Origin of the sequence: Luteimonas sp. MC1825, from assembly GCF_014764385.1 — a bacterium.
GTDB lineage: Bacteria > Pseudomonadota > Gammaproteobacteria > Xanthomonadales > Xanthomonadaceae > Luteimonas.
In genome coordinates this window covers 1410128-1524995 of the sequence record NZ_CP061714.1, presented here as the reverse complement: position 1 = coordinate 1524995, position 114868 = coordinate 1410128, and the positions used below count along the sequence as shown (strand labels likewise).

Annotated in this window: 105 protein-coding genes and 2 tRNA genes (2 of these 107 cut by a window edge); 44 read left to right on the top strand and 63 right to left on the bottom strand. The window is 69.1% G+C overall.

Features of this window, described 5'->3' with window-relative positions:
• A protein-coding gene (locus IDM46_RS07025; protein ID WP_185115301.1) for a CHASE domain-containing protein crosses the window boundary here: on the top strand, positions 1–1391 show its 3' portion. 790 nt of this gene lie to the left of the window's left edge; the window shows 1391 of its 2181 coding nt (coding positions 791–2181); its start codon lies off the left edge, out of view; its stop codon occupies positions 1389–1391.
• Between the two features lie 6 nt (positions 1392–1397).
• Here the strand turns inward: IDM46_RS07025 and smpB are convergent, their stop codons facing one another.
• On the bottom strand, positions 1398–1898 hold the full coding sequence (smpB, locus tag IDM46_RS07020; RefSeq protein ID WP_182821091.1) for an SsrA-binding protein SmpB: 501 nt from the start codon (positions 1896–1898) through the stop codon (positions 1398–1400).
• A 55-nt stretch (positions 1899–1953) separates the two neighbouring features.
• Between smpB and IDM46_RS07015 the strand changes: the two genes are divergently transcribed.
• Positions 1954–2385 (top strand): type II toxin-antitoxin system RatA family toxin, encoded by a 432-nt coding sequence (locus IDM46_RS07015; RefSeq protein ID WP_182821093.1) that lies wholly within the window; start codon positions 1954–1956, stop codon positions 2383–2385.
• Positions 2348–2641, top strand: coding sequence for an RnfH family protein (locus tag IDM46_RS07010; protein WP_185115300.1), 294 nt, complete (start codon positions 2348–2350; stop codon positions 2639–2641). Before IDM46_RS07015 ends, IDM46_RS07010 begins: the two co-directional genes overlap by 38 nt.
• A 4-nt stretch (positions 2642–2645) precedes the next feature.
• Here the strand turns inward: IDM46_RS07010 and bamE are convergent, their stop codons facing one another.
• Complete coding sequence (gene bamE / locus IDM46_RS07005) at positions 2646–3035, bottom strand: outer membrane protein assembly factor BamE (protein ID WP_185115299.1); 390 nt, start codon at positions 3033–3035, stop codon at positions 2646–2648.
• Between the two features lie 103 nt (positions 3036–3138).
• On the opposite strand from bamE, the gene fur reads away from it, so the two are divergent.
• Positions 3139–3543, top strand: a complete 405-nt coding sequence (fur, locus tag IDM46_RS07000; protein ID WP_182821099.1) for a ferric iron uptake transcriptional regulator — start codon at positions 3139–3141, stop codon at positions 3541–3543.
• Positions 3544–3552: 9 nt separating this feature from the next.
• Here fur and recN read toward each other — a convergent pair whose 3' ends face one another.
• Complete coding sequence (recN, locus tag IDM46_RS06995) at positions 3553–5241, bottom strand: DNA repair protein RecN (RefSeq protein WP_182821101.1); 1689 nt, start codon at positions 5239–5241, stop codon at positions 3553–3555.
• A gap of 89 nt (positions 5242–5330) precedes the next feature.
• On the opposite strand from recN, the gene hrcA reads away from it, so the two are divergent.
• The 15 genes from hrcA to IDM46_RS06920 all read left to right on the top strand — a co-directional run bounded on the left by hrcA (position 5331) and on the right by IDM46_RS06920 (position 26372).
• Complete coding sequence (gene hrcA, locus IDM46_RS06990) at positions 5331–6413, top strand: heat-inducible transcriptional repressor HrcA (RefSeq protein WP_182821104.1); 1083 nt, start codon at positions 5331–5333, stop codon at positions 6411–6413.
• A gap of 5 nt (positions 6414–6418) precedes the next feature.
• On the top strand, positions 6419–6922 hold the full coding sequence (gene grpE / locus IDM46_RS06985) for a nucleotide exchange factor GrpE (protein ID WP_182821106.1): 504 nt from the start codon (positions 6419–6421) through the stop codon (positions 6920–6922).
• A gap of 100 nt (positions 6923–7022) precedes the next feature.
• Positions 7023–8942, top strand: a complete 1920-nt coding sequence (gene dnaK, locus IDM46_RS06980; RefSeq protein ID WP_185115298.1) for a molecular chaperone DnaK — start codon at positions 7023–7025, stop codon at positions 8940–8942.
• 111 nt (positions 8943–9053) lie between these two features.
• Positions 9054–10184 (top strand): molecular chaperone DnaJ, encoded by a 1131-nt coding sequence (gene dnaJ, locus IDM46_RS06975; RefSeq protein WP_185115297.1) that lies wholly within the window; start codon positions 9054–9056, stop codon positions 10182–10184.
• A gap of 57 nt (positions 10185–10241) precedes the next feature.
• Positions 10242–10955: a 4-hydroxy-tetrahydrodipicolinate reductase gene (gene dapB / locus IDM46_RS06970; RefSeq protein WP_185115296.1), complete on the top strand. Its 714-nt coding sequence runs from the start codon at positions 10242–10244 to the stop codon at positions 10953–10955.
• A gap of 144 nt (positions 10956–11099) precedes the next feature.
• A complete protein-coding gene (carA, locus tag IDM46_RS06965) occupies positions 11100–12248 on the top strand; it encodes a glutamine-hydrolyzing carbamoyl-phosphate synthase small subunit (RefSeq protein WP_185115295.1) in 1149 nt (382 codons plus the stop codon).
• Between the two features lie 3 nt (positions 12249–12251).
• Positions 12252–15497 carry a carbamoyl-phosphate synthase large subunit gene (carB, locus tag IDM46_RS06960; protein ID WP_185115294.1) on the top strand — a complete coding sequence of 1082 codons (3246 nt, stop codon included), beginning with the start codon at positions 12252–12254 and terminating at the stop codon, positions 15495–15497.
• Positions 15498–15505: 8 nt separating this feature from the next.
• The gene (gene greA, locus IDM46_RS06955; protein WP_182823687.1) at positions 15506–15967 is read left to right on the top strand and encodes a transcription elongation factor GreA; all 462 of its coding nucleotides are present in this window, start codon (positions 15506–15508) and stop codon (positions 15965–15967) included.
• 22 nt (positions 15968–15989) lie between these two features.
• Positions 15990–16925 (top strand): phosphoglycerate mutase, encoded by a 936-nt coding sequence (locus IDM46_RS06950; protein ID WP_185115293.1) that lies wholly within the window; start codon positions 15990–15992, stop codon positions 16923–16925.
• 71 nt (positions 16926–16996) lie between these two features.
• Positions 16997–18667 (top strand): single-stranded-DNA-specific exonuclease RecJ, encoded by a 1671-nt coding sequence (gene recJ, locus IDM46_RS06945; protein WP_185115292.1) that lies wholly within the window; start codon positions 16997–16999, stop codon positions 18665–18667.
• A gap of 108 nt (positions 18668–18775) precedes the next feature.
• The gene (locus IDM46_RS06940) at positions 18776–20125 is read left to right on the top strand and encodes a hypothetical protein (protein WP_182821123.1); all 1350 of its coding nucleotides are present in this window, start codon (positions 18776–18778) and stop codon (positions 20123–20125) included.
• A gap of 167 nt (positions 20126–20292) precedes the next feature.
• Positions 20293–21421 (top strand): peptide chain release factor 2 gene (gene prfB, locus IDM46_RS06935; RefSeq protein WP_182821126.1). Its coding sequence is split into 2 segments (ribosomal slippage): positions 20293–20367 and positions 20369–21421, totalling 1128 coding nucleotides; the frame shifts between segments, so codons are not numbered across the junction.
• 49 nt (positions 21422–21470) lie between these two features.
• Positions 21471–22997, top strand: a complete 1527-nt coding sequence (gene lysS / locus IDM46_RS06930; protein ID WP_185115205.1) for a lysine--tRNA ligase — start codon at positions 21471–21473, stop codon at positions 22995–22997.
• A 160-nt stretch (positions 22998–23157) separates the two neighbouring features.
• Positions 23158–24219 carry a two-component system response regulator gene (locus tag IDM46_RS06925; RefSeq protein ID WP_223877924.1) on the top strand — a complete coding sequence of 354 codons (1062 nt, stop codon included), beginning with the start codon at positions 23158–23160 and terminating at the stop codon, positions 24217–24219.
• 5 nt (positions 24220–24224) lie between these two features.
• Positions 24225–26372 carry an ATP-binding protein gene (locus IDM46_RS06920; protein WP_182821133.1) on the top strand — a complete coding sequence of 716 codons (2148 nt, stop codon included), beginning with the start codon at positions 24225–24227 and terminating at the stop codon, positions 26370–26372.
• A gap of 15 nt (positions 26373–26387) precedes the next feature.
• On the opposite strand, the gene IDM46_RS06915 is transcribed toward IDM46_RS06920, so the two are convergent.
• Together IDM46_RS06915 and IDM46_RS06910 are read right to left on the bottom strand one after the other, a co-directional pair.
• Positions 26388–27305, bottom strand: a complete 918-nt coding sequence (locus IDM46_RS06915) for a crotonase/enoyl-CoA hydratase family protein (RefSeq protein WP_182821135.1) — start codon at positions 27303–27305, stop codon at positions 26388–26390.
• A 185-nt stretch (positions 27306–27490) separates the two neighbouring features.
• A complete protein-coding gene (locus tag IDM46_RS06910; protein ID WP_182821137.1) occupies positions 27491–29164 on the bottom strand; it encodes a long-chain fatty acid--CoA ligase in 1674 nt (557 codons plus the stop codon).
• Between the two features lie 192 nt (positions 29165–29356).
• Here IDM46_RS06910 and IDM46_RS06905 point away from each other — a divergent pair, with 192 nt between their 5' ends.
• Positions 29357–29773 (top strand): nuclear transport factor 2 family protein, encoded by a 417-nt coding sequence (locus IDM46_RS06905; protein WP_182821140.1) that lies wholly within the window; start codon positions 29357–29359, stop codon positions 29771–29773.
• Between the two features lie 40 nt (positions 29774–29813).
• Here the strand turns inward: IDM46_RS06905 and acnA are convergent, their stop codons facing one another.
• The gene (gene acnA / locus IDM46_RS06900) at positions 29814–32573 is read right to left on the bottom strand and encodes an aconitate hydratase AcnA (RefSeq protein ID WP_182821142.1); all 2760 of its coding nucleotides are present in this window, start codon (positions 32571–32573) and stop codon (positions 29814–29816) included.
• A 211-nt stretch (positions 32574–32784) separates the two neighbouring features.
• Here acnA and IDM46_RS06895 point away from each other — a divergent pair, with 211 nt between their 5' ends.
• The 4 genes from IDM46_RS06895 to IDM46_RS06880 all read left to right on the top strand — a co-directional run bounded on the left by IDM46_RS06895 (position 32785) and on the right by IDM46_RS06880 (position 37455).
• Positions 32785–33036 (top strand): AbrB/MazE/SpoVT family DNA-binding domain-containing protein, encoded by a 252-nt coding sequence (locus tag IDM46_RS06895; protein ID WP_182821144.1) that lies wholly within the window; start codon positions 32785–32787, stop codon positions 33034–33036.
• The gene (locus tag IDM46_RS06890) at positions 33033–33437 is read left to right on the top strand and encodes a type II toxin-antitoxin system VapC family toxin (RefSeq protein ID WP_182821146.1); all 405 of its coding nucleotides are present in this window, start codon (positions 33033–33035) and stop codon (positions 33435–33437) included. Before IDM46_RS06895 ends, IDM46_RS06890 begins: the two co-directional genes overlap by 4 nt.
• Before the next feature lie 51 nt (positions 33438–33488).
• Positions 33489–36092: a bifunctional aconitate hydratase 2/2-methylisocitrate dehydratase gene (gene acnB / locus IDM46_RS06885; RefSeq protein WP_182821148.1), complete on the top strand. Its 2604-nt coding sequence runs from the start codon at positions 33489–33491 to the stop codon at positions 36090–36092.
• Between the two features lie 151 nt (positions 36093–36243).
• Positions 36244–37455 (top strand): metallophosphoesterase, encoded by a 1212-nt coding sequence (locus tag IDM46_RS06880; RefSeq protein ID WP_182821151.1) that lies wholly within the window; start codon positions 36244–36246, stop codon positions 37453–37455.
• On the opposite strand, the gene IDM46_RS06875 is transcribed toward IDM46_RS06880, so the two are convergent.
• The 5 genes from IDM46_RS06875 to IDM46_RS06855 all read right to left on the bottom strand — a co-directional run bounded on the left by IDM46_RS06875 (position 37433) and on the right by IDM46_RS06855 (position 41612).
• Positions 37433–38374, bottom strand: coding sequence for a hypothetical protein (locus tag IDM46_RS06875; protein WP_182821153.1), 942 nt, complete (start codon positions 38372–38374; stop codon positions 37433–37435). The two genes, IDM46_RS06880 and IDM46_RS06875, sit on opposite strands and share 23 nt — an antisense overlap.
• A 119-nt stretch (positions 38375–38493) precedes the next feature.
• Complete coding sequence (locus tag IDM46_RS06870) at positions 38494–39273, bottom strand: hypothetical protein (protein ID WP_221441787.1); 780 nt, start codon at positions 39271–39273, stop codon at positions 38494–38496.
• Positions 39274–39415: 142 nt separating this feature from the next.
• Entirely contained in the window at positions 39416–40024 is a 609-nt protein-coding gene (gene hflD, locus IDM46_RS06865; protein WP_223877923.1) for a high frequency lysogenization protein HflD, read from the bottom strand.
• Complete coding sequence (mnmA, locus tag IDM46_RS06860) at positions 40021–41133, bottom strand: tRNA 2-thiouridine(34) synthase MnmA (RefSeq protein WP_185115203.1); 1113 nt, start codon at positions 41131–41133, stop codon at positions 40021–40023. The genes hflD and mnmA overlap by 4 nt, the downstream gene beginning before the upstream one ends.
• Positions 41130–41612 carry an NUDIX hydrolase gene (locus IDM46_RS06855; RefSeq protein ID WP_185115202.1) on the bottom strand — a complete coding sequence of 161 codons (483 nt, stop codon included), beginning with the start codon at positions 41610–41612 and terminating at the stop codon, positions 41130–41132. Before IDM46_RS06855 ends, mnmA begins: the two co-directional genes overlap by 4 nt.
• 166 nt (positions 41613–41778) lie before the next feature.
• On the opposite strand from IDM46_RS06855, the gene clpS reads away from it, so the two are divergent.
• Together clpS and clpA are read left to right on the top strand one after the other, a co-directional pair.
• Positions 41779–42099, top strand: a complete 321-nt coding sequence (gene clpS / locus IDM46_RS06850) for an ATP-dependent Clp protease adapter ClpS (protein ID WP_182821160.1) — start codon at positions 41779–41781, stop codon at positions 42097–42099.
• A 179-nt stretch (positions 42100–42278) separates the two neighbouring features.
• Complete coding sequence (gene clpA, locus IDM46_RS06845) at positions 42279–44573, top strand: ATP-dependent Clp protease ATP-binding subunit ClpA (RefSeq protein ID WP_182821162.1); 2295 nt, start codon at positions 42279–42281, stop codon at positions 44571–44573.
• Between the two features lie 86 nt (positions 44574–44659).
• Here clpA and infA read toward each other — a convergent pair whose 3' ends face one another.
• The 4 genes from infA to trxB form a co-directional block, all read right to left on the bottom strand.
• Positions 44660–44878, bottom strand: a complete 219-nt coding sequence (infA, locus tag IDM46_RS06840; protein ID WP_182821165.1) for a translation initiation factor IF-1 — start codon at positions 44876–44878, stop codon at positions 44660–44662.
• A gap of 88 nt (positions 44879–44966) precedes the next feature.
• Positions 44967–45758, bottom strand: a complete 792-nt coding sequence (gene aat / locus IDM46_RS06835) for a leucyl/phenylalanyl-tRNA--protein transferase (protein ID WP_185115201.1) — start codon at positions 45756–45758, stop codon at positions 44967–44969.
• Positions 45755–46897, bottom strand: coding sequence for a GNAT family N-acetyltransferase (locus IDM46_RS06830; protein WP_182821169.1), 1143 nt, complete (start codon positions 46895–46897; stop codon positions 45755–45757). Before IDM46_RS06830 ends, aat begins: the two co-directional genes overlap by 4 nt.
• Before the next feature lie 38 nt (positions 46898–46935).
• Positions 46936–47889: a thioredoxin-disulfide reductase gene (gene trxB, locus IDM46_RS06825; protein ID WP_182821171.1), complete on the bottom strand. Its 954-nt coding sequence runs from the start codon at positions 47887–47889 to the stop codon at positions 46936–46938.
• Positions 47890–48052: 163 nt separating this feature from the next.
• On the opposite strand from trxB, the gene ald reads away from it, so the two are divergent.
• From ald to IDM46_RS06800, 5 genes are all read left to right on the top strand, one after another.
• A complete protein-coding gene (gene ald, locus IDM46_RS06820) occupies positions 48053–49123 on the top strand; it encodes an alanine dehydrogenase (RefSeq protein WP_185115200.1) in 1071 nt (356 codons plus the stop codon).
• A 56-nt stretch (positions 49124–49179) separates the two neighbouring features.
• Positions 49180–51546, top strand: a complete 2367-nt coding sequence (locus IDM46_RS06815; protein WP_185115199.1) for a DNA translocase FtsK — start codon at positions 49180–49182, stop codon at positions 51544–51546.
• A gap of 94 nt (positions 51547–51640) precedes the next feature.
• Entirely contained in the window at positions 51641–52264 is a 624-nt protein-coding gene (gene lolA, locus IDM46_RS06810) for an outer membrane lipoprotein chaperone LolA (protein ID WP_182821178.1), read from the top strand.
• Positions 52265–52380: 116 nt separating this feature from the next.
• Positions 52381–53112, top strand: coding sequence for a hypothetical protein (locus tag IDM46_RS06805; protein WP_185115198.1), 732 nt, complete (start codon positions 52381–52383; stop codon positions 53110–53112).
• Positions 53113–53179: 67 nt separating this feature from the next.
• Complete coding sequence (locus tag IDM46_RS06800) at positions 53180–54523, top strand: replication-associated recombination protein A (RefSeq protein WP_185115197.1); 1344 nt, start codon at positions 53180–53182, stop codon at positions 54521–54523.
• Between the two features lie 35 nt (positions 54524–54558).
• Here the strand turns inward: IDM46_RS06800 and IDM46_RS06795 are convergent, their stop codons facing one another.
• The 18 genes from IDM46_RS06795 to hemN all read right to left on the bottom strand — a co-directional run bounded on the left by IDM46_RS06795 (position 54559) and on the right by hemN (position 73063).
• A complete protein-coding gene (locus IDM46_RS06795; RefSeq protein WP_182821184.1) occupies positions 54559–55287 on the bottom strand; it encodes a sulfite exporter TauE/SafE family protein in 729 nt (242 codons plus the stop codon).
• Positions 55277–55519 carry a cbb3-type cytochrome oxidase assembly protein CcoS gene (gene ccoS / locus IDM46_RS06790; RefSeq protein WP_182821186.1) on the bottom strand — a complete coding sequence of 81 codons (243 nt, stop codon included), beginning with the start codon at positions 55517–55519 and terminating at the stop codon, positions 55277–55279. Before ccoS ends, IDM46_RS06795 begins: the two co-directional genes overlap by 11 nt.
• The gene (locus IDM46_RS06785; protein ID WP_223877921.1) at positions 55516–57933 is read right to left on the bottom strand and encodes a heavy metal translocating P-type ATPase; all 2418 of its coding nucleotides are present in this window, start codon (positions 57931–57933) and stop codon (positions 55516–55518) included. The genes ccoS and IDM46_RS06785 overlap by 4 nt, the downstream gene beginning before the upstream one ends.
• Position 57934: 1 nt before the next feature.
• Positions 57935–58441: a FixH family protein gene (locus IDM46_RS06780; RefSeq protein WP_182821189.1), complete on the bottom strand. Its 507-nt coding sequence runs from the start codon at positions 58439–58441 to the stop codon at positions 57935–57937.
• Entirely contained in the window at positions 58441–59994 is a 1554-nt protein-coding gene (locus tag IDM46_RS06775) for a 4Fe-4S dicluster domain-containing protein (RefSeq protein ID WP_185115196.1), read from the bottom strand. Before IDM46_RS06775 ends, IDM46_RS06780 begins: the two co-directional genes overlap by 1 nt.
• Positions 59994–60245: a hypothetical protein gene (locus IDM46_RS06770; protein WP_182823695.1), complete on the bottom strand. Its 252-nt coding sequence runs from the start codon at positions 60243–60245 to the stop codon at positions 59994–59996. Before IDM46_RS06770 ends, IDM46_RS06775 begins: the two co-directional genes overlap by 1 nt.
• Positions 60246–60286: 41 nt before the next feature.
• A complete protein-coding gene (gene ccoP, locus IDM46_RS06765; protein WP_185115195.1) occupies positions 60287–61231 on the bottom strand; it encodes a cytochrome-c oxidase, cbb3-type subunit III in 945 nt (314 codons plus the stop codon).
• Positions 61228–61371 carry a cbb3-type cytochrome c oxidase subunit 3 gene (locus tag IDM46_RS06760; protein ID WP_182821196.1) on the bottom strand — a complete coding sequence of 48 codons (144 nt, stop codon included), beginning with the start codon at positions 61369–61371 and terminating at the stop codon, positions 61228–61230. Before IDM46_RS06760 ends, ccoP begins: the two co-directional genes overlap by 4 nt.
• Positions 61368–62039 (bottom strand): cytochrome-c oxidase, cbb3-type subunit II, encoded by a 672-nt coding sequence (ccoO, locus tag IDM46_RS06755; protein WP_182821198.1) that lies wholly within the window; start codon positions 62037–62039, stop codon positions 61368–61370. Before ccoO ends, IDM46_RS06760 begins: the two co-directional genes overlap by 4 nt.
• Before the next feature lies 1 nt (position 62040).
• Positions 62041–63543: a cytochrome-c oxidase, cbb3-type subunit I gene (gene ccoN, locus IDM46_RS06750; protein WP_182821200.1), complete on the bottom strand. Its 1503-nt coding sequence runs from the start codon at positions 63541–63543 to the stop codon at positions 62041–62043.
• Between the two features lie 271 nt (positions 63544–63814).
• A complete protein-coding gene (locus IDM46_RS06745; RefSeq protein ID WP_182821202.1) occupies positions 63815–64390 on the bottom strand; it encodes an SCO family protein in 576 nt (191 codons plus the stop codon).
• Positions 64387–65157, bottom strand: a complete 771-nt coding sequence (locus tag IDM46_RS06740) for a formylglycine-generating enzyme family protein (RefSeq protein ID WP_182821204.1) — start codon at positions 65155–65157, stop codon at positions 64387–64389. Before IDM46_RS06740 ends, IDM46_RS06745 begins: the two co-directional genes overlap by 4 nt.
• 3 nt (positions 65158–65160) lie before the next feature.
• A complete protein-coding gene (gene nirK / locus IDM46_RS06735) occupies positions 65161–66699 on the bottom strand; it encodes a copper-containing nitrite reductase (RefSeq protein WP_223877920.1) in 1539 nt (512 codons plus the stop codon).
• Between the two features lie 48 nt (positions 66700–66747).
• Complete coding sequence (locus IDM46_RS06730; RefSeq protein ID WP_182821206.1) at positions 66748–67155, bottom strand: SirB2 family protein; 408 nt, start codon at positions 67153–67155, stop codon at positions 66748–66750.
• A gap of 3 nt (positions 67156–67158) precedes the next feature.
• Positions 67159–68400: an NnrS family protein gene (locus IDM46_RS06725; protein ID WP_182821208.1), complete on the bottom strand. Its 1242-nt coding sequence runs from the start codon at positions 68398–68400 to the stop codon at positions 67159–67161.
• A gap of 3 nt (positions 68401–68403) precedes the next feature.
• The gene (locus tag IDM46_RS06720; protein WP_185115194.1) at positions 68404–70731 is read right to left on the bottom strand and encodes a nitric-oxide reductase large subunit; all 2328 of its coding nucleotides are present in this window, start codon (positions 70729–70731) and stop codon (positions 68404–68406) included.
• 144 nt (positions 70732–70875) lie between these two features.
• The gene (locus IDM46_RS06715) at positions 70876–71634 is read right to left on the bottom strand and encodes a helix-turn-helix domain-containing protein (protein ID WP_223878047.1); all 759 of its coding nucleotides are present in this window, start codon (positions 71632–71634) and stop codon (positions 70876–70878) included.
• 19 nt (positions 71635–71653) lie between these two features.
• A complete protein-coding gene (gene hemN / locus IDM46_RS06710; RefSeq protein ID WP_185115193.1) occupies positions 71654–73063 on the bottom strand; it encodes an oxygen-independent coproporphyrinogen III oxidase in 1410 nt (469 codons plus the stop codon).
• A 211-nt stretch (positions 73064–73274) separates the two neighbouring features.
• Between hemN and IDM46_RS06705 the strand changes: the two genes are divergently transcribed.
• Positions 73275–73739, top strand: a complete 465-nt coding sequence (locus IDM46_RS06705) for a hypothetical protein (RefSeq protein WP_182821214.1) — start codon at positions 73275–73277, stop codon at positions 73737–73739.
• A gap of 213 nt (positions 73740–73952) precedes the next feature.
• Positions 73953–74726, top strand: a complete 774-nt coding sequence (locus tag IDM46_RS06700) for a glucose 1-dehydrogenase (protein WP_185115191.1) — start codon at positions 73953–73955, stop codon at positions 74724–74726.
• Here the strand turns inward: IDM46_RS06700 and IDM46_RS06695 are convergent.
• Positions 74711–75355 carry an NAD-dependent dehydratase gene (locus IDM46_RS06695; protein ID WP_185115190.1) on the bottom strand — a complete coding sequence of 215 codons (645 nt, stop codon included), beginning with the start codon at positions 75353–75355 and terminating at the stop codon, positions 74711–74713. The genes IDM46_RS06700 and IDM46_RS06695 overlap by 16 nt on opposite strands.
• A gap of 334 nt (positions 75356–75689) precedes the next feature.
• Between IDM46_RS06695 and IDM46_RS06690 the strand changes: the two genes are divergently transcribed.
• From IDM46_RS06690 to IDM46_RS06660, 7 genes are all read left to right on the top strand, one after another.
• Positions 75690–76061 (top strand): DUF411 domain-containing protein, encoded by a 372-nt coding sequence (locus IDM46_RS06690; RefSeq protein WP_185115288.1) that lies wholly within the window; start codon positions 75690–75692, stop codon positions 76059–76061.
• 6 nt (positions 76062–76067) lie between these two features.
• Entirely contained in the window at positions 76068–76466 is a 399-nt protein-coding gene (locus IDM46_RS06685) for a heavy metal-responsive transcriptional regulator (RefSeq protein WP_185115189.1), read from the top strand.
• Positions 76463–78808, top strand: a complete 2346-nt coding sequence (locus IDM46_RS06680; RefSeq protein ID WP_185115188.1) for a heavy metal translocating P-type ATPase — start codon at positions 76463–76465, stop codon at positions 78806–78808. Before IDM46_RS06685 ends, IDM46_RS06680 begins: the two co-directional genes overlap by 4 nt.
• A 16-nt stretch (positions 78809–78824) precedes the next feature.
• Positions 78825–80588, top strand: coding sequence for a copper resistance system multicopper oxidase (locus IDM46_RS06675; protein ID WP_185115187.1), 1764 nt, complete (start codon positions 78825–78827; stop codon positions 80586–80588).
• Complete coding sequence (locus IDM46_RS06670) at positions 80585–81478, top strand: copper resistance protein B (protein ID WP_185115186.1); 894 nt, start codon at positions 80585–80587, stop codon at positions 81476–81478. The genes IDM46_RS06675 and IDM46_RS06670 overlap by 4 nt, the downstream gene beginning before the upstream one ends.
• A gap of 69 nt (positions 81479–81547) precedes the next feature.
• Positions 81548–81623: transfer RNA gene (locus IDM46_RS06665), tRNA-Ala, on the top strand.
• A 38-nt stretch (positions 81624–81661) separates the two neighbouring features.
• A tRNA-Glu gene (locus tag IDM46_RS06660) sits at positions 81662–81737 on the top strand.
• Positions 81738–81814: 77 nt separating this feature from the next.
• Here IDM46_RS06660 and IDM46_RS06655 read toward each other — a convergent pair.
• The 3 genes from IDM46_RS06655 to IDM46_RS06645 are packed head-to-tail and all read right to left on the bottom strand — an operon-like array spanning position 81815 to position 83387.
• Positions 81815–81988 carry a hypothetical protein gene (locus IDM46_RS06655; RefSeq protein ID WP_185115185.1) on the bottom strand — a complete coding sequence of 58 codons (174 nt, stop codon included), beginning with the start codon at positions 81986–81988 and terminating at the stop codon, positions 81815–81817.
• Positions 81989–81992: 4 nt separating this feature from the next.
• Positions 81993–82526 (bottom strand): DUF1249 domain-containing protein, encoded by a 534-nt coding sequence (locus IDM46_RS06650; RefSeq protein WP_185115184.1) that lies wholly within the window; start codon positions 82524–82526, stop codon positions 81993–81995.
• 39 nt (positions 82527–82565) lie between these two features.
• Positions 82566–83387, bottom strand: coding sequence for a pyruvate, water dikinase regulatory protein (locus IDM46_RS06645; protein WP_182821241.1), 822 nt, complete (start codon positions 83385–83387; stop codon positions 82566–82568).
• A gap of 134 nt (positions 83388–83521) precedes the next feature.
• Between IDM46_RS06645 and ppsA the strand changes: the two genes are divergently transcribed.
• A complete protein-coding gene (ppsA, locus tag IDM46_RS06640) occupies positions 83522–85897 on the top strand; it encodes a phosphoenolpyruvate synthase (RefSeq protein ID WP_182821244.1) in 2376 nt (791 codons plus the stop codon).
• A gap of 46 nt (positions 85898–85943) precedes the next feature.
• Here ppsA and IDM46_RS06635 read toward each other — a convergent pair whose 3' ends face one another.
• From IDM46_RS06635 to ndk, 18 genes are all read right to left on the bottom strand, one after another.
• Positions 85944–87212 carry a DUF2254 domain-containing protein gene (locus tag IDM46_RS06635; protein ID WP_185115183.1) on the bottom strand — a complete coding sequence of 423 codons (1269 nt, stop codon included), beginning with the start codon at positions 87210–87212 and terminating at the stop codon, positions 85944–85946.
• A gap of 108 nt (positions 87213–87320) precedes the next feature.
• Positions 87321–87875, bottom strand: a complete 555-nt coding sequence (gene orn, locus IDM46_RS06630) for an oligoribonuclease (protein ID WP_223878046.1) — start codon at positions 87873–87875, stop codon at positions 87321–87323.
• A gap of 53 nt (positions 87876–87928) precedes the next feature.
• The gene (gene tadA, locus IDM46_RS06625) at positions 87929–88438 is read right to left on the bottom strand and encodes a tRNA adenosine(34) deaminase TadA (protein WP_182821248.1); all 510 of its coding nucleotides are present in this window, start codon (positions 88436–88438) and stop codon (positions 87929–87931) included.
• Positions 88429–90012 carry a glutamine-hydrolyzing GMP synthase gene (guaA, locus tag IDM46_RS06620; RefSeq protein ID WP_182821250.1) on the bottom strand — a complete coding sequence of 528 codons (1584 nt, stop codon included), beginning with the start codon at positions 90010–90012 and terminating at the stop codon, positions 88429–88431. The genes tadA and guaA overlap by 10 nt, the downstream gene beginning before the upstream one ends.
• Entirely contained in the window at positions 90009–90230 is a 222-nt protein-coding gene (locus IDM46_RS06615; RefSeq protein WP_185115182.1) for a hypothetical protein, read from the bottom strand. The genes guaA and IDM46_RS06615 overlap by 4 nt, the downstream gene beginning before the upstream one ends.
• A gap of 1 nt (position 90231) precedes the next feature.
• Positions 90232–91689 (bottom strand): IMP dehydrogenase, encoded by a 1458-nt coding sequence (gene guaB / locus IDM46_RS06610; RefSeq protein ID WP_182821254.1) that lies wholly within the window; start codon positions 91687–91689, stop codon positions 90232–90234.
• Positions 91690–91766: 77 nt separating this feature from the next.
• On the bottom strand, positions 91767–92648 hold the full coding sequence (folD, locus tag IDM46_RS06605) for a bifunctional methylenetetrahydrofolate dehydrogenase/methenyltetrahydrofolate cyclohydrolase FolD (protein ID WP_185115181.1): 882 nt from the start codon (positions 92646–92648) through the stop codon (positions 91767–91769).
• Between the two features lie 24 nt (positions 92649–92672).
• On the bottom strand, positions 92673–93698 hold the full coding sequence (locus tag IDM46_RS06600) for a DUF2272 domain-containing protein (protein ID WP_182821259.1): 1026 nt from the start codon (positions 93696–93698) through the stop codon (positions 92673–92675).
• Between the two features lie 85 nt (positions 93699–93783).
• The gene (moeB, locus tag IDM46_RS06595) at positions 93784–94920 is read right to left on the bottom strand and encodes a molybdopterin-synthase adenylyltransferase MoeB (RefSeq protein ID WP_185115180.1); all 1137 of its coding nucleotides are present in this window, start codon (positions 94918–94920) and stop codon (positions 93784–93786) included.
• A 78-nt stretch (positions 94921–94998) separates the two neighbouring features.
• Entirely contained in the window at positions 94999–96234 is a 1236-nt protein-coding gene (gene glp / locus IDM46_RS06590) for a gephyrin-like molybdotransferase Glp (protein WP_185115179.1), read from the bottom strand.
• A complete protein-coding gene (locus tag IDM46_RS06585; protein WP_182821265.1) occupies positions 96231–96806 on the bottom strand; it encodes an NTP transferase domain-containing protein in 576 nt (191 codons plus the stop codon). The genes glp and IDM46_RS06585 overlap by 4 nt, the downstream gene beginning before the upstream one ends.
• Complete coding sequence (der, locus tag IDM46_RS06580) at positions 96803–98218, bottom strand: ribosome biogenesis GTPase Der (RefSeq protein ID WP_182821267.1); 1416 nt, start codon at positions 98216–98218, stop codon at positions 96803–96805. The genes IDM46_RS06585 and der overlap by 4 nt, the downstream gene beginning before the upstream one ends.
• A 3-nt stretch (positions 98219–98221) precedes the next feature.
• A complete protein-coding gene (gene bamB, locus IDM46_RS06575; protein ID WP_185115178.1) occupies positions 98222–99433 on the bottom strand; it encodes an outer membrane protein assembly factor BamB in 1212 nt (403 codons plus the stop codon).
• The gene (locus IDM46_RS06570) at positions 99430–100074 is read right to left on the bottom strand and encodes a tetratricopeptide repeat protein (RefSeq protein ID WP_185115177.1); all 645 of its coding nucleotides are present in this window, start codon (positions 100072–100074) and stop codon (positions 99430–99432) included. The genes bamB and IDM46_RS06570 overlap by 4 nt, the downstream gene beginning before the upstream one ends.
• Positions 100075–100206: 132 nt before the next feature.
• Positions 100207–101022, bottom strand: coding sequence for a RodZ domain-containing protein (locus IDM46_RS06565; protein ID WP_185115176.1), 816 nt, complete (start codon positions 101020–101022; stop codon positions 100207–100209).
• On the bottom strand, positions 101019–101834 hold the full coding sequence (locus tag IDM46_RS06560; protein WP_185115175.1) for a type IV pilus biogenesis/stability protein PilW: 816 nt from the start codon (positions 101832–101834) through the stop codon (positions 101019–101021). Before IDM46_RS06560 ends, IDM46_RS06565 begins: the two co-directional genes overlap by 4 nt.
• Entirely contained in the window at positions 101821–102981 is a 1161-nt protein-coding gene (rlmN, locus tag IDM46_RS06555) for a 23S rRNA (adenine(2503)-C(2))-methyltransferase RlmN (protein WP_343203853.1), read from the bottom strand. Before rlmN ends, IDM46_RS06560 begins: the two co-directional genes overlap by 14 nt.
• Before the next feature lie 81 nt (positions 102982–103062).
• Entirely contained in the window at positions 103063–103488 is a 426-nt protein-coding gene (gene ndk / locus IDM46_RS06550) for a nucleoside-diphosphate kinase (protein WP_185115173.1), read from the bottom strand.
• A 223-nt stretch (positions 103489–103711) separates the two neighbouring features.
• Here ndk and IDM46_RS06545 point away from each other — a divergent pair, with 223 nt between their 5' ends.
• The 3 genes from IDM46_RS06545 to IDM46_RS06535 all read left to right on the top strand — a co-directional run bounded on the left by IDM46_RS06545 (position 103712) and on the right by IDM46_RS06535 (position 108025).
• Positions 103712–104329, top strand: a complete 618-nt coding sequence (locus IDM46_RS06545; protein ID WP_185115172.1) for a TetR family transcriptional regulator — start codon at positions 103712–103714, stop codon at positions 104327–104329.
• A gap of 86 nt (positions 104330–104415) precedes the next feature.
• Positions 104416–106788, top strand: coding sequence for a 3-hydroxyacyl-CoA dehydrogenase/enoyl-CoA hydratase family protein (locus IDM46_RS06540; protein ID WP_185115171.1), 2373 nt, complete (start codon positions 104416–104418; stop codon positions 106786–106788).
• A 31-nt stretch (positions 106789–106819) separates the two neighbouring features.
• Positions 106820–108025 (top strand): acetyl-CoA C-acyltransferase, encoded by a 1206-nt coding sequence (locus IDM46_RS06535; protein ID WP_185115170.1) that lies wholly within the window; start codon positions 106820–106822, stop codon positions 108023–108025.
• A 52-nt stretch (positions 108026–108077) separates the two neighbouring features.
• Here IDM46_RS06535 and IDM46_RS06530 read toward each other — a convergent pair whose 3' ends face one another.
• The 8 genes from IDM46_RS06530 to IDM46_RS06495 form a co-directional block, all read right to left on the bottom strand.
• The gene (locus tag IDM46_RS06530; RefSeq protein ID WP_185115169.1) at positions 108078–108614 is read right to left on the bottom strand and encodes a hypothetical protein; all 537 of its coding nucleotides are present in this window, start codon (positions 108612–108614) and stop codon (positions 108078–108080) included.
• Positions 108615–108773: 159 nt separating this feature from the next.
• Positions 108774–109295, bottom strand: coding sequence for a hypothetical protein (locus IDM46_RS06525; RefSeq protein WP_185115168.1), 522 nt, complete (start codon positions 109293–109295; stop codon positions 108774–108776).
• 124 nt (positions 109296–109419) lie between these two features.
• Positions 109420–110319, bottom strand: coding sequence for a UTP--glucose-1-phosphate uridylyltransferase GalU (gene galU, locus IDM46_RS06520; protein ID WP_185115167.1), 900 nt, complete (start codon positions 110317–110319; stop codon positions 109420–109422).
• Positions 110316–112229: a nucleoside-diphosphate sugar epimerase/dehydratase gene (locus IDM46_RS06515; RefSeq protein ID WP_185115166.1), complete on the bottom strand. Its 1914-nt coding sequence runs from the start codon at positions 112227–112229 to the stop codon at positions 110316–110318. The genes galU and IDM46_RS06515 overlap by 4 nt, the downstream gene beginning before the upstream one ends.
• Positions 112230–113243, bottom strand: a complete 1014-nt coding sequence (locus IDM46_RS06510) for a hypothetical protein (RefSeq protein WP_223878045.1) — start codon at positions 113241–113243, stop codon at positions 112230–112232.
• A gap of 11 nt (positions 113244–113254) precedes the next feature.
• Positions 113255–114433 (bottom strand): lipopolysaccharide assembly protein LapB, encoded by a 1179-nt coding sequence (lapB, locus tag IDM46_RS06505; protein WP_185115165.1) that lies wholly within the window; start codon positions 114431–114433, stop codon positions 113255–113257.
• 1 nt (position 114434) lies between these two features.
• Positions 114435–114683, bottom strand: a complete 249-nt coding sequence (locus IDM46_RS06500) for a lipopolysaccharide assembly protein LapA domain-containing protein (RefSeq protein WP_185115164.1) — start codon at positions 114681–114683, stop codon at positions 114435–114437.
• A gap of 49 nt (positions 114684–114732) precedes the next feature.
• On the bottom strand, positions 114733–114868 hold the 3' portion of the coding sequence (locus IDM46_RS06495) for an integration host factor subunit beta (RefSeq protein WP_182821303.1). 167 nt of this gene lie beyond the right edge of the window; only the last 136 of its 303 coding nucleotides appear in the window; the start codon falls outside the window, past its right edge; its stop codon occupies positions 114733–114735.

Below are 114868 nucleotides of genomic sequence, written 5' to 3'. Positions count from 1 at the left end.
TCGAGACGCTGGTGTATGCGCACGATGCGGCGCTTGCGCCCGGAAAGCATGCCGCCGCTGTCACCCACAGCGTCGAAGAGCAGGTGTACGGCCGGCGTTGGCGGCTGGACTTCCACCAGGTGCGCGCCGGCAACGGCGGGTCGGCGCTGCTCGGCACCCAGGGCACGATCGTGCTGGGCATGCTGGCCTCATTCCTGATGTTCGCCGTGGCGCTGTCGCTGGCGCGGACCCAGTCGCGCGCGCAGCAGATCGCGGCGCGCATGAGCGAGTCGTACCGGCGCAGCGAACTGCGCTTCCGCAGTGCGATGCGCTTTTCGGCGATCGGCAAGGCGCTGCTCGACCGCGACGGGCGCGTGGTGGATGCCAACCTGGCCCTGGCCAACATCCTGCGCGCGTCGCCCGAGGAATTGATGGGTCGAGACTTCCAGGCGTTGTTCAGCGGCACCGGCGACGCCGCCGAAGAGCGCTCGCGCGCGGCGACCGGCAGCGTGTACCGCGTGACGCGCGAGCTCAGGCGCGACGACGGCGAGCTGCGCCATGTGCTGCTGACGTACGCGCAGGTGCCGGGCGACGTGGGCCAGGACGTGGCCAGCCTGGCGCAGGTGGAGGACATCACCGACCGCGTGCGCGCCGAGGCGCAGATCAACGCGCTCAACCGCACCCTCGAGGCGCGGGTCGCGCTGCGCACGCGCGAACTCACGCGGGCCAACGAGGCGCTGGAATCCTTCGCCTACACCATCTCGCATGACCTGCGTGCACCGCTGCGGGCGATCGACGGCTTCACGCGCGTGCTGGGCGAACGCCATGCCGATGCCTTCGACGATGCCGGGCGTGGCTATCTCGCGCGCGTGCGCGCCGCGACGGCGCGCATGGGCGAGCTGATCGATGCCTTGCTGAAGATGTCTCGGGTGTCCCGCGGCGAGCTGCGCCGCGAGCCCCTGGACCTGTCGGCGATGGCGGCGGACATCGTCGCCGACCTGCGCCACGGCGATCCGCAGCGGCAGGTGGACGCGCAGATCGAGCCCGGCCTGCAGGCATCAGGAGACAGCGCGCTGGTGAGGAACCTGCTCAACAACCTGCTCGGCAACGCCTGGAAGTTCACCCGCGGCCGGGAGCGCGGCCACATCGCCTTCCACCGGGTCGAACATGCCGGCGAGACCTGGTTCGAGGTGGCCGACAACGGCGTCGGCTTCGACGAGGCGTACGCCGGCAAGCTGTTCCGTCCGTTCCAGCGTCTGCACGCGCAGGACGAATTCGTCGGTGAGGGCATCGGCCTGGCCTCGGTGAAGCGCATCATCGAGCGCCACGGCGGCAGCATCACCGCGGAGGGCAGGGTGGGCGAGGGCGCGCGCTTCCGCTTCACGCTGCCCGACGATGCCGGCGTGGGATGAAGCCGCTCAGGCGTCGCGGTTGTGGCGCCGCATCACGCGCTGCTTGTCTCGCGCCCAGTCGCGGTCCCTGGCGGCGTCGCGCTTGTCGTGGGTCTGCTTGCCCTTGGCCAGCGAGATCTCGATCTTGACCTTGTTGCCCTTCCAGTACATCGCGCTGGGCACGATGGTGTAGCCGTCGCGTTCCACCTTGCCGACCAGCATGTCGATCTCGCGACGGTGCAGCAGCAGCTTGCGCGTGCGGCGGTCATCGGCGATGACGTGCGTGGACGCCTGCAGCAGCGGGGTGATCTGCGCGCCGAACAGGAAGATCTCGCCGCTGCGCACCACCGCGTAGCTCTCGGTGATGTTGGCGCGGCCTGCGCGGATCGCCTTGAGTTCCCAGCCCTGCAGCGCCATGCCGGCTTCGAAACGGTCCTCGAGGTGGTACTCGTGGCGCGCGCGCTTGTTGAGCGCGATCGTGCCCCCGGCGCCGCTCTTTCCCTTATCCTTGCCAGCAGTCTTGCCCATCGCGTCATTCTCACACGGCACGGGGCGGGAAAGGAACGCGAGACCGCCTGCCCACATGCCCATCATCAAGCGCTCAGCCCTGGTCGGACACGCCGCGTCGCGGATGTTCGCGCTGGTCAACGACATCGCGGCGTACCCGGCGCGGTTCGCGTGGTGCGATCGTGCCGAAGTGCTCGAGTCCGCACCGGGGCGCGTGCTCGGTCGACTCGAACTCGGCATCGCCGGCATGCGCACCTGGTTCACCACGGAGAACCTGCTCACGCCACCGCAGCGCATCGACATGCACCTGCGCGATGGCCCGTTCAAGCGCCTCGAAGGCCGCTGGGAGTTCCACGCGCTCGACGAGTCGGCGTGCAAGGTCACGCTCAGCCTGGATTTCGAGCCGCGCAGCCGCCTGCTGGCGCCGGCGATGAAGCTCGGCTTCCAGGGGCTGGTCGACCGCATGGTCGATGACTTCGTGCGCATCGCCGACGATCCGGACGCCTGAGGTGCGCGTCGAAGTGGTGCTCGCGTTTCCACGCACGCACCACAGTGTGCAAGTGGAACTGCGCGACGGCGCGCGCGTGGCCGACGCCATTGCCGCCTGCGGCCTGCCGCTGCAAGCAGTGGCTTGCTACGCGGTGTTCGGTGAGCGTGTCACCGCCACCACCGCGCTGCGCGATGGTGACCGGGTGGAGCTGTTGCGGCCGCTGCAGGTCGACCCCAAGGATGCCAGGCGGCTGCGCGCCGCGCGTCGCCGCTGAGCGGTCAGCGCGTCTTTTTCTTGTCGCGCGCGAGGTTGGGGCCGAACGAGCGCCGCACGTCCTTGATCAGTTCGTCGTCGCGATCGGGGAACTGGTCGCCTTCCCACTTGGCCAGCGTGTCGCCCTCGAACCACAGCGTGAGGTTGTGCACCTCGGTCTTGCCGATGCGGCCGGTGCGCTCGCTGGCGGTGTAGTCCCAGCGCTCCTGGTGGAACGGGTCCTGGACCGATGGCGTGCCGAGCAATGCCGACACCTGCTGGCGGTTCATGCCCGCCTGCAGCTGTGCGACGTCGCTGCTCTTCAGCAGGTTGCCCTGGTAGATCGGCTGTTTGTAGACGAGCCCGCAGCCAGTGGCGAGGCAGGCGACGATGACGGGGACGAGGAGCTTGCGCATTGGAACCCAGGACGGCGGAAATCCCCGCGATGATACACTCGCCGAGCCGCCGCGACCGGCTCCACGGCAGCTGGCACCCCAATCGCCAATGAACGGAACAGGCATGGAAACCCATGAGCTTCGCAAGGCCGGGTTGAAGGTCACGCATCCCCGGATGCGCATCCTGCAACTGCTCGAGCAGAAGACCGCGCACCACCACATGACCGCCGAGGACATCTATCGCCACCTGCTGGAAGGCGGCGATGAAATCGGCCTCGCCACCGTCTACCGGGTGCTGACCCAGTTCGAGGCGGCCGGGCTGGTGCTCAAGCACAATTTCGAGGGCGGCACGGCGGTCTACGAGATCGACCGCGGTGGCCACCACGACCACATGGTCGACGTCGACACCGGGCGCATCATCGAGTTCGAGAGCCCGGAGATCGAGGAGCTGCAGAGCAGGATCGCCGCGCAGCACGGCTACATCCTCGAAGAGCACTCGCTGGTGCTGTACGTGCGCAAGAAGCGCTGACCGCAGGCCTCAGCCGGCGACGTCCACGCCCCCTGTCGCCGCATCGCGCAACAGCCGCCTGGCGGCCGCACGCGCCTCGCGGCTGACCTCCACCCCGCCCAGCATGCGCGCCAGTTCTTCCTGGCGTTCGCCGTCGTCGAGCAGGCGCACCGCGCTCTGGGTGACGCCACCGCGTTCGGCCTTGCTGACGCTGTAGTGCGCGTGGCCCTGGGCCGCGACCTGCGGCAGGTGGGTCACGCACAGCACCTGGCGCCGGCTGCCGAGGTCGCGCAGCTTCTGGCCGACGATCTCCGCCACGCCGCCGCCGATCCCGGAATCGACTTCGTCGAAGACCATGGTCTGCACCGCGTCGAGGCCCAGCGCGGCGACTTCGATGGCCAGCGAAATGCGCGACAGTTCGCCGCCGGATGCGACCTTGCGCAGCGGTCGCGGCGGCTGCCCGGCGTTGGCCGACACCAGGAACTCGACGCGCTCGGCGCCCTGCGCATCCGGAGCGTCCCCGGCGGTGGGTTCCAGCGCGACTTCGAATCGCCCGCCGCCCATGCCCAGTTCGCCGACGAGCGCGGTGGTGGCGACAGCCAGTGCCTTGCCGGCGCGCGCGCGCGCCTTGCCCAGTGCCACGGCGGCCTTGCGCCAGGCCTCCGCGGCGGCATCGATCTCGGTGCCCAGGCTGCCGAGGCGCCGCGCCGAGGCGTGCAGTGCCTCGTGTTCGGCGGCCAGTGCGTCACGCTGCGCGGCGAGCCCTTCGGGTGCCACGCGGTGCTTTCGCGCCAGGTCGTGCAGGCGCGCGAGGCGGCGCTCGTGGTCCTCGAGCTGCGCGGGGTCGAGGTCCAGGTCGGCGCGGATGCGGTCGAGCAGGATCGCCGCCTCGTCCAGCTGGATCGCGGCACCCTCGAGCATGGATTGCACCTCGCCCAGGCGCGGCTCGTGGTCCTGCAGCCGCGCCAGCCCGCCGCGCAGCTGGTGCAGCTCGGCGGGCAGCGCGCCGTGGCCGTCACCGAGGCGGGCGAGGGCGACGTCGCAGGCGTCGACCAGGGTGGTGGCATGGGCCTGGCGGCGATGCGCGGCGGCGAGCGCGCTGATGGCGTCCGCATCCAGGTCCTCGCGCTCGAGTTCGCCCAGCTGGTGGCCGAGCCAGTCGATGCGGTCGGAGACATCCCCTGCGGCGGTCAGTTGCTCGCGTTCGCGCAGCAGCGCGGCCCAGCCGCGCGCTGCGGCGGCCACCGCGGCCAGCAGCGCCTCGTGGCGGCCGAAGGCGTCGAGCAGGGCGAGCTGGCTGGCGCGCGACAGCAGCGCCTGGTGCTCGTGCTGGCCATGGATCTCGACCAGGTGAGCCGCCAGCGCGGCCAGTTGCGAGAGCGTGGCCGGGCGTCCGTTGATCCACGCCCGCGAACCGCCATCGGCGCGCAAGGTGCGGCGCAGCTGGCAGGCCTCGCCGTCGTCGAACTCCTGTTCGCGCAGCCAGGCCTGCGCGGCCGGCGAGCCGGCGAGGTCGAAGTCGGCGTCGAGCTCGGCGCGCTGCGCGGCATGCCGGACCATGCCGCTGTCGGCGCGCTGGCCCGACAGGAAGCCGAGGGCATCGACGAGCAGCGACTTGCCGGCGCCGGTCTCGCCCGACACCACGGTCAGACCGGCCCCGAACTCGAGCTCGGTGGCGGCGACGACGGCGAAATCCTTGATGGAGAGGCGCTTGAGCATGGGACGCGATTGTGCCGCGAGGGACGGCAGGCTGCCATCGCCGCGTCGCAGCGCTTGCGACTCGGAGCCGGGCGACATATACCCCCGGGATGTCCCGACGCCGCGATGACCCCCTCGATGCCCGCGCACGCCAGCTGCTGCGCACCCTGATCGCGCGCCACATCCGCGATGGCGAGCCCGTGGGTTCGCAGACCCTGGCCCGCCACGCCGGCCTGGATGTCAGCCCGGCGACCATCCGCAACATCCTCGCCGACCTGGAGGAGGTCGGGCTGCTGGCGGCACCGCACGCGTCGGCCGGGCGCGTGCCCACGCCGCAGGGCTACCGCGTGTTCGTCGACTCGCTGCTGCAGCTGAGCCCGCTGCAGGAGCCGGAACTGGCACGCCTGCGCGGCGAGCTGGCGACCGGCGGCGGCACGCAGTCGCTGCTCGGCAGCGCGTCGGAGCTGGTCTCGGCGATGACCCGGTTCGTGGGCGTGGTCAGCGTGCCGGGACGCGGCCAGTTCGCGTTCCGGCAGATCGATTTCGTGCCATTGGACGGCCAGCGGGTGATGGCGATCGTGGTCTTTGCCGACCATGAGGTGCAGAACCGCATCGTGCTGACCCGGCGCCCCTACGGCCCGGCCGAACTCGAACAGGTGGCCAACTACCTCAACGCCAATTTCGCCGGCCGCCCGCTGCACGAGATCCGCGCCACCCTGGTCAGCGACCTGCGCGCCGCGCGCAGCGAAATGGAGGGCCTGCTGCGGGCGACCACCGAAATCGCCGAGCAGGTGCTGGTGCCCGGCGACGAGGACGTGGTGGTCTCCGGCCAGGCGCGCCTGCTCGGGGTGCAGGACCTGGCCGACGTCGAGCGCCTGCGCGAGCTGTTCGACGCCTTCGCGCAGAAACGCGAAATACTGCAGCTGCTGGAGCGCACGGTGAAGGCACCGGGCGTGCGCGTGTTCATCGGTGAGGAGACCGGGCTGGCGCCGCTGGCCGGCATGTCGCTGGTGACCGCTCCGTACGGGGCAGGGGGGCGCGTACTGGGGGTGCTCGGGGTCATCGGCCCCACGCGAATGGCCTACGACCGGGTGATTCCGGTGGTGCAGGCCACCGCCGACATGCTGGGCAATGCCTTGAATCCGGAGCCGCCATCCCCACAAAGTGCGGACCGCGACACTCCCGGACCCTGACAGCGATGACCAACGAACAGACGCCCGACGATACCCTCGAGGCCGCCGACACCATTCCGCACGACGAACTCGAGGCCCTCCGCGGCGAGCTCGAGCAGCTGCGCGCGCAGTCCCTGGTGGAGCGTGCCGACCTTGACAACCAGCGCAAGCGCCTGCAGCGCGATGTGCAGAATGCCTGCCGGTTCGCCAACAAGCAGTTGCTCGGCGACCTGCTGCCGGTGTTCGACAGCCTCGACGCGGCGCTGCTCGCGGGCGCAGCCGACGATCCGATGCGCACGGGCATGGAGCTGACGCTGCGCGAACTGCTGCGCGTCACGGCCAGCCAGGGGCTGGTGCAGCTCGCGCCGGCTCCTGGTGATGCGTTCAACCCCGACCAGCACCAGGCGATGAGCGTGGTGGACGCCGCAGGCGTTCCCGCCGGCGCGGTCGCGCAGCTGTTCCAGAAGGGCTACCAGCTCAACGAACAGCTGCTGCGCCCGGCGCTCGTCGCCGTGGCCCGCGACGACTGAATCCGCGCCCCCGGCGCTTGAAGGCGCCCGCCGCGTCCCCAGATAGCAGTCATCGGCGGCTTGCCGCCCCCCAGACAAACCTCAAAGAGGCATACATCCCATGGCAAAGATCATTGGCATCGACCTGGGCACGACCAACTCGTGCGTGGCGATCATGGACGGCGGCAAGGCCCGCGTCATCGAGAACAGCGAGGGCGACCGCACCACGCCCTCCGTCGTCGCCTACACCAAGGACGGCGAGGTGCTGGTGGGTGCGTCGGCCAAGCGCCAGGCGGTCACCAACCCGCAGAACACCTTCTACGCGGTGAAGCGCCTGATCGGCCGCAAGTTCACCGACGCCGAGGTGCAGAAGGACATCGGCCTGGTGCCGTACGCCATCGCCCAGCACGACAACGGCGACGCCTGGGTCGCGACCAGCGACGGCCGGAAGCTGTCGGCGCAGGAAGTGTCCGCGCGTATCCTGGAAAAGATGAAGAAGACCGCCGAGGACTACCTGGGCGAGAAGGTCACCGAAGCCGTCATCACCGTGCCTGCGTACTTCAACGACTCGCAGCGCCAGGCGACCAAGGACGCCGGCCGCATCGCCGGGCTCGACGTCAAGCGCATCATCAACGAGCCGACCGCGGCCGCGCTGGCCTATGGCCTGGACAAGGACGGCGGCGACCGCAAGATCGCCGTGTACGACCTCGGCGGCGGCACCTTCGACATGTCGATCATCGAGATCGCGGAAGTCGACGGCGAGAAGCAGTTCGAGGTGCTCGCCACCAGCGGCGACACCTTCCTCGGTGGCGAGGACTTCGACAAGCGCGTCATCGACTACCTGGTCGACGAGTTCAACAAGGACCAGGGCATGGACCTGCGCAAGGATCCGCTGGCCCTGCAGCGCCTGCGCGATGCCGCAGAGCGCGCAAAGATCGAGCTGTCCACCGCGCAGCACACCGAGGTCAACCTGCCGTACGTGACCGCCGACGCCTCGGGCCCGAAGCACCTCAACATCAAGCTGACGCGCGCCAAGCTGGAGGCGCTGGTCGAGGACCTGATCAAAAAGACCATCGAGCCGTGCCGCACCGCGCTCAACGACGCCGGCCTGCGTGCCAGCGACGTCAACGAGGTGATCCTGGTCGGCGGCCAGACGCGCATGCCGAAGGTGCAGGCGGCGGTCGCCGAGTTCTTCGGCAAGGAGCCGCGCAAGGACGTCAACCCCGACGAGGCGGTCGCCATCGGCGCCGCGGTGCAGGGCGGCGTGCTGGCGGGCGACGTCAAGGACGTGCTGCTGCTCGACGTGACCCCGCTGAGCCTCGGCATCGAGACCCTGGGTGGCGTGTTCACCAAGATCATCGAGAAGAACACCACGGTGCCCACCAAGGCCTCGCAGACCTTCTCCACCGCCGAGGACAACCAGTCCGCGGTCACCGTGCACGTGCTGCAGGGCGAGCGCGAGCAGGCCCGCTACAACAAGTCGCTGGCCAAGTTCGACCTCACCGGCATCGACGCCGCGCCGCGCGGCATGCCGCAGGTCGAGGTGTCGTTCGACATCGACGCCAACGGCATCGTGCACGTCACCGCCAAGGACAAGAAGACCAACAAGGAGCAGAAGGTCGAGATCAAGGCCGGCTCGGGTCTTTCGGACGAGGAAATCCAGCGGATGGTGGCCGATGCCGAAGCGCACCGCGAGGACGACAGGAAGTTCCACGAACTGGTCGGCGCCCGCAACCAGGCCGACGCCCTGGTGCACGGCACGCGCACGGCGATCAAGGACAACGGCGACAAGGTGCCGGGCGACGTGATCGGCCGGGTCGAGGCTGCGATCGCCGACGTCGAGACCGCCATGAAGGGCGACGACAAGGTGCAGATCGAGGCCAGGACCAAGGTGCTCGAGGAGGCCGCGCAGGCGCTCTTCGCCGCCGCGGCCCAGCAGGGTGGTGGCGATGCGGGTGGCGATGCCGGTGCGCCGGCGGCCGGCGACGACGTCGTCGATGCCGAGTTCACCGAGGTCAAGGACGACGACTCCAAGGCCTGACCGCCATCGGTATGTGACGTCGGGAACCGTGGCTGCGTATGCGCGGTTCCCGATGTCGTTTCCGCGCCCGGTTGCACGGGTGCGTCGCCCGACACAGATGACCACTGATCCATGAGCAAGCGCGACTACTACGAAGTCCTCGGCGTTGCCCGCAACGCCGGCGACGATGAACTGAAGAAGGCCTATCGCCGCAGCGCGATGAAGCACCACCCTGACCGCAATCCGGGCAACCACGAGGCCGAGGCCGCGTTCAAGGAGTGCAAGGAGGCCTATGAAGTGCTGTCCGACGGCGGCAAGCGCCGCATGTACGACCAGCATGGCCACGCCGCGTTCGAGCACGGCATGGGCGGCGGCAATGCCGGTCCCGGCCAGCCGGACATGGGCGACATTTTCGGGGACATCTTCGGCAACATCTTCGGCGGTGCTGGCGGCGGCACGCGCGGCCCGCGACGCGGCGCCGACGTCGGCTACGTGATGGAACTCGACCTCGAAGAGGCGGTGGCGGGCGTCGAGCGCCGCATCGAACTGCCCACGCTGGCCGCCTGCGATCCCTGCAACGGCACCGGCTCCGAGGACGGCAAGCTCGAGACCTGCGACACCTGCCAGGGGCGTGGCCAGGTGCGGTTCCAGCGCGGCATCTTCTCGATGCAGCAGCCGTGCCCGCATTGCCACGGCCGCGGCCAGACCTTCAAGTCGCCGTGCCCGTCCTGCCGCGGCAACGGCCGAGTCGAGGAAGAGAAGGTGCTGTCGGTCAAGATCCCGGCCGGCGTGGACAACGGCGACCGCATCCGCCTCTCGGGCGAGGGCGAGGCGGGGCCTCCCGGCACGCAGCCCGGCGACCTGTACGTCGAGGTGCGCGTGCGCCCGCACCCGATCTTCGAGCGCGACGGCGACGACCTGCACTGCGAAGTGCCGATCCGCATCGGCCAGGCCGCGCTCGGTGACACCACGCGCGTGCCGACGCTTGGCGGCGAAGCGGAGATCCGCATTCCCGCAGAAACCCAGACCGGCAAGGTCTTCCGCCTGCGCGACAAGGGCGTGAAGTCGGTGCGCAGCCGCGCGCCGGGCGACCTCTACTGCAAGGTGGTGATCGAGACCCCGGTCAACCTGACCAACCAGCAGCGCGAGCTGCTGGAGCAGCTGGAAGCGACGTTCGTCGGCGATGGCGCGCGCCGCCACTCGCCCAAGGCCAGCACCTTCGTGGATGGCGTCAAGGGCTTCTGGGAACGCATGACGTCCTGAGCACCACGCGCTGGCCCTGACCTTGCCGGCGGCGTGCACCGCCGCTAGCCTTGCGTGATGCCGTCCCCCATCCGATTGATGCTCCATGGCGCCAGCGGGCGCATGGGCCACGCGCTCATGCGCCTGTGTGCCGACGGTGCGGTTCCGGGCTGCGTGGTGGTGGCCGCGGTGTCGCGCCGGCCGGCCCAGCGCGTGGTGGATGGCGTGCCGCATTTCGCCGCCGCGGAACTGCGCGGTGTCCCCGCGTTCGACGTCGCGGTCGACTTCAGCCTGGCCGAAGCCTTCGACCAGGTGCTCGCGCTTTGCGTGGAGCGGGGCGCCGGGCTGGTGTCCGGCACCACCGGCCTGTCCGCGGCGCAGTGCGACGCGCTCCAGGCGGCCGCGGCGCGCATCCCGCTGGTCTGGGCGGCCAACTTCAGCCTCGGCGTGGCGCTGCTGGAGGAACTGGTGGAGCGCGCGGCGGCCACGCTGCCCGGGTGGGACTGCGACATCGTCGAGGCGCACCACGTCCACAAGAAGGATGCGCCTTCGGGCACGGCGCTGGCGCTCGGTGCCGCGGCCGGGCGCGGGGGCCTGGATCCGCGCTACGCCAGCCTGCGCGCCGGCGACATCGTCGGCGAGCACACCGTGCAGTTCACCGGGATCGGCGAGCGGATCGAACTGGTGCACCGCGCGACCAGCCGCGACGTGTTCGCCCGTGGCGCGCTGCACGCGGCATCGCGCCTGCACGGCCGCGCGCCCGGCAGTTGGCGGCTGCGCGACCTGCTGTAGCGGGGCGCGCGTTCAGTTCCGGCACCCTGCCGCTGGCGCCTGGGGTCGCGGTTCCGTATCATTCCCGCTCGCCTGATTCACATGTCCCGGCGCCGGATTCCACCGGCTCCGGCGGCTTCCTGCAACCCCACGTAGGCGACCTTCGTGACCCCACCTGCAATCCTCGCGCTTGAAGACGGCACCGTCTTCGAAGGCGTCTCCATCGGCGCGCCCGGCCTTTGCGTCGGCGAAGTGGTGTTCAACACCGCGATGACCGGCTACCAGGAGGTCGTCACCGACCCCTCGTACGCGCGCCAGATCGTCACCCTGACGTATCCGCACATCGGCAACACCGGCTGTACCGCCGAGGACGACGAGGGCGCGCGCGTCTGGTCGGCCGGCCTGGTGGTGCGCGACGTGCCGCGCCGGCCCAGCAGCTGGCGCAGCCAGGTCGCGCTGCCCGAGTGGCTCGCCGATCGTGGCGTGGTGGCGATCGCCGGCATCGACACCCGTCGCCTGACGCGCCTGCTGCGCGAGCGCGGCGCCCAGAACGGCGCGGTGATGGCCGGCGACATCGACGCCGCCCGCGCCATCGAGGCGGCGCGCAAGTTCCCCGGCCTGAAGGGCATGGATCTCGCCGAGGTGGTCAGCACCCCCGGCCGCTACCAGTGGCGCGAAGGCCAGCTCGACCTCGACAGCGGCGCGTGGACCCAGGTGGAACCGCGCTTCAAGGTGGTGGCCTGGGATTACGGCGTGAAGCGCAACATCCTGCGCATGCTGGCCGAGCGCGGCTGCGACGTGACCGTGGTGCCGGCGCGCACGACGGCGGAAGAGGCGCTCGCGCTGCGCCCCGATGGCGTGTTCCTGTCCAACGGTCCTGGTGACCCGGCGCCCTGCGATTACGCGATCGAGGCGATCCGCGGCTGCCTGGCCGCGAAGGTGCCGACATTCGGCATCTGCCTGGGCCACCAGCTGCTCGCGCTGGCGGTCGGCGGGCGTACGCTGAAGATGGCCAACGGCCACCATGGCGCCAACCATCCCGTGCAGGACCTCGATACCGGGCGGGTGATGATCACCTCGCAGAACCACGGCTTCGCGGTCGACGAGGCATCGCTGCCCGCGAACGTGCGCGTGACGCATCGTTCGCTGTTCGACGGCACCAACCAGGGCATCGAGCTTCTCGACGCGCCTGCCTTCAGCTTCCAGGGACATCCGGAGGCCGCTCCGGGCCCGCACGATGTCGCGCCGCTGTTCGACCGCTTCGTGGCGGCGATGGCCGCGCGCGGCCAGACAACCTCAGTCATTCCGGGATAAGCAATGCCAAGGCGCAGCGACCTCAAGACCATCCTCATCATCGGCGCGGGCCCGATCGTCATCGGCCAGGCGTGCGAGTTCGACTACTCCGGCGCGCAGGCCTGCAAGGCGCTGCGCGAGGAGGGCTACAGGGTGGTCCTGGTCAACTCCAATCCGGCGACGATCATGACCGACCCGGATACCGCCGACGCGGTGTACATCGAGCCGATCACCTGGCAGATGGTCGAGAAGATCATCGAGAAGGAGCGCCCGGACGCGCTGCTGCCCACCATGGGCGGGCAGACCGCGCTGAACTGCGCGCTGGACCTCGCCGACCACGGCGTGCTGGAGAAGTACGGCGTCGAGCTGATCGGCGCCAGGCGCGAGGCCATCATGATGGCCGAGGACCGCGAGCTGTTCCGCGTCGCGATGGCCGAAATCGGCCTGGAATGCCCCAAGGCCGAAGTGGCGCGCACGTTCGAGCAGGCCGTGGCCACCCAGGCCAAGGTCGGCTACCCGACGATCATTCGCCCGAGCTTCACCCTCGGCGGCAGCGGCGGCGGCATCGCCTACAACAAGGAAGAGTTCGAGGAGATCGCCAAGCGCGGCCTCGAGCTGTCGCCGGTGGGCGAGATCCTGGTCGAGGAATCGGTGCTGGGCTGGAAGGAGTTCGAGATGGAGGTGGTCCGCGACACCGCGGACAACTGCATCATCGTCTGCTCGATCGAGAACCTCGACCCGATGGGCGTGCACACCGGCGACTCGATCACCGTCGCGCCCGCGCAGACGCTCACCGACAAGGAATACCAGCGCCTGCGCCAGGCCTCGATCGCGGTGCTGCGCAAGATCGGCGTCGACACCGGCGGCTCCAACGTGCAGTTCGGCATCAACACCGAGACCGGCCGCGTGGTGGTGATCGAGATGAACCCGCGCGTGTCGCGATCGTCCGCGCTGGCCTCCAAGGCCACCGGCTTCCCGATCGCCAAGATCGCGGCCAAGCTGGCGGTCGGCTACACGCTCGACGAGTTGAAGAACGACATCACCGGTGGCCGCACGCCGGCGTCGTTCGAGCCGAGCATCGACTACGTGGTGACCAAGATCCCGCGCTTCGCGTTCGAGAAGTTCCCGCAGGCCGACTCGCGGTTGACCACGCAGATGAAGTCGGTGGGCGAGGTGATGGCGATCGGCCGTACCTTCCAGGAATCGCTGCAGAAGGCGCTGCGCAGCCTGGAGACCGGCAAGGTCGGGCTCGACCCCACCGGCCTCGACCTCACCAGCGAGGACGACCTGGTGGTGCTGAAGCGCGAGCTGCGCGAGCCGGGCCCCGAGCGCCTGTTCCACATCGCCGATGCGTTCCGCGCCGGCATGTCGGTCGAGGACGTGCACGCGCTGTCGTGGGTCGATCCCTGGTTCCTGGACCAGATGGAAGACATCGTGGCCGCGGAGCGCGAGGTAGCCGCGCGCGGCGTCGATGCGCTCGATGGCGCACGCCTGCGCGCGCTCAAGCGCATGGGCTTCGCCGACGCGCGCCTGGCGCAGCTGGTGCAGGTGGAGGAGAAGGCGATCCGCGCGTTGCGCCGCGCCTTCGGCATCCGTCCGGTGTACAAGCGCGTGGACTCCTGCGCCGCCGAGTTCGCCACCACCACGGCCTACATGTATTCGACCTACGAGGACGAGTGCGAAGCCGCGCCTTCCACGCGCGACAAGATCATCGTGCTCGGTGGCGGGCCGAACCGCATCGGCCAGGGCATCGAGTTCGACTACTGCTGCGTGCACGCCGCGATGGCGCTGCGCGAGGATGGTTACGAGACCATCATGATCAACTGCAACCCGGAGACGGTCTCGACCGACTACGACACCTCCGACCGCCTGTACTTCGAGCCGGTGACGCTGGAAGACGTGCTGGAGATCGTGGAACTCGAGAAGCCGAAGGGCGTGATCGTGCACTACGGCGGACAGACGCCGCTGAAGCTCGCGCGCGCGCTGGAAGCCAACGGCGTGCCGATCATCGGCACCTCCCCGGATTCGATCGACCTGGCCGAGGACCGCGAGCGCTTCCAGAAGCTGGTCGACACGCTCGGCCTGAAGCAGCCGCCCAACCGCACCGCGCGCAGCGCCGAGCAGGCGCTGCTGCTGGCGCGCGAGATCGGCTACCCGCTGGTCGTGCGCCCGAGCTACGTGCTCGGCGGCCGCGCCATGGAAGTCGTGCATGCCGATGCCGATCTAGCGCGCTACATGCGCGACGCGGTCAAGGTGTCCAACGATTCGCCGGTACTGCTCGACCGCTTCCTCGACAACGCCGTGGAAGTCGACATCGACGTGATCGCCGACAAGGACGGTGCGGTGCTGATCGGCGGCGTGATGGAGCACATCGAAGAGGCGGGCGTGCACTCCGGTGACTCGTCGTGCTCGCTGCCGCCGTACTCGCTGTCCGCGGACACCCAGGCGCGGCTGCGCGAGCAGGTCGCGCAGCTGGCGCGCGCGCTTGGCGTGGTCGGCCTGATGAACACCCAGTTCGCGGTGCAGGCGGGCGATGACGGCGAGGACGTGATCTTCCTGCTGGAAGTGAACCCACGTGCCTCGCGCACGGTGCCGTTCGTGTCCAAGGCCACCGGCATCCCGCTGGCCAAGATCGCGGCGCGCTGCATGGCCGGCAAGACGCTGGCCGAGCTCGGCGCGACCGCCGAGGTGATCCCGCACTACTACTCGGTGAAGGAGGCGATCTTCCCGTTCGCCAAGTTCCAGGGCGTGGACCCGATCCTCGGCCCGGAAATGCGTTCGACTGGCGAAGTGATGGGCGTGGGCCGCAGCTTCGGCGCCGCATTCGCGCGTGCGCAGGAAGCGGCCAGCATCCGCGCGCCCGAGCCGGGCAAGGCGTTCATCTCGGTGCGCGACCCCGACAAGCAACGCGTGCTGCCGGTCGCGCAGGCGCTGCTCGAGCGCGGCTTCAGCCTGGTCGCCACGCGCGGCACGGCGCAGTGGCTGCAGCAGAACGGGCTGGCCTGCGATGTCGTCAACAAGGTCATCGAAGGCCGCCCGCACGTGGTGGACCTGATCAAGAACGGCGAGATCGCCTACATCGTCAATACCACCGAAGGACGGCAGGCGATCTCCGATTCGTTCTCCATCCGGCGCGAGGCGCTGCAGCAGCGCGTGACGTACTCGACCACCATTGCCGGTGCGCGGGCGTTGCTGCACTCTCTGGAATATCGCGGCACGGGTCCGGTGTGGGCCCTGCACGAACTGCATGAGGAACTGAAACAGGCATGAGACCCCCCATTACCGCGCAGGGCGCGCAGCGGCTTCGCGCCGAGCTCGAGGAACTCAAGTCGGTGCAGCGGCCCGCGGTGATCAATGCGATCTCCGAGGCGCGCGCGCATGGCGATCTCAAGGAGAACGCCGAGTACCACGCCGCACGCGAGCAGCAGGGCTTCATCGAGGGTCGCATCAAGCAGCTCGAGGGCGAGCTGTCGCACGCCCAGGTGATCGACATCGCCACGCTCGACGTGGGCAGCAAGGTCGTGTTCGGCGCCACCGTGGTGCTGGCGGATGTCGAGACCGACCAGGAAAAGCGCTACCAGATCGTTGGCGACCTGGAGGCCGACATCAAGCTCGGGCTGATCGCGATCTCCTCGCCGGTGGCGCGGGCGCTGATCGGCAAGCACGAGGGCGACGAAGTCAGCATCGACGCGCCCGGCGGCACCGTCGAGTACGAGATCGTTTCCGTCAGCTACGGCTGATCCGGCGATGGCGCCGGCTTCCGTGACACTGCTGCTCCCGGCCGCCGCGCGGCTGGGGCGGCAGCGCCTGTCCACGGGCGCTGCGGCGATGCTGGCCCGCGGGGACCGCCTCGCCGCCGGCGAGCCCGGGCGCCGTGCGCAGCTGCTACGGCATTTCCCGCTGGTCGGGCAGGGCTGGCCAATCGCGGCGCTGTCGCGAAACGCGGACGTCGGCGATGCCGTAAGCGCGGCCTGGCTGCGTGCGGATCCGGCCTGGTTGCGCCCCGACATCAACGGCGTGCGGCTGATGGCCCACGGGGAGGCGCTGGCGCTCACCGCCGCCGACTGCGAAGCGCTGCTGCCCGCGCTGCGCCCGCTGTTCGGCGATGCCGGCTTCACGCTCGACGCGCCGCACCCGTCGCGCTGGTACCTGCGCCTGCCGCGCGAGGCGAAGATCCCGGCGTTCTCCGATCCCGGTGACGCGCTTGGCGAAGACATCTTCGAGCACCTCGACACCAGCCCCGAAGGGCGGCGCTGGCGCACGCTGGCCAACGAGGTGCAGGTGACCCTGCACAACCATCCCTGGAATGCGGCGCGCGTGGCGCGCGGGCAGTCGCCGGTGAACGCGCTCTGGTTCTGGGGCGGCGGCACGTTGCCGCCGGTGGCCCTCGGCGGCGGCGCGCAGGCCGGTAAGCACGGCTTCAGCGATGACGACACCGCGCGCGCACTGGCGACCGCCGGCGGACGCGGCACGGCGCTGCCGCCGCGGTTCGCCGCGGAGGCCGGCGTGTATGACATCGAAGGCACGCGCGACCTGCAGTGGATCGAACGCGACTGGCTGCAGCCCGCGCTCGAAGCGCTGCGTGCCGGCGCGATCAACGTCGTGGAACTCGACGACGGCGACGGTTGGCGCCTGCGCCTGCGACGCTGGCATGCGCTGCGAGTGTGGCGTCGCGGCGCCGCCTGGCCCGCCGCTTGAGCGCGGTCCGCAGCATCCGACGGCGACCCGCTGCCGCCGCGCCGGCCGCGACGACCACATGGCCGGCGGACATGCCGCCCCTGCTGCAGCGGATCTACGCTGCGCGCGGCGCGCACGACGTCGACAGCGCGCGGCCACGCCTGGCCGGCCTGCTGCCGCCCGAGGGCATGCTCGATCTTGATGCCGCTACCGCGCTGCTGGCCGACGCCATCGCTGCCGGGAACCGCATCCTGGTGGTCGGCGATTTCGACTGCGACGGCGCCACGGCGTGTGCGGTCGCGGTGCGCGGGCTGCGCATGCTCGGCGCGCGCGAGGTGCTGCACGCGGTGCCCAATCGGGTGGCGCACGGCTACGGCCTGTCGACCTCGCTGGTGGCCGAGCTTGCACCGTTGCAGCCCGACCTGCTGGTCACCGTCGATCACGGCATTGCCTGCCACGCCGGTATCGATGCCGCGCGCGCCCTGGGCTGGCAGGTGCTGGTCACCGACCACCACCTGCCGGGCGAACGCCTGCCCGCCGCGCACGCCATCGTCAATCCGAACCGCGCCGGGGACGGCTTTGCCAGCAAATCGCTGGCCGGCGTTGGGGTGATGTTCTACGTGCTGCTGGCGCTGCGCGCGCGCCTGCGCGCGGAAGGCCGACTGGATGGAAACGGCCCCGACCTGTCCACGCTGCTCGACCTGGTGGCGGTGGGCACCGTGGCCGACCTGGTGCCGCTCGACGCCAACAACCGCGCCCTCGTGTCGGCGGGGCTGCGCCGGCTGCGTGCCGGCCGCGGCTGCGCGGGACTCAATGCACTGATCGAGGTCGCCGGGCGCCAGGCCGCCACGCTGGGAGCGGGCGATATCGGCTATGCCGTTGCGCCCCGCCTGAACGCCGCCGGGCGCCTGGAAGACATGGCGCTCGGCATCGAATGCCTGCTGTGCGACGAGCCCGAGCGCGCACGCGAACTCGCGCAGCGCCTGGACGCGATCAACCGCGAACGCAGGGTGGTGCAGCAGACCATGCTGGACGAAGCCGAGCTGGCCCTGTCGACCGATGCGCTCGACGCGTACGGCCATGACGGCGGCGGCCGCGCGGCGGTGTGCGCGTTCGACGCCGGCTGGCATCCCGGCGTCGTCGGCCTGGTGGCGTCGAAGCTCAAGGAGCGCCTGCACCGGCCAGTGGTCGCCTTCGCGCCGGCGGAGGCGGGCAGCACCAGCCTGCGCGGATCGGCGCGCTCGATTCCAGGGTTCCATGTGCGCGATGCGCTGGCGGCGGTCGACGCCCGCCATCCCGGCCTGATCGCGAAGTTCGGCGGGCATGCCATGGCGGCGGGGCTGAGCCTGGACCTGGCCGACCTGCCTGCCTTCGAAGCGGCGTTCCACGCCCACGCCGAAGCCATGCTCGACGCCAGCGCGCTTCTCGCCGTCATAGACAGCGATGGCGCCCTCGCATCCGGCGAGTTCGACCGCGCCCACGCCGAAGCCCTGCGCGACGGCGGGCCATGGGGGCAGGGATTCCCCGAGCCGCTGTTCGATGGCGAGTTCGACGTGCGCGACTGGCGCGTGGTCGGCGAGCGCCACCTCAAGCTGACGCTGGGCGTGGCGGGCCTGCGCACGGCGCTTCCCGCCATCCACTTCGGTGCCTGGCGCGGCGAAGCGCCGCCGGCGCGCGCGCGCCTGGCCTACCGCCTGGCGCCCGACGACTACCGCGGCGGCGATGCCATCCAGCTGGTGGTCGAGCACTTCGAAGCCTGCTGATCCGGCAGCAGGTCGCGGGCTATCGCTGAATACGCGGCACTCGCATAATCCGCTGGCGCGACCGGGCCAGACGCGGCGTCTGCCACGGAACTTCCAAGGATTCCCTGCATGCGAAACGAGACAAAGACGCTGGCGCTGGCCGTCGCAATGGGCCTGTCTCTGGCGGGCACCACGGCCACGGCGGCCGGCCCCGCCACCACGCCGATCACACCCGGGCAGCAACTGCGTGGCGAGATCACCAGCGCCGACCTCCTGAACTGGCGCGACGGCACGCGCAGCGAACTGTTCGGCGTAGCGCTGAAGGCCGACCAGGGCGTGCGCTTCGTGGTCGAAGGCCCGCTGCGGGCGCAGCTGTCGCTGTACCTCGACGGACAGCTGCTGCGCACCTCCTCCGCCGAGTCCGAGACGGCCACGCTCGCCGTGCGCGCATCGCGCGCCGGCCGCTACGTGCTCGCGGTGAGCGGCAGCGACGCTTCGGCGTACGGCCCGTTCACGCTGGCGTCGTCGGAGCTGCAGGTCTACGGCGGTGGCGAACTGGCGAGCGGCGCATCCATCACCGACTGGCTGGACGGCAGCAAGCGCATTCCCCTGCGCATCGATCGAGAAGGCATGTACTCGGTGCGCATGGCATCCGACGAGTTCGACACCGTGCTGGGCCTGGAGGGCAATGGGCTGTCGCTCGGCAGCGACGATGCCGACGGCAGCAACTCGCAGCTCACCGCGCGTCTCGTTCCTGGCACCTACACCCTGGTGGCCTCCGGCTACGAGGGGCAGGCGGGTGGGCAGTACGAGCTCTCGGTCGCCGAGCGCGAGCTTCCGGCTGGCGTGACCGTGGCCAGCGACGGCGATCTGGTCGCCGGCAACGATGTGACCGCGCTGTACCAGGGGCAGCCGGTGACCTACCGCCTGCGCCTGGCGGAGCGGCAGCTGGTCGCGATCGACATGCGCAGTCCCGAGCTGGATTCACGCCTGCAGCTGACCGGCGAAGGGGTGCTGATCGACGACGACGATGGTGGCGAGCGTCTCGACGCGCGCATCGCGACGGTGCTGGGCGCCGGCGACTACGCGGTGCGCGCATCCGCGTTCAACGTGCAGGGCGGGGCAGGGCTGTTCACGCTGGCGGCGCGCCTGTCGCCGGTGCCTGCCGATGCGGGCGGCGGCCGCCTTGAGGTGGGCCAGGCCCGCGAGGCCACCCTGCTGCCGGGCATGACCGACCGCTACAGCTTCAACGTCGCGCGCGCCGGCACCTACCTCATCGAGATGGCCTCGAATGACGGCGTCGATGCGCACCTCAGGCTCCTGCGGGCTGGCGAGCCGCTGGCGGAAGACGACGATGGTGGCGGCGGGTTCGATTCGCGCATCGCGCACACGCTGGAGGCGGGCGACTACGTGCTCGAGGCGTCGTCGGCAACCGGTGGCGAGGGTGGTCGCTACCGGGTGCAGGTCCAGCGTCGCTGAGGGCGCAGCCGGGACTCCGTGCAACGGGGGGGCTGCACGGAAGGGCGTTCGTGCGCCGCGCTCGCGTGCAGCCGCCACTCCGTGAAATGCGGCGCGCGGCCGGTTTCAGCCGGCCGCGCCGCTGGAATTGCTAGAATCCGCCTCTTTCCACGCGGATCGACCAGCACATGATCGAGCTCAATCCCGTCCGCCAGCGCATCGCCGACCTCAAGGGCCGGCTGGATTCGCTCAGGGGGTTTCTTTGACTACGATGCCAAGCGCGAACGCCTTGAAGAGGTAGAGCGCGAGCTCGAGAATCCCGATGTCTGGAACGACCCCGCCCGCGCGCAGGCGCTTGGCCGCGAGCGCTCGCTGCTGGACAAGACGGTCAACGGCATCCGAGACATGACCGACGGGCTGGTCGGCGCCGCGGAACTCCTTGACCTGGCCGAGGACGAGAACGACGACGACACCGCGGACGCGGTGGTGAGCGACGTCGAACGGCTGGCCGGACAGGTCGAGAAGCTCGAGTTCCAGCGCATGTTCTCCGGGCAGATGGACTCGGCCAACGCCTTCGTCGACATCCAGGCCGGTGCCGGTGGTACCGAGGCCCAGGACTGGGCCGAGATCCTGCTGCGCATGTACCTGCGCTGGTGCGAGCAGCGCGGCTGGAAGACCGAGCTCATGGAAGTCAGCGGCGGCGATGTCGCCGGCGTGAAGTCGGCCACGTTCCGCGTAGAAGGCGAATACGCCTACGGGTGGCTGAAGACCGAGATCGGCGTGCATCGCCTGGTGCGCAAGTCGCCGTTCGACTCCGACAACCGCCGCCACACCAGCTTCACCTCGGTGTTCGTGTCGCCGGAAGTCGATGACGACATCGATATCCAGATCAACCCGGCCGACCTGCGCACCGACGTGTACCGTTCTTCCGGCGCCGGCGGCCAGCACGTCAACAAGACCGAATCGGCGGTGCGCATCACCCACATCCCGACCAACACCGTGGTCGCCTGCCAGACCGGGCGCAGCCAGCACCAGAACCGCGACACCGCGATGAAGATGCTTGCCGCCAAGCTCTACGAGCTCGAAGTGCAGAAGCGCAACGTCGAGAAGGACGCGCTCGAAGCCACCAAGTCCGACATCGGCTGGGGCAGCCAGATCCGCAACTACGTGCTCGACCAGAGCCGCATCAAGGACCTGCGCACCGGCATCGAACGCTCCGACACCCAGAACGTGCTTGATGGCGACCTCGATGAATTCATCGAGGCCAGCCTGAAGACCGGCCTCGAAGCCGGCTCCAAGCGCACCGACGCGGCCTGACCGCGCCATCCATCCGGGGCGCACGCCGCTCCCTCCAGCAAAGAACGCCATGACCCACGCCGCCAAGCCCGCCCCCGTCGACGAGAACGCACTGATCGCGGAGCGTCGCGGCAAACTCGCCGCCCTGCGCGGCCAGGGCGTGGCGTTTCCCAACGACTTCCGGCGCACCGACCATGCCGGTGACCTGCAGGCCGAGTACGCCGACAGCGACGCCTGGGATGCCGCCGCTCTGGAAGCCACTGGCCGGCGCGTCGCGATGGCCGGGCGCATGGTCGCCAAGCGGGTGATGGGCAAGGCGGCGTTCGCCGAGGTGCAGGACGTCAGCGGGCGCATCCAGCTGTTCCTGCAGGCCTCCACGCTGGGCGAGCGCTACGACGCGTTCAAGGGCTGGGACGTGGGCGACATCGTCGCCGTCGAAGGCGGGCTGACGCGCACCCGCACCGGCGAACTGTCGGTGCGCGCCGACACGCTGCGGCTGCTGACCAAGTCGCTGCGCCCGCTGCCCGACAAGTGGCACGGGCTGGCCGACGTCGAGCAGCGCTATCGCCAGCGTTACGTCGACCTGATCGTGTCGCCCGACGCGCGCGAGGTGTTCGTCATGCGCTCGCGCATCGTGTCCTCGCTGCGGCGCTGGCTGGATGCGCGCCGCTTCCTCGAGGTCGAGACGCCGATGATGCATTACATCGCCGGCGGCGCCACCGCGCGCCCGTTCGCCACCCACCACAACGCGCTCGGCCTGGACCTCTATCTGCGCGTGGCGCCCGAGCTGTACCTCAAGCGTCTGGTGGTCGGCGGCTTCGAACGCGTCTACGAGATCAACCGCAACTTCCGCAACGAAGGCGTCAGCACGCGCCACAATCCCGAATTCACCATGCTCGAACTGTACGAGGCCTACGCCACGTACATCGAGGTGATGGACCTGACCGAGGCGATGATCCGCGACGTGGCGGGCGACGCCACCGGCGGCACGCGGTTCGCGTGGGACGGCCACGACATCGACCTCGCGCCGGCGTTCCGCCGCTGGAAGCTCGAGGACGCCGTGCGCGAACTCAACCCGGAGATCAGCGCCGCCGACTGCCGCGACCGCGACGCGCTGGCGCGGCACTGCGAGCGGCTGCGGGTCGCGGTGAAGCCGGGCTACGGCTGGGGCAAGCTGTTGCTCGAGATCTTCGAGAAGACCGTCGAAGGCGGACTGGTGCAGCCGACCTTCATCACCCACTACCCCGTGGAAGTGTCGCCACTGGCGCGCGAATCCGACAGCGAGCCCGGAATCACCGACCGCTTCGAGCTGTTCATCGGCGGCAAGGAAATCGCCAACGGCTTCTCCGAGCTCAATGACCCCGAAGACCAGATGGCGCGCTTCCAGGCGCAGGTCGAAGCCAAGGCCGGCGGTGACGACGAGGCGATGCATTACGACGCCGACTACATCCGCGCGCTCGAGGTCGGCCTGCCGCCCACCGGTGGCCTGGGCATCGGCATCGACCGTCTCGTGATGCTGATCACAGGTTCGTCCTCGATCCGCGACGTACTGTTGTTCCCGTACATGCGGCCAGAAGCGCACCCCAGCCACGAGTGACGTCCAGCGTCACCGTTTGACCGTTGCCAGCGTCAAGTGACGTATGCTCCGGTGGGCGATCGCCGCTGCAGGGGTGCAGTGCAAGGCACAGGAATTGCTTGTTTCCGGGAGACCGCGAGCAAGTTGGGGATCACCGGGGAGCGTCAGGGAGCCAGCGCATTTGAATATCGTCATCGTCGACGACCAGACATCCGCACGCACCATGCTGCGACACATCCTCGAGGACATCAGCCCTGAACTCGAGGTGCTGGACTTCGGCGACCCGCAGGTGGCACTGCGCTGGTGCGAGGACAACCGTCCCGACCTGCTGCTGCTCGACTACCGCATGCCGGTCATGGATGGCCTGGAGTTCGCGCGCCGCTTCCGCCGCCCGCTGCTGCACCGCGACGTGCCGATCGTGCTGGTCACCGTGGTCGGCGATGAACCCATCCGCCAGGCGGCGCTCGACTCGGGCGTGATCGACTTCCTGGTCAAGCCGGTGCGCCCGCGCGAGTTGCGCGCGCGCTGCCGCAACCTGTTGCAGCTTCGCCAGCAGTCCGAATCGGTCAAGCAGCGCGCGCTCTCACTCGAGCAGCGGCTGCTGTCGAGCATGCACGAGGTCGAGGAGCGCGAGCGCGAGACGCTGACCCGGCTGGCCCGCGCCATCGCCTACCGCGACGCCGGCACCAGCGCCAACCTCGAGCGCCTCGCCGCCGTGGCCGCGATCGTCGCGGATGGCATGGGCATGATGGAGGATGAGGTGCGGGTGATCGAACTCGCCGCGCCGCTCCACGACATCGGCAAGATCGCCATTCCCGACGCGATCCTGATGAAGCCGGGCCCGCTGACCGCGGAAGAGACCTTGCTGATGCGCAAGCATCCGGAAATCGGCCACGAGCTGCTCAAGGACAGCCAGAACCGCTTCATCCAGGCCGGCGCGACCATCGCGTTGCGGCACCAGGAGCGCTATGACGGCAGCGGCTATCCGGACGGCCTGGTCGGCGAGCAGATCCCGGTCGAGGCGCGCGTGGTGGCAGTGGCGGACGTGTTCGACGCGCTGGTGTCCAAGCGCCCCTACAAGCGTGCCTGGACGATCGACGAGACCTTCGGGTTCATCAGCGGCCACAGCGGCACGCTGTTCGATCCGCGCTGCGTGGACGCGCTGGTGCGCAACCGGGTGCGCGTCGAGGAGGCATGCGCCCGCTATGCGCCACCCCTGCCAGCAGTGGTCGCCGCGGACTGACCCGCGTGAGGCGCGCCCTGCAATGGGCCAGGCTTCGCCTGGCCAACCGCCCCGACAGCGAGCACGCGCAGGCGATCGTGCGCCTGTTGATGCTGGTGGTGGTGGAGGCGTACCTGCAACTGGTGGTCAGCGGGCGGCCTGACGTCGCGCAGGCGCTGCGGCTCTCGCAACAGTTGCTGGCCGTGGAATTCGTGGTCGCGCTCGCCGTGGTTGGCTGGCTGCTGGCCCGGCCCGGCGTGTCCGCGCCACGCCGCGTGCTCGGCATGGTCGCCGACTACAGCCTGATGGGCATCGGCATGTACCTGCTGGGCGACCTGCTTGCCTGGCTGTACGTGGTCATCATGTGGGTCACCGTGGGCAACGGCCTGCGCTATGGCTCACGCTGGCTGCATGCGGCGATCGGCTTCGCGGTGGTGTCGTTTGGCGCGGCGCTGCTGGCAACCCCTTACTGGCAGGAGAATGCCCGGCTGGGCTGGGGCCTCCTCGCCGGCCTGGTCGCGGTGCCGCTGTACCTGAGCTCGCTGCTCAATGCCCTGGTGAAGGCCACCGAAGCCGCCAAGGCGGCCAACGAAGCCAAGAGCCGCTTCCTCGCCAACATGAGCCACGAGTTCCGCACGCCGCTCAACGGCATCGTCGGCATGTCGGAGTTGCTGTCGGCGACGCCACTCACCGCCGAGCAGCGCGACACGGCCGAAGTGATCCGGACGTCGGCGCGCGCGCTGCAGGCGCTGGTGGACGAGGTGCTCGACATCTCGCGCATCGAGGCCGGCAAGTTCGACCATACCGACGCCGATTTCGCGGTCCGCGAACTGGTGAAGGGCGTGCAGGTCATGCTCGAGCCGGGCGCGCACGCCAAGGGCCTGGCGCTGGGCATGGACATCGCCAGCGACATCCCCAAGATCCTGCACGGCGATGCCAACCACCTGCGACAGATCCTGGTGAACCTGCTGTCGAATGCCATCAAGTTCACCGATTGCGGGCGTGTGGCACTGCAGGTGGCAATGGCGTCCAGCGGCGCCGACAAGGTCTGGCTGCGGTTTTCCGTACGCGACACCGGGATCGGCATTCCCGCGGGCTCGCTGGACAGGATCTTCGACGCATTCGAGCAGGTGGATACCGGCTTGGCGCGGCGCCATGGCGGCACCGGCCTCGGCACCACCATCGCCAAGGCGCTGACCGAGCAGATGGGCGGCACCATCGGCGTCGAAAGCGAAGCAGGCGTCGGATCGCACTTCTGGGCGGATCTGCCGTTCGCGACGGTGGTCCACGACGACTCGGCGGCCAACCTCGACAACGTCATCGCCTTCGACGATCCGTTCGTGCGCCACCGTGCGCGTGTGCGGCCGATGCGGATCCTGGTGGCCGACGACCAGGGGGCGAACCTCATGGTCATGCGCCGGCTGCTGGAAAAGGCCGGCCATCGGCCGCAGATGGTCGATGACGGTGACGACGTGCTGGTGGCACTGGAATCGCAGGCATTCGACGCGGTGATCATCGACCTGCACATGCCCGGCGCGAGCGGCCTGGAGATCCTCAAGCAGGCCCGCTTCATGGAGGCGGGGCGCAAGCGCACGCCATTCATCGTGCTGACCGCGGACGCCACCGCCGAAGCCCGCGACGCCTGCGAACGCGCCGGCGCCTACGCATTCATGACCAAGCCGGTGATGGTGGAGCGCCTGCTGGAGCGCCTGGCGGCGATCGCCGACGGCGTGGCCCCGGGCCAGCCGGCAGTCGAAATGCCGCAAGCCACCGCCGGCCGCGCCGCGATGGACAAGAGCGTGATCTCGCAGCACATCCTCGACGAACTGCGCGAGATGGGGTTGGGCGAGGTGTTCGTGCAGCGTTTCCTGGTCGAGTGCGCGCGTGACGCGCGCAAGTGCGTCGCCGACCTCGACGTGGCGGGTGCCGCCGGCAACTGGGAGGAATTCCGTGACGCCTGCCATGCGCTCAAGGGCGCGGCGGGCAACATGGGCGCGGTGCGCCTGGCCGACACCGCGTCGGAGGGCATGCGCATGTCCGCCGACCGCCTGTTGCGCGAATGGGCGGGCATCGTGCGGATGGTGCGGCAGCAGCTCGAGCAGGCGCTGACGGCGCTGCGCGAGCGCGGGGACCTCTCGCGGGCCGACGCAGGCGTCGGCCCCGAGAGTGCGTGAGCACGGACTACTGACTCAGCGGGCGGCGGCTTCCACGCCCACCTGCGGTTCGGGGCGACGCAGCTGCGCACGCACCAGCCGCTCCATGATGCGCAACTGCTTGTCGCCGAGCTGCAGCGCGGTGTCCACCCAGATGCGGGTGATGTCCATCAGTTCCTGGTGGCTGACCGGGTTGACCACTTCGCGCACGCGATGCAGTGCCAGGCGCGCGGCGGCGATGCGGCGGTTCTGGCGGATGACCTCGTGCACCGCGCGCACGCCTTCGCCCTTGGGGACCAGCACGTCCACGACGCCCATGCGGTGCAGCTCGTCGCTGGAGTACATGACGCCGTTGAGCATCATCTCCTCGGCAAGCTTCGGCGACACGCGGCGCGAGAGCAGTGAGTAGGCGCCCATGCCCGGGAACAGGCCGAACAGCACCTCCGGGAAGCCCATCTGCACGCCGCTCTCGGCCACGATGGTCTGGCAGGCCAGTGCGAGCTCGAAGCCGCCGCCCAGGGCGTCACCCTCGACCAGGGCGATGGTGTGCGCATTCGGATGCAGCCGCGAATGCAGCAGGTGGATGTTGTCCACGCATTCGCTGGCATAGCGCATCAACCCGTCGCGGTCGCGGGCGCGGATCAGCTGCGCGAACAGGGCCAGGTCGCCACCCAAGTTGAAGACGTGCGTGTCGGAGCCAAGCACGATGTGCGACAGGGCCACGCCGGTGCCGGCGGCTTCGGCGGTGGCCGAGATCCCCTCGATGGCCTGGCGGGCAAACAGGCGCAGCTCGCGCAGCAGGCGCGGCGAGAAGCAGGCACGGTAGGTCGGATCCGAGAACGCCTGCTGGGCGTGCATGAAGCACCAGTGCGAGTCGTTCGAGTGGTCGTGCTGGATGCGAAGGGTGGTGAGGTCGGTGGCAGCGTTGCCGTGCAACAGTTCTACGTTGGTCATGTGGAGGTCCCCCTGTACGCCAGGGCGCCCCCGGCCGGGCCTACCGGCGGAGCCCTGGGATGTTTTTCAATTGCCCGCTGGCACTCTATGCGCCGTTTGAGGCCCGCCGGCAAGCGACGGGAATGACAGGCAGGGGCAGGGGACGCCCCGGGGCGTCACTGTGTGACGCCCGTCACGGTTTCGGGTCAGGCCTCGTCGCGCAGCTCGCGCCGCAGGATCTTGCCGACATTGGTCTTGGGCAGTTCGTCACGGAATTCCACGTAACGCGGTTGCTTGTAGCCCGTGAGCTCGGCGCGGGCGTGGGCCTTCACCTGTTCCACCGTGAGCGAGGGGTCCTTCTTGACGATGACGACCTTGACCGCCTCGCCCGACTTCTCGTCCGCCACGCCCACCGCCGCCACCTCGAGCACCCCCGGCATCATCGCGATGACATCCTCGATCTCGTTGGGGTACACGTTGAAGCCGGAGACCAGGATCATGTCCTTCTTGCGGTCGACGATGTAGAAGAACCCGGACGGCTCCATCCGTGCCATGTCGCCGGTGTGCAGCCAGCCGTCCGCATCGATCGCTTCGGCGGTGTCCTCGGGGCGGTGCCAGTAACCCAGCATCACCTGCGGCCCCTTGATGCACAGCTCGCCAACCTCGCCCGCGGGCAGCATGCGGCCTTCCTCGTCCTTGATGCAGGCATCGGTGGACGGCACCGGCAGGCCGATCGAGCCGTTGTACTCGGCGATGTCCATCGGATTGATGCAGGCCGCCGGCGAGGTTTCCGTGAGGCCGTAGGCCTCCACCAGGGTCACCCCGGTGACCTTCTTCCAGCGTTCGGCCACCGAGCGCTGCACCGCCATGCCACCGCCGAGCGTCAGGCGCAGCTGCGAGAAGTCGACGTCCTCGAAGCCGGGCGTGTTGAGCAGGCCGTTGAACAGCGTGTTGACGCCGGTGATCGCGGTGAACGGCTCGCGCTTGAGCTCCTTGACGAAGCCCGGCATGTCGCGCGGGTTGGTGATCAGGATGTTCTTGGCGCCGAACTTCATGAAGACCAGGCCGTTGGCCGTCAGCGCGAAGATATGGTACAGCGGCAGCGCGGTGATCATCACCTCCTTGCCCGGCTGTGCCTGCTGGCCCACCCAGGCCGAGGCCTGCTGCATGTTGGCGACGAGGTTGCGATGGGTGAGCATCGCGCCCTTGGCGACGCCCGTGGTGCCGCCGGTGTACTGCAGGAACGCGATGTCCGCCGGGGCGATGTCCACCGTCGGCATGGCGTGCCGCGCGCCTGCCTTGAGCACGTCGCGGAAGCGCATGGCACCGGCGATGTTGTAGTCCGGCACCATCTTTTTCACGTACTTGACGACGAAGTTGACGATCGCGCCCTTGGGGAAGCCCAGCATGTCGCCGAGCCCGGTGGTGATCACATGCTGCACGGCAGTGTCCGGAAGGACCTTCTCGACCACCTGGCCGAAGTTGTCCAGCACCAGGATGGCCTTCGCGCCGGAGTCGACCAGTTGGTGGCGCAGTTCGCGCGGGGTGTACAGCGGATTGGTGTTCACCACGGTCAGCCCGGCGCGCAGCGCGCCGAACGTGGCGATGGGGTACTGCAGGCAGTTGGGCATCATGATCGCGATGCGGTCGCCCTTCTTGAGCTTCAGCTCGCAGAGCAGGTACGCCGCGAACCGCGTGCTGAGCTCATCGAGCTCGCCGTAGGTGATCGATACGCCCATGCAGGAGAACGCCGCCTGGTCGCGGTACTTCGCGATGGCACCTTCGAGTACCGCGTGGATGGACGAAAACTCCTCCGGATCGATCTCGGCGGGGATGCCCGCGGGGTAGTTCGCCAGCCACGGACGCTCGGTGCTACTCATGCATTCCCCTCCTGATTGCAGTGTCGATGCGCGTGGTGCCGCAGCGTGCCTGTTCCGATTGGATCATAGCGTTCGCGTGCCGGGCAAGGCGCAGTGCAGCTATGATGCGCGCGATCGCGGCGACGCGCCGGAGAGGGGCTTGCGATGCACGTTGGACCACGCCGGCGCCCACGCGCGCCGTGGCTTGCAGCCGTGCTGCTGGTCCTGGCCGCGGTGATTTCCGCATGCGCGCGCACGCCACCCGAACAGGCGCTGCGCGAGGCGCTGGCCGGCCTGTTCCTCGCGGTCGAGGCGCGTGACGCTGGCGTGCTGCGCGGCTTCCTCGCCGAGGATTTCATCGGGCCCGACGGACTTGACCGCGACGGTGCGCGGCGCATGGCGGCGGTGCACCTCATGCGCCACGACGGCGTGGGCGTGACCGCCGGACCACTGGACGTGGCGCTGCAGGGCGACCACGCGCGGGTCCGCTTCAGCGTGGTGCTGACCGGACGCGCGGGCGTGAACCTGCTGCCCGACAACGCGCGTGCCTGGCAGGTCGATACCGGCTGGCGGCTGGTCGACGGCGAATGGCGGATGACCAGCGCCGCCTGGGCGCCGGTGGCTGGATAGGACACGCCGGCGCCGGGCACGCATGCCCGGCGCCGCGCGCTCAGTTGGCGCCCTGTGCGGCCAGTTGGCGCAGCACGTAATGGAGCAGGCCGCCGTGGCGGAAGTATTCGACTTCCTTGGGCGTCAGCAACAGCACATGTGCCTGGAACGCCTTGGCGGTGCCATCCGCCCGGCGCGCCGTGACCGTGGCGTAGCGCGAGTGGCCGTCCTCGAGTCCGGCGATGTCGAACACCTCGGTACCGTCAAGCCCGAGCGCGTCCGCGTTCTCGCCATCACGGAACTGCAGCGGCAGGACGCCCATGCCCACGAGATTGGAGCGGTGGATGCGCTCGAAGCTCTGCGCGATCACCGCCTTGACGCCGAGCAGGTTGGTGCCCTTGGCGGCCCAGTCGCGCGACGAGCCGGTGCCGTACTCCGCGCCGGCCAGCACCACCAGCGGCGTGCCGTCGGACTTGTATTTCATCGCCGCGTCGTAGATCGACATCTTCGCCGGCGGCGTGCTGCCGAAGTACAGGGTGTTGCCGCCTTCCTCGCCGTCGAAGAAGCGGTTCTTGATGCGGATGTTGGCGAAGGTGCCGCGCACCATGACGTCGTCGTTGCCGCGCCGCGAGCCGTAGCTGTTGAAGTCCGCCGGCTGCACGCCGCGCGACTGCAGGAACGCGCCCGCCGGCGAGTCCTTCTTGATGCTGCCGGCCGGCGAGATATGGTCGGTGGTGATGGAATCGCCGAACAGGCCGAGCACGCGCGCGCCCTGGATGTCGTCGATGTTGCCGACGTCCATGGTCATGCCGTCGAAGTAGGGCGGGTTCTTGATGTAGGTCGAGGCTTCGTCCCACACATAGAGTTCGCTGTCGGGCGATTCCATCGCGTTCCAGCGGGCGTCGCCCTTGAACACGTCGGCGTAGTTCTGCGCGAACAGCTCCGGGCCCACCGTCGCGGCGATGGTGTCCCCGATCTCCTTGTTGCTCGGCCAGATGTCGCGCAGGTAGACATCGTTGCCGTCGCCGTCCTGGCCCAGCGGCTCGCGGGTCATGTCGATGTCCACCGTGCCGGCGATCGCGTAAGCCACCACCAGCGGCGGCGACGCCAGGTAGTTCATCTTCACTTCGGCGTGGATGCGGCCTTCGAAGTTGCGGTTGCCCGAAAGCACGGCCGCCACTGCCAGGTCGTTCTCGGCGATGCCCTTCGACACCGCGTCCGGCAGCGGCCCGGAGTTGCCGATGCAGGTGGTGCAGCCGTAGCCGACCACGAAGAAGCCGAGCTTCTCCAGGTCGGTCATGACGCCGGCTTTCTTCAGGTAGTCGGTGACCACCAGCGAGCCCGGTCCAAGCGAGGTCTTGACCCACGGTGCCGCCTTGAGACCCTTGGCCACCGCATTGCGGGCCAGCAGGCCTGCGCCGAGCATGACCGCCGGGTTCGAGGTGTTGGTGCAGGAGGTGATCGCGGCGATCACCACGGAACCGTCGGTGAGATGGTGTTCGCCGTCGTCGAGCCTGATCTTCGACACCGGCTTCGCAGCCAGGCGTTCCGCCTGTGGCTGGTCTCCGCCTTCCTTGTCGAAACGGTTGACCTGGTGGTCGGTGGAGGCGCTGCGGTGCGCGACGAGTGGGCCGACGTTGTCGTTGAAGTTGGACTTGACGTCTTCCAGCAGCACGCGGTCCTGCGGGCGCTTGGGGCCGGCCAGCGATGGCTTGACCGTGCCCATGTCGAGTTCGACCACGGCGGAGTACAGCGCTTGCGGCTGGCCCGGTGCGTGCCACAGCCCCTGCGCCTTCGCATACGCCTCGACGAGCGCGATCTGCTCCTCGCTGCGGCCAGACAGGCGCAGGTAGCGCACGGCTTCGGAATCGACCGGGAAGATGCCGCAGGTGGCGCCGTACTCGGGCGCCATGTTGCCGATCGTCGCGCGGTCGGCCAGCGGCAGGTGCTGCAGGCCTTCGCCGAAGAACTCGACGAACTTGCCCACCACGCCGTGCTTGCGCAGCATCTGCGTGACGGTGAGCACGAGGTCGGTGGCGGTGGCGCCCTCGGGCATCCTGCCGGTCAGCTTGAAGCCGACGACCTGCGGGATGAGCATCGACGACGGCTGGCCGAGCATCGCGGCCTCGGCCTCGATGCCGCCCACGCCCCAGCCCAGCACGCCGATGCCGTTGATCATGGTGGTGTGGCTGTCGGTGCCGAACACGGTGTCGGGAAACGCCCAGAGGGTGCCGTCGACGTCGCGTTCCATCACCACCCGTGCCAGGTGCTCCAGGTTCACCTGGTGGACGATGCCGGTGTTGGGCGGCACCACCTTGAAGTCCTTGAACGCGTTCTGGCCCCAGCGCAGGAAGCCGTAGCGTTCCTTGTTGCGCTCGAATTCGATCTTGCCATTGAGATCCAGCGCGTCCGCGCGGCCGAACACGTCGACCTGCACCGAATGGTCGATCACAAGCTCCGACGGGATCAGCGGATTGATCTGCGACGGATTGCCGCCCAGGCGTGTCACCGCGTCGCGCATCGCCGCCAGGTCCACCACGCAGGGCACGCCCGTGAAGTCCTGCAGCACCACGCGTGCCGGCATGAACGCGATCTCGGTGTCCGGCTCGGCCTTGGGATCCCACGTCGCCACCGCTTCGATGTGGTGGGTGCCGACAGTGACGCCACCATCCTCGTGCCGCAGCAGGTTCTCCAGCAGGATCTTCATGGAGTAGGGCAGGCGCGTGAGGTCGAAGCGCTCACCCAGCCTGGCGAGGCTTGCGAAGGTGTAGGACCGGCCGTTGACGGCGAGGACGTCGCGGGTTGCGAATGAATCGGCCATGGCGGGGCTCCTTGTGGGGATGGCGGGCGTTGGTCTGCGGGCCAGTCTACGGCGACCTGTGTAACGGCCGGGTGGCACTGTCGGCGCGCGCAGCGCCGGAACCGCAGGCGGACAGTATGGCGCGTTGAGTATGCAAGCATGAGTATGTATGATGTGCGCATACCGTTCCAGCCCACCTGTGCCTGCATTCCGCCAGGCAGGAGTCGCCGCCATGGAAGCCACCGTTGCCGAACGCGGGCAGATCACCCTGCCGAAGGCCGTGCGCGATGCCCTCGGCCTGACCAAGGGCACCATCCTCAAGGTCGAGCTGGATGGCGGGCGCATCATCCTGCGCAAGAGCGTGGACGATGCGATCTCGCGCGCCCGAGGCCGCTTCCGGCTCGACGGTTTCGCATCCACCGAAGAGGCCATGCGTGCCCTGCGTGGCCGCGCCCCGGGTGATGCCCGCGACCCCGACGCATGATCGCGATCGATTCCTCCGTGCTTGTCGACCTGCTGGCCGACGGGCCCATGGCGGATGCCACCGAGGCCTGCCTGCGCCAGTGCCTGGGCATCGGCACGGTAGTGGTCTGCGATGTGGCGCTGGCCGAGGTCTGCAGTGCGCTCAAGGACGGCTCCGAGGCGGTGGCCGTGCTGGAGGAGGTGGGCATCCGCTTCAGCGCGCTGGAGGCCAAGTCCGCGCTTCGCGCAGGGGAGATGCAGCGGCGTCACCGCCAGCGTGGCGGCGCCCCCACGCGCGCGGTTCCCGAGTTCCTGATCGGTGCGCACGCGCTGCTGCAGTGTGACGGACTGATCACCCGCGACGACCGTTTCTACCGCGACTACTTCAAGGGCCTGAAGCTGATCGTGCCCACGCCCGAATAGCGCCTCGCCCCGATCAACGCACACCCGAACATCCACGGAGACCACTGCACCATGTTGGAAGCCTATCGCCACCATGTGGCCGAGCGCGCAGCGCTTGGCATCCCGCCGCTGCCGCTGACCGCGCAGCAGACGGCCGATGTGATCGAACTGCTGAAGGCCCCGCCGCCCGGCGAGGAGGCGTTCCTGCTCGATCTCATCACCCATCGCGTGCCCGCCGGCGTCGACGACGCGGCCAAGGTCAAGGCGTCGTATCTCGCGGCGGTTGCATTGGGCAGCGAGCCCAGCGCGCTGATTTCGCGCGAGCGTGCCACCGCACTGCTGGGCACGATGCTCGGCGGCTACAACGTCGCGCCCCTGGTCGACCTGCTGGATGACGCGGTGGTCGGCACCATCGCCGCCGATGCGCTCAAGCACACGCTGCTGGTCTTCGACGCCTTCCACGATGTGGAACAAAAGTCCAAGGCCGGCAACGCCAGTGCCCGCGCGGTCATGCAGAGTTGGGCTGATGCCGAGTGGTTCACAAGCAAGCCGGAGGTCCCGCAGAGCCTGACCATCACCGTCTTCAAGGTGCCCGGCGAAACCAATACCGACGACCTGTCGCCGGCCCCGGATGCGACCACGCGCCCGGACATCCCGATGCACGCGCTGGCGATGCTGAAGAACCGCCGCCCCGACGCACCGTTCGTGCCCGAGGAAGACGGCAAGCGTGGACCGATCCAGGCCATCGCCGACCTCAAGGCGAAAGGCCACCTGGTCGCCTATGTCGGTGACGTGGTCGGCACCGGCTCCAGCCGCAAGTCGGCCACCAACTCGGTGCTGTGGTGGACTGGCGACGACATCCCGTTCATTCCCAACAAGCGCTTCGGCGGCGTGTGCCTGGGTGCGAAGATCGCGCCGATCTTCTACAACACCATGGAAGACGCGGGTGCGCTGCCGATCGAGCTCGATGTGTCGAACATGGCGCATGGCGACGTGATCGAGCTGCGTCCCTACGACGGCCAGGCGCTGAAGGACGGCGTGTTGATCGCCGAATTCCAGGTCAAGTCAGAGGTGCTGTTCGACGAGGTGCGCGCCGGTGGCCGCATTCCGCTGATCATCGGCCGTGGCCTGACGGCGCGCGCGCGCGAAGCGCTCGGCCTGCCGGCCGCGCACCTGTTCCGCCTGCCGGCCACGCCCGCCGACACCGGTCGCGGCTACACGCTCGCGCAGAAGATGGTCGGCCGCGCCTGCGGCCTGCCCATCGTGAACGGCGTGCAGCAAGGCATGCGCCCGGGCACCTACTGCGAACCCAGGATGACCACCGTGGGCTCGCAGGACACCACCGGCCCGATGACCCGCGACGAACTGAAGGACCTGGCGTGCCTGGGGTTCTCGTCGGACCTGGTGATGCAGTCTTTCTGCCACACCGCGGCGTACCCCAAGCCGGTGGACGTGAAGACGCACCACACGCTGCCCGAGTTCATCTCGACCCGCGGCGGCGTGTCGTTGCGCCCGGGCGACGGCATCATCCACAGCTGGCTCAACCGCATGCTGCTGCCCGATACCGTGGGCACCGGCGGCGATTCGCATACCCGCTTCCCGATCGGCATCTCGTTCCCGGCCGGCTCGGGCCTGGTGGCGTTTGCCGCCGCAACCGGTGTCATGCCGCTGGACATGCCGGAATCGGTGCTGGTGCGCTTCAAGGGCAGCATGCAGCCGGGCGTGACGCTGCGCGACCTGGTGCATGCCATCCCGCTCTACGCCATCAGGGCCGGGCTGCTGACGGTCGCCAAGCAGGGCAAGAAAAACATCTTCTCGGGCCGCATCCTCGAGATCGAGGGCCTGCCGCAACTCAAGATCGAGCAGGCCTTCGAGCTGGCCGACGCGTCCGCCGAGCGCTCCGCCGCCGGCTGCACCGTGCGCCTGGACCGTGCGCCGATCGTCGAGTACCTCACCAGCAACATCACCCTGCTGAAGTGGATGATCACCGAGGGCTACGCCGACGCGCGCACCCTGCAGCGCCGCATCGACAAGATGCAGCAGTGGCTGGCCGACCCGCAGCTGCTCGAGCCGGACGCCGACGCCGAGTACGCCGCGGTGATCGAGATCGACCTGGGCGAGATCGTCGAGCCGATCGTGTGCTGCCCGAACGATCCTGACGACGCCAGGACCCTGTCCGACGTCGCCGGCGCGAAGATCGACGAGGTCTTCATCGGTTCCTGCATGACCAACATCGGCCACTTCCGCGCCGCGGCCAAACTGCTGGAAGGCAAGCGCGACATTCCCACGCGCCTGTGGGTCGCACCGCCGACGCGCATGGATGCCGCCGAGCTGACCAAGGAAGGCCATTACGGCACGTTCGGCGCCGCCGGCGCGCGCATGGAGATGCCGGGCTGCTCGCTGTGCATGGGCAACCAGGCGCAGATCCGCGAGGGCGCCACCGCGATGTCGACCTCGACCCGCAACTTCCCGAACCGCCTGGGCCGCAACACCGATGTCTACCTGGGCTCGGCGGAGCTGGCGGCGATCTGTTCGCGCCTGGGCCGCATCCCGACCCGCGAGGAATACCTGGCGGACATCGGCGTCGTGAACACCAGCGGCGAGACGATCTACCGCTACATGAACTTCGACCAGATCGAGGAATACCGCGAGGTGGCGGACGCCGCGACGGCTTGATCCCGGCCACTGCGGGACGCACGGAAACGCCCGGCACCGCCGGGCGTTTTCCTGTTGTGGAGATGGGGCACGGAACCGGGTGCGGATGTATCCTCCCGCCATGGGCGCCCGGCAACCGTCCCCCCGACTCCCGGTGACCTGAGGCGACCCGGTGGCACGTTCGCGCTATCTGCTGTTCGGCATGCTGCTCTTCGCCCAGGCACTGTGGGCGGCGCCGCGGCAGCTCGACGCATATCGCTGGGACAACGTCGCCCGTATCGTCGCGATCGGGGACCTGCACGGCGACTACGACAGCTACCTGACGGTGCTCCAGTCCGCAGGCGTGGTCGACCGGCGCGGCCGCTGGATCGCCGGCGACACCCATCTGGTCCAGACCGGTGACATCCCGGATCGCGGGCCCGACACGCGCCGCATCATCGCCCACATGGCGCGCCTGGGCGGGCAGGCCGAAAAGCGCGGTGGCCAGGTGCACAACCTGCTCGGCAACCATGAGGCGATGAACGTCTACGGCGACCTGCGTTACGTCAGCGCAGGCGAATACAGTGCGTTCGCGGGCAAGCGTGCCCCGGTGCTCAGGGACCGCTATTACAAGGCCACGCTGGAGGCGCTCGCGGCCAGCGACCCGGAGCAGGCCGCCGCACTGCCGGCCGATCATCGCGCGCAGTGGGATCTCTCGCATCCGCTCGGCTGGGTGGAGCATCGCTTCGCCTGGGATCCACGCTGGGACCCGAAAGGCGAGCTGTTCCTGTGGACGATGAAGACCAAGGTCGCCATCCAGCTCAACGACCTGGTCTTCGTGCACGGCGGCATCGGCAGCACCTACTGCGGCAACAGCCTCGAGTCGATGACCACGATGGCGCGCGCCGCCCTGGGAGGCGGCGACCCGGACGCCCCCGGGATCCTGCGCGACGAGGCCGGCCCGCTGTGGTACCGCGGCCTGGCCGGCGTTGATCCCGCAGCGTCCACGGAGACGGTCGACGCCATCCTCGGGCGCCACGGCGCAGCCCATGTGGTCATTGGCCATACCCCCACCGACGGCGTGATCTGGCCGCGCCTGGCGGGGCGCGTCATCATGATCGACACCGGAATCAGCGCCGCATACGGCGGCCATGTCGGCTGGCTCGAGGTGACGCGCGAGGGACTGTTCGCCGGCTATCGGGGAGGGCGGCTGCGCCTGCCGATGGATGACGGGCAGCGCCTGGAATACCTGGACGCGGTGATCGCGCTGCAGCCCGCCAACCCGGCATTGCCGAAGCGGCGCGAGGCGCTGCGCGCCGGGACGCTCGATGCGCCCCCGGCCAATGTCGCACCAACCCCTGCGCAGCCCCTCGAGGCCGCCGCTATCTGCGGCACCGCCCGCTGATCTCGCGCGCGAACCGCGCATCGCTGTCGAGCGTGGCGAAGAATGCCTCGAAGTAGTCGATGGTGGCCTGCTTCCGGTCGCCGCTCAGCCGATCTTCGCTGCGCACGAGCGCGAAGATCGCGTCGCGCTTGGCGAGGAATTCGCGGCGCACCGGCCCAAGTGCGTCGTTGTGGAGGCAGAACCCGCGATACAGGCGCTGGGTGACGGACCGGATCGGCAGCCGCTCGTTCGGCACGGCGTAGCTGGCATCCACCAGCCCCGAGGCGTCGAAGTCGTAGGGGACCGCCACCATCGGCCCCGGTGCATCCGCCGGCACCAGGATCCGGACGTTGTGGCAGCACGCGTCCTTCTCCGGTCCGCTCAGGACCTCCCAGTCGGTGTTGCCGATCAGGTACTGGAACAGCATGAAGCGGGTCAGCGCCAGGGGATCGAAATCGCCCTGCGCGAACTGCGCCCGCGGCGAACGCCTGTAGCCATTGCGTTTGGCCACGGCATCCAGATCCTCGATCAGGAAGGCGAAGCGCGTCCCGTGCGATTCGCCGCCACTTGCATCCTCATAGGTGATCCGGAGTGGACGGACCCTGAAGCTGTGCTCGGTGACGTGGTTGAAGATCCGGTAGGCCAGCAATTCCTGGACGTAGTACTGCTCCGCGACGGCCCCCGGCCGGCAGTGGGTGACCAGCTTCAGCGTGCGCTGCCCCGCGAAGTCGGTGCCCAGTGCGGCGTGGCGGGCAAAGCGGATCATGAGCGGCGGGAACCTGCAGATGCGCAAGCGGGTGAGCCCGCGGGTTTCGACGGTCGCCTCGATCCGGTGCTCGCTGCCCGCGCCGTCGACGTAGCCCAGCACAGCGGGATAGCGGCGCTTTTCGTTCTTCGTGCGCAGCAATTCGGACCAGGGCACCTGCAGGGTCAGGGTCACCGTCAGCCCGTCCGCCGACTCGAACAACGGCCGGGCGGGGGCCGCGGCGCACGCGCAAGCGGCGGCGAACCATCCCGCGATGCACAGGAGCAGCTGCAGCCATCCCGCAGGCCGCGTAGTCACGACGGATCCTTGCGTGATCCTCCTCCCTGGTCCTCATGCTCCGCCTTGAGCTGGCGCTTCTTTTCCTTGCGCTCGGCCACGTAGTCGGATTCGAAGCCGTCCCCGAACCGGCAGACGTACAGGGTCGCGTAGCAGAAGAACACCGTCATCACCGCGGCCACCTCCAGCGCGCCGACCCCGGCGGCGATGCCGCAGCCGATCGCCACCAGGATGAACAGTGCGTCGAAGGTGTCCTGGAGTGCCCGTCGGAACTGCACGCCGGCGACGATGCCGGCCAGCGCGAACGCCAGCGCCAGGCTGTACTGGACGACCAGCACGATCGCCGCGACCACGCCGGGCAGGATCAGGGTGGTTTCGTCGAGGGAATGATCGTAGTCGCTGCCGCGGTGGACGCCCTTTTGCACCCACGACACCGGCAGCATCAGCAGCCAGGTCCCGACCAGTGCAACGGCGAGTCGCCGCGCATAGCCGAGGCGGTCGAGGTCGGGGGGCGGTGGCGGCGCGTGCCCGCTGAAGGCGGTTCCGGTGGTCGGCGCCGGATGGTCCACCCGGCCGACCGCCAGGTCGACACCGCTGGCCAGTTCCCTGACGCCCCCGATCGGAAGGTGCTCCGGCGTGGTCGGGAACAGCGCGAGCAGGATCGCCAGCGTCGCCGCCATGGCGGCGTGGTAGAGGAACAGCCGGCGCAGCAGCCTGAAGATCGCCTGCCGTGGCGGCGTGGCATCCGGAGGCGGCGTGGACTCGCCGGGTCCGTCGGTGTTCGATCTGTCGGCCACGAGCGATCTCCCGGTGTGCGGGAATGCAGGCCGGCAGCCCATGCCCCCCCGTGCGGGCGTCGCCTGTGCCTAGCTGGATACGCGGCCGGCCCGCGGCAACGGCCACCACATGGGGTGGCCGCGGCGTGCGCCGGTGCGCTCGTCAGCCCAGCAGGTCCTCGACCGCCCGGCCCATCGCACTGCGCTGGAACAGGAGGTCCCAGGGGCTCCCGCCGGCCTGCCGCCACAGCACCGCCGAACGCAGCGCCGACAGCAGCACCGCGCGGATTTCCGCCACCACGGCGGCCTGCCCCAGGTAGTGGGGGTTGCCCTGCACCAGCACGCGCGGGCGCAGGTGGCTGACGGTGTCGGCGTACAGCGTGCCCAGGCTGCCCAGCACCTCGGGGTGTGTGCTGCTGCCCAGCCGCTCGGCGTCGGCGCGCGCGGCGAGGATGCCGGCATGCACGCGCTCACCCATCTGGTCGTCCTGCACGAAACGGCGCTCCAGCTGGGTGACCGCCAACGCCAGCTTGGGCAGCAGCGGATCCTGGCCGCGGTTGGTGAGGTAGTCGCGCAGCAGTGCAAGGCCGGGACGTACCGCGGCCACGCCGCCGTAGACATCGGCGGTGGATTCGGCGTCGATGCGGAACACGCTGTCGAGCGCGGTCTGCAGCACCGCGCCTTCGGCCTGGCCGGTATCGGCGATGCGGCGCACCTGGCGCAGCGCCTGTGCCAGGCCGGCGAGTGCCAGCACGCGGTCGTGCATGCTCATGCCGGCACCGCGGAGCGCGCGAGCGGAGCGTCGGTGGTCGCGATCACCGCGCCCCCCAGGCAGGCGTCGCCGCTGTAGAGCACCAGGGACTGGCCCGGCGTGACCGCGCGCTGAGCGCGATCGAAGGCAACCCGCAGGCTCCCGGTATCGTCAACAAACACTTCGCATGGCTCCTCGTTCTGGCGGTAGCGCGTCTGCGCCGTGCAGGCGAACCGTGTCGCCGGCGGTGCGCCGGCGATCCAGTGTGCGTGTTCGGTCCACAGCGTGCCGGACATCAGGTGCGGGCTGTCGTGCCCCTGGTCGACCGTGAGCACGTTGCTGGCGACATCCTTGCCGACCACGTACCACGGGCTGTCGGCGAATCCGCGCTGGCCGCCGATGTTCAGGCCTTCGCGCTGGCCGATGGTGAAGTAGAACACGCCGGCATGCGTGCCGACGCGGCGGCCATCCGGCGTACGGATTTCGCCGGGTTGGGCGGGCAGGTAGCGCGCGAGGAAGGTGCGGAAATCGCGCTCGCCGACGAAGCAGATCCCGGTCGAGTCCTTCTTTTCCGCCGTCGGCAGCCCGGCCGAGCGGGCGAGGGCACGCACCGCGTCCTTGTGCAGGTCGCCGAGCGGGAACAGCGTGGCCGCGAGCTGCGCCTGGCCGAGCTGGTGCAGGAAGTAGCTCTGGTCCTTGCCGCGATCGGCGGCGCGCAGCAGGCGCCACTGGCCGCCGGCGCGGTCGATGCGCGCGTAGTGGCCGGTGGCGATGCGCCCGGCACCGAGCGCGACGGCGGCATCCAGGAAATGGCGGAACTTGATCTCGCGGTTGCAGAGGATGTCCGGGTTGGGCGTGCGCCCGCGCGCGTACTCGGCCAGGAAATGCTCGAACACGCCCGTCCAGTACTCGCCGGAGAAATCGCGGAAATGGATGCGGATGCCGAGCCGGCCACACACCGCGACGGCGTCGCGGCGGTCGTCCTCGGCGCGGCAGTCGCCGCTGCCGTCGTCGGCCCAGTTATCCATGAACAGGCCATCGACGGCTGCGCCGGCGTCACGAAAAAGCAGCGCCGCGACCGAAGAATCCACCCCGCCGGACATGCCGACGATGACCTCCGGCGGCCTCATCCCTGCAGCGCGCGCAGCAGCGAGAGCGGATGGCGCTGGCCACCCAGGAAGTCCTCGACCACCTGCCACACGAGCGGGCTGCGGTGCCGCGGCGACGCGGCCTGGAGTTCGGATGGTGCCAGCCACACCGCCCGTTCGATCCCGTCGTCCAGCCGCCGTGCGGGGTCGTGCGTGACCGGCCGCGCGGCGAACGCGAAGCGCAGGTAGTGGCGGCCACCGCTGCCGTCCGCCAGCACCGGTGACGTCCACTGGTAGGCGCCGATGAAGGCGTCCAACTCGACCGTCCAGCCGGTTTCCTCGAGGGTCTCGCGCACCGCGGCGTCGAGCAGGCTCTCATCGGGTTCCAGGTGGCCCGCCGGCTGGTTGAGCACCAGCGCGCCGCCGGCATGTTCCTCGACGCAGAGCAGGCGCCCACGGTCGAGCACCACCGTCGCCACAGTGACATCCGGTTGCCAGAACCGCCCCTGGCGATAGGTCATGCCGCGTGCGCCACGGCACGCCCGTGGACGGGCATGCTGCTCGTGCCGGCGCCTGCGTGCTGCCTGGCGGTGGTGTTGCGCATCGGGCGCTCGCGGTGCGGAGGTTGTGGCATTTTCGTCCCAGTTGCGCATGGGCGTCCACCGCCGGCTCCGTATAATGGCCGCCATGAGCCGCAAGACAGAACACGAACGCGACCACGGCGTCGTCGTCGAACCCGCCCGCCCCGAACTGGCGCGACCGCCGCTGTACTCCGTGCTGTTGCTGAACGATGACTACACGCCGATGGACTTCGTGGTCGAGGTGCTCGTGCGTTTCTTCAGCCTGGACATCGAGCGCGCCACCCAGGTGATGCTCCACGTGCATACCCGTGGCCGCGGCGTGTGCGGTGTGTTCATCCGCGACGTGGCGGAATCCAAGGTCGCCCAGGTCAACGACTATGCGCGCCTGAACCAGCATCCCCTGCTGGCGACGATGGAGCCGGCCTGAGTGGCCCGGCGGGTGTGCTCCTGCACCCTGTCGTGACATCCGCTGGCGGGATACTGGGGCCCACCGCCGGCCCTTGCGCTCGACGCTGGCAAAGGCCTACAAGAGGGTCATCTCCGGATGGAAAAGCCGCATCGGCACCCCCATCTGGATGGTTAGTGATTCCAGGAGGCGCACGCCCCATGTTCAGCAAGGACCTCGAATACAGCATCGGCCAATGCTACAAGCGCGCCCGCGAGGCGCGCGACGAGTACATGACGGTCGAACACCTGCTGCTTGCGCTGCTCGACAACCCGTCCGCCGAGATGGTGCTGAAGGCCTGCAGCGCCGATTTCCATCGCCTGCGCGCCGACCTCGAGCAGGCGATCGACAGCTCGGTGTCACGCCTGGCCGATGATGACGGCCGCGACACCCAGCCCACGCTCGGCTTCCAGCGCGTGCTGCAGCGCGCCGTCTACCACGTGCAGTCCTCGGGCAAGAAGGAGGTCTCCGGCGCCAACGTGCTGGTGGCGATCTTCGGCGAGAAGGACTCGCACGCCGTCTATTTCCTGAACCAGCAGGACGTGACCCGGCTGGATGTCGTCAATTACCTGTCCCACGGCATCGCGCGCACCGGCGACGAGCCGCCGCACGACGCCGAGGATGCATCCGCCCGCCCACGTGGCGAGGGCGGCGAGAGCGGTGAGGGCGACGGCAAGGGCGATGCGCTGGCCGAGTTCGCCACCGACCTCAACGCGATGGCGCGCGCAGGGCGCATCGATCCGCTCGTCGGCCGTGCGGAGGAAGTCGAGCGCACCATCCAGGTGCTCTGCCGCCGCCGCAAGAACAACCCGCTGTACGTCGGCGAGGCGGGCGTGGGCAAGACCGCGATCGCCGAGGGCCTGGCGCGACGCATCGTCGAGGGCGAGGTGCCCGAGGTGCTTGCGCACGCCACCATCTACTCGCTCGACCTGGGTGCGCTGGTGGCCGGCACCAAGTACCGCGGCGACTTCGAGAAGCGGCTGAAGGCGGTGCTGGCCGCGATCGGCAAGCACGAGGGCGCGATCCTCTTCATCGACGAGATCCACACCATCATCGGCGCGGGTTCCGCGTCCGGCGGCACCATGGATGCGTCCAACCTGATCAAGCCGGCGTTGGCATCCGGGGACCTGCGCTGCATCGGTTCCACCACGTTCCAGGAATACCGCGGCATCTTCGAGAAGGACCGCGCGCTGGCGCGCCGCTTCCAGAAGATCGACATCGTCGAGCCGACGGTGGGCGAGACCTACCAGATCCTGCAGGGCCTGAAGCCGCGCTACGAGGCCCACCACCAGGTCACCTACGCCGACGAGGCGCTGCAGGCCGCGGTGGACCTTTCGGTGAAGCACATCGGCGACCGGTTGCTGCCGGACAAGGCGATCGACGTGATCGACGAAGCCGGCGCGCGCCAGCGGCTGTTGCCGGAAGGCGTGCGCAAGCAGCTGATCGATGTGGAGGAAGTCGAGACCATCGTCGCCAAGATGGCGCGCATCCCGGCCAAGCAGGTCAGCGCCTCGGACAAGGACGTGCTCCAGCACCTGGAGCGCAACCTGAAGATGGTGATCTTCGGCCAGGATCCGGCGATCGGCACGCTGGCCTCGGCGATCAAGCTCGCGCGCTCGGGCCTTGCCAATCCGGACAAGCCGATCGGCAACTTCCTGTTCGCCGGACCCACCGGCGTGGGCAAGACCGAAGTCACCCGCCAGCTCGCGCTGCAGCTGGGCATCGAGCTGGTGCGCTTCGACATGTCCGAGTACATGGAGCCGCATTCGGTCAGCCGCCTGATCGGCGCGCCGCCGGGCTATGTCGGCTTCGACCAGGGTGGCCTGCTGACCGAGAAGATCGTCAAGACGCCGCACTGCGTGCTGCTGCTGGACGAGGTCGAGAAGGCGCATCCGGACATCTTCAACATCCTGCTGCAGGTCATGGACCGCGGCATCCTCACCGACACCAACGGGCGCGAGGCCAACTTCCGCAACGTGGTGCTGGTGATGACCACCAATGCCGGCGCGGCACAGGCCGCGCGGCGCACGATCGGATTCATGCAGCAGGACCACAGCACGGATGCGATGGAAGCGATCCGCAAGGGCTTCACCCCGGAGTTCCGCAACCGGCTCGATGCGGTGGTGCAGTTCCAGCCACTGGCCTTCGAACACATCCTGCGCGTAGTCGACAAGTTCCTGATCGAGCTCGAGGAGCAGCTGCACGAGAAGGGCGTCAGCCTGGCGGCGACACCCGCGGCGCGCGAATGGCTGGCCCAGCACGGGTTTGACCCGCTCATGGGCGCGCGTCCCATGGCGCGCGTGATCCAGGACAAGGTCAAGCGTCCGCTGGCCGACGAGCTGCTGTTCGGGAAGCTGGTGTCGGGTGGGCGCGTCTCGCTGGATGTCCTGGACGGCGAGATCGTGCTCGACGTGCAGCCCGAGGCGGAGAAGCTGCTGCCGGTGACGGTGGGCTGAGCGTCGGCTGCCTGCGGCGCGTTGGAATGAATAAAGGCGGCCAATGGCCGCCTTTATTCGTCTCGCGCCGGCAGGGGCGCGGCGGCTTACTTCATGCGATAGGTGATGCGACCCTTGGTGAGGTCGTACGGGGTCATCTCGATCTTGACTCGATCGCCGGTGAGGATGCGGATGTAGTTCTTGCGCATGCGCCCGGAAATGTGTGCGATGACCTCGTGGCCGTTCTCAAGCCGCACCCGGAACATGGTGTTCGGGAGGGTCTCGGAGACCGAACCTTCGAATTCTATGACGTCGTCTTTTGCCATGCGTCCTGTTTGACCATGCAAGGAGCTCGGGCTGGACGCCCGAAAGAGGGGATTCTGCCACGAATGGCGTCCAAGCGCAAAATTTCCGTTAACCGGAACCCACCGGCAGGGCGTCGCGGGTGGTCGATCGCGCCGTGTCCGGGGGTGCCGCCAGCGCCGTTGCCGGCAGCTCGCCGAACGCATCGGTCCACGCCCCGTCCCGACCCGGATATGCCACCAGGCGCCGCACCTCGCCAAGGAACCGCACCCGTGGCCACGTCTCCGCGCCCATGCGCCGCAGGTGCGCGTTGTCGACCTGCGCGTCGATCAGCGGCCAGCCCCATTCGCGCAAGCGCAGGGCGAGCGCCGCGAGCGCCAGCTTGGACCCGCCACTGGCCGCACTGAACATGCTCTCGCCGAAGAACATCGCGCCGATGGCGACGCCGTACATGCCGCCGACCAGGCGGTCGTCCGCGTCGACGACCTCGATGCTGTGCGCCAGGCCCGCACGGTGGAGCTGGCCGTAGGCGGCGCGCATGTCGGCGTCGATCCAGGTGCCGCGCTGGCCGTGCCGTGGCACGTCGGCGCAGGCCGCCACCACGGCGTCGAACGCGGTATCCGCGCGAACGTGCCAGGGCGAATGCCTGAGGCTGCGGCGGAAGCGCGATGCCAGGTGCACGCCATCGGTACGGAACACCATGCGCGGATCCGGCGACCACCAGAGGATCGGCTGCCCTTCCGAGTACCAGGGGAAGATGCCGCGGCGATAGGCATTGGCCAAGCGCGTCGTCGAGAGGTCGCCGCCGAAGGCGAGCAGGCCATCCGGCTCGCGCAGCGCGCTGCCCGGTTCCGGGAATGGCGCATCGGCGCGTGCGCCAAGCCGCGGCAGCGACAGGCTCACGACGCACCGCCCGGCGGATCGCTCCGGAACGGCGAGCGTTGCAGCAGCGCGTGGGCCTGGGCATGCACGACATCGCGCTCCTCCGCGCACCAGGGCGCCAGCGCCTCGCGGAACACCGGCTCGGCGATCCAGTGGTGGCTGCGCACCAGGGTTGGCAGGAAGCCGCGCGCGATCTTGTGCACGCCCTGCGCGCCGGGCTCGAAGCGGGCCAGGCCCTCGCGCAGGCAATAGGCGATGCCCTGGTAGTAGCAGGCCTCGAAATGCAGCCCCGGCAACTCGCGCGTGGCACCCCAGTAGCGACCGTACAGCGTGTCGCGGCCGCGCAGGCACAGCGCGCCCGCGACGGGCGCACCGTCGAGATCGGCCAGCACCAGCACCAGCGCGCGCGGCATGCGCCTGGCCAGGTGGCGCAGGAAGGCAGGGGTCAGCGCGGGGGCGTTGCCGTAGTCGGCGAACGTCTGCAGGTAGAAGCCGTGCATGGCGTCGAGGTCGGCATCGCTCGCCTCATCGCCGTGCAGTACGCGGAAGCGCACGCCGGCGCGCTCCACGCGCGCGCGCTCCTGGCGGATGTTCTTGCGATGCTTGTGGTCCATCGCCGCAAGGAAGTCGTTGAAATCACGCCAGCCCGCGTCGTTGCGCCAGTGGTACTGCACGTCGAGGCGCTGCAGCCAGGTGGAATCGAATGCCGCGTCTTCCGCCGCCTCGTGGAAATTCACGTGCGCCGAAGAACGTCCGCCTGCGCGCGCGTCGGCCGTGATCGCGGCGACCAGCGCGGCGCGCGCGGCGTCGCTGCGCGCGAGCAGGCGCGGCCCGGTCACGGGCGAGTAGGGCACGGCGCCCAGCCACTTCGGGTAATAGTCGAGGCCGTGGCGCGCGTACGCATTCGCCCAGGCGTGGTCGAACACGAACTCGCCGTGCGAGTTGTCCTTCAGGTAGCCGGGCGCGGCCGCCACCAGCACATCGCCGTCCCACAGGGCGATGTGCCGCGGTGTCCAACCCCAGCCTTCGCGCAGGCAGCCGCTGGATTCCAAACCGGCGAGGAACGCATGCGCGACAAACGGGTTGCCGCCATCGTGCAGCGCATCCCAGGCCGCGGCCGGGACCTCGAAGAGCGACGCATGGGTGCGGGCGACCGCCATGCGCGGCTCAGCCGGCCCCCACCGTCGCGCGCCGCGGCTCAGGCATCCTTGTCGAGGAAGCGTTCCGCATCCAGCGCGGCCATGCAGCCGAAGCCCGCCGAGGTGATCGCCTGGCGGTAGACCTGGTCGGCCACGTCACCTGCGGCGAACACGCCCTTGACCGACGTTTCGGTGGCGCCACCGGCGAGTCCCGATCGGATCTCCAGGTAACCGTTGTTCATCGCCAGCTGGCCTTCGAACAGCGAGGTGTTGGGTGTGTGGCCGATGGCCACGAAGAAGCCGTGCACCACGATCTCGCGGGTGCTGTCGTCCTGCACCGACTTCAGGCGCAGGCCGGTCACGCCGGCCTCGTTGCCGAGCACTTCGTCGACCACGTGGTGCCAGACCGGCACGATCTTGCCGGCGTTGATCTTCGCCTGCAGCTTGTCCTGCATGATCTTCTCGGCGCGCAGGCTGTCGCGGCGGTGCACCAGGTACACGGTGCGCGCGATGTTGGACAGGTACAGCGCTTCCTCCACGGCGGTGTTGCCGCCGCCGACCACGGCCACGTCCTGGTCCTTGTAGAAAAATCCGTCGCAGGTCGCGCAGGCGGACACGCCGCGGCCCTTGAAGGCCTCTTCAGACGGCAGCCCCAGGTACTTGGCGGTGGCGCCGGTGGCGATGATCAGCGCGTCGGCGGTGTAGGCGCCGCTGTCACCGATGAGCCGGAACGGACGCTGCGACAGGTCGACGCTGTGCACCTGGTCGAACACGACCTCGGTATCGAAGCGCTCGGCATGCGCCTGCATCCGGTTCATCAGGTCCGGCCCCATCAGGCCATGCGCGTCACCGGGCCAGTTGTCGACCTCGGTGGTGGTCATCAGCTGCCCGCCCATCTGCAGGCCGGTGACCAGCACCGGCTTGAGGTTGGCGCGCGCGGCGTAGACGGCGGCGGTCCAGCCGGCGGGGCCGGAACCGAGGATCAGCAGGCGGCAGTGCTTGGAAGTGCTCATGTATACTCGCGAGCCATGGAAACATGGCGTTGGGAAGCGCATAGCTTGGCGGCGCCACGGCAGCATGACAAGGCGCGCGGGTTGCGGTTCACCGCAACGCTGGGTTCCTTGCCGCAAACGACGACTCGCCGCTGACGCGGCGTTTTTTGTGCAGGAGCGACCCATGCGAATCGGTGTCCCGAAAGAAACCAAGACGCTCGAAGGTCGCGTCGCGCTGGTCCCCGAGGCGGCCGGCGACCTGGTCAAGCGCGGTCACGAGGTCTGGCTCGAGTCGGGTGCCGGCATGAAGTCCGGATTCGCCGATGCCGCCTACGCCGGGCTCGGCGTCAACATCGCCGCAGATGCCGCCGAGCTGTACGCCAGGGGCGAGATGATCGTGAAGGTGAAGGAGCCGATCGCCGGCGACCTCGAACACCTGCGCAGTGACCACCTCCTGTTCTGCTACCTGCACCTTGCCGCCGAGCCCGCGCTGACGCGCCAGCTGCTCGACATCGGCCTCACCGCGATCGCCTTCGAGACCGTCGAGCTGCCCAACGGCGAGTTGCCGCTGCTGGCGCCGATGTCGGTCATCGCCGGTCGCATCGCGACCCAGGTCGGCACCACGCTGCTGCACCAGCCGCAGGGCGGCAAGGGCGTGCTGCTCGGCGGGCTGCCGTCGACGTCGCGCGGCAAGGTGGTGGTGTTCGGTGCCGGCAAGGCCGGCGGTGGCGCCGCGGCGCTCGCGGCCGCGGCTGGCGCCAGCGTCACCGTGTTTGAGATGCGCCAGGACCGCATGGACGAGATGATGCGCCTGGGCAACAACGTCACCGCGCTGTACCCCTACCAGGACGTCATCGCGCGCGAAGTCGCGTCGGCGGACCTGGTGGTGGGCGCAGTGCTGGTCGCCGGCGCGCGCGCGCCGCATGTGATGACCCGCGACATGCTCAGGGCCATGGAGCCGGGCAGCGTGCTGGTGGACATCGCCATCGACCAGGGCGGCTGCTTCGAGACCTCGCGTCCGACCACCTGGAAGGATCCGACCTACGTGGAGGAGGGCGTCACGCACTTCTGCGTCACCAACATGCCGGGCGCGGTGCCGCGGACCTCGTCGCAGGCGATCTGCGCGGCAATCCTGCCGTGGGTGGCGAAGCTGGCGGCGGGTCCGGCGTGGCGCGGCAACGATGCGCTGGCACGTGGCGTGAACGTCGACGCAGGCAAGCTGGTGCACCCGGCACTGCTCGCCCTGCCCATTTAGGGCAAATGGTGAGTAGAATCATCCCATTGCGGGATAATCTTAAGGTCTGATCACACGTGGCAGCACGCCCGGTAGCGGAACGCGGCAACAGGCGGCAGCGCAAGGCTGCCGCCGACAAGGCCGCGCCCGCGGCGCCCAACCCACGCCGGCAGAAGCTGCTGCGCGACATCGCGCTGATCGCGATCGCGCCGCTGCTGGTCTACCTGCTGGTGTGCATGGTGACGTTCTCGCCGACCGATCCGGGCTGGTCGCATTCCGGCAGCCTGACCGCACCGCTCAACAATGCCGGCGGCCGCGTCGGCGCCTGGGTGGCCGACGTGCTGCTGGGCCTGTTCGGCCATGTCGCCTTCGTGCTGCCGCTGATCCTCGGCGCGGTGGCGTGGATCGCGCTGTTCGGCATGGACACCGATGGCGATGGCCAGGCGGATCTCGGCCCGGCCCTGCGGCTGGTCGGCATCGTCGGCTTCATCGTGTCCTCCACGGGGCTTCTGTTCCTGCGCATCGGCGCGGTGGAAGGCTATTCGGCCGGCAGCGGCGGCATCCTCGGCCGCCTGGTCGGCAATTCGCTGTACTCGGCATTCGGACCGGTCGGCGGCAACCTGTTCCTGCTGGCCCTGTTGCTGGTGTCGGTGACCCTGGCGACGGGGCTGTCGTGGTTCAGGGTGATGGATGCCATCGGCCAATGGGTGCTGCGCCTGCCCGAACTGTTCCGCCGCGGCAGCAAGCAGGCGGTCGACTGGCAGGAAGCCCGCGCCAAGCGCGAGGAGCGCACCGAGGTGCGCAAGATCGACAGCGAACTGCGCAAGACGCGCGCGCCGGTGCGGATCGAGCCGCCGCCGGCGCCGGTGGTGGAGAAGAGCGAGCGCGCCAAGCGCGAACAGCAGATCCCGCTGTTCCATGTCGCCGACGGCAGCGGCATCCCGCCGCTGGCGCTGCTCGACGACCCGAAGCCGCAGGCCAAGGGCTATGACGAGGACACGCTGGAAACGCTGTCGCGGCAGATCGAGTTCAAGCTCAAGGACTTCCGTATCGACGCGCAAGTGGTCGGCGCCTATCCGGGGCCGGTGATCACCCGCTTCGAGATCGAACCCGCGCCCGGCGTGAAGGTCAGCCAGGTCAGTTCGCTGGACAAGGACATCGCGCGCGGGCTCAGCGTGAAGTCGGTGCGCGTGGTCGACGTGATCCCGGGCAAGTCGGTGATCGGCCTGGAAACGCCCAACACGCACCGCGAGATGATCTACCTCTCCGAGCTGCTGCGCTCCAAGGAATATGACAAGTCCGGCAGCCCGCTCACCCTGGCGCTGGGCAAGGACATCGCCGGGCGGCCGACGGTCGCCGACCTCGCACGCATGCCGCACCTGCTGGTCGCCGGCACCACCGGCTCCGGCAAGTCGGTCGCGGTCAACGCCATGGTGCTGAGCCTGCTGTACAAGGCGTCCGCCAAGGACGTGCGCATGCTGATGATCGACCCGAAGATGCTGGAGCTGAGCGTCTACCAGGGCATCCCGCATCTCCTTGCGCCGGTGGTCACCGACATGAAGGAGGCCGCCAATGGCCTGCGCTGGTGCGTGGCGGAGATGGAGCGCCGCTACAAGCTGATGAGCGCGGTCGGCGTGCGCAACCTCGCGGGCTTCAACAAGAAGGTGAAGGACGCGCAGGACAGCGGCCAGCCGCTGCTCGATCCGCTGTTCAAGCCCAACCCGGAGTTGAACGAAGCGCCGCAGCCGCTCGAGCCGCTGCCGTTCATCGTCATCTTCATCGACGAATTCGCCGACATGATGATGATCGTCGGCAAGAAGGTGGAAGAGTTGATCGCACGCCTGGCGCAGAAGTCGCGCGCCGCCGGCATCCACCTGATCCTCGCCACGCAGCGCCCCTCGGTGGACGTGATCACCGGCCTGATCAAGGCCAACATCCCCACGCGCATCGCCTTCCAGGTGTCGAGCAAGATCGACTCGCGCACCATCCTCGACCAGTCAGGCGCCGAGACGCTGCTTGGCCATGGCGACATGCTGTACCTGCCGCCCGGAACCGCCATGCCGGAGCGCGTGCACGGCGCGTTCGTGTCCGACGAGGAAGTGCATCGCGTGGTCGAGCACCTCAGGCAGGCCGGCGGCGGCCCGGATTACGTCGAAGGCGTGCTGGAGGAAATCCAGTCGATGGGCGACGGCGTCGTGGTCGGTGCCAGCGGCCTGCCGGAGAGCAGCGGCAGTGCCGGCGACGAGAGCGATCCACTGTATGACGAAGCCGTGCGCGTGGTCACCGAGACACGCCGTGCGTCGATTTCCGGCGTGCAACGGCGGCTGAAGATCGGCTACAACCGCGCCGCGCGCCTGGTGGAAGCGATGGAAGCCGCGGGCGTGGTCACCCCGCCCGAGCACAACGGCGACCGCTCGGTGCTCGCGCCCCCGCCGCCGAAGTAGCGGCGGCTGCAGCCATGCCGGTGCGCCCGCGTGAGCCCGCATTCAGCGATGCCGCCGCACACTCGCAGCGCATCTTTCCCATGGAGCCCGCCACATGATCCGTTCCCGTTTCTGGCTGGTCGCGCTGGCCGCGCTGCTTGCCACCGGCACCGCGTTCGCCGGTGCGCGCGACAACCTCGATGGCTTCACCCGCGGACTCAAGGGCCTCGACGGCCAGTTCGTGCAGAAGGCATTCGATGCCGATGGCCGCATCAAGGAGACATCCAGCGGCCGCGTCGCGATGTCCGCGCCGCGCCTGTTCCGCTGGGAATACGTCAAGCCGTACGCGCAGCTGATCGTCGCCGACGGCAGCAAGGTCTGGATCCATGACCCCGACCTGGAGCAGGTGACGGTGCGTGACCAGGGTGCGGGCGAGCAGGACAGCCCGCTGGCGGCGCTGATCGATCCGTCGCGCCTCGATCGCGACTACAACGTCCGCGAGGCCGGCGAGGCCGACGGCCTGTCGTGGCTGCTGCTGACGCCCAAAAAGGACGAAGCGGGCTTTGCCAGCGCACGGCTTGGCTTCTCGGCTGCGGGCCTGGTGCGCATGGAGGTGGTCGACTCGCTTGGCCAGCGCACCGAGATCGCATTCAGCGGCTGGAAGCGCAATCCCCGCTTCGGCGCGGGCACGTTCAAGTACACCCCGGGCCCGGGCGTTGACGTGATCGGCGAGGGCTGAAGCCCGCGACATGGCTCCGCCGGCGGCGGAACGACCAGGACGGCGTCACGGGTGGCCCCCGTGGCGCCGTTCCTGCGTTGAGGACAGTGTCGCCGTCGAGTTCCCGCACGTATCGCATGCCGCTGTCGCGCCCCACGCCTTTCCGTTCCTTCCTGTTGGTGCTGAGCCTGGGCCTGCCCGGTGCGGGTGTGTCCGCGCAGCCCGGCGATCCACCCCAGGCCGCGGTAGGGGAGGCTGTCGGCATGGCGCCGCAGCCGGCTGGGGATGACGTCCGCAACGCGGTGGCCGCCGTGCTGGTCGGCGCACTCGGTGCGGAATTCGGGGACGCCATGGTCGACGTGCGCCTAGACAGCGCGCAGGTCGCCGTCGAGAGTGCCCGCGACCATGTGGTCAGCGGCAGTGGCCGGGTGCGCATCGGCGCGGGCGCCGCGGGCGACGGCATGGCCACCGACGGCGACTGGCTCGCATTCCAGTACCGCACCCGTTACGACACCATGTTCGCCAGCGCCGGCTGGCCCGACGTGCAACTGGGTGGCGACGGCGAGCGCGAGGTCCCCAACGACGCGCTGCTGATATCGGAGCTCGAAGACCGTCTCGCCACCGAGCTCGAGCAGCTGCCGGGCGCGGGTCGCGTCTACCTGCAGTTCGACGCGATCAACAGCGTGGAAACCGGCGCGCGGTTCGTGCGCATCGATGCCACCGGTGTTGCCGATTTCGGCACCGGTGGCAACACCAGCGCGCACGTCGAGGCCGTCTACGACCGCCGCGATGCGACCTGGCTGCGCGTGCGGCAGGAGCTGGGCGCCAACATCAGCGTCGACCCGACGGCACCCGTCGCGAGCTACTGAGGCCGCCCCGGTACGCGTTCACGGCGCACCACTTGCTATCTTGTCGTCCGGTCCACACCCGGATGCGATGTTGCCCCGCAAGCCAGCCCCGGACGCCGACATGCCCGGCCTCCTGCCCGAAGACGAGAATGCGCTTGCCATGCGCCCGCTGGCCGAGCGCATGCGCCCGCGCACGCCCGACGAGATGGTCGGTCAGCGCCGCCTGCTGGCGGAAGGCTCGGCACTGCGCCGCGCGATCGAGGCCGGCAACGTGCACTCGATGGTGCTGTGGGGCCCACCCGGCTGTGGCAAGACCACCCTCGCGCTGCTGCTCGCCGACTACGCCGATGCCGAGTTCAAGGCGATTTCCGCGGTGCTCTCGGGCCTGCCGGAGGTGCGCAAGGTGCTGGCCGAGGCCGAGCAGCGCTTCGCCGGCGGGCGGCGCACGGTGCTGTTCGTCGATGAGGTGCACCGCTTCAACAAGGTGCAGCAGGATGCGTTCCTGCCGTACATCGAACGCGGCACGATCGTGTTCGTCGGCGCGACCACCGAGAACCCCTCGTTCGAACTCAACTCCGCGCTGCTCTCGCGTTGCCGCGTGCACGTGCTCGAGGCGGTGTCGGCGGACGACATCGTGCTCGCCCTGCGCCGCGCACTCGAAGACCTACGGCGCGGACTGGGTGGACGCGGCATCGCCATCGGCGACGGGCAGCTGGCGATGATCGCTTCGGCGGCGGACGGCGACGTGCGCCGCGCGCTCACCCTGCTGGAAATCGCCGCCGAGCTGGCGGGTGAGGGCGGCACCATCAACGACGCCACCCTGGCGCAGGTATTGGCCGACCGCAGCCGCCGCTTCGACAAGGGCGGCGAACAGTTCTACGACCAGATCTCCGCGCTGCACAAGTCGGTGCGCAGCTCCAACCCGGACGCCGCGCTGTACTGGCTGGCGCGCATGCTCGATGGCGGCGCGGATCCCGGTTATCTCGCGCGCCGCCTCACGCGGATGGCGGTGGAGGACATCGGCCTGGCCGATCCACGCGCGCTGACGATGGCGCTGGAAGCCTGGGATGCACATGACCGCCTCGGCAGCCCCGAGGGCGACCTGGCGCTGGCGCAGGTGGCGATCTACCTGGCGAGCACCGCCAAGTCCAACGCCGCCTATGTCGCTTTCGGCGAAGCGCGCGGCGACGTGGTGGCGCACGGCACCGCGGACGTGCCGATGCACCTGCGCAACGCACCGACCAGGCTCATGAAGCAGCTCGGCTACGGCAAGGGCTACCAGTACGACCACACCCTGGAAGGCGGGATCGCCCCGGACCAGACCGGATTTCCCGATGCGATGGGCGAGCGCGTGTACTACCGCCCGGTCGAGCGCGGCCTGGAGATCAAGCTGCGCGAGAAGCTGGCACGGATCAGAGCGCGGCGCACGTAGCCGGCGGCGCGTCAGCGCGTCAGCGCGTCAGCGCGTCAGCGCGTCGGCGGCGGCAGGCAGCCGAGCGCCGCCAGCGGTCCCGCCAGTGCGGGAATGTGCATCAGCCACGGTGCGGCAATGGTGAGCACGCCTGCGGCGAGCACCACCAGGCCGAGACCCATCCGCCAACGCCCGCGCTGCAGGTATTGGCCGATGCGCGCGCCCGACCAGGTCAGCGACACCATCAGTGGCAGGGTGCCCAAGCCGAATGCCGCCATGGTCAGCGCGCCGTTGCGGGCGTCGGCCTGCAACCAGGCCGCGGCGAGCATGGTGGTACTGAGGCCACACGGCATCCACCCCCAGAGCACGCCGAGCGCGAGGCGCTTGGCCACGGTGTCGGCCGGGAGCAGCGGCGCCTGCAGCCTGCGCAGCCGCTGCCAAAGCGCCGAGCCTGGCCGTCCGAGGAAACCCAGGCGACCCTTGCGGTCGAGCAGCCGCAGTGCGACCACCACCAGCACCACGCCTACCAGCATGCGTGCGCCGAATGCGATCCAGGGACTGCGCGCGACCGCCAGGATGCCGCCACCCAGCGCGCCGGCGATCGCGCCCGCCGCAACGTAGCCGCCAACGCGGCCGAGGTTGGGCTGCAGCGCCGGCCACCAGCCGTTGCGGCCACCCATCGCGGAGAACCCGGTGGCGATGCCGCCACACATGGCCGCGCAGTGCACGCCGCCCATCAGGCCGGCGAGCAGCGCCGCACCGATCGCCAGCCAGTCAGTCGGCACGGGGCCCGCCTTCGCGCAGGCCGCGGCGGCCGCCCGCTTCGCCGTCCCCGGCGGGCGCGTCATTCGGCGGGAGGGCGTCCGGCGCCTGGTCCGTGCTGTCGTCGCGCAGGATGTCGATCGCAGCCGCATCGAGGTTTTCAAACTGTCCCTTGCCCACCGCCCAGCGGAATGCCCAGACGGCCACGAGCAGCAGCACCAGGCTCACCGGGATGAGGAACAGCAGCACGTTCATGGCGCGCTGGTCCGCGCCAGGCGCAGCGCATTGAGGGTGACGATGAGCGATGACACCGCCATGCCCAGCGCCGCCACCCACGGCGTGACCAGGCCGGCCGCGGCCAGCGGGATGGCCACCACGTTGTAGCCCAGCGCCCAGGCCAGGTTCTGGCGCACGATGGCGCGCGTGCGGCGCGCCAGGGCGATCGCGGCGGGAATGCGCAGCAGCGAGGGAGCGGTCAGCACCAGGCCGGCAGCACGGTGGGCGAGGGCGGCGCCGCTGCCGATCGCGATCGAGACGTCGGCCCCGGCCAGCACGGGGGCGTCATTGAGCCCATCGCCGACCATCGCCACCACCTTGCCGCTTGCCTGCAGCGCGCGCACGCCGGCGAGCTTGTCCTCGGGCGACTGGCGTGACGCCGCATGGTCGATGCCGAGCATGTCGGCGAATGCGTTCACCGTGGTCGCCGCATCGCCGCTGGACAGGTGGACATCGACGCCGAGCTCGCGCAGCGCCGTGACCGCCCGGGCGGCGTCATCACGCGGTGGCTCTTCCAGGGTGAACCTGGCCACTGCCTGCTGGCCGTCGCCGAGCCACAGGGCGCCGTCGTCGGCGCGGCCCGCGGCGAAGTCGGCGCGGCCCATGCGCCAGGCGCGGCCTTCGACCGTTCCGGCGATGCCCAGCCCCGCATGTTCTTCCACCGCCGCCACGGCCAGGCCGGCGTCGCGTCCCTCGAAGGCGCGGGCAATCGGGTGCAGGCTGTCGCGCTCCAGCGCCGTGGCAATCCCGAGCGCGTCCTCGACGTCGAGATCGCCGAAGGCTTCCACGCGCCCGAGCGTCGGCCGGCCGCTGCCCAAGGTTCCGGTCTTGTCGAACACGATGTCGGTGGCCGCGGCCAGCGAGCCCAGCGCCTCGCCATCGGTCGACAGCACGCCGAGCTTCGCCAGCGCGCCGTGGGCGACGGCGAGCGCGGTCGGCACCGCCAGCGAGAGTGCACATGGGCAGCTGATCACCAGCAGGGCGATGGTGACCTCGAGCGCACGCGACGGGTCGTATATCCGCCACCCGATGTACACCAGCACCGCCGCCACCAGGATGCCGGCCACGAAACGGCTGGAGAACGCGTCGGCCAGCTGCGCCGCGCGCGGGCGATGCGACTGCGCGCGTTCCACGAGCCACTCCAGCTCCGACAGCCGGGTCGCCGCGCCCACGTGCTCGACGCGGATGCGCGCCGGGGCCTCGCGGCAGACGGTACCGGCGTATATCGTGTCGCCCGGTGCGTGCAGGACCGGATGGACCTCGCCGGTGAGCAGGGCCTCCTCGAACCGCGCGGCGGCGTCGATCAGGGTGCCGTCCGCCGGCACCGTGTCGCCCGCCGCGATGCACGCGATATCACCGGGCCGCAGCGCGGCCGTCGGCACGACCTCGCGGCTGCCGTCGGCAAGTTCGCGCGTCGCCAGCTCCGGCCGCGCCCGCGCCAGCGTGTCCACCTGGGCCACGGCGATGCGTCGCGCGCGCTGCTCGAGCATGCGCGCGCCGAGCAGCAGGAACACGAACATCACCGCAGCGTCGTACCAGACATGCGTTCCGCCGCGGATGGTCTCGAACACGCTGGCGAAGTAGGCAAGCAGCGTGGAGCTGGCGATCAGCGTGTCCATGCCCAGGTGGCGGTTGCGCAGCTCCCGCAGCATGCCGGCGATGAACGGCCAGCCGCACCAGAACACCACCGGCGTCGACACCAGCAGGGTGATCCAGCGGAAGAAATCGCGCGTGGCCAGCGGCATCTGCTGGTAAATGTCGAGGTACAGCGCCTCGGCGAACATCATCGCCTGCATCGACGCCAGGCCAGCGATGCCCATGCGCAGCAGGTCGCGGTTGCGTGCGGCGCGGCGCTCGCGTTCGCGGGCGATGCCCGAGGCGAGGTAGGGCACGTAACCCAGCCCGGCCAGGCGGCGCAGCGGACCCGAGAGCGCGGTGCGCGCCGGGTCCCAGGCGATGCGGATGCGCCCGGTCACCGCGTTGGCCACGACCTCGATCACGCCCGGCTCGCGCGCGACCGCGCGGTCGACCAGCCAGGCACAGGCCGCGCAACGCATGCCGTCGGTCAGTACCGTGATTTCACGGCCGCCGTCGACCCCGCGCACGTGCCCGGCCTGGACGTCGTCGCGGTCGAAGGCGGCGAGCTGCGCGTCCAGGTCGAGCGCGGCACGTCCGCCCGGCTCGGTGCGCAGGCGGTAGTAGTCGACCAGGTTGGCATCGCGGATCCACTGCGCCGCGGCGGCGCAGCCATCACAGCAGAAGCGGCGGTACGCGCCATCGATGCGGGCGCTGGCCGGATCCGCGGGCAGGGCCTCGCTGCAGTGGAAGCAGCCGTCCGCCACGCCCTGCGCGTCGCGCACGGCGGCGGCCGTGGCGACCGCGCCCGCGTTCACCTCACTCCTGCTCGCCGGAGAAGGCCGGCTTCACGTGGGCCGCGCGCTGTCCTTTCGGCAGGCGTCCCTGCAGGCGCCAGGCCATGCCTTCGGGCATGAGCTCGAGCTTCCAGTCGTGGTCGAGGCCGATCCCGGCCTCGGCACGCCAGCCGTACTCGCCGGGCGCGGCGCGCAGTTCGACGTCGGACGCCGCCAGGGAGGGGTGGCGCAGCACGATGCGCAGGGGCTGCCCGCGGTCGAACTGGCCGGTCACCGGCAGCACTTCCACATAGCCTTCGTCGACGCGGATGATGGCGCTCAGGCCGAGGTCGCGGGCGCGGGCGTCGGGGCTCAGGTCGGAGACCTGGATCTGCGCGGTGCGCTGGACCACGTCGCCCACCGCATCGCTTGAGTCGCGGGTCGCCAGGCCCACGAGGATCACGCCGGCGACAACCGACGCCAGCGGCAGGCCGATCACCAGCCACATCATCGGTTCGCGCCAGAAGGGGCGTTTGCGGTCGTCTGTCATCACATGGGTCCGAAGAAGCTGCTGTCGACCGTTTCGCTGGCTTCGCCGTCGATGGTCTCGACGCGGAAACTCAGCGCGTGGCGGCCCTTGAGGGAGTCGGGAGCGGCGATGACCACCGGGACGCTGATCACCTGCTGGGCATCGGCGCGCACCGCGTCCAGGCCGCGGCCGCGCAGCTCGATGCCCGGCGCGCCGCCTTCGACGACGATGCGGTAGGCGCGGGCATCGTCGCTCTTGTTGACGATCTTGAGTGTGTAGTCGTTCTCGACCTGGCCGTCGCCGACCACGCGGTAGAGCGCATTGCGGTCGCGCAGCACCTCGACGATCAGCGGGCTGCGCATGCCCACGCCAACCACCCAGGCGACGGTGAGCGCCAGCAGCAGGATGCCGTAGACGAACACGCGGGGCCGCAGCACGCGGGTGGGCTTGTTGTCGATCGCATTCTGGGTGCTGTAGCGGATCAGGCCGCGCTCGAAGCCCATCTTGTCCATGACGTCGTCGCAGGCGTCGATGCAGGCGCCACAGGCGATGCACTCGTATTGCAGCCCGTTGCGGATGTCGATGCCGGTCGGGCAGACCTGCACGCAGAGGGTGCAGTCGATGCAGTCACCGAGTTCGGCGGTGTCGAACTTCGGCAGGGGCTCCGCTACCTCGCCCATGCCGCCAAGCGAGATGGTGCCGGCGGCCTGCACGCGGTTGTCGGCCGCGGTCGGGTGCAGCGCGGCGCGGAACACGTAGTCGTAGGCGGTGATCTGGTCCAGCAGGCCGCGGGCGCGCTGCAGCACGCTGCCCAGGCCACGCTTGCGCGGCCCGCGCGGCTCGCCGCGCATCGGGTCGTAGGCGATGATCAGCGTGTTGCGGTCGAACATGGCGCTCTGGAAGCGCGCGTACGGGCACATGTACTTGCACACCTGCTCGCGCAGGAAACCGGCGTTGCCCCAGGTGGCTAGCGCGTAGAACAGCACCCAGAACGTCTCCCAGCCACCCCAGGCGAGGGTGGGCAGGCGCGCGGCCAGGTCGGTGATCGGGGTGAAGAAGCCGACGAAGGTGAAGCCGGTCCACAACGCGAACACCAGCCACAGCGCGTGCTTGGCACCCTTGCGCAGGAACTTCTCGCGCGTCCATGGGCCGGCGTCGAGGCGCATGCGCTTGTTGCGCTCGCCCTCGGTCCAGCGCTCCATCCACAGGAACACTTCGGTCCACACCGTCTGCGGGCAGGCGTAGCCGCAGAACAGGCGCCCGGCCAGCGCGGTGAAGAAGAACAGCGCCAGCGCGGCGATGATCAGCAGCAGCGCCAGGAACAGGAAGTCCTGCGGCCAGAACGTCAGGCTGAAGACGTGGAACTTGCGCGCCGGCAGGTCGAACAGCACCGCCTGGCGGCCGTCCCAGCGCAGCCACGGGAACACGTAGAACATGCCGAGCAGCCAGAACACGGCGGCCACGCGCAGGGTGTTGAGGCGTCCGGAGACTTCGCGCGGGTAGACCTTGCGCTCGCTGACATACATCGAGCCGCCATCGTCGCCGGCAAGCTCCAGGGGGATACGACGGTTCATCAGTCTGGGGGGAGCGCCTTGTTGAACCGGCTGGCCGGGCGAAGCAGGAACCACGTGAACAGGCTGGACGCCGCAGTGGCGACCCAGAACATGAAGAACGCGATCGAGTAGCCCAGGCTGCGGCTGATCTCGACATCGGGGAAGGTGATGTCACGCAGCATCAGCGGGTCGACGAAGGCGGAGAACACCATCGTCGCCACGCCCGCGGCGAAGAAGCTCGGCCACAGGATCGCGCCGACCCGCTGCGCCATGGGGCGCGGCGGATGGTCGAACCCGGGGCCGGGGAGGTTGCTCACTGCGCGCCCAGCGGCTGGCCCTGGGTCGGCTCGGGACCGGTGGGGTTGGACAGCGACCACACATAGGAGGCCACCAGCCGCGAGCGGGTCTCGCCAAGCAGCTCGCGATGCGCCGGCATGACGCCGTGGCGCCCCTTGTTGATGGTTTCCATGATCGATTGCACCGAGTTGCCGTACATGGCGTAGGCGTCGGTCAGGTCGGGCGCGCCCAGGTCTTGGTTGCCCTTGCCGTCGATGCCGTGGCAGGCCACGCAGACGCCTTCGTACAGGCCCTTGCCCTGGGCGGCGAAGAAGTCGTTCGCCGGGACCTCACCCGCCAGCGCGCGCACGTAGGTGGCCACCGAAAGCACGGCGTTGTCGCCGCCCATGCCGGTGAGCACCGTGCCCCATTCCGGCATCACGCCCTGGCGACCGTCGAGGATGCTCTCGAGCACGCGTGCCTCCGAGGCGCCCCAGTGCCAGATATCGTCGGTCAGGTTGGGGTAGCCCACCGCGCCCTGCGCCGAGGAGCCATGGCAGGTGGCGCAGGTGTTGGCGAAGATCGCGCGCCCCAGCTGCACCGCGCGCGGATCGCCAGCGAGCTCGGAGATGGCGCGACCGTCATAGGGCCTGAAGGTCTCGGCGAGGACCGCGTCCTGCCTGGACTTGTCGGCGTCATGCTCGGCGGACGAGGTCCAGTTGCCAAACCCCTTGAAGTTGCCAAAGCCCGGATACCAGAGCAGGTAGCCGACGGCGAACACCATGGTCAGGTAGAAGCCGATGATCCACCAGCGCGGCAGCGGCTTGTTGTACTCGGTGATGTCCTCGTCCCAGACGTGGCTGGTGTCCTCCGGCTTGGGATCACCCGGGCGGCGGCGGCTGGTCCAGGCCAGCAGGGCCCAGAGGCCGGCGATGTTGAGCACGACCAGCGCGATGACGTAGATGCTCCAACCGGTGGTCATTGAGCGGGCTCCTGGGAATCGTCTTCAAGGGGCCGCTGCGCGGCTGCATCGAACTGGGCCTTGAGCGAAGGTCGCCAGATCCAGATCCAGCCGCCCACGAACAGCAGCAGGAGGGCGAGCGTGACAAATCCGCCGATCATGGCGCGGCCTCCGCCTTCGCGGCGGACACGGCGGCCGCGGTCGGGGCATGGCGCCCGAGGCCCTGCAGGTAGGCCACCATGGCATCGAGCTCGGTCTTGCCGGCCACCGCCTCGGCCACGCCGGCAATGTCCTCGTCGCTATACGGGTCGCCGAGGCGCTGCAGGTTGCGCATGTTGCGCGCGATCGTCGCGGCGTTCACCTGTGCATTGGCCAACCAGGGGAAGGACGGCATGTTGGACTCGGGCACCACCGCGCGCGGATCAACCAGGTGCACGCGATGCCAGTCGTCCGAATAACGGCCACCGACGCGCGCCAGGTCCGGACCGGTGCGCTTGGAACCCCACTGGTGCGGACGGTCATACACCGACTCGCCGGCCAGCGAGTAGTGGCCGTAACGCTCGGATTCGAAGCGCAGGGTGCGCACCATCTGCGAGTGGCAGTTGTAGCAGCCCTCGCGGACGTAGATGTCGCGCCCGGCGAGCTCCAGGGCGGGGTAGGGTTCCACGCCCGGCAGCGGCTCGATGGTCTCGGCCTGGTACATCAGCGGCACGATCTCGGCAAGTCCACCGAAGGACACGGCCACGGCGATCAGGCCGATCAGCAGGCCGACGTTCTTCTCGACCTTTTCGTGGGCATTGGGCGGCGGGGGAATCTTGTTTTCGCTCATGTCAGGCAGCCTGGGTCGAAGCGCGGGCGCTGGAAGGATCGGGCGCGAGCACCGGCTGCGGCGCCGGGGCCTTGGCCATCTGGAACGTCCTCCAGGTGTTGAGGGCCATCAGGAACATGCCGGTCAGCACCAGCAGGCCGCCGCCGAAGCGCACGAGGTAGTAGGGGTAGGTGGCATTGAGGGACTCGACGAAGCTGTAGGTCAGCGTGCCGTCGGCGTTGGTCGCGCGCCACATCAGGCCCTGCATCACGCCGGCGATCCACATCGATGCGATGTAGAACACCACGCCGATGGTGTGCAGCCAGAAGTGCGTGTCGATCCACTTGACCGAGTACATCTCCTTCAGGCCGAGGATGCGCGGCATCAGCGAATAGATGGAGCCGATGGTGATCATGGCCACCCAGCCCAGCGCGCCGGCGTGCACGTGGCCGACGGTCCAGTCGGTGTAGTGCGACAGCGAGTTCACCGTCTTGATCGACATCATCGGCCCCTCGAAGGTGGCGATCATGTAGAACGACAGCGCGACGATCAGGAACTTCAGGATCGGATCGGTGCGGAGTTTGTACCAGACGCCGGAGAGCGTCATGATTCCGTTGATCGCGCCGCCCCAGCTGGGCGCCAGCAGGATCAGCGAGAACACCATGCCCACCGACTGCACCCAGTCGGGCAGGGCGGTGTACTGCAGGTGGTGCGGACCGGCCCACATGTAGACCGCGATCAGCGCCCAGAAGTGCACGATCGACAGGCGGTAGGAGTAGACCGGGCGCCCGGCCTGCTTGGGCACGAAGTAATACATCATGCCCAGGAACGCCGTGGTCAGCAGGAAGCCGACGGCGTTGTGGCCGTACCACCACTGCACCATCGCATCGACCGCGCCGCTGTATACCGGGTAGGACTTGCCGAGGCCCGACGGGATGGCGATGTTGTTGACGATGTGCAGGATGGCGACGGTGACGATGTACGCGCCGAAGAACCAGTTGGCGACGTAGATGTGCGACACGCGGCGCTTGGCGATGGTGCCGAAGAACAGCACCGCGTAGGCGACCCAGACCACGGTCAGCAGCAGGTCGATGGGCCATTCCAGTTCGGCGTATTCCTTGCCCTGGGTCAGGCCCATGGGCAGGGTGATCACCGCCAGCACCAGCACCAGCTGCCAGCCCCAGAACACGAACGATGCCAGCTTGTCGGAGATCAGCCGGACATGGCAGGTGCGCTGCACGACGTAGAGGCTGGTCGCGAACAGCGCGCAGACGCCGAAGGCGAAGATCACGCCGTTGGTGTGCAGCGGGCGCAGGCGGCCGTAACTCAGCCACGGGATGCCTTCGCCGAGGGTCGGCCAGTACAGCTGCGCGGCGATGAAGACGCCCACGGCCATGCCGACGATGCCCCAGAAGACAGTGGCGACGGTGAACTGGCGCACGACCTTGTCGTTGTAATAGCCGGACCTGGCGGCATCCGGGCCGAATGCGGCCGTGGCCGGAGCTGTGGCGGGGGTCGAGGACATGTGCGGTGACCTTGGTTGCTGTTGTTTATTTTCCGCTACGGGGGCGGGCCCGGCATTGATCGTGATCAAAGCGCTGCCGGCTTGTTCGCGGCGGAGGATTGGCGCATGGGCCGGCAGACACAAGGGCGACGCATGCAGCACCGCGCATTATAGGCGTCCGCCACGGGGAAGGGCACGTCCCGGCCGGGCGGAAACGGCAACGATCCGTCCCACGGCCCCGCGCCGCTGCGGACTCCGGGCCGCGGGCCATGGGGGCCGCGGCCGGCGTGGGTCAATCCGTCGCCAGTGCGCGTTTGACCGCGGCGAGGAACTCGGGGTCCGGCCGGCTCCCCATGCGCTCGGTGCGGGCGATGATCCGGCCCTCCGCATCGAGCAGCACCAGCGCACTGGTGTGGTTGAACTCGCCGTCTTCCAGCAGCCGGTAGCGGATGCCAAGCAGCCCGGCGATGCTGCGTACGTCCTGTGGCCGCGGCCGGGCCAAGGTCCAGCGCGTGGCGTCCAGCTTGCGCTGGGTGGCCACTTTCGCGAGGGCGGCGGGCGTGTCGCGCGCAGGATCCATGCTGATCAGCAGCAGGCCGAGGCGGGCGCGTTCGCTTGCAGACAGTTGCCGCTCGATGGCCTTGCCACTGTCGACGATCAGCGGGCAGATGTACTGGCACGAGGTATAGAACATCGACACCAGCTGGGCCTTTCCGCGCCGCTCGCGCCAGTCGAACGCGCGTCCGTCCTGGTCCACCAGCGGCAGCGGCAGCGCGTACACGGAGTCCTTCGGTAGCTGCGCCGCGGACGCGGGCGTGCAGGCCAGCGCCAGGAGCAGTCCCAGGAGGGTCGCCAGCAACTTGCTCATGGCAGGTCCTTCACGCAACGGAAGCCCATGTTGGCGGTGGTGTCGCGTGCACCGAGCGAGGACAGCATGGCCACCCGCATCAGCACCGCATAGTTGTCGCGGTCGTCCATCGACAGTGCACCGGCCCCGCAGAAGCGCGCGTTGTCGGCGTCGCCCTGGTTGCGGTTGTCCTCGGCGATCATCAGCGCCGACGCGTCTTCGGTCCATTCCCAGACCAGGCCGTGCAGGTCCTGCACGCCATAGGCATTCGGCGCCTGCAATCCGACCCGCTGCAATGCGGCGTTGGACGGGCGCGAGTACCAGGACAGGATGCGCTCGCGCCAGCGCGGATCGCGCCGGGCGTCACGGCGGGTCTCGTCGGCGGCCGCCGCGTACTCCCATTCGTCCCAGGTCGGCAGCCGCGCGCCTTCGGCCTCGCAGTAGGCCTGCGCGGCGAACCAGCTGACCTGCACCACGGGCTGTTCCGGTCGCACGGCATCGCCGAGCGTGGTCGCACCCGCCCAGTGCGACAGGTAGCGCGGTTCGGCCATCACCGAGGCGACGCGGTCACGCCGCCATTGCGGATGCTTGCGGACGAACGCGAGGAACCGCGCGTTGCTGACCGGGGTGCGCATCATCTCGAAGGGCGCGATGCGCGTGGGTCCGGTCCGGTCTTCGTACTTCAGTGCGGTGCGGAACGCCCCGCCGGGCAGCTTCACGTACTCCCCGACGCCGGCGGCGAGGCCGGCGAGCGGGAGCAGGAGCAGCAGCGCGGCGAGGCGGCGCATGGCTCAGTGGCCGGCGGAGGCGTTGGCGGGCTTGGCCTTGCGGATGGTCGCGGCTTCGGCCTTGGTGACCTTGCCACCGGGGTTGCCCCAGGTGTTGAGCACGTAGGTGGAGATGTTGGCGACTTCGTCGTCGGTCAGCTGCGCCATCGGCGGCATGATCGAGTTGTAGTCGGTGCCGTTGACCGTCACCTTGCCCTCCAGCCCGTGCAGGATCACGCGCGGCACCGACGTCGGGTCGGCGGCGATGTAGTCCGACTTGGCCAGTGGGGGGAACACGCCCGCCATGCCTTCGCCGTTGGGCATGTGGCAGGTCGAGCAGGTGCCGGCGAACAGCGCCTTGCCGGCCGCGATCTGCTCCTCGACCGTGAGATCTCCGGTCTTCTGCGCGGCCGCGGCCGTGGCCACGGCGGCCAGGTTGCCCTGGGCGCGATCGCCGATGTACATCTCGTCGACCTCGAGGCCGGAGTAGATCTCCTTGTTCTCGGGTCCGTCGGCCTTGAGGATGCCAAGCGCGCCCTTGTTGAAAGCGCGGAACAGGCTGTGGTCGACCAGCACGTAGCTGCCCGGGACTTCCATGTGGAATTCCATCATCGCCGCGCCACCCGCCGGGATCAGCGTGGTCTGCACGTTTTCCTGGAAGTGCGTGCCGCCCTCGTACCAGACCTTGTCGAAGATCTCGCCGATCACGTGGAAGCTTGAGATCAGGTTGGGGCCTCCGTTGCCGACGTACAGGCGCACGGTCTCCCCGACCTTGGTCATCAGCGCGTTGTCGCCGGCGATCGAACCTTCCGACCCGTTGAAGAGCACGTAGGTCGGGTTCTCGTCGATGGCCCGCTCCATGTCGAACGGCTGCAGGCCTTTCTCGCGGTACTTGCCGGTCGTGTAGAAGTCGCCCTGCATCACGTAGTACTCGCGGTCGACCTTCGACAGACCCTCCGGCGGCTCGACCAGGATCAGTCCGTACATGCCGTTGGCCACGTGCATGCCCACCGGCGCGGTGGCGCAATGGTAGACGTAGAGGCCGGCGTTGAGCGCCTTGAACGTGAACTGGGTGCGGTGGCCGGGAGCCGTGAAGCTCGAAGCCGCGCCGCCGCCCGGCCCGGTCACGCCGTGCAGGTCGATGTTGTGGGGCATCTTGCTGTCGGGCATGTTGCGCAGGTGGAATTCGACCGTATCGCCCTGTCGCACGCGGATGAAGCTGCCGGGCACGGTGCCGCCAAAGGTCCAGAAGGTGTAGTCGACGCCTTCCGAGATCGGCATCACCTTTTCGATGACGTCCAGCTCGACGATGACCTTGGCCGGATGGTTGCGGCCGGTGGCCGGGGGCACGAGCGGCGGAGACGTCAGGACGGCCTTGATCGGCTCGCCCTGCGGCGGACCGAAGTCGCCCTTGCGCGAGCCGCCGGTATCGCCTTTGCCCGGGGCCGCGGCCTGTCCGGACTTGGCCGCGGCCGGGGTGCGGTCGCCACCGTCGCAGCCGATCATTGAGAACACGGCCAGGGCCGCAACGAGGATCGAGATCTTGCGCACTGCACCCTGCATGGGTAGCCCCTTTGTGGTGGTCGACTCGCCTCCTGGCGCCGCCGCCGGTCAACCTGCGAACAACAGCCAGAAGAAGCCCGCCGGGTGGTGGGCTCGTGCGATGGTATAGATGAATCCGAACAAAGCGAACCCCGCCACGTAGCAGGCGAGGCGTACGCGCGCAGACCGCCCACGGCGCAGCGCATGGGCGCCAAGCACGATGTAGGCGACCAGCAGCACGATCTTGGCCACCAGCCAGCCGTTGGCGAACATGGCGCCCGGCAGGATGGTCAGCAACATGAGCGCGGCGGTCAGCAGCGTGGTGTCGATGGTGTAGCTCAGGTAGCGCACGGGGGCGGCGAGGGCCAGGCGCGGTTGCCCGACCTGCACCAGCAATCCGCGCACGGCGAACAGCAGGCCGCTGGCCACGACCGTGGCCACGTGCACCGACTTGATCTGCGGATAGAACTCGATCATGGCCTAGCCGGGTTTTCCGTCGGCACGCGGTGACAGATAGATGCCGCCGAGCCTTGCCACCCACGGCGCCAGCACCACCAGCCAGCCCGCGGCGGCCAGCGTCCACCACGCACCGGAGTCGTCTGCGAGATCCGCGGCGATGCGCGCCACCGTCACCAGCTGGATCCCGGCAAACGCGATCCAGGCCACCTTGGGCATCTCGATCTTCCGCCCCGAGTGGCCCTGGGTGACGCGCGTCACCATGGCCACCAGCACGCTGCCGAAGAAGCCGACAAACAGGGCATGGGCCGGCGCGCGCCCGAGGATGAAGCCTTCGCCGGCGAGGTAGACCAGGCTCTGCGCCGCATACAGTGCGAACGTGGCCGGCAGCCATGCCAGGGCCAGGAACAGCACCGCGAGGATCCCGGGCTTCGGACCGCGCGGCCACCAGCGCCAGAGGGCCGTCAGCGACAGCGCCAGCAGTGGCAGGTCGGCCAGCCACAGCCAGGCATATGCGTGCACCAGCTCGAGCCCCAGGTGCATGAGGCTAAACACCCAGAACGCCGCCAGCAGCCAGAGCGGGCGCCATGGCACGTAGCCGGGCACCACGTTGGCGGCGAAGAACGGGAACATGCGGTGCGCCACCGTCAGGTAGACGGGCAGCAGCAGCCCGAACGTCCCGATCTTGATGCTGGCGAATACCCACTGCGGCGACGCCCCCAGCAGGGTGGCCGCGAACGCCGCGATGCCGATCCACCCCAGCACCAGCGCCGCGAAGCACGAGCGCGCATGCCAGGTGGTGCCGCGCTCGCGCACCACCTGGTCACCCAGGAAGCACAGGCCCGCGGTCCATCCGGCCAGGGTCATGATCACCCCCACCTCGATGCCGGCCGGCGCCCCCAGTGCGCCCATCAGTGTCGCGACCTGCCCACCGAACAGGCCGAGGCCGACCGGCACGTAATGCCAGCGGGCCGCATCGGGCAGCGCCATCCAGCGCGGGAATACCGTCAGCAGGAAGCCGAAGATGAAGCTCGGCAGCATCTGGTACTGCATCACCAGCGCATGCAGCCAACCCGCGTAGGGATCGGGCTGGTGCATCTGCAGCAGCTGTGGCCAGCGCGCGGAGACCAGCCACGCCGTCCACCATGCCATCGCCAGCAGCAGGTTGCCGGTACCGATGAAAAACAGCAGCCGGTGCGGTGCGATGGCCAGCCTCGCGAGCGGTGCCGTGGCGCCGTTGCGTGCCGTGGTGGGGGCAACACCCATGGCTCAAGCCACCTCCGTGTCTGTGCCGGGCAGCAGCGCCGGATCGCGTCGCGGCGCGATCCACAGCCTGAGCACGAACCAGCTGAGGGCGAACGCGCCCACGCTGAAGATTGTATCGCCCGGGACCCGCATCCACACCAGCAGGTCGACGATCGGCCGCTGCATGAACTCGGCCGAACGCGCATGGGCATAGCCGTGCTCGATCGCCGCCAGCAGCTGCATCGTACCCAGCGGCAGCAGTGTCAGCAGTGCCATCAGCGCCAGGCCGATGTTGAGGCACCAGAACGAGACCTTCAGGGCCCGCGTGTCCCAGACCATCTGCCCGCGCAGGCCACGCAGGCAGAACAGCATCAGCGCGATGCCGAGCATGCCGTACACGCCGAACAGCGCGGTGTGGCCATGCAGCGGCGTGAGGTTCAGGCCCTGCATGTAGTACAGCGAGAGCGGCGGGTTGATCAGGAAGCCGAACAGGCCCGCGCCCACCAGGTTCCAGAACGACACCGCGATGAAGAACATCACCGGCCAGCGGTAGCGCGCCATCCACGGCGTGGCCTTGCCGTGCTTCCAGGTCTGGTAGGCCTCGAAGCCGATGTAGGCCAGCGGAACCACTTCCAGCGCCGAGAAGCTCGCGCCCAGCGCCACCACCGCGGTCGGCGTGCCGACGAAGTACAGGTGGTGCAGGGTGCCCAGCACGCCACCGGCCATGAAGATGATGGTGGCGAACAGCACCGCGACCGTGGCCGTGGACGTCTTCAGCAGGCCCAGCTTGGTGAAGATCAGCGCCATCACCGCGGTCGCGAACACTTCGAAGAAGCCTTCGACCCAGAGGTGCACCAGCCACCAGCGCCAGTATTCGACCTCGGAAATGTGCGTGTGCTCGCCCCACATCAGCGCCGAGGCGAAGAACAGGCCGATCGCCGCGGTGGCCATGAACATCAGGCCGACGATGTGCCGCGACTCGTTGTCGCGGTTGCGCAACACGGGCCACAGCGCGCGACCCACCAGCGCCACCCACAGCAACAGGCCGATGAACAGGTACCACTGCCAGAAACGGCCCATGTCGGCGTATTCCCAGCCCTGGTGGCCGAACCAGAAGTTGTGCTCCAGGCCCAGCTTCTGCATCACCGCGAACCATTGGCCGGCGAACGAGCCGACCACGATGATGATCAGCGAGAAGAACAGGAAGTTGACGCCGAACCGCTGGAACTTCGGTTCATGGCCCGACAGCAGTGGCGCGATGTACAGGCCGGTGCCAAGCCAGGCGACCGCGATCCAGAGCACCGAGAGTTGCGTGTGCCAGGTGCGCGAGAGCGAGTAGGGCAGGATCTCGGAAAGGGCAAAGCCGTACGCGTCCTGGCCTTCCACCTGGTAATGCGCGGTGATCGCGCCCAGCAGGATCTGCACCAGGAACAGCGCCAGCACCAGCCAGAAATACTTGGCCACCGCGCGCATCGACGGCGTCAGGCGCAGCGCCGCGAACGGGTCGCTTGCCGGAATGGCGTGACCGCGCTCCTCCCTGTCGTGGCTCACTGCATGCCACCAGCCGAGCAGGGCGATGCCGGCGATCAGGAACAGCACGCTGAAGGCGGACCAGACCCAGAGCGGCGCGGCCGGGCGATTGCCGACCAGCGGCTCGCTGGGCCAGTTGTTGGTGTAGGTGACCTGCTGCGGTACCACGCCGGACTTCTCCGGCACCATGCCGTCGCCGATTTCGCTGGGCCGCTCGGTGGTGGCCGCCCAGGACGTCCACCAGAAGAACGCCGTCAGCGAGCGCCGATGGTCGGCGTCGGGCACGGTGTCGTTCTTCATCGCGTAGGCCTCGCGCAGGCCCGCGGTGGCCGGATCGTTGCCGAACAGGCTTACGTAGTGCGCAGCCACCTCGGTGATCGCCGACACGCGGTCGGCATCGAGGGTGATCGTGCCGGTGGCCGCATCGTAGGTGTTGCGGCGGATGGATTCCTGCAGGCGCCCCTGCAGGCTGGTGCGTTCAACTGCGGGCAACTCGGCCCAGGTCGTTCCACCGGCCTCGCGCGTCCACAGGTCGAGCACGCCGACCGCTTCGCGGTGCAGCCAGTCCGCGCTCCAGTCCGGGGCGACGTAGCCGCCGTGACCCCAGATCGAGCCCAGTTGCATGCCGCCGATGGATTGCCAGACCTGGCGGCCGCGTTCGATATCGGCGCGGGTGTAGACGACCTGGCCGCTCTCCGACACCACCTGTTCGGGCATGGGCGGCGCGGCGCGGAAAATCTCGCCTCCCGCCCACAGCAGCACGGAAAACGAAGAGACCAGCAGTATTGCCAGTCCCAGCCAGAGCTTTCGATAGGTCCCCATGACGCCCTCCGCGTTTAAGTGGGAGGATCATCTTCTCGACGCGGGGTCAGCCGCCATGACCCAGGTCAAGCGTGCCGCCATGCGTATCGTGGATCCGTCGCGGGGCACCATGGCGACCCGCTGCTTGCCGAGGGGGCCTGGCTCTCAGGCCTGCGTCCAGAGCACCGGCGCGGCCAGCGCCTCGATCCGCTTGCGGTCGAGGATCTCCAGCTCGCGGCGGTCGACGCCAAGCAGGCCATCGTCCTGCAGGCGCTTGAGCACACGGCTGACCGTTTCCGGCGCGAGGCGCAGGTAATTGGCGATGTCGGTGCGTGCCATGGTCAGCTGGAAACGGTCGGGCGAGAACCCGCGCGCGGCAAGGCGCCGCGAAATCCCCACCAGGAACGCCGCCATCCGCTCGTCCGCGCTCCAGTCTCCGGAGAGCAGGGCGGCGCGGCCGATATCACGGCTGAGCAGCCGGAACAGGTGCTTCTGCAGCCCGGGCAGGCGCGCGGCGAGCACCGAGATCTGCGGAAACGAGAACCGGCAGAGCATCACCGTGTCCAGAGCCACCGCATTGCAGGGATAGGTGTCGCCATCGATGCCGTCCAGGCCGATCACCTCGCCCGGCAGGTGGAACCCGAGCACGTGTTCGCGGCCGTTGCGGTCGATGACATAGGTCTTGACCGTGCCGGCGCGCACCGCCGCGATCGCCTCGAACGGATCACCGGTGCGGAACAGGTGTTCCCCGGCATGCAGCGGACCCACATGCTGCACCAGCATGTGCAGGTCGCCCAATGAGGCCTTGTCCATGCCCTCCGCCAAGCACGCCTGGGAAAAGGCGCAGGTGGAGCAGAAGCGGTAGTCGTCGCCGTCGTCTGCCAGCACGCTGGCATCGAGGCGCGGAAACGCGACCTTGCTCACGCGATCGCCACCCGCAGGCTCAGATGGCGCGGGAGAAGCGCGGGCGCGAAGTATCGGCCGGCGTGGCGTCGGGGGCGGGGAGGTAGTGGTCGAAGCACATCGCAATATTACGCAACAACAGGCGACCGCGCGCGGTCACCACGATCCGGTCCGGCTCGAGACGCACCAGTCCGTCATCCTGCAGCGGGCGCAGGCGCTCGATGTCGGCCGCGAAATACTCCGCGAACACGATGTCGTGGCGGCGCTCCAGCGCATCCACCGGCACCTCCGCCTGGCACATCAGGCGCTGGATCAAATCCGCGCGCAGGATGTCGTCGGCGCTGAGGCGCATGCCGCGGAACACCGGCAGCCGGCCTTCGTCGATCGCGATCTGCCAGCCGGGCAGGTCGCGCGGGTTCTGGCTGAAGGTGTCGCCGATATGGCTGATCGCACTGACGCCGAGGCCGACCAGGTCGCTGTCGGCGTGGGTGGTGTAGCCCATGAAGTTGCGGTGCAGGCTGCCGCGCGCCTGCGCCATGGCGAGGTCGTCGTCGGGCAGCGCGAAGTGGTCCATGCCGATGTATTCGTAGCCACCGGCGGAGAGGCGCGTGATGGCCAGCTCGAGCAGGCCGAGTTTCTCCTCCGCACTGGGCAGGTCTGCCGCGTCGATCTGGTTCTGCGCGCGGAACAGGTCGGGCATGTGCGCATAGCCGTAGACCGCCAGGCGGTCCGGGCGCATCTCGAGCACCGTGTCGAGCGTGCGCGCGAAACCGGCCGGGTTCTGCTTCGGCAGGCCGTAGATCAGGTCGACGTTGACCGATCGGAAGCCGCTGGCGCGGCAGGCCTCGACCACCGCGCGTGTTTCCTCCACCGACTGGATGCGGTTGACGGCTTCCTGCACCAGCGGATCAAAATCCTGTACCCCGAAGCTCGCGCGGTTGAACCCGATGCTGCCGAGCTCGGCGATGTCGGCCGGCGAGACGAAGCGCGGGTCGAGCTCGATGGAGATGTCGCTTTCCTCGGGCCGCGCGAAATGGAACTGGCGGCGCAGCGTGTCGACGAGCTCCGCCAGTTGTCCGGGCGCCATGAAGTTCGGCGTACCGCCGCCGAGGTGCAGCTGCACGACTTCGCGGTCGCGGTCGAACAGCGACGCGACCAGGTCGATCTCCCGGTACAGGCGCGCCAGGTAGCCCTCGGCGCGCGACTTGTCGCGGGTGATGATGCGGTTGCAGCCGCAGTAGAAACAGGGGCTGACGCAGAACGGAACGTGGACATACAGCGACAGCCGGCGCGGGATCGGGTCGCCGTTGCTGGCATCCACCGCTTCGCGCAGCTCGGCCTCGCCGAATGCGGCGCTGAACTGCGGCGCGGTCGGATACGAGGTGTAGCGCGGGCCCGGGCGGTCGTAGCGGCGCAGGAGCTCGGCATTGAAGGGGAGGGAGGCGTCCATGGCGACATCTTGTCCGCGAGTGGAGGAGGGTACCTTGATCGTGGTCAAGGCCTGGAGCGGAGCCGCCGGGCTGCAGGCGCTCGGGGCGGCGCCGTCGGCATGGCGATGCCCTGCAGCGGTTCATGATCGGTGACATGCTGCGCGGGCGTTTCCGCGAGGCGGTCGCAGTCGCGGTGACGCATCCCGGGGATTGACACAAGGACGCGCCAGCATGGCCATGGAAAGGATTCCGCAGCGGTACCCGTTTGTCCCGAAAGCGCTTGCCGGCCTGCTGTTGCCGATGGCGCTGGCCACCGTGACGCCGACATTGGCACAGACGGTGCAGAAATGCGTGGGCCGCGATGGACACATCACGATCACCAGCGGCGCCTGTCCGGACGGCCAGCGCCAGGCGGCGTCATATGACGCCACGCCCGAGGTCATGACGCCAGAGCGTGCCGCCGAACTCGAGCGCCGTCGCCAGCAGGATGATGCGAATTCACGCTACCTGCAGTCGCTGGCGCCACGCGCTGGCGGATCGGTGCCGGGATACCGGACAACGCGCGGCACCGGTAACCGGCACGGCTGCGACACCGCCAAGGCGCGCCGCGACGCCACGCTGCGCCGCGTGGGCCTCAAACGCACACATGATCTGCTGCGCAGGCTCGACGACCAGGTCTACGAGGCGTGCAAGTAGCGGGGCGTGTTCGTGGCACTGCATTGCTCGTGCGCCAAGGGCGCCGGCGACACTGGGCCGGTCCGAAAAACCTGCGTGTATTTACATAATGTGCATTATGCGAAGTGCGGTATGGCCAGTGACATGGTCCCCGGGACGCAAAACGTTGCCTGCCTCCGCCCAGTTTCCCGTTGCCTGGATCATGTCTCCACTGCTGGAGCAGCCGGAGCACGCATGAAGCGCATCCTTGGCAAGACCTGCATCGTCACCGGGGCGTCGCTCGGCATCGGTCGCGCGTGCGCGCTGCGACTGGCGGAGGAAGGCGGACGCGTCGCTCTGTTCGACGTTCTCGACGACGACGGAAGCGCGCTCAGGGACGAGCTGCGGGCGTCGGGCCACGACGCGGAGTACTGGCACGTGGACGTTTCCAGCGAGGCCTCGGTTCGCGCGGCAGTGGACGAGGTCGCAGCGCACTTTGGCAGCGTCGACGTGCTGGTGAACAACGCCGGTATCGCCGGCATCAACAAGCCCACCCACGAGGTCAGCGAGGCCGAGTGGGACCGCGTGCAGGACGTCAACGTCAAGGGCGTGTTCTTCTGCACCAAGCATGTGCTTGCGCACATGCGCCGCGCCGGTGCCGGCAGCATCATCCACCTGTCGTCCATCTACGGGCTGGTCGGCGCGCCGGACCTGCCGCCCTACCATGCGTCCAAGGGCGCGGTCACGCTGATGGCCAAGACTGACGCCCTGCTCTATGCGGCGGACGGCATCCGCGTCAATTCGGTGCACCCGGGCTTCATCTGGACGCCACTGGTGGCCCATCTCCTCGTCGCCAGCGGGGCGACCGACCTCGACGTCGCGCGCGCGGAACTCGGCAAGCTGCATGCACTGGGCCATGTCGGCGAGCCCGACGACGTCGCCTGGGGCGTGGTCTACCTGGCCTCGGACGAAGCGAAGTTCGTGACCGGCTCGGAACTCGTCATCGACGGTGGCTATACGGCACGCTGAACCGCCAGCTCCGCGCTCGAAATCACATGCGTGCCCGCGGCTGCCGCAACCGCGGCCTCGAGCATCGCGCTGGCGATATTGGTGGCGGGGTTGATCCGCAAGCGTGGCGGAAGCACGGGTGCCGCGATGCGCAGCACGGCCGCCATGGCCCGTTCGCCGACCCGCACCTCATTGCGCTCCCCACCGATCAGCCCCGGCCGCACGAAGGTCAGTGACGGAAAGCCTATCCGCGCCAGATCACGCTCCAGGTCGCCCTTCACCCGGTTGTAGAAAAACCTGGACGCGGGATCGGCGCCCATCGCGGAGTTCAGTACATACGTGGGTGTCCCATGGCGCCTGGCGATCCGCGCGACCTCGAGTGGATACGCGTGGTCGACGCGGCGGAACGCATCCCGTGATCCGGCTGCGCGCAGCGTGGTCCCGAGCGCACAGATCACGGCGTCCGCCTGCCACCAGTGCGCGTCTTCCGGCAGCTGTTCGAAATCGACGCGGGGCGACACCAGGCCTGCCTGCGCCGGTAGTTCGCGTCGCACCGGAGCGGTCACCGCAGAGATCCGTGGATCGGCAATGGCCAGCCGGAACACCTCGCCACCGACCAGACCGGTCGCGCCGAACAGCAGCAGTTTCATTGGATTCCCATACAAATTGTCTTTATTAACAGAAGTTTACATCATCTATTCAATGTCTCTTGTCACGTTAGTGCGCGAGCGCTTGACCCTTGACCTTGCTCAAGGGTCCACACTGGCTGCCAGCCAGCGGCATCCCAAGCGCATCCGCGGGGCGCCCGCCCACCCAGGAGACATGACCATGCATCGCCCTACCCTCCGCCTGCCACCGCGCGCCCTGCTGGGCCTCCTGCCGCTGGCGCTGCTCGCATGCAGCAATGCTGGCGTACCCGCGGCGCAGGATGCGCCCCGTGTCGCTGCGGTCGCAGCCGCGCCCGCCCCAGCCGCGTTGCCCACGATGCTGGTGCACAAGAGTCCGAGTTGCGGCTGCTGCAGCGCGTGGATCGACCACATGCGCGCCGCCGGCTTCGGAATCGAAGTGCGCGACGTCGACGACATGGGCCCGGTCAAGGAGTCGCTTGGCGTTCCGTTTGGCAAGGGGTCCTGCCATACCGCCGAGATCGACGGCTTCTTCATCGAAGGTCACGTGCCCGCGGAGGACATCAAGCGCCTGCTGGCTGAGAAGCCGGATGCGAAGGGGCTTGTGCTGCCGGGCATGCCCGCCGGATCCCCGGGCATGGAAATGCCGGACGGACGCGTCCAGCCGTTCGTGGTCGAACTGGTGGCGCGCGACGGCACGACGTCGGTCTACGCGCGCCACGGCGAGTAGCAGGCCATGCAGATCGGACAACTCAGCAAGCGCACCGACACACCAATCGACACCATCCGGTACTACGAGCGCAACGGCGTGCTGCCGGCGCCGGATCGGCAGGCGTCGGGCTACCGCAGCTTCGGCGACGACGATGTCGCACGGCTGCGGTTCGTGCGGCGTGCCAAGGGCCTGGGGTTCACGCTGCGCGAGATCCGCGACCTGCTGGCGCTCTGGTCCAGCCGTGGCGAGGACATGGCGGCCGTGCGCCAGGCCGCCCACCTGCGGCTGGGCGAGGTCGAGCACAAGATCGATGAGCTCGAGCGCATCCGCGACGGCCTGCGTGCCCTGGTGGACGCCTGCCCGGGACACGGCGATGTCACGCACTGCCCGATCCTGGCCTCCCTTTCAGGCGAACACGAATGAACGAAGATACGGTCGCCGGTCACGCCGGTGGTGCGTGCGGCAAGCACGTTGCCGACGGACCCGCCGCGGCCAGGGATCCCGTGTGTGGCATGTCCGTCGACCCGGCGCGCACGCCACACCACGCCCGCCACGACGGCATCGACCACCACTTCTGCTCTGCCGGCTGCCGAACGAAGTTCGTGGCCGATCCGCTGCGTTACCTCTCCCCTGCCCCGGACAGCGTGCCCGCCGCGCCGCCCGGCACGATCTACATCTGCCCCATGGATCCTGAAATCCGCCAGGAAGGTCCCGGCACCTGCCCGATCTGCGGCATGGCGCTCGAGCCGGAAATGCCTTCGCTGGACGACGCGGACAGCCCGGAACTGGTCGACTTCACGCGGCGCTTCTGGTGGACGCTGCCGCTTACCGTGGTGGTGGTGGTGCTGGCGATGTGGGGCCATCACCTGCACGCGCTGTCCACTACCGCGCGCACCTGGATCGAGTTCGCACTCACGGCGCCGGTGGTGCTGTGGGCTGGCCGCCCGTTCCTTGAGCGCTGCGTGGCGTCGATCCGCAATCGCAGCCCGAACATGTGGACGCTGATCGGCATCGGCGTGTCGGCGGCGTTCGTGTACAGCGCGGTGGCCACGATCGCGCCCGGGCTGTTTCCGGACGGCTTCCGCGAGCACGGCCGGGTCGGCGTGTACTTCGAGGCCGCAGCCACGATCGTTTCGCTGACCCTGCTTGGCCAGTTGCTGGAGCTGCGGGCGCGCTCCAGGACCTCGTCGGCGATGAAGGCGCTGCTGAGCCTCGCACCCACCACCGCGCGTCGCCTGCGCGCCGATGGCGACGACGAGGACATTCCGCTCGCCCATGTGCACGTCGGCGATCGCCTGCGCGTGCGCCCCGGCGAGAAGGTGCCGGTGGATGGCGAGGTGATCGAGGGCCGCTCGCCGGTCGACGAGTCCATGCTCACCGGCGAACCGGTGCCGGTGGCCAAGGCACCCGGCGACCGCGTGGTGGGCGCCACGCTCAACGGCAACGGCGCACTGGTGATCCGCGCCACCCAGGTCGGTGCCGACACGGTGCTGGCGCGTATCGTGCAGCTGGTGGCGCAGGCGCAGCGTTCGCGCGCGCCGATGCAGCGCCTGGCCGACCGGGTCGCCTACTGGTTCGTGCTGGCGGTGCTGGGGATCGCGGTGCTGACGTTCTTCGTCTGGGGCATGTTCGGCCCGGAGCCGTCGTGGACGTTCGCGCTGCTCAACGCGGTGTCGGTGCTGATCATCGCCTGCCCCTGCGCGCTCGGCCTGGCCACGCCGATGTCGATCATGGTCGCGACCGGCAGCGCGGCCAAGGCCGGCGTGCTGTTCCGCGATGCCGAGGCCATCGAGCGCCTTGCCGTCGTCGACACGCTCGTCGTCGACAAGACCGGCACGCTCACCGAGGGTCGGCCGGCGTTCCGCGACGTGGTGGTTGCCGACGGCTTCGATGCCTCCGAGGTCCTGAGGCTCGCGGCAAGCCTCGACCAGGTGAGCGAGCACCCGCTGGCCGATGCCATCGTGGCCGAGGCCCGTGCGCGCGGCCTGCCGCTTTCGGCCGCCGAAGACTTCGACTCCGACACCGGCATCGGCGTGCGCGGTCGCATTGATGGCCGCGCCATCGCGGTCGGCAACACCGTGTTGATGCAGGGTGCGGGCGCGGATCCCGCGCCACTTGCGACCCGTGCCGACGCGCTGCGCGCCGATGGCGCCAGCGTGGTCCACGTGGCCGTCGACGGCCGCCTTGCCGGCCTGGTGGTCCTGGCCGACCCGGTCAAGGCCAGCACCCACGAGGCGATCGCCGGCCTGCATGCCGCGGGCATCCGCATCGTCATGGCCACCGGCGATGGCGAAGCAACCGCACGCGCGGTCGCGCGCGAGCTCGGCATCGACGAGGTCCACGGCGAGATGCGGCCAGCCGACAAGTCGGCGCTGGTCGCGCGGCTGCAGGGCGAAGGCCGCCGCGTGGCGATGGCGGGCGACGGCATCAACGACGCACCGGCGCTGGCGTCCGCCGATGTCGGCATTGCCATGGGGACCGGGACCGATGTCGCCATGTCGAGCGCTCAGGTCACGCTCGTCGGTGGCGACCTGCGCGGCATCGTGCGTGCACGGCGCATCGCGCAGGCCTCGGTGGCCAACATGAAGCAGAACCTGGGCTTCGCCTTCCTCTACAACGCGATCGGCGTGCCGGTGGCGGCCGGCGTGCTGTATCCGTTCACCGGCCTGCTGCTGAGCCCCATGCTGGCGGCGCTGGCGATGAGCCTGAGCTCGGTGTCGGTGGTCGCCAATGCGCTGCGCCTGGGTGCACGGCGCTTCAACTGAATTCCGGAATCCGCAGATGACACCAGACAAACCCCTCGATCCCGCGCGGCGCCAGTTCGTCACAGGCGTCGCCGCCGCTGGCTCCCTGCTGGCGTTCAACAGCTGGGCCGGCAACGGGCCCGCCATCGGGCGCGCGACGCCCGGCACCGAACTGCGCGGCCGCGAGTTCGACCTTGCCATCGGCTCCACCGAGGTCGACTTCACCGGACGCGTGCGGCGCGCGATCACCGTCAACGGCCAGCTGCCCGCACCGATCCTGCGCTGGCGCGAAGGCGACACGGTCACCCTGCGCGTGGCCAACCGCCTGCCGGATGCGACGACCTCGATCCATTGGCACGGCATCCTGCTGCCGGCCAACATGGACGGCGTGCCCGGACTGAGCTTCGACGGCATCGCGCCGGGCGAGGCCTACATGTACCGCTTCACGCTGCGCCAGTCGGGCAGCTACTGGTACCACAGCCATTCGCTGTTCCAGGAACAGGCCGGGCTGTACGGCGCGATCATCATCGATCCGATCGCGCCCCTCCCCTACCGCCATGACCGCGAGCACGTGGTGCTGCTGTCCGACTGGACCGACCACGATCCCGCCGCGCTGTATCGCAGGATGAAGAAGCTGGCCGAGTTCGACAATTACTACAAGCCGACTGTGGGCGATTTCGTGCGCGACGTACGCAGCGACGGCCTGGCCGCCACCCTGCGCGACCGCGCCGCCTGGGGCCGGATGCGCATGACGCCCACCGACATCTCCGACATCAACGCGCACACCTACACCTACCTCTGCAACGGCAGCACGCCCGCGGCCAACTGGACCGGCCTGTACCGCAGCGGAGAAAAGGTGCTGCTGCGCTTCATCAACGCCTCGGCGATGACCTACTTCGACGTGCGCATTCCCGGGCTGAAGATGACCGTGGTGGCCGCGGACGGCCTGCCGATCCATCCGGTGAGCGTGGACGAGTTCCGCATCGCGGTGGCCGAAACCTTCGACGTGATCGTGGAGCCGTCGGGTCAGGATGCGTGGACCATCTTCGCCCAGGACATGGGGCGCACGGGCCACGCCCGCGGCACGCTCGCCGTGCGCCCGGGACTTGCTGCACCCGTGCCGGCCAACGACCCGCGCCCGCTGCTGACCATGGACGACATGGGCCACGGCAGCCATGCCGGCGGCGGCAAGGGCATGGAGGGCGGGTGCGGCGCGATGATGGCCGAGGGCGGCTGCGGTGCGAACATGGGCCATGGCGGCGCCATGGCGATGCAGGCGCATCCGCCGCGCGAGGACGGCAGCCCGATCGTCGACATGCAGACCATGACCCCGGCGCCCAGGCTCGACGATCCCGGCATCGGCCTGCGCGACAACGGCCGGCGCGTGCTCACCTACGCTGACATGCACTCGATCGGCGGCGATCCCGACGGACGCGATCCCTCGCGCGAGGTCGAGCTGCACCTCACCGGGCACATGGAGAAGTTCGCGTGGTCGTTCGATGCGCAGCCGTTCGCCGACGCCCAACCGCTGCGCCTCAACTACGGCGAGCGCATGCGCATCGTGCTGGTCAACGACACCATGATGACCCACCCCATCCACCTGCACGGCATGTGGAGTGACGTCGAGGACGCCGACGGCAATTTCCAGGTGCGCAAGCACACCGTCGACATGCCGCCGGGTACGCGGCGCAGCTATCGCGTGCGTGCCGACGCGCTCGGGCGCTGGGCCTTCCACTGCCACCTGCTGTACCACATGGAGGCCGGGATGATGCGCGAGGTGCGCGTGGAGGAGTCCGCATGAGCCGCCCCTCCGCAAGCGGGGTCGCCAGGGCCGTCCTGGGCACGCTGCTGGCCTGTGGCAACGCGGCCGCACAGCACGAGGGCCACGCGCAGCACGCACCGACACGGCCGGTGCCCGCGGCGGTTGGCGAGGCGAAACCGCCCCGTCACGCGCATGACAACGCAGTGGGCGCCGACCAGCCGCACTTCCCCGTACCTGCACTTACCGCCGCGGACCGCGCCGCGGCCTTCCCCGAGCTCGGCCACGGCATGGAGCACGCCTCGCCACGCAACTGGCGCGTGCTCCTCGACCATTTCGAGATCACCGACAGTGACGATGGGCGCGGCCAACGTGTCGAAGGCGAAGCCTGGTACGGCACCGACACCGACCGGCTGTGGCTGCGTGCCGGCGTGGAACGCGACGGCGGGCGCACCCACCACGCCGACGCCGAGCTGCTGTACGGCCGCAGCATCGGCCCGTGGTGGGACGTGGTGGCAGGCGTGCGCCAGGACTTCGAGCCGGGACCGTCGCGCACCTGGGGCGCCATCGGCATCCAGGGCCTCGCGCCGGGGCGTTTCGAGGTCGCGGCGACGGCATATGTCGGCGCATCCGGCCGCACCGCGGCCCACCTGCAGCTGGAGTACGACCTGCTGCTGACCAACCGCCTGGTGCTGCAGCCGGCGCTTGGCGCCTGGGTGCATGGCGAGGACGACGCGGCGCGCGGCATCGGCTCCGGCCTGTCATCGACCGAAACCGGCCTGCGCCTGCGCTACGAGCTGCATCGCCAGTTCGCGCCCTACATCGGCATCGTGCGCGAACGACGCCACGGGCGCAGCGCCGAACTGCGTCGCGCGGCAGGTGCCGACGGCGACGAGACGCAATGGGTCGCGGGCGTTCGCTGGTGGTTCTGAAGGTTCCGCATCACACAGGTGTTGACGGTATCCGTCGCCGCCCCTAGAATCTCGCGCTCACCAAGACGTGGGGCCATAGCTCAGCTGGGAGAGCGCCTGCATGGCATGCAGGAGGTCGGCGGTTCGATCCCGCCTGGCTCCACCAATCACAAGGTCCCTCGGGACCAGCGGTCAAAGATCCAGGTCCCCATCGTCTAGAGGCCTAGGACACCACCCTTTCACGGTGGACACCGGGGTTCGAATCCCCGTGGGGACGCCAACGTTGCATGGAAAAGCCCGCCAATGGCGGGCTTTTTCTTTGCGTGCACGGCCCGCGCCTTGCGGCCGCGGAACCGTTCAGCCGTCGCTGCCGCCGCCGTCGCGGTTGGCGATCTCGGTCCAGTCGACCTCGATGCCCTTGCGATGTCCTTTTTCGACAAGCTTCAGGCCGGTCGCGTCGATGGTGAGGGTGTAGGCCTTGTCGCCGATCTGGACTTCGCGCTTCAGGGGCTTGTCGAGCTTGGTCGTCATGGGATCACCTCGGGGTGGTTTCTGGGGACGTGCCCGCCGATGCTAGCACCGCGTCCGGCGCCCCGGATGAAGTCGCGAGGGGCGCCAGGGTCGCCACGCCGTGCCCTTGTTCGGCCAGGTATTGCAGCCATTTTCCCAGGAACGTGTTCATGCGCACGCGGTGGCCGAGCACCGCCTTGGGAGGCGGAAACATGCCGATGGTGTCCTGCCAGCGGCGCCCGACATAGCAATGCGTCGCCTCCGCCTGGCGCGCGTCGCGATACAGGCGCACGTACACCGATGGATCCGGTTCGCCGGTCACCGGATCCGGCAGTGCGTCGTAGGCCAGGCGCAATTCGCTCGTATAGGCGTGGCGCACGATCACGTCCAGCCTCACCTCAAGTCCGTCCCCGGTCCGCGAAAGGTACCTGCCCTCGGCCAGGTCACCGGGTTCGAACAGGCGCACCAGGCGCGCGTGGTTCTCGGCATACAGCGCCATCAGCCAGCCGAGGCGGCTGAGCTGCGGGACATGGATCGGGCGTGCGGCAAGACTGGACATGTCCCGATCCTACACGCAGCCGCCTGCACCGGGGCCGGGTCAGAACATCCCGCGGCGGATGCCAAGCGTGTTCATCACCTTGCTGGCGATTTCCTCGATCGAGGTGTGCGTGGTGCTCAACACCGGCACACGCTCGGCGCGGTAAAGCGCCTCCGCCGCCGCCACCTCGCGCCTGCAGGTCTCCAGCTGCGAATACTTCGAATTGGGGCGCCGCTCCTGGCGGATCTGCTGCAACCGCACCGGGTCGATGGTCAGCGCGAACAGCTTGCTGCGGTGCGCGCGCAGCCGTGGCGGCAGACGGTCGTGTTCCAGGTCCTCTTCGGTCAGCGGGTAGTTGGCCGCGCTCACGCCGTAATGCAGGGCCAGGTAGACGCAGGTCGGCGTCTTGCCGGCGCGCGACACCGCGACCAGGATCACGTCGGCGGCGTCGTAGTTGATGGCGATGCCGTCGTCGTGGGTCAGCGCGTAGTTCATGGCGTTGATGCGCCGGTGGTAGCTGTCGAAGTCGACCATGCCGTGCGCCTGGCCGACGCGGGATTGGCGCATCTGGCCCAGTTCAGCCTCCAGCGGCGCGATGAACGGCGCAAACACGTCCAATACCAGTGCCCCGCTCCCGGCGATCGCCTGGGTCAGGTCGGGATCCACGCAGGAATTGACCACGATCGGGCGCAGGCCGCTGGTCACGCCGGCCGCCTGGATGCGCGCGGCGATCTCGGTGGCGCGCTCCACGCTGTCCACGAATGGAATGCGCTCGGTGGAGAAGCGGGTATCGGTGAACTGCGTCAGCAGGCTGTGGCCGATCGTCTCTGCGGTGATTCCGGTGCCGTCTGAGACGTAAAAGACCGGGCGCGGCATGGGCATGCGTTGTTCCTGTGGGGAGCCGCGGGCATTGCGGCGTGCTGGCTTGCTAAAATAGCCAATGTCGGCCGCCGGCGCCCCCGGCGTCGTGGCTTCCTTCCCCAGCGTGACCCCTTCGCATCTCCGGAGTGCCCGTTTTGAGCGCCAATATCCTGTGGCTAGACGATCTGCGCCTGACCGACCTTGCCCAGGTGGGCGGCAAGAACTCCTCGCTCGGCGAGATGATCGGCAACCTGGCAAGGCTCGGCGTTTCGGTGCCTGGCGGGTTTGCCACGACCGCGGATGCCTTCCAGGCGTTCGTGGCGCACAACGACCTGCACCAGCGGATCTTCGACAAACTGGCCACGCTCGACGTGGAGGACGTGCCGGCGCTGAACCTTGCCGGCGCCGAGATCCGCGGCTGGGTGATCGCGGCCCCGCTGCAGGCGGAGCTTGAACAGGAGATCCGCGACGCCTACGCAAAGCTGTGCGCCAGCAACGGCGGCGGTGAGGTCGCGGTGGCAGTGCGCTCCTCGGCCACGGCCGAAGACCTGCCCGACGCCAGCTTCGCGGGCCAGCAGGAAACCTATCTCAACGTCACCGGCGCCGACGACGTGGTCGTCAAGGTCAAGGAGGTGTTCGCCAGCCTCTACAACGACCGCGCCATCGCCTACCGCGTGCACCACGGCTTCAAGCACGAGGACGTGTTCCTGTCGGCCGGCGTGCAGCTGATGGTGCGCTCGGACATCGGCGCGTCCGGCGTGCTGTTCACGCTCGACACCGAGTCCGGCTTCCGCGACGTGGTGTTCATCACCTCCAGCTACGGCCTGGGCGAGAACGTCGTGCAGGGCGCGGTGAACCCGGACGAGTTCTATGTCTACAAGCCCACGCTGCGCCAGGGCAAGCCGGCGATCCTGCGCCGCTCGCTCGGCGCCAAGCAGATCCGCATGGTGTATTCCGACCAGCCCGGCGAGCGCGTGCGCAACGAGGACACCCCCGTAGCGCTGCGCAACCGCTTCTCGATCGACGATGCCGACGTGGCGGAGCTTGCCCGCCAGGCGCTGACCATCGAAGAGCACTACGGCCGCCCGATGGACATCGAGTGGGCGAAAGACGGCGCCAGCGGCAAGCTGTTCATCGTCCAGGCGCGCCCCGAGACGGTCAGGTCGCGCGCCAAGGCCACGCAGATCGAGCGCTACATGCTGGGCGCGCGCGGCCCCGTGGTCACGGAAGGCCGCGCCATCGGCCAGAAGATCGGCAGCGGCACCGCGCGCGTAGTGCGCACGCTGGACGACATGAACCGCGTGCAGCCCGGCGACGTGCTGGTCGCCGACATGACCGACCCCGACTGGGAGCCGGTGATGAAGCGCGCCGCCGCCATCGTCACCAACCGTGGCGGCCGCACCTGCCACGCCGCCATCATCGCCCGCGAGCTCGGCGTGCCGGCGGTCGTGGGCACGGGCAACGGCCTGGATACGATCAAGGACGGCAGCGTCGTCACCATCAGCTGCGCCGAAGGCGACACCGGCTACATCTATGACGGCGCCCTGCCATTCGAGCACATCACCACCGACCTGTCGTCGATGCCCGAAGCGCCGCTCAAGATCATGATGAACGTGGCCAACCCGGAGCGCGCGTTCGACTTCGGCCAGCTGCCCAACGCCGGCATCGGCCTCGCGCGCCTGGAGATGATCATCGCCGCCCACATCGGCGTGCACCCCAACGCCCTGCTGCAGTACGACCAGCAGGACGCGGACATCCGCAGGAAGATCGACGAACGCATCGCCGGTTACGCGGGCCCGGTCGAGTTCTATGTCGACCGGCTCGCCGAGGGCATCGCCACGCTGACCGCGTCGGTGGCGCCGAACCCGGTGATCGTGCGCATGTCGGACTTCAAGTCCAACGAGTACGCGAACCTGCTCGGCGGCCAGCGCTACGAGCCGGAAGAAGAGAACCCGATGATCGGCTTCCGCGGGGCCAGCCGCTATGTCGATCCGTCGTTCGCGGATGCCTTCGCGCTCGAGTGCAAGGCGGTGCTGCGCGTGCGCGAGGAGATGGGTCTCGACAACCTGTGGGTGATGATCCCGTTCGTGCGCACGCTGGACGAAGGCCGGAAAGTACTCGATGTGCTCGAGGCCAACGGCCTGGTGCGCGGCCGCAACGGGCTCAAGGTCATCATGATGTGCGAGGTGCCCTCCAACGCGCTGCTGGCGGACGAGTTCCTGGAAATGTTCGACGGGTTCTCGATCGGCTCCAACGACCTGACCCAGCTGACCCTGGGCCTGGACCGGGATTCGGCGGTGGTCGCCCACCTGTTCGACGAGCGCGACCCGGCGGTGAAGAAGCTGCTGTCGATGGCCATCCAGACCGCGAAGGCCAAGGGCAAGTACATCGGCATCTGCGGCCAGGGCCCGAGCGACCATCCGGATCTCGCCGAATGGCTGATGCAGGAAGGCATCGAGTCCCTGTCGCTCAACCCCGACACCGTGGTCGACACCTGGCTGAGGCTGGCGAAGTTGAAGGCTGCCGGCTGAGCGGGTCGTACGTCCCGGATCGGAACGGGAGCCCGGCTGCATCGGGTCAGGCGACAGGGCTCCCGGCAATCTCTTCGGCAAGCGCGCGGATCGACGCCTTGTCGTGTTCGATCCGCAGCACGGCCATCGCGCGCTCGCAGGCAAGGCGCGAATGGTGTCGCGCGGCATGGGCATAGCGTGGTCCGTCCAGATGGACAAGTGCGCGCAAGCCCTTCTGCAGGCGAATACCCACCTCGACCACCGCTGCGCCATCGCGCGCGATCGGGGTGAACAGGTCGTAGAACAGGTCGATGAGCGCGATGCCGGGCACGTGCACCAGCGGGTAGTCGACTGCACGAGGCTCGACGGGCTCGCTCCAGATCGACAGCAGGCGCACCGCGCGACCGATCACGTCGATCGCGGTGCCCGGGTCGTTGATCGCGGGTGACAGCGCCCGTGAAGCGATTTCCGACAGCACCGAAGCCCCGAAACGGGGGTCCTGGTCGAACGACCGCGTGTCCTGGATGGTGAAGGCCTTGCACACCGACGCATCGACCTTGTCGTTGGCCGGCATGCCAAGACCGTGCGCAAGGGCCCGCGAGTGATCGACGAACGCCCCGGGCAGTACGCACAGGAACAGTTGCCCGTGGTGGGATCCAGCCAACTCCTGCAACGCACCCATGTCGATGTGCTGCACGTACCCGATGCAGCGTGATCGAATCGTGCGGGCATCGCCGGGGATGTCCTGACCCGGATCGCGCAGGGGCTGGCCGCCCAGGTGCGGCAGTTCGCGGCGGCTGCGCATGGCGGCGCTGGCAGCCTCCTCGACCCGGTCGGTGGTGTCACCGACGCGGCCGAGCCTGGATACGTGATCGATCCAGCGCAGCAGGGCCACCACGATCACCACGGTCACCGCCAGGCTCACCACGAACAGGGCAAGGCGGCCCTGCTCGCCGTAGTACCCGGTGCTCAATGCGATCAGGCCAGCCAGGCTGAACACGAACGAGCCGATGAAGATCGCCAGCGTGTTCTGGCTGGTCGTGTCCGCCAGCAACAGCTGGATCGCACGCGGAGTGGCGCTGCTGGTCGCCGATGCATAGGCCGACACCATGGTGCTGAGCGAGAAGATGGTGACCGCCAGCATGCTGGAGCCCAGGATGTCGAGGATGTTGCCGACTGCATTGGCGCCGAGCTGGGCGGCAAGCTCGGCCGGTATGTAAGGGCTTGCCAACGCGCCGGCAAGCGCGGTTCCCACCGCGATCACCGAGAACAGGCTGGCGCGGAACCAGAGTTTGCGGGTCAGATGCAGCAGCAGCCAGTGCAGGCGTGATGTCATCGGTCGCTTCTCGTTGGCTGTCGCGGGAAGGGTAGCGCAACGCTTGCGCCGTACCCGGACCCGAGCAGGACGGGCCGCGCGCCGGGCATGACGGTGCGCGGCGCGTACTCAGTCGTGCGGAGCGAAGGCGCCCATCGCCTGGCGGTAGTGGCGCAGTTCGGCGATGGAGTCCTGCACGTCGGAGAGCGCGGTGTGCGTGCCGGCCTTGCGCACGCCCGCAAGGACCTCCGGAGCCCAGCGCCGCGCCAGTTCCTTGACCGTACTCACGTCGAGGTTTCGGTAGTGGAAATAACGCTCCAGCCGCGGCATGCAGCGGTGCAGGAAACGCCGGTCCTGGCAGATCGAGTTGCCGCAGATCGGGGATTGGTTCGGCCCGATCCATTCGGCGAGGAAGGCCAGAGTGCGCTCCTCCGCCTCGGCCATGTCGACGCCCTCCTCCAGCACGCGCCGCCACAGGCCGGATCGGCCATGCTGGTTGCGGTTCCAGTCGTCCATCGCTTCGAGGCGTTCGAGCGGATGCGCGATCGCAAGCTCCGGGCCGGTGGCCAGCACCTCGAGGTTGGCATCGGTGACGACAGTCGCGATCTCGAGGATCGTGTCGCTGCCGGTGTCGAGCCCGGTCATTTCAAGGTCGATCCAGACCAGCCTGTCGTTCGCGCCCACGCCTGCTCCCTGCCATGTCTACGGATGCGCATGATAACGCGCTGCCGCGAACCTCAAGCCGGCGGGCGGCCGCGCTTGGCACGGAAATAGCTGCGCAGGCGCGCGCCGGCTTCCTCGGCCAGCACGCCACCATCCACCAACACGCGATGGTTGTGACGCGGGTCGGCCAGCAGGTCGAACACGCTGCCTGCCGCACCGGTCTTGGGATCCGTGGCGCCAAATACCACGCGCTCCACGCGCGCGTGCACCATCGCCATGGCGCACATCGCGCAGGGCTCCAGCGTTACGTACAGCGTGCAGCCGAGCAGGCGGTGGTTGCCCAGCGTCCTGCCTGCCTCGCGCATGGCGACGATCTCGGCATGCGCGCTGGGATCGTGCTCGGTGATGTTGCGGTTCCAGCCTTCGCCGAGCAACCTCCCTGCCGCGTCCACCAGCACCGCCCCTACCGGGATCTCGTCGTCCTCGCCCTGCGCGCGGTCGGCGAGGGAAAGGGCGTGGTGCATCCAGTGCAGGTCGCGTGCGGTGTCGGCTTCGGGCGCGTGCAATGCAGGCCTCACTCCCATTCGATCGTGGCGGGCGGCTTGCCGCTGATGTCGTACACCACGCGCGACACGCCGCGGACCTCGTTGATGATGCGGTTGGACACACGCCCGAGGAACTCGTACGGCAGGTGCGCCCACTGCGCGGTCATGAAGTCGATGGTCTCCACCGCGCGCAATGCGATCACCCACTCGTAGGCCCGCGCATCACCCACCACGCCCACCGACTTTACCGGCAGGAACACGGCGAACGCCTGGCTGGTGCTGTCGTACAGGTCCGCCTTGCGCAGTTCCTCGATGAAGATGGCATCCGCGCGCGCCAGCAGCTCCGCGTATTCCGGGCGCACCTCGCCCAGGATGCGCACGCCGAGGCCGGGGCCCGGGAACGGATGCCGGTAGACCATCTCGTGCGGCAGTCCGAGCGCCACGCCGATGCGCCGCACCTCGTCCTTGAACAGTTCGCGCAGGGGCTCCACCAGGCCCATCTTCATGTGCTCAGGCAGGCCGCCGACGTTGTGGTGGCTCTTGATGACGTGCGCCTTGCCGGTCTTGCTGCCGGCGGATTCGATGACGTCCGGATAGATCGTGCCCTGCGCCAGCCACTTGGCATTGGCGAGCTTGCCGGCCTGCTCGTCGAAGATCTCGACGAACAGGTTGCCGATGATCTTGCGCTTGGCCTCGGGGTCGGTGACCCCGGCGAGCGCCGCGAAATAACGCTCGCGCGCATCGACCCGGATCACGCGGATGCCCAGGCCGTGCGCGTCGGAGGCGTCGGCGAAGGTGGCCATGACCTGGTCGCCTTCCTGCCAGCGCAAGAGGCCCGTATCGACGAACACGCAGGTCAGCTGGTCGCCGATCGCGCGGTGCAGCAGGGCCGCGACCACGGACGAGTCGACGCCGCCGGACAGGCCGAGGATGACCTCGTCGCCGCCGACGGCCGCGCGCACGCGCGCCACCTGGTCGTCGATGATGTGCTCGGCCGTCCACAGCGTGTCGCAGCCGCAGATCTCCACCACGAACCGGCGCAGCAGCTCGTGCCCGGACTTGGTGTGGGTGACCTCGGGGTGGAACTGCACGCCGTACCAGCGCCTGTCCTCGTTGGCGAACGCCGCCACCGGCACACGCGCGGTCCTTGCGGTGACGGTGAAGCCGGGCGGCGCGCGCGAGACGTGGTCACCGTGGCTCATCCACACGTCCAACCGTGGCGGCAGGCCCGGATGGTCCTTCAGCTCGCCGAACAGGCGGTCGGAGGCGACCAGCACGACTTCGGCATGGCCGAACTCGCGCGCGTCGGCGGCCTCGGTCTCGCCGCCCAGCTGCTTGGCCATGGTCTGCATGCCGTAGCAGATGCCCAGCACCGGCACGCCGCTGTCGAAGACCTCCTGCGGCGCGACCGGGGCATCGATGCCGGTGGTCGACTCCGGCCCCCCGGACAGGATGATTCCCTTGGGCGCGAACGCGGCGATCTCGGCCGGGTCATGGTCCCAGGCCCAGATCTCGCAGTAGGTGCCCAGTTCGCGCACGCGGCGCGCGATCAGCTGCGTGTACTGCGCGCCGAAGTCGAGGATCAGGATCTTGTCGCGATGCGGGTCGGTCATGGAGGCGGGCTCAGGGGCGGCGCGGGAACTTCGCCGCCGTGGAAGGTGCATTGCTGGCGTTCGCGGTCCCAGCGGCCGGCGTTGCCGGTGCAGGAATCACGCAGCTGCCAGGCGCGGTATTCGCCGTAGGCGAACACGCCGGCGGCAAGCAGCAGCAGGACCAGGAGTCCCGTGCCGAGGCGCCGCCGGCGGGGTGGCTTGCCGGAGGGCGAAGCCATCTCAGCCGGTCCTGTAGTTGGGCGGTTCCTTGGTGATCTGCACGTCGTGGACGTGGCTCTCGCGCTGGCCGGCCCCGGTGATCTTCACGAACTCCGGTCGGGTGCGCATGTCTTCCACGGTGGCGCAGCCGACATAGCCCATGGTGGCGCGCAGGCCGCCGATCAACTGGTGGATCACGCCGCTCAGCGGGCCGCGGTACGGCACGCGGCCTTCGATGCCTTCCGGCACCAGCTTGTCGGCGTCGGCGGCCTCCTGGAAATAGCGGTCGCTGGACCCCTTCTCCATCGCCGCAAGGCTGCCCATTCCGCGATAGCTCTTGTAGCTGCGGCCCTGGTAGAGCTCGGTCTCGCCCGGTGTTTCCTCGGTGCCGGCGAACAGCCCGCCGATCATGACCGTGGACGCGCCCGCGGCAAGCGCCTTGCCGATGTCGCCCGAATAGCGGATGCCACCGTCGGCGATCAGCGGGATGCGGTCCTGCAGCGCGGAGGCGACCATGTCGATGGCGGTGATCTGCGGTACGCCCACGCCCGCCACCACGCGCGTGGTGCAGATCGAACCGGGGCCCACGCCGACCTTGACCGCGTCGGCACCGGCGTCCATCAGCGCCAGCGCCGCGTCGCCGGTGACGATGTTGCCGCCCACGACCTGCAGCTGCGGAAAGTGCTTCTTCGCCCAGGCCACGCGGTCCAGCACGCCCTGCGAGTGCCCGTGCGCGGTGTCGACGATGATCACGTCCACACCCGCCGCGGCCAACGCCTCGATGCGCGCCTCGGTGTCACCGCCCACGCCGACCGCGGCGCCGACCAGCAGGCTTTCCGAGGCGTCCTTGGCGGCATTCGGGTTGTCGCGGGCCTTCTGGATGTCCTTCACCGTGATCAGGCCACGCAACTGGAAGGCGTCGTTGACCACCAGCACCTTCTCGATGCGGTGCCGGTGCAGCAGGCCGATCACTTCCTCGTCGCTGGCGCCTTCGCCCACCGTGACCAGCTTGTCCTTGCGGGTCATGATGTTGCGCACCGGGTCGTCGAGCTTGGTCTCGAAGCGCATGTCGCGGCCGGTGACGATGCCGACCAGCTGGTCGCCGTCGACCACCGGCACGCCGGAGATGTTGCGCGCGCGGGTGAGGCGCAGCACTTCGCCGATCGAGGTCTGCGGACCGACCGTGAACGGCTCGCGGATCACGCCGGCCTCGAAATTCTTGACCTTACCGACCTCGATCGCCTGGCGCTCGAGGCTCATGTTCTTGTGGATGATGCCGATGCCGCCGAGCTGGGCCATGGCGATGGCGAGCCTGGCTTCGGTCACGGTGTCCATGGCGGCCGACACGATCGGCATGTTGAGGCGCAGCGTGCGCGTCAGCCGGGTGGCGAGCGTGACGTCCTTGGGCAGGACGATGGAATGGGCGGGGACCAGCGAAATATCGTCGTAGGTCAGCGCTTCAGCCTGGATGCGCAGCATGGGCGGGCCAGTTGGGGTGAAGCGCGCCATTGTACGCCGCCGCGGGCCGGCGGGTCTCGCCGCGCGTGCGGAACGCCCTATTCCGCGCCGTCGGCGGCTTCCGCGGCTTCCAGGGTGTTCTGCATCAGCGTGGCCACCGTCATCGGGCCCACGCCGCCCGGCACCGGCGTGATCCAGCTCGCCCGCGTCGCGGCTTCGGCGAACCCGACATCGCCGACCAGGCGGCCGTCGTCGAGGCGGTTGATGCCGACGTCGATCACCACCGCGCCCGGCTTGATCCAGTCGCCCGGGATCATGCCGGGCTTGCCCACCGCGACCACCAGGATGTCGGCCTCGCCCACGTGGCGGCGCAGCACCTCGGGCGGCGTGAACTTGTGGCAGCTGGTGACCGTGCAGCCGGCGATCATCAGCTCCAGCGCCATCGGCCGGCCGACGTGGTTGCTGACGCCGACGATCGTCGCGCTCTGCCCGCGCACCGGCCGGTCGGTCCACGCCAGCAGCGTGGTGATGCCGCGCGGCGTGCATGGCCGCAGGCCGAACTGGCGCAGCGCCAGGTGGCCGACGTTTTCGGGATGGAAGCCGTCCACGTCCTTGCGCGGGTCGATGCGGTGGATCAGGCGCGTGGCATCGGGGATGCCGGGCAGCGGCAGCTGCACCAGGATGCCGTTGACTGACGGATCGGCATTGAGCCGGTCGATGAGCGCGAGCAGTTCGGCCTCGCTGGTGCCTTCCGGCAGGTCGAAGTCAAGCGCGCGGATGCCGACGATGCCCGCGGCGCGCCGCTTGTTGCGCACGTACGAACGCGACGCCGGGCTGTCGCCCACCAGCACGACAGCCAGCCCGGGCGGCGCGTGGCCGGCGGCGATGCGCCGGTCGACGCGCAGCTTGAGGGTATCGAGGAGCTCATCCGCGATCCGCCTGCCGTCGAGGATGCGGGCCTGGCTGGAGATGTCTGACATACCGATGCCGTGCGCGTGGGGGCGTCATTGTCCCTGATTCAAAGGTCGGCTTGCAGGACAGCGCGGAACACCCGAACCGACCACGCAGTTCACGCAGCACCGCGGGGATGACGGCGCCATGGCCGGTGGCAGGACTGCCCGTGCAGGCGCAAGCCCGGCGAGCTCCTGCGCCGGCCGCAGCTGCAGCAGCACTGCCCAGTCCTGGCGATTGGCGCTGCACCCGGCCGGCGTGTCCGGCGTGCAGCTGGCGCCATCCACCGGTCGCGTCGGAAGCTCGGCGAACTGTCCACCGGGGGTGAGCGGCAGCAAGCGCATCGTGACCCCGTCCAGCACGTTGCCGCCGACCAGGTACGCCGTCGCGTCGCCGGGTTGCGCGGCCACCACGATGTCGCAGTGCATGCCGAGGCCGCTGTCGTCACTGCTCAACAGGCTGGCAAGCCCGGGAAATCCGTAGCTGCGCGCGGCCACGCGCACATAGCACAGCAGGTCGCCCTGCCCCGGCCGCACCGCGCGCGGATCGGCGACCCGGTAGGCGCTCCCCTCGGGATCACGGTAGGCGTCGCGCACGTAGCCGACATGGCTTGCCGAACCCCGGAACCCCGGCAGCGCCGCACGCCCCAGCACCCATGAGACGAAGGCGGCGGACCACGGGGTATCGACGATGAAGGCACGACAGGCGGGCGCCGCGTACGCGCCGTTGGCCTGCACGCAGTCGTTCGCGCCCGGGCGCTGCAGCGCCTGGTACAGCAGGCCGCTGCCGCGCCAGTAGTCGGCCACGCGCAGCCACGCCGGCTGGCCGTTGGCGAGCAGCGCCGCCTCGGCCTCGCGAACTTGCGAACCGGCCAGGCGACCTTCCCGATCGATGAAGGGCCGGTACCAGAGCTGGTGCTCCTCGCAGGCGACAGCGGCGATGCGCGTGACGATGGCGGGCGAGCCGGTCTGCGCGCGCAGCAATGGACACGGGTCGGCGGCCTGTGCGGTACCGGCCGCGCCCAGCAACCAGAGCGTCGCCGCGCAAACGAGCAGTTGCCAAGCTGAGGGTCTGGCCATCGATCGTCGCTCCCCGGATGCAGCGCACAGCCTAGGGCATCAAAGCCGCCGATCGCTCACGCGGCGGCGACGCCGCAGCGCCGCGTCAGGCGCCCGAACAGAAGGCGGCGTAGTCGATGTAGCCGGGGAACGGCGTGCCGGGCGCGCATACCGGGCATCCGGGATCCGGCCGCAGCGTGGTTTCGCGGAAGTGCATTCCCAGCGCATCGAAGTGCAGCAGGCGACCGGCAAGCGGCTCGCCAACGTGCAGCAGCAGCTTGAGTGCCTCGGTGGCCTGCAGCATGCCGATCACGCCGGGCAGCACGCCGAGCACGCCGGCCTCGCTGCAGCTGGGTGCCGACTCCGGCGGCGGCGGCTCGGGGAACAGGCAGCGGTAGCACGGCGCCTGGCCGCGGTGGCGGCCGGCGTCGAACACGCTCACCTGGCCTTCGAACCTGTGCACTGCGCCGTACACGAGGGGGATTGCGAGCTTCACGCAGGCATCGTTGAGCAGGTAGCGCACGGCGAAGTTGTCGGCACCGTCGACCACGAGGTCGACGCCCTCGAGCAGGCGTTCGACGTTGCCTGAGGTGACCCGTTCGCGGACCGCTTCGACGGTGATGCGCGGGTTGAGCGCCGACAGGCGCGTCTCGGCGGAGTCGACCTTGGGCATGCCGATGTCGGCGTCGGTATGCAGGATCTGGCGCTGCAGGTTGCTGCGCTCGATGATGTCGTCGTCGGCGATGCGCAGGTGGCCGATGCCGGCCGCAGCCAGGTAGAACGCCGCCGGCGACCCCAGGCCGCCCGCGCCCAGCATCAGCACGCGGGAGGCCTCCAGCCGGCGCTGGCCGCGAGCGCCGACTTCCGGGAGCAGCAGGTGCCGCGAGTAGCGCTCGTGGAAATCGCTGTCGACCTCGTGCGCGGGTGGTCGCGTGACCGGCAGGCCTTCCGCGATCCAGCGCAGCGTGCCGCCGCGCACGGAGGCGACGTGGCGATAGCCGAGCCGCTGCAAGGACTCGGCGGCGAGCATCGAGCGGCCACCGGTCTGGCAGATCAACACCAGTTCGGTGTCGCGGTCCGGGAAGTGGAAGCCCGGGTCGTCCTCGAGTTCAGCACGTGAAATGCCGACGGCGCCGTCGGCCATGCCGGCGCTGCGCTCGTGTTCCTCGCGCACGTCGACCAGGCGGGCGCCGGCAGCGTGTCGCCGCTGCGCCTCGCGCGGCGTGGCTTCGTTGGCAGGCATGCCGTGATTATCGACCATTGCCGTCGCTTCGCCGACTGCGGGAAACCCGAGGTGGACAGGATGCGCGCTTCGCCCGGTTCAGCACGGCACTACATCGACGAACGCACCTGCCGGGTAGTCCCGGGGGCCCTCGTCCAGCACCAGCAACACATCGGCATCCGCCGCCGCGCGCATGCGGTGTGAGCCATCCGCCGGACTCGGCTCCACCTCCGGCACGCCGTCCGCGCCCTGCCGCAGTCGCCCGCGCAGGAACTCGAGGCGCTCGTGGTTCTTGCGCCAGGGGGTCGCAAGCCGCGCCCGCCACGGAGCACGTCGCGCCGTCCGGCCCTGCATGGCGTCCACCAGCGGGCGGCCCAGGGTCAGCCACGTCGCCAGCACCGAAACCGGGTTGCCTGGCAGGCACAGGAACAGCGCTCCGCCGAGGCTACCCCCTTCGGCCAGCAGCAGCGGCATGCCGGGCTTCATGCGCACCTTCCAGAAGGCGATCCGCGCCTCGGCCTGCAGCAGCGCGGGAATATGGTCCTTCTCGCCCGCGGACACCGCGCCGCACGTCAGCACCACGTCAAAGGCATGGCCGGCGTGGCGCAGCGCGGACTCGACCTGCGCGGGATCGTCGGGCAGCGTGGGCCAGGCGACCGGCTCCAGGCCGTCGGCGCGCAGCAGGCCCATCAGCAGTTCGCGGTTGCTGTTGTGGATCTGGCCGGGCGCCAGCGGCAGGCCCGGCTCCACCAGTTCGTCGCCGGTCGTGAACACGGCCACGGTCGGTCGGCGCGCGACCGCCAGCGTCGGCACGCCCTGCGACGCGGCCAGCGCGATGCGCGCGGGCGTGAGCACTTCGCCCGCGCGCAGCAGGAGGTCGCCAGGCACGCAGTCTTCGCCGGCAAGGCGCACGTGACGGCCTGCGGCAGGCGCCACCAGTACGTCCACGCGGTCACCATCGACACACGTGTCCTCTTTCATGGCCACGGTGTCGGTGCCCGAAGGCATGGGTGCGCCGGTGGTGATCCGCACGCATTCACCGGCGCCCACCAGCAAGGGCTGGGCGCGGCCGGCGAACTGCTCGCCCACCAGCCGCAGGCAGGTGGTGCCAACATTCGCCAGATCCGCATGGCGCAGCGCGTAGCCGTCCATCGCCGAATTGTCGAACGGCGGCTGCGCGATGCCCGCCACCAGGTCCGCGGCCAGCACGTGGCCGTGCGCGCGCGCAAGCGACAGGTCCTGCGCGCCGGTGGCGTGGGCGACGCCCAGGGTGCGGACGATCGCCAGCGCTTCCGCGTGGCTGATGCGCGTCGGGAACGTCGCCGGATCGTTCATGGTGATGCCGCCATGCCGGCTGCGGCAAGATCCGACGGCGTGTTGAGGTTTCCGAAGCGCACCCCCTCGAAGCGGACCGGGGCCATGCCCAGGCCCGCCTGCAGCTGATGCACCGCATGCGCGCCCGACGCGATGGCCGCCGGGAGTGCGGCGCGCAAGGCGGCCACCCGCCACAGCGCGACCAGCGGCTGCATGCCGTCATCGTCTTCGGCAAACGCGCCCGTTTCGCCGGCCGCACGCAGGCTGCGCAGCAGGCAGTCGTTGACCGACAGCAGGTCGACCGGCAGCGTCAGCAGCCAAGGCGTGGCGCACGCTTCGGCCAGGGCATCCAGTCCCCCGAGTGGACCGATGCCGGTGAACCGGTCCGCGACCGCCGCCATGCCGTGGGCGGCATAACGATCATGATCGCGGTTGGCACTGGCCATCACGGCGTCCACCTCGCTGCGGACGCGATCCGCCAGGCGCAGCACCTGGGCAACGCCACCGCGTTCGAGCCAGGCCTTGTCGATCCCGCCCAGGCGCGTGGCGCGCCCTCCGGCCAGCAGGCCAAGCGTCGTCGCGCCGGCGTTCACTTCCCGCGCTTGACGTGGCGGATCATCCGCCGCTTCTTGACCACCTGGCGCGTGCTGAGCACGTTCTTGCGGTCCTTGTAGGGGTTCTCGCCTTCCTTGAACACCAGTTGCACCGGCGTTCCGACCAGCTTGAAGCGCTTGCGGAAGAAGTTTTCCAGGTAGCGCTTGTAACTGTCGGGCAAGGTGCGCAGGCGCGTACCGTGGATGACGATGGTCGGCGGGTTTTCACCACCCGGGTGCGCGAAGCGCAGCTTGGCGGTATGTCCGCGCACCACCGGCGGCGGATTGGATTCGTAGGCCACTTCGACCGCGCGCGTGACCTCGGCGGTGCTGAACTGGCGCGTGGCCGAGGCGTGCGCGCGGTGGATGGCGCGGAACAGTTCGCGCAGTCCGGAGCCGTGCAGCGCGCTGATGCGCACCGCCTCCGCCCACTCCACGAAGGCGAGCTTGCGCGACAGCAACGACTCGACCTGCTCGCGCTGGTAGTCACTCTGGCCGTCCCACTTGTTCACCGCCACCACCAGGGCGCGTCCGGCATCGAGCACCGCGCCCAGCACGCTGGCGTCCTGGTCGGTCACGCCTTCGTTGGCATCGATCATCACCACCGCCACCTGGCACTGCTCGATCGACTGCAGGGTCTTGATGATCGAGAAGGTTTCCACCGCTTCGTCGACGCGCGACTTGCGGCGGATGCCGGCGGTGTCGACCAGCCGGTAGCGGCGGCCGTCGCGCTCGAGGTCGGCGGCGATCGAATCGCGCGTGGTGCCGGCGACTTCGGAGGCGATCATCCGCTCCTCGCCGAGGATGCGGTTGACCAGCGTCGACTTGCCGACATTGGGGCGACCGACGAAGGCGACGCGGATCCGTTCCGGATCGTTGTCCGGCACCGGTGCCTCGCCCTGCTCCGGCAACCTGGCCAGGATATCGTCGACCAGGTCGTCGATGCCGTGCCGGTGCGCCGACGACACCGCGAACACGTCGCTGAAGCCGTAGCGCGAGAATTCCGCGAGCGATTCGCGCGCGTCGATCCCGTCGGTCTTGTTGACCACCAGGAACGTGGGCCGCGACGCCTTGCGCAGCCATGAGAGGATCTCGTCGTCCAGCGCCGAGGGTCCTTCGCGGCCATCGACCACGAACAGCACGAGGTCGGCTTCCTCGGCGCCTGCGCGGGCCTGGCGCGCGGTGGCGCCCGCAAGGTTGCCGGTTTCGAGATGGGCGTTGCCGGCGGAGATGCCGCCGGTGTCGACCAGCGCGAACGGCCGGTCCTCGTCCAGGCGGCACACGCCGTAGTGACGGTCGCGGGTGACCCCGGGCTGGTCATGGACCAGCGCATCGCGGGTGCGCGTCAGCGCATTGAACAGCGTCGACTTCCCGACGTTCGGGCGACCGACCAGAGCGACCAGTGGCAGCATGGGTCAGTCGATGCGCCAGGCGCTGATGTCGCCGCCGACGTCCTGGACCACGAGGATGCCGTCGACCACGACCGGAGGACCGGTGAGTGCACTGCGACCGGCGCGCGCACGCGCCACGAACTCGCCGTCCAGCAGGCGCATCCAGTGCAGGTAACCGTCAAAATCACCGACCACCGCATGGCCGCCATGGATGCGCGCGGGACCGAGGTTGCGGTTGGCCAGCGCGGGCTGCTGCCAGTAGGCGGTGCCGACGTACTTGTCGATCGCCCATACGGTGCCGGTCCGGTCGCTCACCACGAGGCGATCGCTGCCCACGGCCACGCTGCCTGCGCCGCCGCTTTCCGACGCCCACAGCGGGCGGCCAGTCGGCGCATCGAAGGCCATCGTGCGTCCCTTGTAGCTGCTCGCGAACAGGACCGCGTCCTCGAGCACCGGCGCACCGTCGACGTCGGCCATGCGATCGAGCTCGGTGCGGCCGTCGCCAAGCGAGATCGGCTGCTCCCACAGCACCCGGCCATCGCCGAGGGCAAGCGCGACCACGCGACCATCGTCCATGCCGACAAAGGCGTGACCGGGGCCAAGCGTCACCGGCGCATTGCCGCGGACGGTGAGCGTGGGCAGGTCCTGCACCCAGAACCAGCGGCGCTGGCCGGTGGCCGCGTCGAACGCGGTGACGCGTCCTTCATTGGACCGCACCAGCACCAGGCCCTGGCCGATCGCCGGTGCGGCGATGACTTCGCTGGTGACCTTGGCCGTCCAGCGTTCCGTGCCCGTGGCCGCGTCAAGCGCCACGACTTCACCGTCCAGCGTGCCCGCGACCACCAGGCCGTCGCCGGCGCCCGGACCGCCGGTCAGGCGCAGGTCGCTGGCGTGATGCCACACCTGGGCGCCGGACTGCAGGTCGAACGCGCGGACCCCGCCCTTGATGGACGAGGCGAATACCCTGCCATTGGCCGCGGCCGGACCCTGGCGCACGCCCGAGGAGCCCTCGCCCTTGCCGGCGCTGGCTTTCCACAGGCGGCTGGGATTGGCGGTGGCCGCGAACTCGACGAGCTCGGCCGGCTGGCCGGCCTTGGCGTCCTTGTCCTTGCCGCCGAACCAGCCCTTGACGGTGCTGCAGCCCGTGACCACGACGAGGCAGACCAGCACGGTCGCGGCGCGGGTGGCGAATCGGGAACCGGCCCGGGGCGGGCTGGTGCGCTGTGCTTGGGTCATCGGGCGTTGCCTTCCGTGTGGGCCGGCACGCCGCCGGCATCGATCAGTTTGATTTCAAGGATGCGTCGCTGCGGCACCGCGGCAACGTCCAGCGCCGCCAGCGCGGCGGTATACGCGGCGCGTGCATCATCGGTGCGGCCGGCCACCACGAGCGCATCGCCGCGGGTCTCGAGGCTGCCGGCATCGGCGGCATCGCCCAGCACCGCAAGCGCCTCGTCGGCCTTGCCGGCCGCGACGTGCAGGCTCGCCAGGCGGCGCGCCACCACCGGTTCCAGCGCCGGGCCGGGGTCGGTCAGGGCAGCCAGCGTCGCTATGGCGGCGTCGGTGTCGCCGGCATCGACCTGCGCCTTCGCCAGGTCCAGCGCCAGCAGCGCCGCAAACGCGCCGTCGTTCAGTTCGGCCGCGGCGGCCAGGTCGCGGGCCTTGTCCAGGTCGCCGGCGGCGATGCTCGCATTCACTGCCGCGTAGGCATCCCCCTGTGCCATGCGCTGCTCCAGCTGGTGCGCCTGCCACTGCTGGAAGCCCCAGACCAGGCCCAGCGCCACCGCAATTCCGGCGAAAACGCCAAGGGCGTTCTCGCGCACCCACTGGCGAACACGTTCGCCCTGTTCGTGCTCATCGAGCAACTCGTCTACTGCCATGACCGTCCGATCGGGCTGCGAGCCACCCGGGGTGTCCGCGGGCAGCTATGGGAAGGAATGCGACCCGCGAACGGGTCCTCGGTTGCACGCGGATGGCCCGCGCTGCGGGCCACCGCTGCCGTGACACCCCGGTCAACGACCAGCAGGCACCAGCGATCCGTCAGAGGATACCGTAAAGCGGGCGACGTTCGCCCGAAGCAAGGGTGCAAGGTCCTGCCGGGCACCGTTGAGACGCAGTTCGACCGCGGCGGCGTTGCCGAACACCATGCCGCCGACATCCCCGACCACGAAGCTGCGCGTGTTGCCGGCGCGCAGCAGGGAGTGCTCGATGACCTGTCCGTCGCGGCCGGTGATCTCCACCCAGCTGTCATCGACGAGGCGCAGTTCAAGCGCCGCCGTCGCGCTGCCGGCGCGCGGCGCGACCGGTGCCATCGATGCGACCAGCGGCACCGGCTGGCGCGGCCTGGCCACCGCCGGCGCGCCGGGCTGGCCTGCAGTGGAGACCACGGGCATGTCGAGGGAGGCGGACGCGGCGCCCTGCGTGGCGAGGTGCGGCCGGGTGGCCAACCACACCGGCAAGGCGATGGCGACGGTGATCACCGCGTAGACCAGGCGCTTGGCGAACTGCTCGGCCACGATGCGCATGCGCGGCACATAGGTGCGAGGCACCAGCGCCACCGGCTCCACCGGCGCGACGCCGACGACAGCCTGCATGGTGGCGGTGGACAGGCCCAGCAGGCGCGAGTAGCTGCGCAACTGGCCACGCACGTAGACCGGGGCACCGAGCCGGTTCCAGTCTTCGGCTTCGAGCGATTCGACGACGCGCACCGGCATCCTCAGCCGCGTCGCGACATCCTCGATCGAAAGTCCTGCGGCCTCGCGCGCATTGCGCAGGCGGCGGCCACAGCCCTGCTCGGCATCGGCCATGTTGTGGTCTGGCGGCATCATCGTGAACTGCTGTCCCCGGGCAGCACTGCCTGCGCGTGCGGGAATTCCGTCCGCAGGCGCTGAACATAACGAGCGGCGGCAGCCTTGTCGCCGAGCTTGTCTTCGATCTGTGACGCAAGTTGCAGCGCGGCCGGCGACGCCGGTGCCGCCTCCAGCCGGCGCTCGGAGAACGCGCGCGCCTCGAAATCGTCGCCACGCCCGTGCAGGTGCCGGGCCAGCGCTTCCAGGCCGACGGCATTCACCGGATCGAGGGCGAGCGCCGCGCGCAGGTCGCGCTGGGTGCGCCCGGGCTGGCCGCCTTCGTCGGCACAGGCGCCGGCGTTGGCCAGCGCCGAGGCCGGGCTGGCATAGCTGCGGTCGGCCAGGGCGCGGTCGAACCATGCCAGCGATTCGGTGGCGCGTCCGTTGCGGCACAGCCATGCGCCATGGTTGTTGAACGTGGCGCCGGAGGGCTTGAGTCCGGCGGCGCGGGCGTAGTGCTTGCCGGCTTCGCGGCTGTCGCCCTGGCGCTCGAGCGCAAGCGCAAGCAGCGTATGCGCATCGGCGTCACGGCCATCGATCTTCATCGCCAGACGTGCTTCGGCAGCGGCCTCCGGATAGCGGCCGGCGCGCAGCGCCTGTTCGCCACGCAACAGGTGGCCACGCGTGGACGCCTTGCCGCGCGCCTGGCCGTCATCGCTGAAATCGTACTGGGCGGCGACCTGCGTCGAGTCGCCGCGCTGCGCGCTCGGCTTGACGAAGGTGAGGCGCGAGCAGCCTGCGGCCAGCAGCGAGCAGGCCACCGCCAGGCCAACGAGGTCAAGCCGCCGCATCACCGCCCTCCCCGTCCGAGACCTGCGCGAGATGCTTGCGGAACTCGGCCTGACGGCGGGTGCGGTCGGCGACCTGCCCCTTCAGCTGGCCGCAGGCGGCATCGATGTCGTCGCCGCGCGTGCGACGCACCATGGTGAGCACCTGGGCGTCGAGCAGCAGCTTCTGGAATGCACGGATCGCCTCCTCGCCGGAACGCTCGTACCGCGTGCCGGGGAACGGGTTGAACGGGATCAGGTTGACCTTGGCGGCGTCCTTGACCTGCAGGGCGTTGCCGAACTGGCGCATCAGCCGCGACAGCAGGCGCGCGTGCTCCGGTTGGTCGTTGACGTCCTTCATCAACGTGTATTCGAAGGTGATCGACGAACGCGGCTTGCGGCGCACGTAGCGCTCGCAGGCGGCCATCAACTCGGCGATCGGATACTTCTTGTTGAGCGGCACCAGTTCGGTGCGCAGCTCATCGTTGGCGGCATGCAGGGAGACGGCCAGCGACACGTCGCTCTCCTCCGACAGCCGGTCGATCATCGGCACCATGCCGGCGGTGGACAGGGTGACGCGCTTGTTGGCCAAGCCGTAGCCGAGGTCGTCGCGCATCACGCTCATCGCGCGTACCACGTTGTCGAAGTTCATCAGCGGCTCGCCCATGCCCATCATCACCACGTTGGTGAGCCGGCGCTGCTTGTGCGGAATATTGCCGAGGTGCTTCGCGGCCACCCATACCTGGCCGATGATCTCGGCGGTCGACAGGTTGCGGTTGAAACCCTGGGTCGCGGTGGAACAGAAGCTGCAGTTGAGCGCGCACCCGACCTGCGACGACACGCACAACGTGCCGCGGCCCTTGTCCGGGATGTACACGGTCTCGATGGCGTTCTTGCCATCCATGCCCAGCAGCCACTTGTGCGTTCCGTCGGTGGACGGCTTGTCGAAATGCACCTGCGGCACGATCACCTCCGCGCGCTCCTGCAGCTTGGCGCGCAGCGGCTTGCCGAGGTCGGTCATTTCGTCGAAGTCGGTGACGTGCCGGTGGTGGATCCACTTCATCACCTGATGCGCACGGAAACGCTTCTCGCCGAGTTCATCGGCGAAAAAGCGCTCCAGTCCCTCGCGGTCGAGGTCGAGCAGGTTCTGCTTGGCGGTTGCTTCGGTCACTGTGCTTCTGAGGTCAAGGGCATTCGCCACGGATCACGCGGATCAAGGGCACGTCCACCGCGTAGATCCGTGGCAAAAAAATCAACGAACGTAAACGTCGGTCGACGGGAAGAAGTACGCGATCTCGACGGCGGCGGTCTCGGCCGCGTCGGAACCGTGCACGGCATTGGCGTCGATGGAATCGGCGAAGTCGGCGCGGATCGTGCCGGCGGCGGCATCCTTCGGGTTGGTCGCACCCATCAGGTCGCGGTGCTTGAGCACGGCGCCCTCGCCTTCCAGGACCTGGACCATCACCGGGCCGCTGATCATGAACTCGACAAGGGCGTTGAAGAACGGACGCTCGCGGTGCACGGCGTAGAAGCCTTCGGCCTCCGCGCGCGACAGCTGCTTCATTTTCGCGGCGGCGATCTTGAGGCCGGCCTTCTCGAAGCGGGCATAGATCTCGCCGATGACGTTCTTGGCGACGGCATCGGGCTTGATGATGGACAGGGTGCGCTCCAGCGCCATGGGGAATTCTCCGGAAGGCGGGCCGCCATGTCTCAGGCAGTCCCAGAAGGTAACAGAAAAAACCCACGCACGGCGCGGGTTTAGCCGATATGGCTAGTGTGATTCTACTGGAACGCACACGCCGCCTGCACGCACTTCCGACATGATCGGCGATTGACCGGAGCGGCGGCCTGCACCTAGTATCAAAACAAGCGTTTGATTCAGGATCGGTTCCCCGGCAGCCATGGCCACCACCCAGTTTTCGACCAAGGACAGGATCCTCGGCGCCGCAGAGGAGCTGTTCGCCCTGCATGGCTTCGGCGGCACGTCGCTGCGCCAGGTCACCAGCCGCGCGGACGTCAACATCGCCGCGGTCAATTACCACTTCGGCAGCAAGGAGAACCTCATCAACGAGGTCTTCCGCCGCCGCATGGACGAGATGAGCCGGCGCCGGCTTGAACTGCTCGGCGAGGCGCGCGAGGCCTCACCCGGCGCCCTGGAGCCCCTGCTGGCGGCATTCATCGAGCCCGCGCTGGCGCTGGCACGTGACCGCCAGGGTGGCGTGGCCTTCATCCGCGTGATCGCCCGCGCCTACGCCGAGAAGAATGACGGCCTGCGCAAGTTCCTGTCCGAACAGTACGGCCACGTGCTGCGCGAGTTTGCCAAGGCGATCGCCGAGTGCGTGCCGCAGCTGGACAAGGAGCAGCTTTACTGGCGCCTGGATTTCCTGGCGGGCGCGCTCACCTATGCCATGTCCGAGTTCGGCCTGATCAAGCGCCCGGCGAACGTCAGCGAGGTGGCGCACCGCAAGCGTGCGGCCGAGGAGCTGATCCGGTTCGCGGCCGCCGGCCTGAAGAGCTGATACGTGCCACGAAATATTCAATCAGATCAAACTGTTGCGCTTAAAAGTTGATCTTGTTTCACAAGTCCATCATGGAGCCAGGAAACATGTCCGAGAAATTGCTTGTGCGCAGGGCCGCGGTACTCGGGGCCGGGGTAATGGGGGCGCAGATCGCGGCCCACCTGACCAATGCCGGCGTCGACACGGTGCTGTTCGACCTCCCGGCCAAGGATGGCGACCCCAACGGCATCGTCACCAGGGCCATCGCCAATCTCGGCAAGCTGAGCCCGGCCCCGCTGGCGTCGAAGGACCTGGCCACGGTGATCACCCCGGCCAATTACGAGCTCGGCCTGCAGCGCCTCAAGGACTGCGACCTGGTGATCGAGGCGATCGCGGAGCGCATGGACTGGAAGCAGGACCTGTACGCGAAGATCGCGCCGTTCATCGCCGACCACGCCGTGCTGGCCAGCAACACCTCGGGCCTGGGCATCAACAAGCTTGCGGACGTGCTGCCGGAATCGCTGCGCAGCCGGTTCTGCGGCGTGCACTTCTTCAATCCGCCGCGCTACATGCACCTGGCCGAGCTGATCCCGGCGCGCACCACCGACAAGGCGGTGCTGCAGGGCCTGGAGACGTTTCTGACCACGACGCTGGGCAAGGGCGTGGTGTATGCCCGCGACACGCCGAACTTCATCGGCAACCGCATCGGCGTGTTCTCGATCCTGTCCACCATCCACCACACCCGCGAGTCCGGCCTCGGTTTCGACGAAGTCGATGCCCTCACCGGGCCGCTGGTGGGACGCCCGAAGTCGGCGACCTACCGCACCTCTGATGTCGTCGGCCTGGACACCATGGCCCACGTCATCAGGACCATGGCCGATACCCTGCCCGACGATCCCTGGCACAAGTACTTCAAGTCGCCAAAGTGGCTCGCGGCGCTGGTCGAGAAGGGCGCGCTGGGCCAGAAGACCGGTGCGGGCATTTTCCGCAAGGTGGGCAAGGACATCATGGTGGTCGACCCCGCAGCGGGTGATTACCGCCCTGCCGACCGCGCGGCGGCGCCTGAAGTGGTCGAGATCCTGAAGACGCGCGACCCCGTTGAAAAATTCGCGAAGCTGCGCGCCAGCGACCACCCGCAGGCGAAGTTCCTCTGGGCCACGTTCCGCGACCTCTTCCATTACAGCGCCTATCACCTGGCCGACATCGCCGAGACCGCGCGCGACGTCGACCTGGCGATCCGCTGGGGCTACGGCTGGTCGCTGGGTCCGTTCGAGACCTGGCAGGCGGCCGGCTGGAAGCAGGTCGCGCAGTGGATCGCCGACGACATCGTCGCCGGCAAGGCGATGAGCGACGCTCCCCTGCCCGACTGGGTGTTCGACGGCCGCGACGGCGTGCATTCGGCCGAGGGCAGCTACAGCCCCGGCAAGAACGCACGCCTGCCGCGCTCCGCGCTGCCGGTCTACAAGCGCCAGCGCTTCCCGGATCCGCTGCTGGGCGAGTCGTTTGCCAAGGGCGAAACTGTGTTCGAGAACGACGGCATCCGCATGTGGACCGACGGCGACGACATCGCCGTGGCGTCGTTCAAGACCAAGATGCATACGGTGTCCGACCAGGTGCTGGACGGCCTGCAGGAGGCGGTGGCCCGCGCCGAGCGCGATTTCGCCGGGCTGGTGATCTGGCAGCCGAAAGAGCCCTTCTCGGCCGGTGCCGACCTCGCCGGTGCGCTCGGGCTGCTGCAGGCAGGCAAGGTGGACGCGTTCGAGGCGATGGTGGCGAACTTCCAGGCCACCAGCCAGGCGATCAAGTATTCGCTGGTGCCGGTGGTGGCCGCGGTGCGCGGCCTGGCGCTGGGCGGAGGCTGCGAGTTCCAGATGCACAGTGCCCGCACCGTCGCCCACCTCGAGAGCTACATCGGGCTGGTCGAGGCCGGCGTCGGCCTGCTGCCGGCCGGCGGCGGACTGAAGGAGTTCGCGGTCCGCGCCTCGCAGGCCGCCGGAGCCAGCGGTGACGTGTTCGCCGAGCTCAAGCGCGTGTTCGAGACCATCGCGATGGCCAAGGTGTCGGCCTCGGCGGTCGAGGCCAAGGAGCTGGGCCTCCTGCGCGCCGGTGACCGGGTGGTGTTCAACGCCTTCGAGCTGCTGCACGTGGCGCGCCAGGAAGCCGCCGCGCTCGCCGAGGCGGGCTATCGCCCGCCCATGCCCGCACGCCAGGTGCGTGTTGCCGGCGACGTCGGCATCGCCACATTCAAGATGCTGCTGGTCAACATGCTGGAGGGTCGTTTCATCAGCGAGTACGACTACGAGATCGCGACCCGCATCGCCACCGTGCTCTGCGGCGGCGAGGTCGATCGTGGCGCAGTCGTCGACGAGGACTGGCTGTTGCGCCTGGAGCGCCAGCACTTCGTGGAACTCGCGCAGCAGGACAAGACCCAGGCGCGCATCGCGCACATGCTCAAGACCGGCAAGCCGCTGCGCAACTGACGCGCGCCCGACGACACAGGACATGACCAACATGAGCAAGCAGATCCAGGACGCATACATCGTCGCCGCCACCCGCACCCCGGTGGGCAAGGCGCCCAAGGGCGTGTTCCGCAACACCCGGCCGGACGACATGCTGGCGCACGTGCTGAGGGCCGTCGTCGCGCAGGCACCGGGCATCGACGTCAACCGCATCGACGACGCGATCATCGGCTGCGCCATGCCCGAGGGCGAGCAAGGCATGAACGTGGCGCGCATCGGCGTGCTGCTGGCCGGCCTGCCCGACACGCTGGCGGCACAGACCATCAACCGCTTCTGCTCGTCGGGCCTCCAGGCCGTGGCGCTCGCGGCCGACCAGATCCGGCTGGGCAATGCCGACCTCATGCTCGCCGGCGGCACCGAAAGCATGAGCATGGTGCCGATGATGGGCAACAAGGTGGCGCTGTCGCCGAGCGTGTTCCGCGATGACAACGTGGCCATCGCCTACGGCATGGGCATCACCGCGGAAAAAGTCGCCGAGGAATGGAAGGTCTCGCGCGAGGACCAGGACGCGTTCGCGGTCGAGTCGCACCGCAAGGCGCTGGCCGCCGCCAAGGCCGGCGAGTTCCGCGACGAGATCAGCCCCTACGAAGTGCTCTCGCGCCAGCCCGACCTTGGCGGCAGGACCATCCGCACGAAGAAGCTGCTGGTCGAGCACGACGAGGGCCCGCGTGCCGACACGTCGGCCGAGGGCCTGGCGAGGCTGCGTCCGGTGTTCCGCAACGGCCAGTTCGGCGGCACGGTGACCGCCGGCAACTCGTCGCAGATGAGCGACGGCGCGGGCGCGGTGTTGCTGGCGTCCGAACAGGCCATCAAGGACTACGGCCTGACGCCGCTCGCGCGCTTCGTGTCGTTTTCGGTGGCCGGCGTGCGTCCGGAGGTGATGGGGATCGGGCCGATCGCGGCCATCCCGAAGGCCCTGAAGCAGGCGGGCCTGACCCGCGACCAGCTCGACTGGATCGAGCTCAACGAAGCCTTCGCCGCCCAGGCGCTGGCGGTGATCCGCGATTGCGGGCTCGACCCGTCGAAGGTGAACCCGCTGGGCGGTGCCATCGCGCTCGGCCACCCGCTCGGCGCCACGGGCGCGGTGCGGACGGCCACCATCGTCCACGGCATGCGTCGACGTGAACAGAAGTACGGCATGGTGACGATGTGCATCGGCACCGGCATGGGCGCCGCCGGGATCTTCGAGGCGCTCTGACCCGGCACGGTCCGCGTGGTGCGATCACCGCATCGCGCGGATCCGTGGTGCCTCAGCGCGCCCGTCCGTAGATCTCGACGCGCGTGCTGCCATCGGGATTCTGGGTCCGCGACACCACCGAACTGGGCAATGCGGAACCGACGCTGGACATGTAGATCAGGATCCAGTCTTCCGCTTCGCCGTTGCTGGCGAACTGCCCGTCGATCCGGCACATGCTGCTCTTGCAGTCCATGTCCAGGCTGGTCGGCTTGACGCCGGCCGTTGCAAAGCCGGGCTGCCCGGCAATGCCGGCGAGTTCGGCTTCCTTCTGCGGCGCCCAGGCCGGGTCGACCTGCTCGGCGGCGAACCGCTCGGCGGACTGCTTCTTCAGCGCCGCGGTCCGGGCGATATGCTCATCGCGGCGCTGCGCGCGTCGTTCGACATGCGCGGCCAACTGGGCGCCGCTCGACGCGCGCGCTGCGACCGGGGAACGTGGCGGCGGGCCGCCTGGCGCCGGAACCGTGCGCGCGATGTCGCTCGCCGCTGGATCCGCCGCGATGGCGGGCGCGGGCTCGTTCCGGCCGCGCATCGCGATCGTGCCGATGACCACCGCGGCGACAAGCACCGCGGCAACGATGATGGGGGTCCTGCTGTTGCGATTCATGCGTGCGCCTGGCCTTTGTGGGCGCGGGCTGTACGGCCCGTCACGCCTCTGAAACGAAAAGGCGCCGGAAATCCGGCGCCCCTGCGATTACGTACGACAGGGCGGTCAGACCGGGGCGTCGGCCGTGTCCCAGAAGATGTAGGTGTCGTTGATGCCCACGCCGACCGGCAGGTTGCAGCTGATGGCAACCAGGCCCGAGGCCATGCCGCCGCCTACGAAGTCGTCTGCGTACCAGAACATGTCCTCGCTCTGCGCGCCGGGAGCGATCACTTCGGTCCGGCTGACGAACTCGTTGGCACCAGTCTGCCAACCGGTCACGGCGGTGCAGGTCAGCGAAACCGGCGCGGTGGTGGTGTTGGTGAAGTAGGTGTCGAGCAGGATGGCCGAGTTGTCGATGGCCGCGCCGGCGTCGAACTCGAAGCCGCAGGTGATGTAGCTCGATGCGTTGCCTTCGTTCTGGATGGCCAGCGGGCGCTTGCGGATGGCCGTTTCGAACGCCGGCAGGGCGCCCTGACAGCGAGCGGCCGGCTGCGACGCGTTCGCGTGCGAAGTCTGGGCGGTGGCGGGGACGCTGTAGGTCGCGGCGACGGCAAGCGTCAGTGCCGCAAAAGTTGATGCAAGCTTCATGGAATGGGTCTCTCCCTAGGGTGATGTGCAGACACTTGACGCAGGAACGCGATTGCGCGCCCCCCCGACCCGGCGACTATAACCATACCCTCGTGAACCTGTCACGCGCGCCGCGCGGCGACTTTCACTGGACGTCAAGTACGCCCAATTCAGACAATGCGTCACGCATGAAGCCCTGAGCGGCCTCGCTGAGCAGTTCATGATCCAGTGCGTGGCGTATGGTGGCCTCGATCAAGCCGATATGGGTGCCGCAATCGAAGCGGGTGCCCTGGAACCTGTAGGCCAGCACCTCGTCCTCGGCCAGCAGGGCCGAGATCGCATCCGTAAGCTGGATCTCCCCGCCCCGCCCCGGCGCGGTGGCCTCGAGCAGCGGAAAGATCCGCGGCGACAGGACGTACCGCCCGACCACCGCCAGGTTGCTCGGCGCCTCCTCGGGCGACGGCTTTTCGACAATCGCCGTGATCCGGCCAGCCCGGTCCTGGAATTCGCTGGTCGCCACAATCCCGTAGCTCGACGTCTGTTCCTTCGGCACGACCTGCGTGGCGATCACGCTTGAACCGGTAGCCTGCGCCAGGTCCGCCATCTGTGCCAGCGCGCCCGGCCCGCGGTTCCAGATCAGGTCGTCCGGCAGCAGCACCGCGAACGGCTCGTCACCGACCACCGGTTTGGCACACAGGACGGCATGCCCGAGGCCCAGGGCTTCGGTTTGCGTGACGAAGACCGCACGGACGCCCGCGGGAATCACGTTGCGGACCACCTCGAGCAATTCATGCTTGCCGGCCTTTTCAAGCTTCTGCTCGAGTTCGTAGGCCTTGTCGAAATAATCGGCGACTGCGTGCTTGTAGCGGTTGGTCACGAAGATCAGCGTGTCGCAACCGGCTTCCACCGCCTCGTCCACCGCGTACTGGATCAGCGGGCGATCGACGATCGGGAGCATCTCCTTGGGAACCGTCTTGGTGGCGGGCAGGAACCGGGTCCCGAGGCCTGCCACCGGGAAAACCGCCTTGCGGATGCGTTGCGTCATGTCCTTCTCGCGTTCCTTGCCGGGAAGGCGACCACCGTGGCCGCCATCTTCCGTTCTTCGTGCGCCATGAGCGGCGCGAATTCGGGGACCGAGTCGCGCAACAGCCGACCCAGCGCTTCCACATCGTAGCGACCCACGGCATCGCGCATGCGGGACGTGGCGGCTTCGATGCGCTCGGTCTCCACCTCGCGTGCCTCGGCCTGCAGGATCTTGGGATGCGAGGTGGGCCGATAGCGCTCTTCCGCATGGAACAGCGTCTCGTGCAGCTTCTCGCCCTGGCGCAGGCCGGTGTACACGATTGCGATGTCGCGCCCGGGCTGCTTGCCCGCCAGCGTGATCATCTGCTCGGCAAGCAGGCGGATCGATACCGGCTCGCCCATGTCGAGGGTGTAGACCGCCTCGATCGACCCGATCGCCACCGCCTGGAGGATCAGTTGGCAGGCCTCGGGGATGGTCATGAAGTAGCGGGTGACCTCCGGATCGGTCACCGTGACCGGCCCGCCCTGGCGGATCTGCGCGCGGAACAGCGGAACGACGCTGCCGGCGGAATCGAGCACGTTGCCGAACCGGACCGTCACGAAACGCGTGTTCCCGCGCCGGGTCATCGACTGGCACACCATCTCGGCCAGGCGCTTGGTGGCACCGAGCACGTTGACCGGGTCCACCGCCTTGTCGGTGGAGATGAGCACGAACGCGCCGACGCCCGCGGCCTGGGCCTCGCGCGCGACCGTCTCGGTCGCCAGCACGTTGTTGCGCACCGCTTCGCGCAGCTGCGACTCCAGCACCGGCACCTGCTTGTAGGCGGCGGCGTGGAACACCGCTTCCGGCGCCGACAGCGCCAGCGCGTGGCGGACCACGGCGGGGTCACCGCAGTCGCCCAGCACGGGGATGCATTCGATCTGCGGGAAGTCGCGACGCAGTTCCGCCTCGGTGGTCGCCAGCGCCAGCTCATCCATCTCGATCAGCGCGATCTGGCGGGCACCGTGGCGGGCGCACTGGCGGCAAAGCTCGGCGCCGATGGAGCCACCGGCACCGGTGACGAGCACGCTGCGCCCGCCAAGCCAACCACGGATCGCCTTCCAGTCCGGAGTGACCGGCTTGCGGCCCAGCAGGTCCTCGATCGCGACCTCCTTGAGCTCGCCCGGCAGCGAGCGACCTTCCAGCAGGTCGTTGAGGCGCGGCACGGTGCGGAACGGCAGGCCGGTGCGCTCGCAGGCGGCCACGATGCGCCGCATGGCGGTGGCGTCGAGCGACGGCATGGCGATGACCAGCAACTGCGCCGCGGTCTCCGGCGCGATGCGCCCGAGGTCCTCGATCTTGCCCAGCACCGGCAGGCCCTGCAGGTGGCTGCCGCGCAGCTTGGCGGCATCGTCCAGGAACCCCACCGGCTGGTAGGCACCCGCCCGCCGCAGGTCGCGGACCAAGGCTTCGCCCGCTTGCCCCGCACCCAGGATCAGGACCCGCAGCGCAGCCTGGTCGGTGCGCGACGTGCCGTGGTCCTTCCAGGCGCGGTACAGCAGCCGGGGCATGCCCAGCAGTGCCGACAGCACCACCGGATAGGCCAGCATCACGGTGCGCGGGATTTCACCGGCGCGGTCGAACACGAAGAACAGCAGCGGCACGATCGCGAGCAGGCCGAACATGCTCGCTTTCATGATGTTGACGAGGTCGGGGATGCTGGCGAAGCGCCACACGCCCCGGTACAGGCCCACCTGCCAGAAGATCAGCCCCTGCACCAGCAGGATCAGGGTGAGTTCGGGCGTGAGTACTGCGCCGTCGCCGGCCCCGCCCAGCGCCGGTTGCCGGAAATAGTTGAGGCCGGACCAGGCCACCCAGACCATCATCAGGTCGTGGCCGACCACGGCGTAGCGCGGCAATGCGATCCTGAACCTGTCCTTCCAGAAGGTCATCTAGTGGCGATCCTGCTCGTCTGGGTGCCCGACGCCCCCCCGGGCAGCGCGCCATGCAACAGCCGCGAGCAGCAGGCACATGGCCGCCGCGGCAAAACGGAATGATGTCACGCGCGTGGCGGAAACCAGGGCCAACATCAGCGCAGCCGCCGTCCACGCGCCATAGAGCAGTGTGACCGGTCGATGGTCGGCCAAGCTGAATGCGAGCTGCTGGTAGGAATGTTGCACGTGTGGCATCCACCATGCCTCGCCACGCACGATGCGCCAGCCCAATGTCAACGTCGCGTCAACCAGGAACGCCGAGAGCGGCAGCAGCAGGACGGGCACGAGACCCTGCCCACCCGCATCCGACCAGAGCAACAGGCTTGCCTGCACCGCGATCGCGTAGCCGAGGGTGCCGCTGCCGACATCGCCGAGGAAGATCCGTGCCCTCGGGAAGTTCATCGGCAGGAACCCGGCACAGCTCGCGGCCAGGGCCAGCGCCAGGACGGCCCACGCGGAGGGCGCGCCCGAAAGCAACGCGAACGTGAGCGCGACCAGCGCCGCCTGGCTTGCAGCCAGCCCGTCGATGCCGTCCATGAAGTTCCACACATTGACCAGCACCGGGACCGCGGCCAGCACGAACACCACCTGCCACGGGGCCGCCCCATTGGCAGCGAGTGCCAGCGCGACCAGTCCGCCTGCCGCCACATGCGCCGCAAGCCGCCACCACGCCGACAGCGCCCGGTGGTCGTCGACGAAGCCGACGCCAGCGACCAGCAGCAGGCCTGCCAGCACGGCTGCCGCGAGCGTGCCCGGCACGGGCAGCAGCCACGGCGCGACCAGCCAGGCCAAGCCCCACGCGATGGCGATGCCGATGCCACCGCCGCGCGGCGTCGGCACTTTGTGGCTGCGACGTGCGCCGGGCTGGTCGAGCAACCGGTGGCGCACTGCATGCCAGCGGGCCACCCGCGCACCGGCCGCCGCGATCACTGCGGACGCAAGCAACCAGGGCAACAGCCACGACCACGCCATGCCGCCCACCCTCAGACCACTGCGTAGTTCAACAGCGGCTTGATCGTGCCCCACTCCTTGCAGGACGGGCACTGCCAGTGGTGGCTGCGCGCGCCGAATCCGCAACGATTGCATCGATAGCTCGGATTGCGCACCAGCAACTGGTCGGTGATGTGGCGCAGTTGCTCGAGCGTCTCGCCGTGTTCGACGCCATCGGCGAGCGCGAGTTCGATCAGCGCGGCCTCGCCGCGAACCGAAGGCCGGTCCTTCAGCTGCTGCGCGAGGTAGCCGCGCGCGGCTGGCACGCCCTCCTCCGCCTGCACCAGCCGCGTCAGCGCCAGCACCGGCGCGACGCCGCTGTAGTGTTCGGCCATCTCGGTCAGGAACGTGCGCGCGCCGGGGCTGTCGCCCACCCGGGCATACGCCGCGAGCAGCGGAGGCAGCAGCTCGGGCAGGAAATCCGGATCGTGGCGCGCGGCGCGCTCGAAGGCGCGGATGGCCGCGACGTCGTTGCCGGCATCGATCTCCAGCTTGCCCTCGAGCATGCCGGCGCGCACCGACGTCGAATCCGCGGCATAGGCACGCGCGATCGCCTCGCGGGCCGCGTCGCGTTCGCCGGCGACGCGCAGGCGCTCGGCCAGCTCGCATTCGAACTGGCCGATCAGCTTGCCCATCGGCTCGCCGGTCGCGGCCTCGTAGCGGGTGGCGTTCTCGATGGCCTTCGGCCAGTCGCGCTCCGCCTGGTAGATGCCGATCAGGTGCTTGAGCGCCTGCGGCGCGCGCTGGTCGATCTGGGCAAGGTCGGTGAACACGGTCTCGGCGCGGTCGAGCAGGCCCGAGCGCATGTAGTCCTCGCCCAGCGCCAGCAAGGCCTGCACCTTCTGCTGGTCGTTGAGGTCCGGACGCTGCACCAGGCCCTGGTGCAGGCGGATCGCGCGATCAACCTCGCCACGGCGGCGGAAGAGGTGCCCGAGTGCGACCTGGGTCTCGAAGGTGTCCTTGTCGAGCTCGGCGATATGCAGGAACAGCTCGATCGCCTTGTCCGGCTGCTCGTTGAGCAGGTAGTTCAGGCCACGGAAATAGGTGGTCGACAGCTTGCTGACCTGGCTGTCGCTGTGGCGCTCGCCGCCGCGGCGACCGATCACCCAGCCCGAGAGCGCCGCGATCGGCAGCAGCAGGAAGAACCAGAACCACTCGGTGATGAAGGCCATCTCAGCTCGCGTCGGTGGGGGTGGCGCGCGTGCGGCGCAGGCGCTGTTGCAGCGGCAGCACCACGGACGCCACGATCGCCATGCCGCCAAGGATGGCGCCGAGCAGCAGCGTGGCCAGCAGCGCGACCCCGAGGGTCGGGCGCAGCGTGGCGAAGCCGAAATCCACGGCGACCACCTGCGGGTTGAGTGCGCCCACGGCGACGCCTGCGGCGAGGCATGCAAGGGCGAACAGGATTCGGAGAGGACGCATGGGTCGCTAGCTTAGCCGAGCCCACGCCACGCAGACAGACGTGGAGCGGTCAGTCCTCGGCAGGCAACGGCATCACGTCGCTGACGCGTTCGCGAAGCTCCTTGCCGGGCTTGAAGTGCGGGACATGCTTGCCGGGCAACGCCACGGCATCACCGGTCTTGGGATTGCGCCCGGTGCGGGGGGGA

Coding starts and splice junctions, on each gene's coding strand:
- smpB (WP_182821091.1), bottom strand. CDS start 1,898: ATGGGCAAGACTGCTGGCAAGGATAAGGGAAAGAGCGGCGCCGGGGGC.
- IDM46_RS07015 (WP_182821093.1), top strand. CDS start 1,954: ATGCCCATCATCAAGCGCTCAGCCCTGGTCGGACACGCCGCGTCGCGG.
- IDM46_RS07010 (WP_185115300.1), top strand. CDS start 2,348: ATGACTTCGTGCGCATCGCCGACGATCCGGACGCCTGAGGTGCGCGTC.
- bamE (WP_185115299.1), bottom strand. CDS start 3,035: ATGCGCAAGCTCCTCGTCCCCGTCATCGTCGCCTGCCTCGCCACTGGC.
- fur (WP_182821099.1), top strand. CDS start 3,139: ATGGAAACCCATGAGCTTCGCAAGGCCGGGTTGAAGGTCACGCATCCC.
- recN (WP_182821101.1), bottom strand. CDS start 5,241: ATGCTCAAGCGCCTCTCCATCAAGGATTTCGCCGTCGTCGCCGCCACC.
- hrcA (WP_182821104.1), top strand. CDS start 5,331: ATGTCCCGACGCCGCGATGACCCCCTCGATGCCCGCGCACGCCAGCTG.
- grpE (WP_182821106.1), top strand. CDS start 6,419: ATGACCAACGAACAGACGCCCGACGATACCCTCGAGGCCGCCGACACC.
- dnaK (WP_185115298.1), top strand. CDS start 7,023: ATGGCAAAGATCATTGGCATCGACCTGGGCACGACCAACTCGTGCGTG.
- dnaJ (WP_185115297.1), top strand. CDS start 9,054: ATGAGCAAGCGCGACTACTACGAAGTCCTCGGCGTTGCCCGCAACGCC.
- dapB (WP_185115296.1), top strand. CDS start 10,242: ATGCCGTCCCCCATCCGATTGATGCTCCATGGCGCCAGCGGGCGCATG.
- carB (WP_185115294.1), top strand. CDS start 12,252: ATGCCAAGGCGCAGCGACCTCAAGACCATCCTCATCATCGGCGCGGGC.
- recJ (WP_185115292.1), top strand. CDS start 16,997: ATGCCGCCCCTGCTGCAGCGGATCTACGCTGCGCGCGGCGCGCACGAC.
- IDM46_RS06940 (WP_182821123.1), top strand. CDS start 18,776: ATGCGAAACGAGACAAAGACGCTGGCGCTGGCCGTCGCAATGGGCCTG.
- lysS (WP_185115205.1), top strand. CDS start 21,471: ATGACCCACGCCGCCAAGCCCGCCCCCGTCGACGAGAACGCACTGATC.
- IDM46_RS06915 (WP_182821135.1), bottom strand. CDS start 27,305: ATGACCAACGTAGAACTGTTGCACGGCAACGCTGCCACCGACCTCACC.
- IDM46_RS06910 (WP_182821137.1), bottom strand. CDS start 29,164: ATGAGTAGCACCGAGCGTCCGTGGCTGGCGAACTACCCCGCGGGCATC.
- acnA (WP_182821142.1), bottom strand. CDS start 32,573: ATGGCCGATTCATTCGCAACCCGCGACGTCCTCGCCGTCAACGGCCGG.
- IDM46_RS06895 (WP_182821144.1), top strand. CDS start 32,785: ATGGAAGCCACCGTTGCCGAACGCGGGCAGATCACCCTGCCGAAGGCC.
- IDM46_RS06890 (WP_182821146.1), top strand. CDS start 33,033: ATGATCGCGATCGATTCCTCCGTGCTTGTCGACCTGCTGGCCGACGGG.
- acnB (WP_182821148.1), top strand. CDS start 33,489: ATGTTGGAAGCCTATCGCCACCATGTGGCCGAGCGCGCAGCGCTTGGC.
- hflD (WP_223877923.1), bottom strand. CDS start 40,024: ATGAGCATGCACGACCGCGTGCTGGCACTCGCCGGCCTGGCACAGGCG.
- mnmA (WP_185115203.1), bottom strand. CDS start 41,133: ATGAGGCCGCCGGAGGTCATCGTCGGCATGTCCGGCGGGGTGGATTCT.
- IDM46_RS06855 (WP_185115202.1), bottom strand. CDS start 41,612: ATGACCTATCGCCAGGGGCGGTTCTGGCAACCGGATGTCACTGTGGCG.
- clpS (WP_182821160.1), top strand. CDS start 41,779: ATGAGCCGCAAGACAGAACACGAACGCGACCACGGCGTCGTCGTCGAA.
- clpA (WP_182821162.1), top strand. CDS start 42,279: ATGTTCAGCAAGGACCTCGAATACAGCATCGGCCAATGCTACAAGCGC.
- infA (WP_182821165.1), bottom strand. CDS start 44,878: ATGGCAAAAGACGACGTCATAGAATTCGAAGGTTCGGTCTCCGAGACC.
- IDM46_RS06830 (WP_182821169.1), bottom strand. CDS start 46,897: ATGGCGGTCGCCCGCACCCATGCGTCGCTCTTCGAGGTCCCGGCCGCG.
- trxB (WP_182821171.1), bottom strand. CDS start 47,889: ATGAGCACTTCCAAGCACTGCCGCCTGCTGATCCTCGGTTCCGGCCCC.
- ald (WP_185115200.1), top strand. CDS start 48,053: ATGCGAATCGGTGTCCCGAAAGAAACCAAGACGCTCGAAGGTCGCGTC.
- lolA (WP_182821178.1), top strand. CDS start 51,641: ATGATCCGTTCCCGTTTCTGGCTGGTCGCGCTGGCCGCGCTGCTTGCC.
- IDM46_RS06805 (WP_185115198.1), top strand. CDS start 52,381: ATGCCGCTGTCGCGCCCCACGCCTTTCCGTTCCTTCCTGTTGGTGCTG.
- IDM46_RS06800 (WP_185115197.1), top strand. CDS start 53,180: ATGTTGCCCCGCAAGCCAGCCCCGGACGCCGACATGCCCGGCCTCCTG.
- ccoS (WP_182821186.1), bottom strand. CDS start 55,519: ATGAACGTGCTGCTGTTCCTCATCCCGGTGAGCCTGGTGCTGCTGCTC.
- IDM46_RS06780 (WP_182821189.1), bottom strand. CDS start 58,441: ATGACAGACGACCGCAAACGCCCCTTCTGGCGCGAACCGATGATGTGG.
- IDM46_RS06775 (WP_185115196.1), bottom strand. CDS start 59,994: ATGAACCGTCGTATCCCCCTGGAGCTTGCCGGCGACGATGGCGGCTCG.
- IDM46_RS06770 (WP_182823695.1), bottom strand. CDS start 60,245: ATGGCGCAGCGGGTCGGCGCGATCCTGTGGCCGAGCTTCTTCGCCGCG.
- ccoP (WP_185115195.1), bottom strand. CDS start 61,231: ATGACCACCGGTTGGAGCATCTACGTCATCGCGCTGGTCGTGCTCAAC.
- IDM46_RS06760 (WP_182821196.1), bottom strand. CDS start 61,371: ATGATCGGCGGATTTGTCACGCTCGCCCTCCTGCTGCTGTTCGTGGGC.
- ccoO (WP_182821198.1), bottom strand. CDS start 62,039: ATGAGCGAAAACAAGATTCCCCCGCCGCCCAATGCCCACGAAAAGGTC.
- ccoN (WP_182821200.1), bottom strand. CDS start 63,543: ATGTCCTCGACCCCCGCCACAGCTCCGGCCACGGCCGCATTCGGCCCG.
- IDM46_RS06745 (WP_182821202.1), bottom strand. CDS start 64,390: ATGAGCAAGTTGCTGGCGACCCTCCTGGGACTGCTCCTGGCGCTGGCC.
- IDM46_RS06740 (WP_182821204.1), bottom strand. CDS start 65,157: ATGCGCCGCCTCGCCGCGCTGCTGCTCCTGCTCCCGCTCGCCGGCCTC.
- nirK (WP_223877920.1), bottom strand. CDS start 66,699: ATGCAGGGTGCAGTGCGCAAGATCTCGATCCTCGTTGCGGCCCTGGCC.
- IDM46_RS06730 (WP_182821206.1), bottom strand. CDS start 67,155: ATGATCGAGTTCTATCCGCAGATCAAGTCGGTGCACGTGGCCACGGTC.
- IDM46_RS06725 (WP_182821208.1), bottom strand. CDS start 68,400: ATGGGTGTTGCCCCCACCACGGCACGCAACGGCGCCACGGCACCGCTC.
- IDM46_RS06720 (WP_185115194.1), bottom strand. CDS start 70,731: ATGGGGACCTATCGAAAGCTCTGGCTGGGACTGGCAATACTGCTGGTC.
- hemN (WP_185115193.1), bottom strand. CDS start 73,063: ATGGACGCCTCCCTCCCCTTCAATGCCGAGCTCCTGCGCCGCTACGAC.
- IDM46_RS06705 (WP_182821214.1), top strand. CDS start 73,275: ATGGCCATGGAAAGGATTCCGCAGCGGTACCCGTTTGTCCCGAAAGCG.
- IDM46_RS06700 (WP_185115191.1), top strand. CDS start 73,953: ATGAAGCGCATCCTTGGCAAGACCTGCATCGTCACCGGGGCGTCGCTC.
- IDM46_RS06695 (WP_185115190.1), bottom strand. CDS start 75,355: ATGAAACTGCTGCTGTTCGGCGCGACCGGTCTGGTCGGTGGCGAGGTG.
- IDM46_RS06690 (WP_185115288.1), top strand. CDS start 75,690: ATGCTGGTGCACAAGAGTCCGAGTTGCGGCTGCTGCAGCGCGTGGATC.
- IDM46_RS06685 (WP_185115189.1), top strand. CDS start 76,068: ATGCAGATCGGACAACTCAGCAAGCGCACCGACACACCAATCGACACC.
- IDM46_RS06680 (WP_185115188.1), top strand. CDS start 76,463: ATGAACGAAGATACGGTCGCCGGTCACGCCGGTGGTGCGTGCGGCAAG.
- IDM46_RS06675 (WP_185115187.1), top strand. CDS start 78,825: ATGACACCAGACAAACCCCTCGATCCCGCGCGGCGCCAGTTCGTCACA.
- IDM46_RS06670 (WP_185115186.1), top strand. CDS start 80,585: ATGAGCCGCCCCTCCGCAAGCGGGGTCGCCAGGGCCGTCCTGGGCACG.
- IDM46_RS06655 (WP_185115185.1), bottom strand. CDS start 81,988: ATGACGACCAAGCTCGACAAGCCCCTGAAGCGCGAAGTCCAGATCGGC.
- IDM46_RS06650 (WP_185115184.1), bottom strand. CDS start 82,526: ATGTCCAGTCTTGCCGCACGCCCGATCCATGTCCCGCAGCTCAGCCGC.
- IDM46_RS06645 (WP_182821241.1), bottom strand. CDS start 83,387: ATGCCCATGCCGCGCCCGGTCTTTTACGTCTCAGACGGCACCGGAATC.
- IDM46_RS06635 (WP_185115183.1), bottom strand. CDS start 87,212: ATGACATCACGCCTGCACTGGCTGCTGCTGCATCTGACCCGCAAACTC.
- tadA (WP_182821248.1), bottom strand. CDS start 88,438: ATGGGAGTGAGGCCTGCATTGCACGCGCCCGAAGCCGACACCGCACGC.
- guaA (WP_182821250.1), bottom strand. CDS start 90,012: ATGACCGACCCGCATCGCGACAAGATCCTGATCCTCGACTTCGGCGCG.
- IDM46_RS06615 (WP_185115182.1), bottom strand. CDS start 90,230: ATGGCTTCGCCCTCCGGCAAGCCACCCCGCCGGCGGCGCCTCGGCACG.
- guaB (WP_182821254.1), bottom strand. CDS start 91,689: ATGCTGCGCATCCAGGCTGAAGCGCTGACCTACGACGATATTTCGCTG.
- folD (WP_185115181.1), bottom strand. CDS start 92,648: ATGTCAGACATCTCCAGCCAGGCCCGCATCCTCGACGGCAGGCGGATC.
- IDM46_RS06600 (WP_182821259.1), bottom strand. CDS start 93,698: ATGGCCAGACCCTCAGCTTGGCAACTGCTCGTTTGCGCGGCGACGCTC.
- moeB (WP_185115180.1), bottom strand. CDS start 94,920: ATGCCTGCCAACGAAGCCACGCCGCGCGAGGCGCAGCGGCGACACGCT.
- glp (WP_185115179.1), bottom strand. CDS start 96,234: ATGAACGATCCGGCGACGTTCCCGACGCGCATCAGCCACGCGGAAGCG.
- der (WP_182821267.1), bottom strand. CDS start 98,218: ATGCTGCCACTGGTCGCTCTGGTCGGTCGCCCGAACGTCGGGAAGTCG.
- bamB (WP_185115178.1), bottom strand. CDS start 99,433: ATGACCCAAGCACAGCGCACCAGCCCGCCCCGGGCCGGTTCCCGATTC.
- IDM46_RS06570 (WP_185115177.1), bottom strand. CDS start 100,074: ATGGCAGTAGACGAGTTGCTCGATGAGCACGAACAGGGCGAACGTGTT.
- IDM46_RS06565 (WP_185115176.1), bottom strand. CDS start 101,022: ATGATGCCGCCAGACCACAACATGGCCGATGCCGAGCAGGGCTGTGGC.
- IDM46_RS06560 (WP_185115175.1), bottom strand. CDS start 101,834: ATGCGGCGGCTTGACCTCGTTGGCCTGGCGGTGGCCTGCTCGCTGCTG.
- ndk (WP_185115173.1), bottom strand. CDS start 103,488: ATGGCGCTGGAGCGCACCCTGTCCATCATCAAGCCCGATGCCGTCGCC.
- IDM46_RS06545 (WP_185115172.1), top strand. CDS start 103,712: ATGGCCACCACCCAGTTTTCGACCAAGGACAGGATCCTCGGCGCCGCA.
- IDM46_RS06540 (WP_185115171.1), top strand. CDS start 104,416: ATGTCCGAGAAATTGCTTGTGCGCAGGGCCGCGGTACTCGGGGCCGGG.
- IDM46_RS06535 (WP_185115170.1), top strand. CDS start 106,820: ATGAGCAAGCAGATCCAGGACGCATACATCGTCGCCGCCACCCGCACC.
- IDM46_RS06525 (WP_185115168.1), bottom strand. CDS start 109,295: ATGAAGCTTGCATCAACTTTTGCGGCACTGACGCTTGCCGTCGCCGCG.
- galU (WP_185115167.1), bottom strand. CDS start 110,319: ATGACGCAACGCATCCGCAAGGCGGTTTTCCCGGTGGCAGGCCTCGGG.
- IDM46_RS06515 (WP_185115166.1), bottom strand. CDS start 112,229: ATGACCTTCTGGAAGGACAGGTTCAGGATCGCATTGCCGCGCTACGCC.
- IDM46_RS06510 (WP_223878045.1), bottom strand. CDS start 113,243: ATGGCGTGGTCGTGGCTGTTGCCCTGGTTGCTTGCGTCCGCAGTGATC.
- lapB (WP_185115165.1), bottom strand. CDS start 114,433: ATGGCCTTCATCACCGAGTGGTTCTGGTTCTTCCTGCTGCTGCCGATC.
- IDM46_RS06500 (WP_185115164.1), bottom strand. CDS start 114,683: ATGCGTCCTCTCCGAATCCTGTTCGCCCTTGCATGCCTCGCCGCAGGC.